We start from the raw sequence: 110991 nt of genomic DNA, 5'->3' as shown, positions 1-110991 counted from the left end.
TGGTGGACACGCACACCACCGTCCTGGTGCGCGGGGAGAACGGGGCCACCGGGACCCTGTCCTGCTCCTCGCGCACCACGCTCCCCAACCGGGCGGTGGTGGCCGGGTCGAAGGGGTGGCTGGAGATCCCGAACTTCTTCGCGGCGACCACCGCGGTGCTGCACCGCGACGGCCGCGAGCGGGAGGAGTTCCACCGGCCCTTCCGGGCCAACGGCTACGAGTACGAGGCCGAGGAGGTCGCCCGGTGCGTGGCGGCGGGGGAGCGGGAGAGCCCTGACATGCCGTGGTCGGAGAGCCTGCACCTGGCACGGATCTCGGACCAGATCCGGGACGTGGGAGGGCTCGTGTACAGCCCGGCCAACGTCAAGGCCGTCCCCCTGGGATGAGCCCGGCCGCGCCCGCCCCGGTGGGCGCGGCGGGGACCGGCTCCCCGGGGACGGCTCCGCGCACGGGTCGGCCGCCGCTCGGGGGCCGCCGGCGGGCCCGCGCGCTGAGCGCGCGGGCCGCGGCGAACCGGGCCAGGCCGGGGACGCTCATGCGCGCGACGACCAGGACGGCGTCCTTGGGGCCGACCGCGTGGGCGAAGTAGTCGTCGATCGCCGGGTGGCCGCTGCGGGGCGGGACCCCGTAGACGTCGCCCTCGAACATGTGGTAGGCGTCGCGGACGCGCAGGCTCCCGGGGTCCAGCCGGGGGCCGTCCCCCAGCCACTCGGCCGCCTCGCCCGCGATGCGCCGGACCAGGGCGGGGAGGGGCCGGTGCTCGCTGGGGAAGACGCGTGCGGCGCCCAGGCCCTTGCGCCACCCGGCGTAGACCGCGGGGTGGCGGGTGCGCAGGACGACATAGGTGCGGCGCAGCGGGTGGGCGAGGATCTCCCGTGCCAGGAAGTGGGTCATCAGGGCGGAGGTCAGGCCGAACCGGCGGTGGGCGGGGACCACGCCCGCGGCGTCCAGGTACAGGGCGCGGCGCGAGGCGAAGCTGCAGCGGTGGTAGCCGCCCCAGCCGACGGGGACGCCGTCGGGGCCGAGGATGAGCGCCAGCGTGGAGACCTGGTCGAAGAACCCGGCGTCGACGCGGGCGCGCCAGTAGCCGGAGTGGTCGGCGCCGAAGGCGCGGGCGGCGAGTTCCCGCAGGGTCCCGTGGAGGCGCCTGCGGCAGTCCGGGGAGAGCGAGGCGGGGGAGTCCCACCGGGCGACCCGGTAGTCGGGGCCGAGGTCGCGGATGGTGGGCGGTGCGCTGAGGCCCCGCAGCTCAGGGCAGTGGAGTCGGGTTGGAGCGGGCACGGACACCCCTGCTTTCATTACTCTTCGGAGATAAATGACTCCCCAACGTAGTGGTTTTGGCGGGTTCGCGGGGCGAACTTCGACCAGAAGGTCCGCTCCCCGCCACGGTGGCCGTACAGGGGAATCCCCGCGCACGCGGGCGTCCCCCCGCTTCCGGCGGACCGCGGCGGCGTGCCGTTCGTGCACGGGCCGGGCACCGCCGACCCCCTCCACGGACCCGCCGGCGTCCACCGCGATCGTGGCGGGCCGACGACCGGTGTCCCCTGGACATCGCGGCCTGACCCGGGGCAGGGGGATCGGGGCGCTCAGCCGGAGGCGGCCCGGTTGAGCCGGACCGCCAGGCGGGCCATCTCGGCGCGCAGCTCGTCGGGTTCCTCCACCTCCATCTCGACGTCGAGCATGGCCAGGTAGCAGGCCATCACCCGGAACGAGCCCCCCGCGCACACCAGCACGCACCAGTTCTCGTCCGCGGGTTCGATCCGGCCGTGGTTGCCGATCCCGCGGCGCTCCGCCTCCTCGGCGGGGACGGCCAGCCTGATGCGGGCCTGGTGCGGCCACATGTGCACGCTCATCCGCTCCGCCAGGTAGGCGGCCACCCCCTGCGCGGGAGGGTCGCGCGGCGGGAACCGGGGGCCGGTCGGGGTGAGGGGACGCATCCGGTCCGCCCTGAAGGTCCGCCAGTCCTCGCGGGCGGTGTCCCAGGCCACCAGGTACCAGCGCCGTCCCCGGGAGACCAGCCGGTGGGGTTCGACGATCCTTCGCGAGAGGGTTCCGTCGTGGCTCTCGTAGTCGAAGCGCAGCCGCTCGCTGTCCCGGCAGGCCGACGCGACCAGGGTCAGCACGTCGGAGTCGACCGTGGGTCCGGCGCCGGGCATGGGGACGGTGAAGGCGCCCAGGGCGTCCACCCTCCGGCGCAGGCGCGAGGGCAGGACCTGGAGGAGCTTGGCCAGGGCGCGCACGGAGGTCTCCTCGATCCCCGACACCCCGCCCTGCGCCGCCGTGCGCAGGCCCACGGCGACCGCCACGGCCTCGTCGTCGTCCAACAGCAGCGGGGGCAGTGCGGCGCCCGCCCCCAGCTGGTAGCCGCCGCCGGTGCCCATGGTCGCCCGGATCGGGTAACCCAGCTCCCGCAACCGGTCCACGTCCCGGCGCACGGTACGCGGACTCACCTCCAGCCGGTCGGCGAGGTCCGCCCCCGGCCAGTCCTTGCGGGTCTGGAGCAGGGACAACAGGCGCAGCAGGCGTGCGGAGGTCGCTTTCATGCCCGCAGTCTGCCAGGGGTCCAGGACAGTCACGGTCCTGGACGCCGGGGCCGCCCGGGGGTTTCCCGCGTCCGGGACCCGCTCCGTCCGGGACCGGCGGGCGGTTCCCGGACGGAGCGGGGAGGGCGTCTTCCGGCCCCGCGCCCCGGCGGTGGCTCAGTCCGCGGTGACCGCGACCGCCTCCACCTCGACGAGCTGGTCGTCGTAGCCGAGCGCGGCCACACCGAGCAGGGTGCTGGGCGCGTCGTGCCCGCCCATGTGCTCGCGCACCACGTCCCAGGCCTTCACCAGGTCCTCCTGTCTGGCGGACGCCACGTACACCGTGGTCCGGACGACGTCGGTGAGGGCGGCCCCGGCGTCGTCGAGGGCGGTGCGCAGGTTGCGCATGACCTGGTGGGCCTGGCCCGCGTAGTCGCCCACGGCGACGGTGCCGCCGTCCTCGTCCAGGGGGCACGCCCCGGCGGTCCACACGACCCGTGCCGGGGCGCTCGCCGTGGCCGCGTAGGCGTAGTCCACGTGTTCGGTCAGGGTCTGGCTGCGGATCAGCCTCACAGCGCTCATCGTGCTCCCGTGTGCTCGTTCGTCGGTGCGTACGGGACAACGCCTCGGGGCCCGGCCGGGGTTTCCGCCTCTGCCGACGGCAGAACGGCCCCGCGGCCGGTACCGGGGGTCGCAGAACGACCGGTCCCCGGGGTCAGGCCCCGCGCCGGACGGGCATGAAGGTGGGCGGACCGTCCCCGGCCAGGAACCTCCGCACGTGGGAGGCGCACTCCTCCGGCCGCTCCCACAGCAGAGCGTGGGAGGCGTGCGGCACCACCGCCAGCTCCGCCGAGGGCAGGCCCCGGTACGCCGCCACGGCGTGCTCGACGGGCACGATGTCGTCGTCGCCCACCATCACGAGCGTCGGCGCCCTCACCCCGGCCAGGTCGGCGCTCTCCATCGCGGGCTCGACGGCCATGGACTCGGCCACCTTGCGCAGGACCACGCGGATGTGGTCGGGACCGTCCGGGGAGAGGGCGGCGTAGGGCCCGGCGACCATCTCGGGCAGTTCGCCCTCGGGGCCGGGTTTGGAGAGCAGCGCGGAGTGGTGGAACACCCCGCTGATCAGCACCAGGCGTGACACCAGGTCCGGACGCAGCACGGCCAGCGTCAGCGCGACCATCGCGCCGTGGCTGTAGGCGGCGATGCGGACCGGTCCGCCCGCCACCTCCTCCACGAACGCGGCGGTGTCCAGGGCCAGCGTCTCCAGGGCGTAGGGCCCCTCCACGTCGGCCGTGCGCCCGTGCCCGCGGCGCTCCGGGACGAGGACGCGGTAGGTGTCGGACAGCGCGGCGAGTCCTCCCTGGAAGTCGTCCGCCGTGCCGAACCCGCCGTGCATCAGGAGCAGGGGTTCTCCCGCACCGCTCTCCTCGTAGTAGGTGTGGACGCCGTTGGCGTCGGCGTAGGCCATGGTGGTCTCCCTCCGGGCGGGCCCCGTGCGGGGGACGGGATCCGGCACTGTTTCGCTCTGCCGCGCCCGCGACGCTACGCACCGCCACGGACATTCGGGGCGGGCGGGGCCCGGACGCCTTTCGGTCCGCGCCCCCGCCGCCCGCACGCCCGGCCTCCCGGATCAGCGCGCCCGGTCCGGGATCAGGACGCTCAGGCAGGTCACGCACGCCTCCAGCTTCTCGAATTCCGAGATGTCCACCGGCAGCACCCGCCACCCCTCGGCCGCCAGCTCGTGGACGGTCTCGTGCGCGGCGGCGCTGACCAGCACGTCCCGCCCTCCCAGGGGCAGCACGTGCGCGCCCCGCTCCTCCGGTGGGCGGCGGACCGGCGGCAGGGCGTCGGCGTCCACCAGCTCGGACAGTCCGATCAGCGAGCCGTCCGGCAGGGCGGTCACCGCGGACTTCAGGTGCAGCGCGCGGCCCAGCTCCACGCGGACGACCTCGCGGCCCAGGGGCTTGACCAGCTGTTCGAGCTGGGCGGCGCCGTCGGCGTCGGTGCGCCCGCCCACCCCCACGTAGACGGTCGACCCCACCTGGAGCACATCGCCGCCGTCCAGCGTCCCGGGAGCCTCGATCCGGGCCACCCGCAGCCCCAGCAGGCGCACCGACGCCTCCACCCCGTCGACCTCGCCCCGCCGGGTGTCGGCGCCGGGCCGCGCCAGGATCGCGAGGTCCTCGCACACCACCACCGGGTCCTCCACGAACACCGAGTCGGGCAGGGCCGGAGCCGTCTCGACCTCGTGCACCCGCCACCCCGCCGAGGCGACGGCCTCCTGGTAGATCGTGTACTGGCGTGCGGCCAGGACCGGGTCCACGGGCGTCCGCTCCATGTGGGTCACGATGCCCTGCGCCAGCTCGGGGCCGGGGCGGCGCATCAGGGCGACCCCGTAGTAGGTGTATCCGTCCACGTACACGTCCTCCAGGGGATCGGGGGTCGGCTCTCGGGAGAGCACAACCTATCGCGCACCCTTACCCCTTTCCCGGTCACGGCACGCGGGCCGTCCGGCTTGTCCCGCGGAGCCGGGAGGGGCAGGGTGGGGGCATGGACGTGATCGTGGTCGGCGGCGGGATCGTGGGGACGAGCGCGGCGTTCCACCTGGCCAAGAAGGGCGTGTCCACCGCGCTGGTGGACGCCTCGCACCTGGGGCAGGCCACTGCGGCCGGGACGGGTGTCGTCTTCCCCTGGCCGCTCCCGTGGGACGCCGCGCCGGTATGGGGCTTCAAGGCCCGCGCCGCGGAGCACTACCCCCTGCTCATGGCCGAGCTCTCGGAGGACGGGCACGCCCCCGGCTACGAGGTGGTCGGCGGGATGTCGGTGGACCTGGAGGGGGACGACGCCGGGTTCGACCTGATGCGCACCCTGTCCGAGCGCCCGGAGTTCGCGACGATGGGCCGGGTGGAGCGGCTGGCCCCGGGGGAGCCGCGCGCCCGGTTCCCCCTGGTGCCCGAGCCCTACGGCGGCCTGTACATCGAGGGCATGGCGAGGCTGAACGGCCGGGCCGCCCGTGCGGCGCTGTTCAACGCGGCCGAGGAGCGGGGCCTGCGCTACTTCAAGGGCGACTCACGCCTGCTCTGGAACGGCCACCGGGTCACCGGGGTGAGGGTGGGCTCCGACGACCTGGAGGCGCCCGTGGTGATCGTCGCGGCGGGGGCCTGGTCGGCGGGGCTGCTCGCGGTCGCCGGGGTCGACCTTCCGGTGCAACCGGTACGCGGCCAGATGACCCACTTCGCGCTCCCCGGCCGGGACACACGGGCCTGGCCGGTGGTGCGCTTCGGCGAACGCGACTACTTCGTGTCCGCGTTCGGCCCGGACCGGGTGGTCACGGGGGGCACGCTGGAGCCCGGGGCCGGGTTCGACCGGAGGGTGACGGCCTCGGGGCTGCTGCACAACCTCTCCACCGCGCTGGAGGTGCTGCCCGAGCTGGGGGAGGCGACGGTCGTGGAGACGCGGGTGGGGTTCCGGCCGGGCACGCCCGACGGCCTGCAGCTGCTGGGCCCGGTGGAGCGGCTCCCCGGCGTGCTCGTGGCCACGGGCCTGGGCGGACAGGGGCTGAGCTTCGGCCCCTTCCAGGGCGTGGTCGCGGCCCGGTTGGCCATGGGGGAGGACCCGGGTGTCGACCTGTCCGCCTTCCGCCCCGACCGGTCGACGAGCCCGGCCTGAGCCGGCCGGGGACACGGCGACGGGCCGTTGAGTAGCGGTACTCAGGCGTGGAGGCGTGGGGCGGGGCACCCTGGGGACATGAACACCTTCACCCCCCGGTCCTCCCCCCACTTCTACCTCCAGTCCGCGATCTCCTTCGGGATCTCCTCGGTCGGCGTCGGCGCGGGCATCGTCTACCTCCCCGTCGACCTCTGGATCCGCGCGTTCCTCGGGCTCGGCCTGCTCTACGTCGTCACGTCCACGTTCACGCTCGCCAAGTGCGTGCGCGACCGCCAGGAGGACGCGGTGGCCGCCGAGCTGGCCCAGAGCTACCAGCAGGCACCCCTCTGGAACGGCACCGAGCAGCCCGTCCAGCGCTGACCGGTGGCCCCCGGGACGCGGGCCCCGTGGGCACGAGCCCTCGGCGGACGCCCACGGCGCCGGGGCTCCCGGCCACAGGGGCGCACGCACGTCAGACATTGGGCGGAAGAGCCGTCCCCGCACCCCGCAGCCGCGGTTTCAGCAGTTCGCTGCGGTCGCCCGGCAGGGCGGGCCCGCCCGCGCCCTGTACCGCGAAGCCGGCGTCCTCGATCATCTCCCGGTCGGCCCGGCCCGCCTGCCCCTCGCTGGTGAGGTAGTCGCCCAGGAACACCGAGTTGGCGATGTGCAGGGCGAGCGGCTGGAGGGAGCGCAGGTGGATCTCACGGCCCCCCGCCAGGCGCACCTCCACGTCGGGGAAGACGAACCGGGCCGCGGCCAGGATGCGCAGGCACCTCTGCGGTGTCAGCTCCCAGGTCCCCTCCAACGGGGTGCCGTCGAAGGGCATGAGGAAGTTGACCGGAACCGAGTCCGGACCCAGCTCCCGCAGGGCCAGGAGGGCGTCGACCAGGTCGTCGTCGCTCTCCCCCATGCCCGCGATCAGGCCGGAGCAGGGGGAGAGGCCGGCCTGCTTGGCCTTCTCGACCGTGTCCACCCGGTCGGCGAACCCGTGGGTGGTGCAGATGTCGGAGTAGCGCTCCTCCGACGTGTTGAGGTTGTGGTTGTAGGCGTCCGCCCCTGCCTCGCGCAGGCGCTCGGCCTGCCCCTCGGAGAGGAGGCCGAGGCAGGCGCACACCTCCACGCCCGGGTGCTCGGCCTTGATGCCCTCGATGGCGGGGGCGAGCCGGGCCACGTCGCGGTCGGTGGGCCCGCGACCGCTGGCCACCAGGCAGACGCGGATGGCCCCGGCCCCGACCCCGGCCGCCACGGCCGCACGGGTCTCGTCGGGCTTGAGCCAGGTGTACTTGACGACGCCCGCCCGCGAACCCAGGCGCTGGGAGCAGTAGGAGCAGTCCTCGGGGCACAGGCCGCTCTTCATGTTCACGAGGTAGTTGAGCTTGACGCGGCGCCCGAAGTAGCGCAGCCGGACCCGGAAAGCGGCGGCGACCAGGTCCAGCAGGTCGTCGTCGGGGCCGGCCAGGACCGCGAGGAGTTCTTCCCGGGTGGGCTTCTGTCGGCGGACGGCCTTCTCGGCCAGGGCGGGATAAGTGGTCACGTCATGATCCTGGAGGGGCGGGCCGGGAACGCGCAGCCGCCGGACGAGCCAAAAACACGGCGCAGGTCTTGTGCGGAAGCGCCGTTTCCCGTCCGGCGCGGAGCCGCCCGCGCCGACCCGGCACCCGTCGGGCGTGCGGTCCCGACCGTGGGGGCGCCGGTTCCGGGAGAAGGCCCCCGCTTCCGGCAGCCGGAGGGGCCCGGTGCCGGGGCGAACCGGGGCGCGGAAGCGCCAATCCCCGGACAACTTTTGTCCCGTGGGCGTTTTGTCCGTGACCTCCGCCGCCTTGTGTGCTCACCCTGGAGGGCTATCGACCAACATGGCGCTGGGGGCAGTGGACGTGAGCGGAGCCAGTCAGTCCAGTACGGGGAAGACTCCGGAGGGTGAGGGCAACATCGTCCACGTGACGATGATCGCCGCCGCGGCGGCGATGGGCGGTTTCCTCTTCGGTTACGACAGCTCGGTCATCAACGGGGCCGTGGACGCCATCCAGCAGCGGTTCGACGTCGGCGCGGCCACACTCGGCTTCACGGTCGCGTCCGCGCTCCTGGGGTGTGTGCTGGGCGCCGCGGTCGCCGGCGGACTGGCCGACCGGCTCGGCCGCATCAGGGTCATGCAGATCGCGGGTGTGCTGTTCGCGGTGAGCGCCGTCGGATCGGCCCTCCCCTTCACGGTGTGGGACCTGACCGCGTGGCGCATCGTGGGAGGTGCGGCCATCGGGCTGGCGTCGGTGATCGCCCCGACCTACATCGCCGAGGTGTCCCCGGCCGCCTACCGCGGCCGACTGGCCTCCCTCCAACAGCTGGCCATCGTCCTGGGCATCGCCGCCTCCCAGCTGGTCAACTTCGGAATCGCGCAGATGGCCGACGGCAGCGCGCACAACATGCTCGGACCGCTCCAGGCCTGGCAGTGGATGCTGGGCGTCGAGATGCTTCCTGCCCTGGTCTACCTGGGCCTGAGCCTGCTCATCCCCGAGTCCCCCCGCTACCTGGTCCGTGTGGGGCGCGTGGACAAGGCCCGCGGCATCCTCGCCGACGTCGAGGGCGGCGGGACGGAACGGGTCAACCGCAGGATCGGGGAGATCCGCGAGGCCCTGGGCTCGGAGGTCCGGCCCCGGCTGCGCGACCTGACCGGACGCCACGGCCTCCTGCCCATCGTGTGGATCGGTATGGCGGTGTCGGCGTTCCAGCAGCTCGTCGGCATCAACGTGATCTTCTACTACTCCAGCTCCCTGTGGCAGTCGGTCGGTGTGGCCGAGACCGACTCGCTGCTGCTGAGCCTGTTCACCTCCGTCGTGAACATCGTCGGCACCTTCGTGGCGATCCTGCTGGTGGACCGGATCGGCCGCAAGCCCCTGCTGCTGGTGGGCTCCGCCGGCATGACCGTGGCGCTCGCCCTGGCCGCCTACGCCTTCTCCAACGCGGTCGTGGACGGCGAGGAGGTGTCCCTGCCGTTCGTGTGGGGCGCGGTGGCCCTGGCCGCGGCCAGCCTGTTCGTGCTGTTCTTCGCCCTGTCGTGGGGTGTGGTCGTGTGGGTGCTGCTGGGGGAGATGTTCCCGCTGCGCATCAGGGCGGCGGCGATGGGGGTGGCCACCGCCACGCAGTGGCTGGCCAACTGGCTGGTCACGGTGAGCTTCCCGAGCCTGCGCGACTGGAACCTGAGCGGGGCCTACCTGATCTACGCGGCCTTCGCGGCGATCTCGTTCTTCCTGGTGTGGAAGTTCGTCAAGGAGACCCGGGGCAAGACCCTGGAGGAGATGACCGGCTGACCTGTCCGCGTCCCCGTCCCCGGTAGGCGACCGGTCGGCTGGGGCCCAAGCGCCGGGCATCTTTTTCCCCGTGGGCGTTTCGTCCGTCCCCCTGCCCCCGCACCGCGTTCACCCTGTCGGTGACGGCCGACCGCGGCGGAGTGCCGCCGAGGAGGGAGCGGGGATGACGAGGACGGGCGGGCCCGGCGCCGGGGGGACGGGCCGGGCGGAGGGAGCAGGTCTCGCACGGGTGACCCTGATCGCCGCCGCGGCGGCGATGGGCGGTTTCCTGTTCGGTTACGACAGCGCGGTCATCAACGGGGCCGTGGACGCCATCCAGCAGCGGTTCGAGGTGAACTCCGCCGTTCTGGGCTTCACCGTGGCCTCCACCCTGCTCGGCTCGGTGGTGGGCGCGGCGATCACCGGCTGGCTGGCCGACCGCAGGGGCCGGATCAGCACGATGCGGATCGCGGGCGTGCTGTTCGCCGTGAGCGCCCTGGGGATGGCGCTGCCCTTCTCCATCTTGGACCTCACCGCCTGGCGGGTGCTCAGCGGTGTGGCGATCGGCATCGCCTCGGTGATCGCCCCGACCTACATCGCCGAGGTGTCCCCGGCCGCCTACCGCGGCCGACTGGCCTCCCTCCAACAGCTGGCCATCGTCCTGGGCATCGCCGCCTCCCAGCTGGTGAACTACCTTTTGGCGAGCCTGGCGGGCGGCAGCGCGCACAACATGCTCGGACCGGTCCAGGCCTGGCAGTGGATGCTGGCGGCCGAACTCGTGCCCGCCCTGGTGTACCTCCTGGTCAGCCTGGTCATCCCCGAGTCCCCGCGTTTCCTGGTGCGGGTCGGCCGCGCGGACGAGGCCGGAGAGGTCCTGGGCCGCGTGGAGGGCGGCGGAGACCGGCAGGTGGCCCGGCGGATCGCGGATATCCGGGAGGCGCTGGGCTCGGAGAGGCCCGCCCGGCTCCGGGACCTGCGCGGGCGGTTCGGCCTGCTGCCGATCGTGTGGGTCGGCATGGCGCTCTCGGCGTTCCAGCAGCTCGTCGGCATCAACGTGATCTTCTACTACTCCAGCTCCCTGTGGCAGTCCGTGGGGGTCCCCGAGGGGGACTCCCTCCTGTTGAGCCTGTTCACCTCGGTGATCAACATCGTCGGCACGGTCGTGGCGATCCTGCTGGTGGACCGGATCGGCCGCAGGCCCCTGCTGCTGGTGGGCTCCGCGGGCATGACGGTGACCCTGGCCGCGACCGCGTTCGCGTTCAGCCATGCCACGGTGGTGGGCGACACGGCGCAGTTGGGCTTCGGCTGGGGAGTGGTGGCGCTCACCGGGGCGAGCTCGTTCGTCCTCTTCTACGGCCTGTCGTGGGGTGTGGTCGTGTGGGTGCTGCTGGGGGAGATGTTCCCGCTGCGCATCAGGGCGGCGGCGATGGGGGTGGCCACCGCCACGCAGTGGCTGGCCAACTGGCTGGTCACGGTGAGCTTCCCGAGCCTGCGCGACTGGAACCTGAGCGGGGCCTACCTGATCTACGCGGCCTTCGCGGCGATCTCGTTCTTCTTCGTCTGGAAGTGTGTGAAGGAGACCCGGGGCAAGACCCTGGAGGAGATGACCGGCTGAGCCCGGCCGCAGGAGGGCCGGGCGGTCAGCGCTCCAGATCGATCTTGCGCTGGAGGAACTCCTCGCGGCCGATCTCGCCGCGCGCGTATCTCAGGCGCAGCTCCTCCTCCGCCGCGTCCGGGACCCCGTGTCCGGGCGCGGCGGAGTGCTGCCTCCACGCCGGACGCGGGTGGTCGAACCGCGCGGAGCCCGACACGGTGGTCACCGCCCCGACGAGGAGGGCGCCCAGCGCCACCATGATGAGGATCACGGCCATGGCCATCACGTAGGACATCGTCCACTCCCTGTCCGGTGGAGGAGCCGCCTTCCACCTCTGACTACCTGTCTACCCGGACCGGCATCCCGCCACCAGGCCCCTCACGTACCTGTGGACGGAACCGCCGTGCCCTCCCCGCACCGGGCGCACACCAGGCCGCCCGGGTCCCTCCCCGCCCGTTCACGCCGTCCCCACCTCCTCCGGCAACCGTCGGAAGCGCGTCCCGTACCCCGGCCCCCGTCCCTGGGGCCCGGCGGAACGGTCCCCTGCCAGCCACGAGAGGGTCGGGCCGCAACCTGAGGTGTCAAAATAGGACAGAAATGGCGGGATGTGCGTTCTCCTCGTGGAATGGACCTGGAGCGGAGATCCCGGGAACCCCCGGGCAGACCGGTTGATATCGGGACCGCCTAGGACCTCTACCTGCGGATTCCCTCTTGAGACTGCTGCTGATCGACAACCACGACTCCTACACGTACAACCTCGTCCAACTGGTGGCGCACGTCCTCGGCGACACCCCCCTGGTCCTCACCAACGACGACCCCCGCTGGGCCGCGTTCGACACGTCCTCCGTGGACGCCGTCGTCGTCTCGCCCGGGCCGGGCCGACCCCAGAACCCCCGCGACCTGGGCCGCGTCCCCGACCTCCTGGCGGACGGGCGCCTTCCGGTCCTGGGCGTGTGCCTGGGCCACCAGGCCATCGCCCACCTGGCCGGAGCCGACGTGGTCTCCGCCCCCCAGCCCCGCCACGGCCACCTGACGCGGGTCCGGCACACGGGCCGCGGCCTCTTCGCGGGTGTCCCGCAGGACTTCACCGCCGTGCGCTACCACTCCCTGGCCGTCCCGGCGCCCCTTCCCGAGCCCCTGGCCGCGACCGCCTGGGCGGAGGACGACGTGGTCATGGCGCTGGAGCACCGGCGCCTGCCCCGCTGGGGGGTGCAGTTCCACCCCGAGTCGGTGGCCAGCGACTTCGGAGCGGACCTGGTCGCGAACTTCCTGGACATGGCCCGCGCGCACCTGTCCGCGTCCCGCCCCGCGCAGGCGCTGTCGGGGGCACGCGCGTCCGCCGCCGAGGCCGCCCCCGCCCCTCCCGCGGCGGTGCACCCCCGGGCGCCCGAGACGCCCGCCGCCCGCCCCTCGGGCGCGCCGCGAACCCTCGAACTACCGCGCGCCGTCGACGCCGAGGCCGCCTTCTGCCACCTGTACGGCGACGCCGAGTACGCGTTCTGGCTGGACAGCTCCCGGCCCCAGGGGCCCGCCCGCTTCTCCTTCCTCGGCGCCGCCACCGGCGAGGTCCTCACCTACAGGGTCGGCGGCCCCGTCCGCGTGCGCGACGCCGACGGTGCCGAGCACCGCGAACCCGGGAGCGTCTTCGACGCCCTCGAGCGCAGGATCGGGCGCCCCGGCCCCGCCCCCACGGGACTGCCCTTCGACTTCACCGGCGGCTACGTGGGCTACCTGGGCTACGAGTGCAAGGCCGACACGGGGGGCGCCGCCGCCCACGCGTCGTCCACCCCCGACGCCGTGTGGCTGCGCTGCGACCGCTTCGTCGCCGTGGACCACGTCCTCGGGCGCACCTACGCCGTCTGCGCCGACGGCCTCCCCGACGGCGACGACTGGCTGGCCCGCACCCTGGCCTCCCTGGACGGGCTCGCGCCGCCGGCGCCGCCCGCGCCCCCCGCTCCGGCGGCCGACCTGACCCCCCTGCTGGAGCGCCCGCGGGAGGGCTACGTCAGCGACGTGAAGGAGTGCCTGGGGCAGCTCACGGCGGGGGAGAGCTACGAGATCTGCCTGACCAACCGCGTCCGCAGGCCCGCCGACGGCGACGTCCTGGACTTCTACCGCCGAATGCGCGCCGCCAACCCCGCGCCCTACGCCGCCCTGCTGCGCCTGGGCGGCGTGAGCGTGCTCAGCGCCTCGCCCGAGCGGTTCCTGCGGGTGGAGGCGGACCGCACCGCGGAGAGCCGGCCGATCAAGGGCACGGCACCGCGCCACCCCGACCCGGCCACCGACGCGCGCGCGGCCGAGGAGCTGCGCACGGGGGCCAAGACCCGCGCCGAGAACCTGATGATCGTGGACCTGCTCCGCAACGACCTGGGAAAGGTGTGCGAGGTCGGCAGCGTGGAGGTGCCCGCGTTCATGTACACGGAGTCCTACGCGACCGTGCACCAGCTGGTGTCCACGGTGCGCGGGAGGCTCCGTCCGGACGTGTCCACCGTCGAGGCGGTGCGCGCCTGCTTCCCCGGGGGGTCGATGACCGGGGCGCCCAAGGTGCGCACCATGGAGATCATCGACCGCCTGGAGTCCTCGGCCCGCGGCGTCTACTCCGGCGCGCTGGGCTACCTGTCGCACACCGGTACCGCCGACCTGAACATCGTCATCCGCACGGCCGTGAGCGCCGACGGGGAGCTGACCATCGGGGCCGGGGGCGCGATCGTGCTGGACTCCGACCCCGAGGAGGAGTACGAGGAGATGCTGCTCAAGGCCGCCGTCCCCGCCCGCGGCCTCTGACCCGCGCTCAGCCCTCGCCGCCGAGGCGGGCGAGCCGCGCCTCCAGTCCGTCCAGGACCCGCTGGAGGCCGTAGTCGAAACCGCTGTCGCGGATCTCCTCCAGGCTCCTGCCCTCCTGCGCGGCGTGTCCTGCACGCAGCCTCGGAAGGTCCCGGAGCGACTCCTCCATGGCGGGTGCGAGGCCCTCCCGCCACTCGCTCTCGCTGCGGCCGCTGCGCGCGAACACCGACAGGTAGGCGACCTCGCTGGTCACCATGCCCATGACGTAGGCGGTCACGGTGCTCATGGCCTGGTCGGCCTCCTCCAGGCCGAAGCCCGCGGCCTCGAACACGCCGAGCAGCCCCTCCGAGACCTGCGCCAGGTTCGGGCCGAGGCGGGAGAGCCCGACCCGGCCGAGCACGGAGACCATCCACGGGTGCCGCAGGGCGGCCGCCCTCAGGTCCCGGGCGTTGCCCTCGACCGCGGCCCTCCAGCCCCCGGCCCCTTCGGAGGACGGTACCGGCAGCTCGCCGTAGACCTCGTCAACGACGAGTTCGATCAGCTCGTCCTTGCCGGCCACGTGCCGGTAGAGCGACGTGGCCCCGGCGTCGAGCCGGGAGCCCAGGGCGCGCATGCTCAGGGCGTCGATGCCCTCCTCGTCCAGGAGTCCGATCGCCTCGGCCACGATGCGGTCCCGGCTCAGCGCGGGTTGCCCCCCGGACTTGTTCCGCCTGGCCCACACCGACGGGACCGCTCCGGCCCGACCTGCCACGAAGCCTCCTTCGATCGCCACCGACCTCGAGCGGAGACTAGCGGACAGTGTTCTCCCTTGCGCACACCCGACCCTGTGCGTACAGTGTTCGCAAGAAGAGAACGCTGTACGCACGAAGGCGGGGAACGACCATGGGCTTCGACACCTCCCACTGGCAGGGCCGGCTCGACGAGCTCGGCGCCGCCCACCGCGTCCCCGGGGCGGCCCTGGCCGTCCTCGCCGGCGGCACCGTCCACGAACTGGCCACCGGGGTACTCCACCGGGGGACCGGAGTGGAGACCACGGCCGACTCGGTCTTCCAGCTCGGCTCCGTCGCCAAGGTCTACACCGCCACCCTGGCGATGGGCCTGGCCGAAGAGGGCCTGTTGGACCTGGACGCACCGGTGCGCGACGTCCTGCCCGACTTCTCCCTCGCGGACGAGGAGGCCGCCGGGGTCATCACCCCGCGCCACCTCCTCACCCACACGAGCGGCCTCAGCTGCGACCTCGTCGTCGACACCGGTCGGGGCGACGACTGCCTGGCGCGCTTCGTCGCGGCGTGCGCGAAGGAGGACCTGGACTGCCCGCCCGGCACCGCGCTCTCCTACAGCACGAGCGGGTTCAGCGTGCTCGGCCGCGTCATCGAGGTCCTGACGGGCAGCACCTGGGACCGGGCGCTCAGGGACCGGGTGCTGGACCCCCTCGGCCTGGACCACACCATGACCCTCCCGGAGGAGGCCCTGCGCTTCCGCACGGCGATGGGCCACACGGGAGGGGCCGGGGAGGGCCCCGAACCGGCCCCGGCCTGGGACCTCATGACGCGTTCGTCCAGCCCCGGGGCCATGGTCCTGGCCACCGCCGGAGACATGGTGCGCCTGGCGCGGGCGCACCTGGAGGACGGCAGGGCGGCGGACGGCGTCCGTGTCCTGGCCCCCCGCACGGTGCGGGCCATGCGCGAACTGCAGGCGGAGTCCCCCGACAAGTGGTCCGTCGAGGCCGCCGGGTGGGGCCTGGGCTGGACCCTGTACGACTGGGACGGGGTCCGGGGCTTCGGGCACGACGGCGCCGCCACCGGCCAGTACTCCTACCTGCGCGCGGTGCCGGGCGCGGGGGTGGCCCTGGCCCTGGTCACCAACGGGGGAGGGGCGCGCAGCCTCTACGCCGACCTGTTCGGGGAACTGCTCGCCGCTCTGGCCGGCGTGCGCATGCCCGACCGCTTCGCCCCTCCGGAGCAGCCTCCCGCCGTGGACACGGCCCGCCTCACCGGCGCCTACCGCCGTCCGGGCGTCGTCATCACCGTCACCGGGGGCGGGAACGGCCTCCGGATGGTCTACGAGTTCGTGGACGGCATGAGCCGCTTCTCGCCGCCGCTGGAGGCGGACCTGGTGCCGGTGGAGGAGACGGCCACGGCGACCGTGTTCGCGGCATCCGTCAGCGGTACCTCCTTCGGGGAGGACTGGATGCCGGTGGTCTTCACGACGTCCGCCGACGGCACACGGTACGCCTACGTCGGCATGCGGGCCGCGCCCGAGGTCGTCTGAGCGGCCGGTGCGCCACCGGTGGGGGAGCGGTAGCCCCCGGAAATCCGGTTGCCCGGGGACCGGCCGGGGCACCACCCTGAGCGGTTATGAACGCCCCCGACGTCCCGCGGTACCAGATCCGCGCCCTGCACACCGACACCTCCGTCACCGTCTACCAGGCCTACACCCCCTCCATCGGACTGCCTGCCGCCCGGCAGGGCCGCTTCCCCTCCTCCTGGAAGAGGGAGCGGATGACCTGGGTGAAACCGTCGTTCATGTGGATGATGTACCGATGCGGGTGGGGTCTCAAGAAGGACCAGGAGACCGTGCTGGCGGTGGAGATCAGCCGTGAGGGGTTCGAGCTGGCGCTGCGCGACGCGTGCCTGTCGCACTTCGAGCCCCGCGTGCACACCGAGCGGGAGACGTGGAGGCGTCGGCTGCGGGAGTCCTCCGCGCGTGTGCAGTGGGACCCCGAACGCGACCTGAGCCTGGCCCCGCTGGCCCACCGGTCCCTCCAGCTGGGGCTGTCCGGGCAGGCCTCGCGGCGCTACGCCGACGAGTGGACCGTGTCCATCACCGACGTGACCCCGCTGGTCCGGCGTGTGCACGCGCTCGTCCGGGAGGGGGACACCGCCGCGGCCGCCCGCCTGCTCCCCGAGGAGCGCCCCTACCCGGTTCCGCCGGAGGCCCTGGACCACCTGCGTCCCGCCGGCTGAGGCCGCCGACCGCCGTACGCGTGCGGCGGCCCACCGGGCCGTCCCCCAGGGGCCCGCCCCCGGCGCACGAAAAAGGAGAGGGTTCTGGGAACTCCTCTCCACTCTCAACTTATAGCGCACCCGGGGGCTTGCGGCAAGACCCCCGTCGTGCTGCAGAATCGTCCTTCGTGACCAGCACCGACGACATGGGAGACGGCGTGAACAGCCTCACCACCAGCGCGTTCGACCTCCCCGAGCACCTCGCCGCCAAGGCCGACCCGGCCCTGATCGCCGACGACGAACGGCACTTCGCGTCCATCGCGCAGAGCCTCGAACAGTCGGTCTCCGAACTGTCCGCCCGCCTGGACGCCCGGCGCAGCGCGCCCGTCGGCAAGGGGCGTGAGGTCCTGGACCGGGACCTGGAGATCCACCGGATGGCCAACCGCCTGCGCGCCCTGCGCCGTTTCGGCCTGGACCTGTGCCTCGGGCACATCGTCGGCGCGGACGGATCCGGTCCCGTCTACATCGGGCGGCTCGGCCTCACCGACGTCGAGGGGCGCCGCCTCCTGATCGACTGGCGCTCCCCGGCGGCCGAGCCGTTCTTCGCGGCCACCCACGCCGACCCGATGGGGCTGGCCAGCCGCCGCCGGTACCGGTGGACCCGCGGCCGGATCAGCGACTACTGGGACGAGGTGTTCACCGCCGACGGGTTCGAGGGGCACGCCGCCCTCGACGACCAGTCCGCCTTCATCGCCAGCCTGGGCGACAACCGGTCGTCCCGGATGAGGGACGTGCTCGGCACCATCCAGGCCGATCAGGACGCCATCATCCGCGCCGGGTCCCGCGGCGCCCTGGTCGTCGACGGCGGGCCGGGCACGGGGAAGACCGTCGTCGCCCTGCACCGCACCGCCCACCTCCTGTACTCCGACCCGCGGCTCGGCCACCGCCGGGGCGGCGTGCTGTTCGTCGGTCCGCACCAGCCCTACCTGGCCTACGTCGCCGACGTCCTTCCCAGCCTCGGGGAGGAGGGCGTGCAGACCTGCACCCTGCGGGACCTCGTCCCGGAGGGCGCCTCGGCGAAGCCGGAGAAGGACCCCGGGGTCGCCGCGCTGAAGTCGTCGGCGGGCCTGGTCGACTCGATCGAGGCGGCCGTCAGGTTCTACGAGAAGCCGCCCACCGAGGGGATGACGGTCTCCACGGACTGGTCCGAGGTCTGGCTGGGCGCCGACGACTGGGCCGAGGCGTTCTCGGCCCCCGGGCCGGGGACCCCGCACAACGAGGCGCGCGAGCAGATCTGGGACGAGCTGGCGTCGATCGTGGCCGACAAGCACGACGACGAGGACGTCACCCCCGACCTCGTGCGCGGTTCGCTCATGCGGGACGAGGAGCTCGTCACGGCCCTCCAGCGCGCGTGGCCGATGATCGAGCCGACCGATCTCGTCGGCGACCTGTGGTCCGTCCCCGCCTACCTGCGCCTGTGCGCGCCCTGGCTGGGCCCGGACGAGGTCCGCGGGCTCCAGCGGGAGGACGCCCAGGCCTGGACCGTGTCCGACCTGCCGCTCCTGGACGCGGCGCGCCGGCGCCTGGGCGACCCGGGGGCGTCACTGCGCGAGCGCCGGCGCAGGGCCGCCGTCGCGGCCGAGCGCGAGCGCATGTCGGGCGTCATCGACAACCTGCTCGCGGCGGACGACGACGGCGAGGGCATCGTGACGATGCTGCACGGACGGGACCTCCAGGACACCCTGGTGGACGAGGCCGCACTGCCCTCCGCGAGCCCGGACCTCCTCGCCGGACCGTTCGCGCACATCGTCGTGGACGAGGCCCAGGAGCTGACCGACGCGGAGTGGCGCATGCTGCTGCTCCGCTGCCCCTCCCGGAGCTTCACCATCGTCGGGGACCGCGCCCAGGCCAGGCACGGGTTCACCGAGCCGTGGCGGGAACGGCTCGAACGGGTCGGGTTCGACCGGATCGAGACGGCCTCCCTGAGCATCAACTACCGGACGCCGGAGGAGGTCATGGCGGAGGCCGAGCCGGTCATCCGGGCCGCGCTGCCGGACGCCAACGTGCCGACCTCGGTGCGCGCCGGCGGGATCCCCGTCACGCACGGACCCGTCGAGGACCTGCACCGGGTCCTCGACGCGTGGCTCGCCGGGAACGCGGAGGGGACCGCCTGCGTCATCGGCGATCCGGCGTTCCGGGCGACGCCGCGCGTGCGTTCCCTGACACCGCAGCTGGCGAAGGGGCTGGAGTTCGACCTTGTCGTCCTCGTCGACCCGCAGGGGTTCGGCGAGGGGATCGAGGGTGCGGTCGACCGCTACGTCGCCATGACCCGCGCGACGCAGCGCCTGGTCGTCCTCACCGGCGTCTGACGGCGGCCGGCACGGCACGATCGGCGCCGCCGGGGCCGGGGCCGCGCCTTCGCGGGCGCACCCGGCCCCGGGGGGCCTACGTCAGCTCCGGCCGTCGGCGGTGAGCGGTGCGCCGTCCAGTGCGGTCCCGGTGAGGGTGACGCGGACCTCGGTCACGACATCGGTGCTGCTGATCGCCAAGCACGACATCGAGCAGAGGAGGAAGCCCGTGCGGTGCTGTCCGCGCACGGCGCCGGACCCCGGGGAGAGGCAGTGGCGCGCACCGTCGCGGAGCCAGGTGTACACGCCGTGGACGTCGTCGTCCTTCCAGCCCCTGAGACCGGCCGCGCCGATGCCGAGGGCCAGCGTCTCGGCCAGGTAGTCCGGGTCGAAGTAGCTCCCGAGGCGAATGGTCAGCTCCTTGAACCCGTGGCCCCCGCCGAAGGCCCACACGGCCTGGAGCGAGTTGACGCCCTCGGCCACGGGAGTCGCCTCCAGCCGCCACTCGTACTCCTCCAGGAAGGGCGCGTGTCGTTCGAGCCACCTCTTCCGCTTGCGGGGCGGGACCACCCAGGGCCGGGGGATCTCGTGGAAGGGCGGCCACTCGACCTCACCGCATCCCCACCGCCCCGGCCAGGACCGGACCCGTTCCCGGTTGGCGACGAACTCCGCCCGGAGTCCGTCCGCCCCTCGTCGCACAGCCACGGCACCTCCTCGTCTCTCGGCCCCCGCCCTCACCTCTCGGCCACGGCGGCGCTCAGGCCGCAGATGCCGCCGCGTCGGGACATGCCGAAATCCTCTGCCATGGGATTGTCCCGGGGAGCGGGCCGCCCGAGGTGGTGAGACGCTGGGAAAGGGAGAACGAGGCGTGTGTCGGCCAGCGGCGAGGAACCACCGCGTGTGGCGGGTGAGGGGTACGGCATGGAGGACGGCGACGGTGTCGAGCGGGCGATCGAGGGGGAGCTGCGGCTGCTGGACCCCCGGGTGCGCGCGTCACGGCACCTGGCGGGGGAGCTGCTGGACCCGGAGTTCACCGAGGTCGGCAGGTCAGGGAGACGTTGGAACCGTCAGGCGATACTGACCGAGCTGCCGACCATGGACGGGCCGGTGCCCGCCGGGGCGGCGCCGGTCCGGGTTACCGGCATGGCGGGACGGTTGGTCGCACCGGGGGTGGTGCACCTGGCCTACACCACCGACCGCGGCGGGGTGCGGGCGCTGCGGAGTTCGCTGTGGCGCCTGAACCCCGACGGAGTGTGGCGGCTGTACCACCATCAGGGCACACCCGCAGCCTGACCGCTCAGGCGGCCGTCCCTTCCCTCGGAGCGCTGACGGGCATGCGCAGGAGGTGGTCGCCGAAGTCTGCCACGAGCTCGAGTCGACCACCCATCGCCTCCACGTATCGGGCCACGACGTCGAAGGAGGAGACCTCGCCGTGTTCGATCTGGGACACTCTGGCGACGCTCACCCCCATGGCCTCCGCGATCTCCCGCTGGGTGAGCTCATGACGTTTCCGGGTGAGGGCAAGCTGGTGCCCGCGAGCCTCGGCCAGGAGGAGGCGGGTCCCCTCTTCGATTTCCTCAGGGCTGACGCCCGCCGAGTACAGCTCCTGCTCCAGGGACTCCCAGTCCTCCGGTGTGCGCTTGGCCATGCTCATTCCTCCGGCTCGTCGGTGTATTCGGCATAGAGCCGCTCGGCACGCGGGATATTGGTCCGGTACCACCGTCTCCAGTCTCCCGACTTGTCACCCCCGAGGAGAAGCAGAGCCGAACGCGAGGGATCGAAGGCGAAGATGATCCTGATCTCAGAGCTCCCACCGGAGCCCGGGCGAAGCTCTTTGAGGTGGTGCAGACGTGATCCCTTGAGCCGGTCAACAAGTGGTCGTCCCAGCATGGGGCCTTCCTGCCGCAACGCCCCAACAGCTTCGGCCACCTGGGCAGCTGAACGAAGGTCCTCCTTGATCAGCGTTCGGAACCATTCCGCATACTCCTCGGTGACCTTGACGGGCCAGGACAACAGAACGCCTCGTCCAAGGCCTCTTGTAGCTTAAGGCATCCCTTGAATTGTAGCCATCCAGTAACTCCCTGCCTCGAAAAGCGCAGAACTGCCAAGCCGCCACCCGCGCCGGAAACCCGGGCCACACCCTTGACCCGGTGACCTGGATCACTTAAGTTCGCCTTCAGCACAGCTGTTCGCAAAACGTACATCCGGGGCCTGTCGTGAGTTCGGGCCCCGCCCCCACCGGCCCCCCGGCGCGGCGACCCCTCCCCGACCGCCGACCGACTCAGGAGACACAGATGCGCCGACAGTCGACCGCCCTCAGCTGTATCGCCGTACTCGTCCTCGCCACGGCCTGCTCCGGCGGCGGTGGCGAGGAGGACGGGGAGGGCGGCCTGCGCCGGATCACCGCGGGCGCCATCCCCATCGTGGACGTGGCGCCCCTCCACCTCGGCGTCGACCAGGGCTTCTTCGCCGACCGCGGCATCGACCTGGAGATCCAGCCGGGCTCGGGCGGGGCCGCCGCCATCCCCGGCGTGGTCAGCGGGAACTTCGAGTTCGCCTTCGGCAACACCGTCTCCCTCCTCGTCGCCCGGGACCAGGGGCTGCCCCTCAAGGTGTTCGCCAACGGCGTCTCCAGCAACGGGGAGCAGGGCGCGGACTTCAGCGCCGTGTTCGTCCGCGACGACAGCCCCGTGGAGACCGCCGCCGACCTGGAGGGCATGACGGTCGCCGCCAACAACCTCCTCAACATCGGCGACACCACCGTCCGGGAGTCCGTCCGCGAGGCGGGCGGCGACCCCTCCGACATCGAGTTCGTCGAGATGGCGTTCCCCGACATGGTCCCCGCCCTGGAGAACGGCCGGATCGACGCCGCCTGGCTCGTCGAGCCCTTCACCACCGCCGCCCTCGACGCGGGCAACCGCGAGATCGCCTCCAACTTCGTGGACACCCACCCCGAGCTGTCCGTGGCCGCCTACTTCACCTCCGAGGAGATGCTGGCCCGGGAACCCGAACTCGTCGACGACGTCGAGGCCGCCCTCCAGGAGTCCTTCGCCTACGCCGAGGCCAACCCCGACGAGGTGCGCCGCATCCTCGGCGAGTACACCGAGATCGACGGGGCCGCCCTGACCGACATCCGCCTGCCCCGCTGGCCCGAGGCCGTCAACGAGGAGTCCGTGGGCGTCCTCGCCGACCTGATGCTGGAGGACGGCCTGATCGGGACCGAGGCCGACCTGGCCGCCCTGTACCGCTGACCGGGACGCCCACCGCCGAGCCGGGCCGTCCCGTCCGCACCGACCGAGAGAGGGGCGCCGTGCCCGAGCAGACGAGGCCGACCGTGCGCGAGCAGACCCTGGGGGCCATGCGCGAGCTGGGGATGACCACGGTCTTCGCCAACCCCGGCTCCACCGAGGTCCCGTTCCTGGTGGACCTGCCCGACGACATCGACTTCGTCCTGGGACTGCACGAGGGTTCCGTGGTCGGCATGGCCACGGGCTGGGCCCTCGCCCGCGACCGGCCCGCGATGGTGCTGCTGCACACCACCGCCGGCCTGGGCAACGCGGTCGGCGCCCTGGCCACGGCGCGCGTCAACCGCGCGCCGCTCGTGGTCCTGGTCGGCCAGCAGGACCGCCGCCACCTGGAACACGAGCCCTTCCTGGCCGGACGGCTCGAAGGCCTCGCCGGGGACTACCCGGTCGCGGTCCACCGGCCCCCGCGCGCCCAGGACGTGCCCGCAGCCGTCGTGCGCGCCCACCACGAGGCCTCGCACGGACGCGGCCCCGCCCTGGTCGTCGTGTGCATGGACGACTGGTCGCATCCGGTGGACCCCGGACAGCCCCGGGCCGCGGCGGTGCGGGTGGCCCGCCCCGCGCACGTGGCCCCCGACGACGGTGCGGCGGCCGAGGTCGCCGCGCTCCTGGACGGCGCCGCACACCCCGCCCTGGTGGTGGGGGCCGGCGCCGACAGCACGCCCGCGTGGGCCGCCCTGACGGCACTCGCCGAACGGTTGGGCGCCCCCGTCTACCAGGAGAGCTTCGGCGCCCGCGCCGGGTTCCCCCAGGACCACCCGCTGTTCGCCGGACACCTGCCCGCCGAGCGCTCACGGCTGCGGGAGGCGCTGCGCGGCCACGACGCGGTGTTCACGGCGGGCGCCCCGGTCTTCCGCCAGTACATCTACGCGGACGGCCCCCTCGTGGTCCCCGGCACCCGCCTGGCGATGGTCTCCGAGGACCCTGCGGAGGCCCACCGCGGGCCCGCGGGGATCGCCGTCATCGCCCCGGTCGCGCCCTTCACGGCGGTGGTCGCGGACCTGGTGCGCGAACGCCCCGTGTCACCGGCGCCCCGACCGGCGGCGGCCCCTGAGGAGACGGCGCCGCCGGCGGAGGGCGAGCCGCTGCGCGCGGCCCACGTCCTGCGGGCGCTGGCCGAACGGATCGCACCGGACACGGTCGTGGTCGAGGAGACCCCCTCCAGCCGGCCTCAGCTGCACCGGTTGCTGCCCGCCCGCGCCCCGCTGGGCTTCCTGTCGGCCGCCATGGGCGGGCTCGGCTTCGCGCTCCCCGCCGCCACCGGGGTCCGCATGGCCGCCCCCGGGCGCCCCGTGGTCGCGGTCGTCGGCGACGGGTCCGCGCTGTACCAGGTGCAGGCGCTGTGGAGCGCCCACCGCTACCGGGCCGGGGTCCTCTTCGTCGTCCTGGCCAACGGCCGCTACGCGATCATGGACCGCCTCGCCGAGCACAGGGGAGGCAAGCCGCCCTGGCCCGCGTTCGGCGAGGTCTCCCTGGCGGCCCTCGCCCGGGGGCTGGGCTGCCCGGCGGTGGAGGTCCGCGCCCACGGCGACCTGGTGCGGGTCCTGGACGAGGTCGTCCCCGGGCTCGCCGACCGCGACGAGCCGCTGGTCCTGGACGTGGCCGTGGTCCCGGACCCCACCTTCGCGCCCTGAGGGCGCCCGCGCCGGAGGAGGCACCGCGCGCACGCGTGGAGGCCCGGGGCGGTCAACCCCGGCCGAGGTCGAGGCGGTAGACGACGCTGGACCGGCCGGAGCCCTCGAACCGGCCCTCGCCGACCACCCGCCATCCCGTGGACCCGTAGAGGGCGCGGGCGGCCGCGTTGTCGGGGAGGACCTCCAGGGTGACCGCGTCAGACGTCCCCGACAGGCGGTCCAGGGTGGCGGCCAGGAGGCGGCGTCCCCATCCGCGCCCCCGACGGCCGGGGTCCAGCGCGAGGAAGGCCAGGTGCGCGGTGCGCGACGGGTCCCCGGCGGCGGGCGGGAAGCTCAGCGAGAACCCGGCCGGGTCGCCGCCCTCCACGGGGCGCGCTACGAGGAGCAGGTGGGGCGGCGTGCCGAGCTTGCGCAGCACCCGGTCCCTGTCGGCGGGGTCGGGTGCCGTTCCGTCGCGGTGGGCGAGGGCGCGCGTCCACAGGTCGGCGCAGGCGGCGTGCTCGTTCTCGGTTCCCGGGACGACGCCGGGCCAGGGATCGCGGTGGGGAGCGCTCATCCGCGTGATGCTAGCGGAGCCGTGCCGTGCCCGACCCGGGACCGGACGGACTCCGGGGCCCGGCAGGTAACCGAAGATCCCCGCCGTACCACGAACCCCGGGGCTCCGGACGGGTGCGCTCTCACCGCTCGGCATCGCGCACGAGCAGGGCGATCTGGACCCGGTTGGCCAGACCCAGTTTGGCCAGGGACCGGCTGACGTGGGCCTTGACCGTGGTCTCGGTCATCACCAGCTCCCGGGCGATCTCCGCGTTGGCCAGCCCCCGGGCCACACCGTCGACGACGTCACGCTCCCGTGCGGTGAGCCTCGCCAAACGGTCCTGGGCGTCGCGCACTCCGGCGGGGCGGCGTTCGGCGAAGGCGTCGGCCAATCGACGGGTGAGGGCCGGGGCGAGGATCGCGGTGCCGTCGACCACCGCGCGGACGGCCGTTATCAGTTCACGGGGACCGCTGCCCTTGAGCAGGAACCCCGCAGCCCGCGCGCGCAGGGCGCCGTACACGTATTCGTCCAGGTCGAACGTGGTCAGCATGACGACCTTGGGCGGAGCGGGCTCGCGGTTGATCGCCTTGAGCGCCGCCACCCCGTTCATCCGGGGCATGCGGACGTCCATCAGGACCACGTCCGGCTGGAGGCTTCGGACGGCGGCGAGTGCCTCGGCGCCGTCCGCGACCTCGCCCACGACCTCCAGGTCGTCGGCCGTCTCCAGGATCATCCGCAGTCCGGTGCGGACCAGCGTCTCGTCGTCGGCGAGGAGGACCCGGATCATGTCGGCAGCCTCGCCCACACCCGGAACCCGCCCTCAGGGGTCGGCGCCGCCCGGAAGTCGCCGCCGAGTGCCTCGACGCGTTCGCGCAACCCGATGAGGCCTGACCCGGCCCCGGGCAGGGCCAGGGGAGCCCGCTCGGGCGGTGTGTTCTCGACTTCGACCTCGACGGCTTCGGGCTCCCGGCGCACCGCTACGCGGGCCGCGGCACCCCCCGCGTGCTTGTGCACGTTGGTCAGCGCCTCCTGCACGACCCGGTACACGGCGTGCTCCTCGACGAGGTCGCCCGTGTCTGCTCCGCTCCCGTCCGGAACTTCCAGCTCGACCGGGACGCCCGCCGACCGTGACCGGTCGACCAGCTCCGCCAGGTCCGCGAGTGCGGGCGGGGGGCTCAGAAGGTCCGGGGCGCCGGACGCGGCCTCCCCCGACCGACCGAGCACCCCGAGCACCTGGCGCAGTTGGAGGAGGGCGTCCTGGCCGGTCCGGCGGATCAGCTCCGCCTCTGCCGCGGTGGCCCCGTCAGACGCGCCGACCTCCAGAGCCCCGGCCCGCAGCACGATGAGCGACACCCGGTGCGCGACGACGTCGTGCATGTCGCGGGCGATCCGGGTCCGTTCCTCGGCACGGGCCTGCGCGGCCAAGGCGGACCGCTCACGTTCGAGCCGGTCGGCCCTCTCCACCAGCCCGGCCAGCACCTGGGCGCGAACGGCGGTCCACGCCCCCAGGGCCAGTGGCAGCCACACGAACAGGGGTGCGTTGCCGAGAGCCGAGCCCCAGTCCACACCGGGCCGCGGGACCACGGACAGGAAGGTCGTCCCCGTAGCGACCGAGGCAACGACCGGAGACCGGCCGTGGACCGCCACGAGGTAGAGGGCGATGGCGGTCACCGGACCGGGGGCTCGGAGCACGGCGTCCACTGCTGCCAGCGCCACCAGCGGCCAGACCGGGTGCGGTGCCGTCCGGACAGCGGCTGCGGCCGCCACACCGACCACCAGGGCCGCGGCGACGCCGGGCACCGCGGTGAACCCGGTCACCATTGCGGCGTGGGACGGCGGTTGAAGCAGGGGATAGAAGGCACCGCAGAACGCCCCCAGGGGGAGGACGACGGATACCGCCCTGCCGAGCAACCGGTCGACGCGGCCGAACCGAGGGCGGGTACGGCACTCGGCACTCACCCGCCACACCCTAGCCGCAGCGCCGCCGCCCACCACCGCCCGGTCACCAGCTGAGAAGGCGCGACCACGTGTTCGCGGGCGCTCCGCTTCGCTCCGCCGCGCGGTCGGGCGCCGCCCTCCTCAGAACACGGACCCCGAGCGGTGCGAACACCAGCCCTGCCGCTGCCGCCGCGACAGCGCAGTCGAACAGTGTCGCCTCCTTCAGCACCCCGGTCCAGAGCGCTCCCCACAGCAGCAGCAGGACGGTGCGGCCCGTGCCGAGCACCTCCGAGCGGTGGGCCCCGACCGCCAGCAGCAGCACGCCGGCGTACTGGCCGAAGTACGCGGTCACCGGCACACGCCACGGACCGTAGGCGAGATCGGCGTAGGCGGCGCTCACGGTCGCCGTCGCCGGACCGAGGCCGAGGTCGTCCACCAGGGCGAAGGCGGTCGCGTCGACGCCCACCGAGTACATGCGGCCGAGCAGCCCGAGCGCGATCAGCGCGGCGCCCGTCGTCGCAAGGCGCGGAGACCTCGGAGCGACCAGGCGTGCGAGGGCGGCGAACGCGAGGACCAGCAGCATGGCCCCCGAGGCGAACAGGGCCTGTGCGGCCGTGGCCAGTAGGGGCGACTCCGCGTAGGCGGCGAGCTGGGAGGGCGCCATGAAGGGTTGAGCCTCGAACGCGCGCAGCTCCGCCTCGGTGAAGGCGCCTCCGCGCAGGGCGAGGTAGCGCAGGAACAGGCCGGCGCACCACAGGAGCGGAGCGGCGATGAGCGCCGCGCCGCCGATGCGGCGGCCGGGGAATCCGGAGAGGTCCGGCGCCCGATCGGTCTTGTGGAGAGTGGTCATGCGCCCAGCCTGGGTCGCGCGGCGCGCGGGCGCATTCTCCTTTCGTGACCGGAGCCGTCTCTTTGGTCGGGGGTCGGGCCGGCCGCCCCGGTCGGGAAGCCTGGCCCCGGGGAGGGGCCGGGCCTGCTCGCCGCGGTCGGCGCGCCCATCCGTCGGCGCGCCGGAGGGGCGCGTCCGGATCCGCCCCGGCACGGGAGGCGCGCCGGGGCCGGGAGGGCCCTCGGGAGGAGCGGTCCGGCTGCTGGCGGCGGCACTCCGCGTGACGCGGGCGGCTCGGGCCGAGCGGGCAGAAGCGGCAGGCGGGCCGATGCGCCGCCTCCGCTTCGCGGGACGGGGTGGTTCAGGCGTCGCGGGCGTCGTGCGCCTCGCGGTTGGCGAGCACGTCGTCCATGTGCGCCTCGGCCCAGGCCTTGATGGTGCGCACCGCCCCGTGCAGTGAGAGACCGAGGTCGGTCAGCTCGTAGGTGACCGTGACGGGCACGGTCGGCACGGCGGTGCGGATGAGGAGCCCGTCGCGCTCCAGCGAGCGCAGCGTCTGGGTGAGCATCTTCTGGCTGACGCCCGCCAGCCGGCGCGACAGCTCCGAGTAGCGCATCGGCCGGGGCTCGCCGGAGCCGTCGGGACCCGGCCGGGGCGAACCGCCCCCGCCCAGGGCGCACAGGATCAGCGTGACCCATTTGTCGGAGATGCGGTCGAGCAGTTGACGACTGGGACACACCGCCAGGAAGGCGTCGTACTCGGCCTTGGCCTGTGCCCTCTTCTGTGCCGCCGTCCTCGTCGCCATCGCCTGCTCCCCTCACCCGTGGGTGACTTACGCACCCTGAAGTGCCTACTTCCCAGAGGGAAGTTGCCTTCCCATACTGATGCAAGGAGCCCTCGGGAACCACCCCCTGACCGCGACGAAAGGCAAGAACATGAACACGCCCTCCACCCCCCTCCCCGGCGGCACCTGGGACCTGGGAGAGCTGTCCGTCTCCCGGTTCGGCTACGGAGCCATGCAGCTCGCCGGCCCCGGGGTCATGGGCCCGCCGACCGACCGCGACGCCGCACTCGCCGTCCTGCGCGCGGCCGTCGACCTCGGCATCACGCACATCGACACCGCCGGCGCCTACGGGCCGCGCTTCACCAACCAGCTCATCCGGGAAGCGCTGCACCCCTACCCCCCGGAGCTGCACCTGGTGACCAAGGTCGGCGCCGACCGCGACCGGAACGGCGGCTGGCCTCCGGCCCGCGAGCCCGAGGACCTGCGCCGCGCCGTCCACGAGAACCTCGACGACCTCGGCCTCGACGTGCTCGACCTGGTCAACCTCCGACTCGGTGACGCCCAGGGGCCCCGCCCCGGCTCGCTCGCCGCGCCCCTCGCGGCCCTCGTCGAACTCCAGCAGCAGGGCCTGATCCGGCACCTGGGGGTGAGCAACGCGACGGCGGAGCAGGTCGCCGAGGCGCGCGCCATGGCGCCGATCGTGTGCGTGCAGAACATGTACAACCTCGCCCACCGCCGGGACGACGAGCTGATCGACGAACTCGCCGGACAGGGCGTCGCCTACGTGCCCTTCTTCCCGCTCGGCGGCTTCAGCCCCCTCCAGTCCTCGTCGCTCTCCGCCGTGGCCGACCGCCTGGACGCGACGCCGATGTCGGTGGCCCTGGCCTGGCTGCTCCGGCGGTCGCCGAACATCCTGCTCATCCCCGGGACCTCGTCGAGGGCGCACCTGCGCGAGAACGCCGCCGGCGCGGGGCTCCGGCTCTCCACCGAGGACCTCGCCGAGCTGGACGGGATCGGCCGCTGACAGGGTCCCTGCGTCAGCGCGCCGGCGGGGACCGCCGGAGGGACGCGTCCAACCGGCGGACGAGTTCCCCGATGCGCCCGCCGCCGGGCGGGGCGTCGGGGTAGCGTCCCAGGACGTCCACGACGACGGGGGTGGCGAGGAGTCCCAGCCGCGCGAGGTGGTCGTCGGCGGCGTCGGGACCGTCCCCGGAGGAGAGTTCGAGTGCGTGCGCGGTGTAGGCGGCCGACGCGAGGATGTGCTTGACCTGGGTCGCCTTGGCCAGGGGGTGGAGGAACGCCGCACCGCACGTGTTGGCGGCGGCGCGCGCGGCGGCGCTCGCCGCTCCCCGGCCCGCGTCGCGGGTCTCCTGGGCCGCGCGGTGCGCCGCCCACGCGTTGTCGCGGATCGCCTTGGTCCGCTCGGCCCCGTCCGCGAACGCCAGTGCCGCCTCGATCGCGGCCCGGGGGCGCCGGTCGCCGGGGCGCTCGCGCTCGAAGAGCGCCAGTGAGGGGCGCGCGCACGCCACCGTGAAGCCGGTGACCTCTCGGAGTTCGGCCCGGTCGAGTTCGATGGCCGTGGAGGCGTCCGCCATGGTGCCGCCCTTCTGCGGAGGGGAAGAGACACCTTGATTTTATCTGTGAAACACCGGTGTAAGCTTTGCCGCCTTTCACGCCTGCCAGAAAGGCACAACCCTCAAAACGTGGTGAGGAACGGACATCTGCCCGACGTCGGCGTCGGGCGCAGGCGGTCAGGCGGTCAGGCGGTCAGGCGGTCAGGCGGTCAGGCGGGGACGGCGGTGGAGACGGCGGCGGTGGCGGCGAGCCTCTGGAGCTCCTCCTGGGCGGCGGCCACCGCGGGGTTGCGGCGCGATCCCTCCCGGACGCACGTGAGCATCTTGCGCGCCGGGACGTAGGGGCCCTCCAGGAGCACCCGTGCGATGGGCAGGCCGGGGGAGAGGTCGTTCATGCGTGGAATGAGGGCCACTCCCAGATCGTGCGCGACCAGGCTGGCGACGGCTCCCCAGTTCAGGGCCTGGTGGGAGCCGTCGGGGGTGAAACCGACCGCGGCGCAGGCGGTCATGGTGTGCGCGTGGCAGGTCGTGCCGGGGGTCGGCAGGATCCACGACTCGGCGGCGGTCTCGGCCAGCGCCACGCTCTCCCTCCCCGCGAGGCGGTGGCGGTCGGACACCACGAGGTCGAACACGTCGTCCAGGAGCGGGGTCTGGTCGAAACGGGCGTCGGTGCGGGGCGGCGCTCCCGGCGCGGCCTCGATGACCGTCAGCTCGATCTCCCCCTGGAAGAGCAGGTCCAGGCACTCCCCGGGCTCGGCCTCCAGGACGCGCACGTCGAGCTGGGGGTGGCGGGCGGTCAGGGCCGCGGCCATGGGGGCGAGAAGCCGGGACAGCGCCATGGGGAAGGCGGCCACCCGCAGGAGCCCGGAGGGCTCGGTGCCCAGCCCGCGCATCTCGATCTCGGCCTGCTCCCACCGCGTGTGGATGGCGTCGGCGTGGTCGAGCAGGGTGCGGGCGGCGGGTGTGAGCCGCACGCCCCGTCCGTTGGGCTCCAGGAGCGTGACGCCGAGTTCCCTGCCCAGCTGGCGGATCTGCTGGGAGGCGGCGGAGGGGGTGAAGTGCAGGGCTCCGGCGGCGGCGGTCACGGTTCCGTAGTGGGCGACGGCCCGCAGGATACGGAGGCGCCTGAGATCGATCATGTACCTGATTCTTCACATAACCATGCGGAAATTCAACCTGGACATTAACGGTTTCGGCCGTGAGGCTGATGTGAGACCCCGATGGAGAAGGTGTGCGATGACGACTCTCTGCCCCCACTGCGGATGGCCCGACGACCAGCCGTTCCTGGTGGTGTCCCGGCATGCCACGGGCCTCGGCCTGACCGTGTGGGTGCGTTGCGCCTGCGGTTCCGTGCAGGTTCGCGAGGTCGGCCCGGCCGGGGCGCGGATCGTCTCGCGGGGGCGTCCGGCACTGGGGCCGCCGTCCGGTCAGAACTGCCCGGGGTGAGGCCCTTCGCGGCTGTTCGGGGAGGTTCGGGCCCCGTCCACAGGGCGGCCGGAAATCGTTTCCGGCGGGCGGTCCGCGATACGGTTATGGCCATGGGGAACACACCGGCACGGCCGTCCACGTCGGCCGAGGACTACGTGAAGGTCGTCTACGACCTACAGGAGCGCGGCACCGGCCCGGTGACGATCTCCGGGATGGCCGAACGCCTGTCGGTGTCCAACTCCTCGGTCTCGGGCATGCTCCGCAAGCTCACCGAGCTCGGCCTGGTCGAGCACCAGCGCTACGGCGCGGTCAACCTCACCGAGGCCGGGACCAGGGCCGCGCTGTCGGTGCTGCGCCGACACCGCCTCCTGGAGACCTACCTGGTCGCCGAGCTGGGCTACTCGTGGGACGAGGTCCACGACGAGGCCGAGATCCTCGAACACGTCGTGTCGGACAAGTTCGTCGACCGTATCGCCGCCCACCTGGGAAACCCCGTGGTGGATCCCCACGGCGACCCCATCCCGACCCGCGACGGGCACATCGTCGAGCGCGAGTCCGTGCTGCTGTCCAACGCCGACGAGGGCGTCAGCGGCGTCATCGTGCGGGTCAACGACACCGACCCCGAACTGCTCCGCTACCTCGCCGACATCGAGATCGGCATCGGGATGAACGTGGAGGTGGTCGAGCGCCAGCCCTTCGCGGGGTCCCTCCAGATCGCGGTGCGCCCCGACGAGGGCGCCCCCGAGCGCTCCCAGGCCCTCGGCCTCGTGGCCGCCGAGGCCCTGTGGATCAGCCCCGAGACCAAGTAGCGCCCGGTACCGGGGGCGCCCCGCCCGGGCCCGGCGCCGGCCACCGGGAGGGCGCCGGGACACGGTCGCCGGTTCCGCGCGTCCGGCGGACGGTAACGGGTAGGGAACCGGTCACCGATCGCCGGACGAGAGGACACCGGGCATGGGCGAGGGCGGATCCGGAAACCGCGCGACGGACAAGGTCGACGTCCGCCTGGGCAAGGTCGAGAGCACCCTGCTGTGGACCGTCCACCACAAGGTCCTCGACTTCCGCAACACCGAACCGGTCCTCGGCGACGTGTGGGCCGTGGACGTGATGGACCGCCTGGAGTTCGACCGGCGCCACCTCCGGGGCACCTCGGGGGACCGCTACATGGTCCTGCTGCGCGCCCGCCGCATCGACGCGTGGGTGCGCGAGTGGATCGCGGCGAACCCCGGGGGGACCGTCCTCCAGCTGGCCTGCGGGCTTGACGCCCGCGCCCTGCGCGTCGGCGCCCCCGAGCGGGGCCGCTGGATCGACACGGACCTTCCCGATGTCGTCGCCCTGCGCCGCAGGGTCCTGCCCGAGCCCCCGCGTTACCGGCTCCTCGCCGGATCGGCGACCGAGTCCGACTGGCTGGAGGAGATACCGACCGACGCGCCCGTCCTGGTGGTCGCCGAGGGCCTGGTGGAGTACCTGCGGCCGGAGGAGACCCATGCCCTGCTCGGCCGCCTCCTGGCGTGCTTCCCCGGCGGGGGCGAGATGGTGTTCGACGTCGTGTCCCCCCACGTGGGCCGCCTGGCCGGGGTGTTCGGCTGGCAGATGTACGGCCTGGAGGACCCCCGCCTGCCGGAGCGCTGGTATCCGGGGCTGTCGCTGACCGGCGACTACGAGGTGGTCGGGGACCACGCCTCCGTGCCCGAGCAGCCCTTCCGCTCCCTGTACCGGGTGCTGTCCCGGTGGCCGTGGACCCGGGGGTTGATGCGGGTGCTGCGCTTCCGCTTCTGAGCCGGCGGCGCGCCCCGCGCCCGCCGCGGCGGGTTCCGGTCGGACGGACCGGACGCGGGGGACCGCCGCCCGTGCCTTCGCGGGCGGGACGCCCGGTGCGGGAGGTCGGGCGGATCGTCGGTCCGCCCTGCTAGAACCGAGGGGACCCATCCCCTCCTGCGAAGCGGCCCCCGATGCACCCCACCCTGAACCTCCCCCCGGCCTCCGACGGCCCCCCGGCGCCCGGGCTCCTGATCGTGCGCACCGACTACGCCGACGCCGACGCCTGGGAGGACGTGCGCTCCCGCCTGGGCGACCTGCCCGGCGCGTACCCGCCCGGACCGGGCCCGGTGAGCGCCCGGGAAGCCGCGATCCTGGAGAAGAACCCCAAACACCTGGTCGTGGTGGACGACCCCGCCTGGAGCGGCGCCGGCCCCGACGAGGTCGGTGAGGCCCTGCACCGCGCCGGGGCGTGGACCCCCGGCCTGGTCCTGCTCGCCGACGGGACGACCATGGCCGACGCGCGCCTGCGCCCCCTGCTGGCATTCAGGGACGGGGAGGGCTCCTACCGGATCGGCCCGCGCGCCGCGGCCGTGTTCCACCTGCTGGCCCAGGCGCTCGACGAGGATTTCGCGGACGGCTTCGCGGAGGACGAGGGCTCCTCCCCGGAGCCCGACGACGTCTTCGGGGCCCGGCTGGAGCTCTCGGCCCGACCGGTCCCGTACCGGGCGCCGGACACGCGTATGGAACTGCTGCCCCGCACCGAGGACGCGCTGATCATCCGCACCGACCACACCGACGACGCGGTCTGGGAGGCCGTGGTCGCGGAGGTCCGGGCTCCCGTGCCGGACGGCGCCTTCCGGCAGGAGGGCGAGGAGGAAGAGTTCTACCACGCCTACGTGGACGTCCTCGACGACCCGCGGTACGCGGGGGCCACCACGGAGCAGATCCTCTCCCTGGTCCCGCGGGACTACGAGCACAACTTCCTGATCATCGCCGACAGGACGACCATGGGCGACCCGAGGCACCCGCTCCTGCTCGTGGACCTGTACGACGAGCCCGGCCTGTCCTTCCGCGCGGTCCCCGTGGCGATCCAGGCGATCGAGAACAACCTGTCCATCGCCAACATGGACTTCTCCGACTTCTACATCGACGAGGGGTACATCCAGTACTGGGAAGCCAGGGAGTCGCTCACCGACGAGCAGATCAGGTTGTGACACGGGGGCGGGGGAGGCGACGGTCCTCGTCCCCCTGCCGCCCCGCCGCTCCGAAAACCGGTGGACATGGGGTGTGCCGGGCGCTGTGATGGCTCCCGGCGCCCGTCGGACGCAGCGGGCCGACGGCTGGAGCTGCCCTTGACGACCGACACGCCCCCGGACACCCGCCCCTCCATCGACACCGCGCTCGTCAGGCGCCTGGTCGACACCCAGTTCCCGCAGTGGTCCGGACTCCCGCTCAGGCCGTTCGGCCCGGCCGGCTCGGACCACGTCATCCACCGCCTGGGCGAGGAGCTCTCGGTCCGGCTGCCACGCCACTCCGGCGCCCGCGGCCAGGCCCGCAAGGAGTTCGCGTGGCTGCCCCGGCTCGCCCCCCACCTGCCCCTGGCCGTGCCGGTCCCCGTGGCGGTGGGCGAACCCGGCCTCGGCTACCCGTGGCCGTGGGCGGTGTCGCGCTGGATGGACGGTGAGGCGGCGACCGTCGGGGCGCTGGGGGACTCCCGCGGCGCCGCCGTCGAACTGGCCGGGTTCCTGACCGCCCTCCAGCGGTTCGCCCCCGAAGGGGCCCCGTCCGACGGCGCGGACACGGCGGCCGAGGACAGGTCGTTGGCCGCGCGGGACCGGCAGACGCGGTCCGCCATCGCGGAGGCCGGCGGCGTGTTCGACGCCGCGGCCATGACCGGGCTGTGGGAGGCGGCGCTCGGCGCCCCCGGATGGGACCGGCCGCCCGTCTGGTTCCACGGCGACTTCCACACCGGAAACCTGCTGATGGACGACGGCAGCCTCAGCGCGGTCATCGACTTCGGCGAACTGGGGGTCGGGGACCCGGCGTGCGACCTGACCATCGCCTTCACCCTGATGTCGGCCGGGAGTCGGGCCGCCTTCCGCTCCGCGCTCGGTGTGGACGAGGCCACCTGGACCCGGGGGCGGGGCTGGGCGCTGGCCTCGGGGCTGAGCGCCTACACCGCCTACGCGGCACACGACGCGCGGGTCGCAGAGCAGACCACCCGCCAGATCGGCGAGGCCCTCGCCGGGTAGTGCCGCGGCCGTGGGGATCCACCGTCGCGGCCCGTGCGGAGCAGGGGTCACAGGGGCAGAGCGGCCAACAGCGCCGGTAGCGCCAGGAGGAGCATGAGGCATCCCCCGGCCGGCGGGGTGTTCCCCCGGGGCGCCTTCGCATCCAGGTCGGCGATCATGTGCGCCTGGGCCGGGCATCCCGGGGTCACGACGTCCTCGGGGCTGAACACGCGGCAGGGCAGGCCCGTCATGAACTCGCCGTCGTACTGCCGTCCGCACATGGAGCAGGTGGGGTCACTCGGCTTCATCGGCTCCGCCCTTCCCTCGACGGCCTGGTCCCGAGGTGCGACCACGCTACCCGCCCGCGGGCTCCGCGCAAGGGCGGCGACCACATCCGGTCAGGGGTCCGCGACGGGGTACTGGGTTCTCCCAGATCGGTGACGTGACGGCGGAACCGGGGGCCGGAGCGGATGTGACAGGAGAAGGGCCGCCCGGTACAACACTCGTGGACCATTCACGTTTTCCTCCACGAGGCGGGGGCGTCATCGTTTTCCACGGCAGGCGATTCGTCCACGGTTTCCTCTTCGGAGCGCTGGCGGGACTGGTCGTGCTGAATGCCGCCTTCGCCCTCACGTGGGCTTCGGTGCACATCGGCTACGGCGGGGTCTCCGACATGGGGGGCTTCCGCCTGTCGCACCATCCGAACCTCGGCCACCCCGTTCACCTGGACGTCAGGGAAGGACGTATCGGCGCCTTCCTCGCGCTGTGCGGGTTCACGGCCGCCGCGGCGAACCTCGTGCGGGGGAGGCGGGGCGAGGGCGCGGAACGGGTTCCGCGCCCCTGAGGAACGATGTGCGCCCCCGGCCGGGCCCGGCCACGGCGGGCTCCCCGGCCGGGACGGATCCTCCGGGGTCAGTCGGCCATCCCACCGGCGAACGGCGTCGTCCGCCACTGGTCGACGGCCGGCCCCAGGTACTCCACCAGCACGGGCAGCTGCGGTGCGAGGGCGAGGGCGGCGATGGCCCGCAGCATTCCCACGGCGTTCACGAAGCGCAGGACGTCCCCGTCCAGCTCCCGCACGCCGTTGCGCCGGGCTCCGCGGTCGTAGGCGGATTCGATCTCCGGGCCGAGCGCGGCCAGGTCCCATTCGACGGGGCCCAGGGTCACCAGCTCGAAGTCGGAGTAGAGGTCGCCGTCCGCCCCGGAGAAGATGTTCGCCGGAGGGGAGTCGCCGTGGATCGGCTGGATGCCGATCCCCGGGAACGCCTTCTCGAAGGCCGTGCGCGAACTCACGAGGGGCTCCAGGACACGCCATTCGCGGCGTGCGCGGTCCAGGTCGGACGGGTCGATGAGGTCGGGGCGCCCGTCGAGCCGGGCGAGGTCCTCGGCGAGGGTCTGCGGTTCGGCCGCGGACAGGAACGACAGGCGGCCCGGGTAGCCGCGCATCGCGGCGTGCAGTTTCGCGACGCTCTCGGCGTTCGCCGCGTAGTCGGGCTCCCTGCCCCGGTCCTCCTCGACGAACTGCCAGAACGTCATCGAGAACCCGTCGCGCCGCACCGGTTCCCGGGGGACGAGGGGGCTGGGAGGGATCACCGGCGTCCCCTGGGCCGCCAGCCACCGCGTCACGTCCAGTTCCGCGCGCTGGCGGTGCGCCAGGGCGTCGAGGTCCGTTCCGGGCGGCAGGACGACGGGGATCCGGGCCACGACCGGTGAGGGCGCGAGGTGGACCACGACGGAGAACAGGTCGTGGAGCACCCTCGCGTCGGTCACGGTGAGTCCGAGGTCGCGCCCCGCGCCGACGGCGGCGTCGACCGCGGCGGAGGCACGGCGAGCGGTCTCCTGCGGGGTCATGAAGTCGTTCATGGCCCGATCATCCCAGGGCCTCGGGTGGACGGGAGCACGGCCGACGCGCTGAACCGGGCGCCGGGGCCCGGCCCCCGGTTCGCGGAACGCGGTCCGGCACGTGCTCGGCACACGTCCAGCAACAGCGGCAAGTCGGGTGAGTGCGTCGAGGTGGCGGAGGGAGTTGTCACTGCAGTTCGGGACACGCGACACCGGGAACTGGGCCACCTCACGGTTCCTGCTGCGGAATGGTCCGCGCTGGTCAGCGCGGTACGCACCTCCTGACACCACGCGACGGAGACCGGGGCAGGCGAGGCCCGGAATTCCGCACTGCCTCTGTCCGAGGCGCGCGCTAGCGTTCCCGGTGTCGAAAACCCCCACCGACAGGCACCGGAGGCCGCCCCGATGGCTCGGAGCGAACACGGACCCCCGCGTCTCTACCGGGTCTGGCTGACCGGAGCAGGAGCGACGGCGCTCGGCACGCAGATACTCGTCTTCGGGCTCGTGTGGCACGCGGCCCTGATCGGTCCCGGCGCCGCCGCGGCCGTTCTCACGGCGCAGATCGTCCCCCGCGTACTGCTGACCCTGCACGGGGGCGCGCTCAGCGACCGTGTCGGGGCGCTGCCCGTCATGGTGGCCGCGAACGCGGTCCTGGGCGCGCTGGCGGCCGTGGGCGCACTGGCCATGTCCGTCGTCGATCCGGGGCCGGCCGCCATGGTCGCGACCGCTCTGGCCCTGGGCACGGTCGACGCGGTCAACATCCCGGCCTCGGCGTCGGTCCCCGAACTGCTGGTCCCCTCCGAGGCCATGGGCCGCGCCCTGGCGGCCCGGCAGATCGTCCTCCAGGGCGCGGTGCTGTGCGGGCCTCCGCTGGGAGGCGCGGCGATCACCTTCCTGGGGCTGCCCGCCACCTACGGGGCCGGGGTCCTGGGCTACCTGGTGATGCTCGCGGTACTGCGCCTCGTCGGCTCCCGGACACGGTTCCCGGCGTCCGCCGACGCCGGACCGGGCCTGAACCGCCAGGTCGGGGAGGGGCTGTCGACCGTGTTCGGCACACCGCTGCTGCGCGCGGTCGTGCTGCTCACCGGGGCCTTCGGGGTCGGCATGGCCGGTCCGACCGCCCTGGTCCTGTGGCGTGGCACCGCCCGGCGCGCCGGCCCGGCCGCCGCGCTGGGGATGGTCACCGCGGGAGCGGGGATCGCGGTCGCCGCCTTCGCTCCGGGACCGGTGGCGTTCTGCCTGGTGTCCTCACTCGTGGGGCTGGGCACCGGTGTCTTCTCCACCCACGTCGGGCCGCTGTTCATGGCCGCCTGCCCGAGCGGAGCCGTGGGGCGGGCCCACGCGGTGCTGACCCTCGCCCAGTGGCTGCCGCTCCTGGTGGCCAACCCGGTGATCGGCGTCCTCGCGCGGGCGCACCCGGTGTCCGTCCTCCTGCTCCTGTGGGGCGCCGGGGCGTGCGCGGCCGGGGCGGCGGCCCTGGGCACGCGTGCCTTCCGCACGGCGGTGCTGTCCGGCGGCACCCGACGGGGAGAACAGGAACCGGAGAACGGCTGAGGCCCGCACGCGCTTCGGGCAATCGCTTCCGCCTCCTCCGGCGACCTGCTTGAGTGGTCGCATGGACGCCACTCCCCATCCGCGCCACGATCCCGCCGTGGTCGCGCATGCCGCCCACGTCCTGGACCTCCTCGGCGGCCCCCTGACGCCCGTGGAGGTCCCGATGCCGGGGCGGCCTCCGGTCCATGCCCCTGCCTATGGTCCGCCCGTCGAACGTCCCTACCGCCGACACGACGGCGAGCACCAACACCCCCCGCTCCCCACCGGACCGCCCCGGAGCAGGGGCCTGTTCTCCCGGCTCGCGTCCCTGGTCAGGCGGCCGCCCGGACCGGCCGGGGCGCCGCCGGGCGGGCCCGGTGGACCCACCGGGGAACGCAGGGACCTCACCCGCAGCCTGGCCAGGTACCGTGCCGCCCCCACCGAGGACCACCACCTCGTTCTCCTGGAGAGCATCTCCAAGAGCCTGGACGCCTACGTGGAGCTCCAGGAACAGCGCGCCCGTGCCGAACGCGAGCAGGCCGAGCAGGCGCACCGGTCGGCGGTGGCGGCGCACCGCGTAGCGGTGGCCGGGATGGTCTTCGGCGCGGCGGGCTGGCTCGTGGCCCTGGCGCAGCTGCTCCTCTCCCTCCTCGGGGGCGGGTAGCCCTGATCCGGGTGGGCGCGCCGGAGGGCCGGCCCCGCGGACGGGACCCGGGGCCGGCCCTCCGGGCCGTGTTCGTCACGGCGTGTGCGCTCATGCGCGTTCGCCGTCCACCTCGGCGACCAGATCGAGCAGGGCCTCGGCCGCGGGACCCGAGGACGCGGGGTTCTGACCGGTGAGCAGCAGGCCGTCGCGAACGACGTACGGCTCCCAGTCCCCGACCTTGGAGAAGACGCCGCCGAGTTCCTCGAGCTGGTCCTCCACCAGGAACGGGACCACGTCGGTCAGCCCGACGGCGGCCTCCTCCGAGTTCGTGAACCCCGTGACCCTCCTGCCCCGGACCAGCGGGTTGCCGTCCTCTCCGGTGACGTGGCGCAGGGCCCCCGGCGCGTGGCAGACCAGGGCGAGCGGTCTGCCCGCCCGCAGGGTGGTCTCGATGAGCCGGACGGAGTGCTCGTCCTCGGCGAGGTCCCACAGCGGACCGTGTCCGCCGGGGTAGAAGACCGTGTCGAACTCGGCGGCCGAGACCGAGTCGAGGCGCACCGTGCTCTCCAGGGCGGCCATGGCCTCGGTGTCGGACTCGAAGCGCCGGGTCTGGTCGGTCCGGGCGTCGGGCTCGTTGCTCTTGGGGTCCAGCGGCGGACGCCCGCCCCGGGGCGAGGCGAGCACCAGCTCGGCGCCGGCGTCCTTGAAGCGGTAGTACGGGGCTGCCAGTTCCTCCAGCCAGAAGCCCGTCTTGCGTCCGGTGTCACCGAGCTCGTCGTGCGAGGTCAGGACGATGAGGATCTTCATGAACGCTGCTCCTTCGAGTGGGCCGGTGGTCTCCCGGGATCGGTGGGCGCGGCCTGCGGCGCCCGCCGGACCCCGGCGGGGAGGTCCCTCCGCCGGGGTCTCGCCCGTGCCCACCCGGCTACCCGCCCGTGGCGCTCCCCATGCCTCCTGCAGGGGTGCGACCAGCGGCGATCCCGGCGGCCCTATTCGGACAGCGCCTGGGCGAGCAGACCCGTCGGGGAGAAGACGCCGCGGACGTGGCCGAAGGCCTCGCGGCGCTCCTCTTCGCCGCTGGCGGGGTCGATGACGATCCCCGCGAGTTCGGAGGCGTCCTCCAGCACGCGCAGGCCCCTGTAGTAGGCGAGCAGTTCGGCGTCGACCCGGTGGTGCCCGTACCCGTCGAGGAACAGGCCCTGCTGCTCCTCGGTGGCGGCCCGGTCCGCCAGGACACCGCCCCCGAGGACGAACATCAGGTCGCGTTCGCGCGGGGCGAGGACCGCGTCGTCGAAGTCGATGAGGACCGGGCGCCCGTCGGTGGCGATGACGAGGTTGCCCAGATGCGGGTCGGCGTGGCAGGCGGCGAAGCCGGGGAGGCCGTCCCGCTCCCGGAGGCGTGCGGCCAGGTCGATCGTGCGCCGGTGGACCTCGCGCAGTGCCGAGCGGTTCCCGGACCACAGCTCTGCCAGTCGCCGCCCGATCCCCTCGGCGGGTCCGGCGTCGAGCGCGGTGTCGACGCGTTCGAACAGCCCGGCCCACCGGCCGGGATCGAAGTCCTCGCGCGGGACCCGCTCCAGTGCCTCGTCCCCGAGCGGCACCCCGTGCAGGGCAGCCAGGATCTGACCCAGCTCGCGCCATCCGGCCGGCCCCGGGGGCGTTTCGAGGGCGCTCGTGCCCTCGACCCACTCCATGACCGACAGGCGTGCGCCGCCGGTGTCGACCCACAGGGCTCCGGTGCGTGCGGGCAGCGGCTCCGGAGCGCTTCCCGGCCGGACCGCGTTGAGCGCGGCGGGCAGTACGAGCCCCGCGGGGGAGCCCCCGCTGCTCCACTTGACGGCGAAGCGGCGCCCGCGCGCGTCGGTGGCCCGCCACAGCGAGGCGTTCAGGTCCGCGCCGCCGCTGACCGGGACGAGGTCCGCCCCCTCCAGTGCGTAGTGCTCGCCCACCACGGAGGCGATACCGGATGGTGCCATCGGACGTCTTCCCCCGACTGCTCGTGCGTTCGCGTCCTGGCACGGTGCGCAGGACCGGTGGCCGCCGCAGGGCGACCACCGGGCATGGTACGGGTCCGGCGCCGGGGCGTCCTGGTGTTTTCGCGTCCGGAGAGACGAGGGGAGGGTCGCACCGGTTCTTCACGGGTCCCCGTCGGCGCGCGTTCGCGCCGCGGCTCCCGAGGCAGAGCGCGCGACGCCGCCGCCGGAAACGGGAAGCCGCCGACATGCCCCCGCGGGCGCGGGGGAGTGCCCCGGGTGCGTCGGCCGCTGAGCACTCCACACATGCCTGTACTAAATGTCTTGTTTGTCGCTCTGTGGTAGCAAGAGTTCCCCAAAGTTCTCTCTGGGCCTTTTAGTCTCCTTCGTGAGGGAAGGATGACAGTGGCACGTGCCTTCGAGGGCCGTGCCCTGCCGTTGCGGCAGCAACGCACAGGCCGGCTTTCAGGGGGTCTCTCTTGTCCGTCACCGACACCGACGCGCTTCCGGTCGACGCTCCCGCCGCACGAGGTCCGATGATCCCGGCGCCGCGACGGCCGGGACCGGGCGAACGGGACCCGGGCGAAGCCCTCCTCAGACAGCTCAAGGCCCTGGGCCCGGGCGGTCCCGGAGCACACGAGCTCCAGGAGCGGGTCGTGTCCCACTACGCGCCGGCCATGAAGCGGATCGCGCACCGCTACGGGGGCCGCGGGGAACCGGTGGAGGACCTGTACCAGACGGCGATGGTGGGCCTGTGCAAGGCCATCCGCGGCTTCGACCCCGACCGGGGGGCGCCGTTCCTCGGCTATCTGATGCCGACCGCGATCGGCGAGGTCAAGCGCCACTTCCGCGACCACACCTGGGCCGTGCGGGTGCCCCGGTCGGCGCAGGAGAACCGGATCCGCCTGCACCAGGCCCGGCAGGAGATGACGCAGGAACTGGGGCGCACGCCCACCGGCGACGAACTCGGGCACAAGCTCGGGATGACCCGCGAGCAGCTGGACGAGGTCCGCCAGGTCTCCGACCTCTACCGGGCCCTGTCGCTGGACGCCCCCGACAACCCGGACGCGGACGGGGACGACTCCCCCTCGCTGGAGGAGCACCTGGGCTGCGAGGACCGGCTCCTGGACCTGGTGGTGGACCGCGAGGCCCTCAAACCGGCCCTGGCACGCCTGTCCGAGCGCGAACGCGACATCCTCATGCTGCGCTACTTCCACGACCACACACAGGCCGAGATCGCCGAGCGTCTGGGCTACTCCCAGATGCACATCTCCCGCCTCCTGCGGACGACCCTGGAGCGCCTGCGCGAGGAGATGGGCGTGGGGACCGCCGCCTGAACCGGACCGCGCACCGCCCCGGCCCGCTCGCAGGGGAGCCCCCCGCGGCGTGTCCGTCGCGAGGGGCCGGCCATGGCGTCATGGCCTTGTGGAGCGGGCGCGGGCTACTTCACCCCCGCCACCTTCTCCACGAACTCCTTCATGACCTGCCCGCCGGCGGTCCCGGTGATCGGCGTCCCGGGCTTGGTCGATCCCTGCGCCGCCCTGGCCTTGCGGACCGCTTCGGTGGTCTCGGTCCCGTACTCGCCGTCGGCGCCGGGGTTCTTGTCCAGGTGGCCCGCTGCGATGAGCAGTTCCTGCAGGTACGCCACCTTCTCCCCGCTGTCGCCTTGCTTGAGCCCAATCATGTCGTTCCTCTTTTCTTCCGGCGAGGTTGTTGAAGCCCCGTGCTGCAGTACTCCGGAGAACACAGAACCACCGTGCCGCGACCGGGCGCCCCAGACGGGTTCTCCTCAGGAAAGTTCACACCCTTGACGGAGAACGCCTTTTTCCTGTCGATTTTCCCGCGGTCTCCATGAGCACGAGGCCCCGGTGTCCGGAGATATAAATGAAGACAAGGAAGGATGGGAGGAACCGCCTCTTTCCAGCAAGAAATGAGACAGTCTTCCTCTCTCGTGAATTCGCGTTCGCAGGACGACCCTCCGAACGAGCGGAGGCTTCCCTCGATCTCGTCTCCGAGCTCGTCTCCGAGGGCGGCGCAGACGCTTCCATCGGGCGTGTACGCGACCGATGGCACCCCGGGGCGGACCTCGCGACACCGGTCGCGGTCACGCGCCCATGGGCCTCGGCGCTGCCTTCACCATTCCTTGTGTCCCGGGTCCGCATCCGGATCCTCCGGGAATCACGGCGGGCCTGTCGAGGACTTCCACCGCGAGAGACCGGTGCGCGTCTTCTCGCACTTCCAGCGCCACCGCCTCCGGGCCTCGAGTCGTCCTGGGGCGCGCGCTCGGCCTGCTTCTGATTATAGACCCGGAAGCGCGCCACCAGGCAACACTCAACTCCATGTATGCCTGGAAGAAAAACACCCGATTCCCTCCCCTTGAAGAATCGCGGAGAGTGGAAATAAAAGAACTTTTTCCTTGAGGTGCCGCTGGCCTGGCCCGCGGGTGGATGCAGGTGAAGTATTTACCGTCTCCGGGCGGCGCACCGGCCGCCCCCGGCGTCCCGGCCCGGAGACGGTGGAGCAGGGCTGCCCCCGCCTCCGGCAGCCGGGGGCCGGTCAGGCCTGGGGTCGCACGCCCGGGACGCCGTCGTCGATGACGAACCGGGCCCGGTCGGTGATGGGCGCGCCGGGGTCGGTCACGTAGTCGAGCGTCCTGTAGTCGGCCGTCCACCCGGTGGGGGTCACGACGTTGCGGACGTAGCCGCGTCTGCGGTTGACGAACCGGATGTGCGGGTTCTCCCTCAGCTGCACCGCGTCGCCCGGGTTCTGCTCCGCGCCGTCCCCTCCGCTGGTGAACGAGGTGCCCACCAGTTCCGTGGCGACCGTCGCCGAGCCCGGGTCGTCGAAGTCCGCCTTCACGTCGCACACGTAGTTGGCGTGCACGTCCCCGGTGATCACGACCGGGTTGCGCACACGGGCCAGCGCGTCGCGGACGGTGTCCCGCTCGACCCGGTAGTTGTCCCAGGCGTCGTCGCTGAAGTCGGTGGCCGCGCCGGCGGCGAAGTCGCGCTGGGAGAAGAACACCTGCTGCGCCAGCACGTTCCAGCGGGCCCGCGAGGAGGACAGCCCGTTCAGCAGCCACGCCCGCTGGTCCGCGCCGAGCAGGGTGCGCGAGGGGTCGCCGCGCTCGGAGTCCGCCACCTGCACGTCCCGGTACTGGCGGGTGTCGAGCAGGTGCACGTCCACGAGGTTGCCGAAGGACAGCTTGCGGTAGAGGTGCATGTCCGGCCCGGCGGGGATCTGGGAGCGGCGCAGCGGCATGTGCTCGTAGTAGGCCTTGAGCGCGTCGGCCCTGCGCTGGAGGAAGGCCTCCGAGGGCTCGCCGCCGTACGGGGTCTCGTCGGCCCAGTTGTTCTCCAGTTCGTGGTCGTCGAAGACCACCGCCCACGGGAAGGCGGCGTGGGCCGCCTGGAGGCCCGCGTCGGCCTTGTACTGGGCGTGCCGGACGCGGTACTCGGCCAGGGTCTGGACCTCCCGGGCGGGCACGTGGGGGCGCCCGGCGCCCCCGGCCTCACCGGTCTCGTAGATGTAGTCGCCCAGGAACACGACCAGGTCCAGGTCCTCCCTGGCCAGGTGCTCCTGGGCGGTGAAGTGGCCGCTGGTGTAGCTCTGGCAGCTGGCGAACGCGAACGCGAAGCGGTCCGTCCGCGCGTTGGGCGCCGGCGTGGTCAGGGTCCGGCCCACGGGACTGATCTCGTTGCCGTGGCGGAACCGGTAGTAGTAGGGGGTTCCGGGCCGCAGCCCCTGGACCTCCACGTGGACGGAGTGGGCTGCGCGGGGGCCGGTCCCGACGGTGCCGGAGGTGGTGATGCGGCGGAAGTTCTCGTCCTGGGAGACCTGCCACTCGACCTCGACCCGCCGGTCGGGCATGCCGCCGAGCCCGTTCTCCGCCAGGGGGTCGGGCGCCAGGCGGGTCCACAGGACGACGCCGTTGTGGAGGGGTTCTCCGGAGGCGACGCCGAGGGTGAAGGGTTCGGCCACCCGTCCGGGCCGGGGGGCGGCGTCGGCGTGTGCCTCGGGGGCCCAGCTGGAGGCCAGGGCGACGGCTCCCAGGGTGGCGGCGCCGCCCACCAGGAGCTGGCGGCGGGTGGCGCGGGCGGCCTCTTCCGCGAGGGAGGCGGAGACGGGGGCGGCGCTCGCCGGCGGGGCGGTCGGCGCGGGCACCGCGGTCAGGGGGGTGGGGGAAGGAGCGGGGGCGGGGGTGCGGGGAGTTCCCGGCATGCACGGTCTCCTGGAGTTCGTGGAGCGCCCGGCCCCGGTCGGGGCGGACGGGGACCGTGCTCTATCCGGCCACGGAAAGCGGAACGTCCCAACCACCGCCCGGTGAACGTTGAACCCGCGCGGGTGACCATCGGGTGACGGAGAGCTCCGAGGACCAAGATGCCCCGGGAGAACGCCGATGCCACGACCCGCATCCCCCTGCTTTCGTATAGTTCGTTCAATCGAACTGTAAAAACAGGCCGCCAAATCAGAATCAAATCCGCAATTCAACTGGAAATAAAAGAATAGCCCCGAGTCGAATTGAACACCCCTTTTTCGGCCCTCCTCGCCCGGCTCCTCCCGCGCCCCGGATCCCCGCCGCGCACACGCCTCCGTCCGCAGAGGGGGACCGGGGCCGGCCCTCCGCGGACGGCCGGCCCCGGCGGCCTGCCGCCGGGGCCGGGGCAGTCACCGCTTCCGGACGGTCTCGGTGACGTAGGCGGCAAGGTTGCCCAGGGTCTGCCGGCCGCTCTCGACCGCGTGGTACTTCTCGGCCGCCTCGTCGCGCAGCTCCCTGGTGGGGAACACCGTGCGCATCTCGATCCGGGTCGCCGCACCGTCGGGCTCGAACGTGAGGACCGACTCGAAGGCGTTCGGGTCGTCGCGGGTCTCACCGTGGAGCATCGCGATCCGTTCCGGCGGGGCGAGCTCGGTCCAGGTGATCCACTCCTGGTAGTCCGTCCCGTCCGGTCCGTGCATCACGAAGTCCCACACCCCGCCGACGCGGAACTCGAACGCCCGCGTGGTGGTGGTGAACCCCTCCGGCCCCCACCACCGCGACAGGTGCCGCACGTCGGTGAACGCCTCGAACACCAGCTCGGGCGGGGCGTCGATGGTCCGGGAGACGACGATCTCGCGGTCGGCTGTCGCCGACCTCGTCGGCGTTCCTTGTTCTGTCGCGCTCATCGGCTACTCCGCTTCCCTTGTCTGCTTCAGGTCCTGCACGTAGGCGTCCAGCCGGTCGAAGCTCTCGTTCCAGAACCGCTCGAACCCGCCGGTCCACTCGTGGACGGGCCGCAGCCCGCCGGCGTCGAGACCGTACAGGCGCTGCTTCCCCGCCCTGCGGTCCCGCACCAGCCCGACCTCCCGGAGCACCCGCAGGTGTTTGGACGCTCCCGGCTGGGTCATCCCCAGCTCCTGGGCCAACTCGGTCACCGAACGCTCACCCGTCCGCAGCAGTGCCAGGATCTCCCGGCGCTGCGGCTCGGCGATCGCGTTGAAGACGTCCGACGTCGTCGCTGCTCGTGCCATGGGACAATCATATTCCCATATCGGCATGCGTCAAGCCGGAGGAGCCGAGCGGATCCTGTCGGACAACGATCGCGACCCTTGGCAGCGGCGGCGGACACCGGGGGAGAGCGGGGCGCCTTCGCTCCGAAAGCCGCCGGCGGAGCACCCGTCACCCGGTTCACCGCTCGTCGACGGCGTCCCCACACGGGAAAACGAGTTGTGCGGCACCCGGGACGGGGCCAGAATCGGACCGCCGACCGACAGCCGAGGAGAGGAACAACGGGATGCGCCGGTCCTACGGAGTTTTCGAGCCCTGCAACCGGACACGAATCCCCGAGGACACCTCCGCTCTTGTCATCTCTTCCGACCGCCCTGAACATCGGCATCGTCGCGCACGTCGACGCGGGTAAGACCAGCCTCACCGAGCGCCTGCTGTTCGACGCGGGCGCCCTCGACCGGCTCGGCAGCGTCGACGCCGGGGACACCCGCACCGACTCCGGCCGCATCGAACGCGAGCGCGGCATCACCGTGCGCACGGCCGTCGCCTCCTTCCGGGCCGGCCCCGTCCAGATCAACCTCGTCGACACCCCGGCCACACCGACTTCGTGGCCGAGGTCGAACGCGCCCTGACCGTGCTCGACGGCGCGGTACTCGTCCTGTCCGCGGTCGAGGGCGTCCAGGCCCACACCCGCGTGCTGATGCGCACCCTGCGGGAGGCGGGGCTGCCCGTGGCGCTGTTCGTCAACAAGACCGACCGTCGGGGCGCCCGCCCCGACGGAGTGCTCGCGGACGTGCGTCGGCTGCTCTCCCCGGACGCGGTCGCGCTCAACCGCGTGCGCGGCGCGGGCACGCCCGGCGCCCGCACGCTGCCCCCGGACCGGGACGACCCGGCCACGGGGGAGGCGCTGGCCGAGGTCCTGGCGGCGCACGACGACGACCTGCTGGCACGCCTGGTCGACGGCCTCCCGGCCCCGCCGGCGCACGAACTGGACAGGATGCTCGCGGCCCAGGTCGCGCGGGGGCTGGTCCACCCCGTGCTGTTCGGCTCGGCCGTCACCGGCGCGGGCGCCCCCGCGCTGGTCCGCGCCCTCACCTGCCTGTTCCCCGCCACCGCCCCGGAACCGGGGACCGCCGACCCCGAACCGCGGGGCACGGTGTTCTCCGTCGAACGCTCGGCCTCGGGGGAGAAGACCGGCTACGTGCGGCTGCGGTCGGGCCGCCTGGCCGAGCGCGACCGCGTCGTGCTCCACCGCGACACCTCGACGGCCTCCGACGGCCCGGAGTCCTCGCACAGCGGCCGCGTCACCCGCCTGGAGGTCGTGAGCGCCGAGGGCGACCGCACGCGTGCGCTGACGGCGGGCCACATCGGCCGCGTCCGGGGGCTGCCGGGCCTGCGTGTGGGGGACCGGCTCGGCCCTCCCGCCCCCGGCGGCCCCGGGCCCCGCTTCGCGCGCCCCTCCCTGGAGGCGGTCGCCCGTCCGGAGCACGAGGGCGAGGGACCGCGCCTGCACGCCGCCCTGACGGCGCTCGCCGAGCAGGACCCGCTGATCGGTGTGCGCACCGTGCCCGGCCACGGCGTCTCGGTCCTGCTGTACGGGGAGGTGCAGAAGGAGGTGGTCGCAGCGACCCTGGCCGACGACTTCGGCGTGCGCGCCGTGTTCGACCGCAGCACCATCGTGCACGTCGAGCGCCCCGCCGGCGTGGGCGAGGCCGTCGAGACGGTCGGCTCCCAGCCCGCGGACGGGTTCACCGCCACGGTGGGCCTGCGGGTGGAGCCGGGGGAGGAGGGGAGCGGCGTCGTGTTCCGCAGGGAGGTGGAGCTCGGCGCCCTGCTGCCGTCGTTCGACCGGGCGGTGGCGGAGACGGTCCACGACACCCTGTCCCAGGGCCTGTACGGATGGCAGGTCACCGACTGCGTGGTGACCCTGGTCCGCAGCGGGTTCGTGGCCCCGACCAGCACGGCGCGGGACTTCCGCTGCCTGACCCCGATGGTGCTCATGCGGGCGCTGCACCGCGCGGGCACACGGGTGATGGAGCCCGTGCACGCCTGCGAGCTGGAGGTCCCCGCCGACACGTTGAGCGCGGTCCTGGCCGCCCTGGGCGCCGTCGGCGGCCACGTGCACGAGTCCCGTCCGGGAGGCGGCGCGTGGGAGCTGAGGGGGGAGCTGCCCGCCCGCGCGGTCCACGGGTTCCGGACGGCGCTGCCCGGCCTGACGCGGGGCGAGGGGTTCCTGCTGAGCCGCCGCTCCCGGGTGCGGCCGGTGGCCGGCGCCCCTCCGCGCCGGGCCCGCACCGACGGGAACCCGTTGAACCGGGAGGAGTACCTCCTCCACCTGCGGCGGTCCGGGCCGGGCGGATGAAGGCGCTCGGCGGTTTTCCCGCCGGGCCCGCCCGGGGGGCGAGGACGCGGAACGATCCCGGCCAGGAACAGCGGGACCGCGTCGATACGCGCCGCCCGCTCGAAGCGGGGTCGTTCCGACGGGGCCCCGAAGCCGACCACCGACACTGCGGACGGGAGGCTCTCAGAGCGACGGTCCGGTGACTTCCTGGGTGCCGAGGACTGCGAGCAGGTCGAGGAGGTCGGCGCTGTCGGTGCCGACCGCGGGGGTGAACCAGAGCAGCCGCTGTCGGCCGTCCTCGCTGAACAGGTGGAGGCAGTTGACCTCGATCAGGCCGAGCTCTGGGTGGTTGAGGCGTTTGCGGTCGTCGCGCCGGAAGGCCACGTCGTGCTCGGCCCACAGGGCGGCGAACTCGGAGGAGGCGCCGATCAGCGAGCTGATCATCGAGCGGGCCTCGGTGTCCTTGGCATCTCTTCTGGCGGCGGCTGCCCGCAGGTCGGCGACGAAGGCCCGGGACTGGCCCCCGTGGTCGGCTTCGGGATACATCCGCCGGGCGTCGGGGTCGGTGAACCACCGGTGGACGAAGCTGGCCCGAGCGCCGCGAAGGCCCGAGTGGTCCCCGAGCAGCGCCATCGCCAGCGGGTTCTGCAGGAGGGTGACATGCAGGTCGGTGATGACCTGCGCGGGTGTCGATGTCAGACGGACGAGCAGGTCGAGCATGCCGGGGTGGACGTGCGAAGCCGGTCCGCCGTGCGCGGGCACCGGGCGGTCGGCCAGGTGGTAGAGGTAGTCGCGCTCATCGGCGGTCAGGCGCAGGGCCCTCGCCAGCGCGGCGATCATCTGCACGGAGGGCTGGGATCCGGCGCCGCGTTCGAGTTCGTTGTAGTAGTCCACCGATGCGCCGGCGAGCTGGGCGACCTCGTCGCGGCGCAGCCCGGGCACCCGGCGGCGGAGCCCGTGGGGAAGCCCTACGTCGACCGGACGGATGCGCTCACGCCGCGAGCGCAGGAAGGCTCCCAGCTCGGTGTAGTTCACAGATCCCATGCCGTCCATTCTGCGTCCGGCCGGGCCGCCGGCACAGGGGATGGGATCCCCTGGTTCCACCGGGCGGAGCCGAGCATCCTGGAGGACATGGCTGCCGACCGCTCCGCGCGGAGTCCTGCCACCGGATCGGCATCGGCTGACTGCCGCCCCCGCGCCGGTACCGGCCGGGAACGGCGCCATGGCCACACGTTCTCGGACACGTGCTTCCGCATCGCGGGAGAGTCCACTCAAGGAGGAACACCCATGCCTTTCGCCAACTTCAAGGTCCCCGCGGGCACCGTCACCGCCGAGGACAAGAAGAAGCTCGTCGAGCGCACCACCGACCTGTACGCGGAGATCTACGGCGAGCGGGCCCGTGCCACCACCGTCGTGCTGATCGACGAGGTCGCCGACGGCGGCTGGGGCGTCGCCGGCAGCGTCCTGACCGCCGCCGTGCTCAACGGCGACGCCTGATCTCCCTCCTGTGCGGGCCCGGCCCCTCCGCGCCGGGCCCGCACCGAGGGGGACCCGTTGAACCGGAAGGAGTACCTCGTCCACCCGGGGCGGGCCGGGCCGGGCGTACGGAGCTGAACAGCCCGAACGCGCAAACCCCGGCGGCGCCGTCGGTCCCGGCGTCACCGGGGATATGATTCGTGAAAACGAACTGTTCTTTTCCCGGGGAGTGAAACGGTCATGGCCGACGAGAGCACCGCCCGCATCACCGTCCTGGGAGCCACCGGGGGCACCGGCCGCCAGGTGGTGGCACAGGCCCTGGCCGCAGGGCACCGGGTCACCGCGCTGGTGCGCGACCCGGCACGGATGCCCCTCGTCCACGACCGCCTGGACGTGGTCCGGATGCCGGTCCCCGACCCCGGGGCGCTGCGCGCACTGCTCGGGCGGACGGACGCCGTCGTCTCGGGCCTCGCCGCCACGGCCAAGGGCGGATCGCCGGCCACCGTCTGGACCGGCGCGGTCCTGGCCGCGCTCGCGGACCGGCCGGACACACGCCTGGTCGCGGTGAGCGCCGCCCCCGTCGGGCCGCACCCGCAGGGGAGTTCGCCGTTCCACCGCTTCGTGCTCTCGCCCCTGGTCGGCCTGGTCTTCCGGGACGCCTACCGGGACCTGGAGCGGATGGAGGCGGCCCTGTCCGCCGGCGGCGCGGCGTGGACCGTGGTCCGCCCGCCCCGGTTGACCGACGACCCCGGCACCGGGGGGTACCGGCTCGTGGTCGGCGGGAACGTGCCCTCCGGGTACAGGATCGGCCGCGCGGACCTGGCGCACGCCCTCCTGCGCGTCCTGGACGACCCCGCGACCGTGCGGCGGGCCGTCGGTGTGGCCTACTGAGGACCCTCCGCTCCGACCCGCGCCGGTCCGCCCGCCTGCGGGCGGACCGGCCCCCGGGGATCGGTAGCATCGGCCCATGAGCCAGGACGCGGTCGGGGACGACACCGAGATGCCGGATCGCGAACTGCTCGAGGGCGCCCTGCGGTTCGTGCCCCTGCTGGAGACGTTCTACCGCCGCGCCCACTCCGAGATGCCCGACGAGCTCCGGCGGCTGTTCCAGGAGAACCGCCTGACCGCCCGGCACGGGTCGGTCCTCACCCAGCTCACCCACGGCCAGGAGCTCAGCGTGGGCGAGCTCGCCACCCGCCTGGAGGTGGGGCTGCCCACCACCAGCGAGCTGGTCGGCGACCTGTCCAGGGTGGGCCTCGTGGTGCGGCGGCAGGACCCCGCCAACCGTCGGCGCGTCCTGCTGTCCCTGGCCGAGGAGTACCGGGACCTCATGCGCGCGTTCGCGAGCAGACGGGCCCGGCCCCTGCTGCGGGCGTTCGAGCGGCTCACGCCCGCCGAGCGGGAGGGGTTCGCCGCCGGCCTGCGGGCCTGGGCCCACGAGGTGCACTCCGCCTGAGCCGCGCCGGGGCCCGCGGAACCGCGCCGGGTCCACGGGCGGGGGAGGCGGGGCCGGTGCCCCGGAGCACTGGCCCCCGGCGGCGCCGACCGCCTATCCTGGTGCCATGCACGAGCGATGTTAAGTTCCGAACCGGTCTTCGGACCGAGCACGCGGACCACCGGGCGAACACGCCCCCGGTGTCCTCGTTCCGCTCGACCGAAAGACCTTCATGACCACCCTGCCACCGCGCGCCCCCGGCGCGCGTACCTCCCGTCTGACCCGGCCCCTGTACGCGTACGCGGTCCTGGAGGAGTTCGTCCTCCTCTACCCCCTGTACGCGATCCTCTTCGACGAGACCGGGCTGACGGTCGCCCAGATCAGTTCGCTGTTCGTGCTCTGGTCCCTGACCTCCGTCGTCGTGTCGGTCCCCGCCGGCGCCTGGGCCGACGTGGTGCCCCGCCGCTACCTGCTGGCCGCCGCACCCCTGTTCGCGGCCGCGGGCTTCGCCCTGTGGCTCCTGCTGCCCGGCTACTGGGCGTTCGCCCTGGGCTTCGTGCTGTGGGGCGCGGGCGGAGCCCTCTCCTCCGGCGCCTTCGAGGCCCTGGTCTACACCGAACTCGGACACCGCGGCGCGGCCGACCGCTACGCCCGGGTCATGGGCGTGACCCGTGCCCTGGGGGTGGCCGCGGTCGGCGCCTCCACCCTGCTGGCGGTCCCCGTGATGGAACACGGCGGCTACGCGGCCATCGGGGCGGCGAGCGTGGCCGCCTGCGTGCTGTGCTCCGCGGCCGCACTGGCGCTGCCCGAGCACCGGCGGGCCGCCGGCCCCGGCTCCGGGGACGAGCCCGCCGGCTACCTCGCCACCATGCGCGCGGGCCTGGCCGAGGCTCGCGCGAGCCGGGGCGTCCGGGGCGCGATCGTGCTCGTCGTCGTGGTCACGGCCTTCTGGGACATGCTGGAGGAGTACGTCCCCCTGCTCGCGGACGAGGCCGGCGTCCCCACGGCCGACATCCCCCTCGTGGTCCTGGTGGTGTGGGTGTTCATCACCGCGGGCGGCCTGCTCGCCGGGCCGGCGTCCCGGCTGCCCGTCCGGCTCCTCGCCGTCCTGCTCGGCCTGGCGGCGGTCGCCATCGCGACCGGCGCCCTGCTCGGCAGCCTCCCCGGCTGGATGCTGATCGGCGCGGGGTTCGGCGTGTGCCAGACCGCGAACGTGGTCGCCGACGCCCGACTCCAGGAGCGCATCACCGGGGCCGGCCGGGCCACGGTCACCTCGCTCGCCGGACTCGGCTCCGAAGCCTTCACCGGCGCCTCCTACCTGTTGTACGCGGCGGTCTTCGCACTGACCGGCCACGCCCTCGCCTTCGCCCTCTTCGCCACCCCCTACCTGGCCGCGGCCCTCGTCCTGGGCCGGAAGCGGGCAGGGGCCCACTCCCCACGGGGCGGGGCCCCCGGGCGCCAGGAGGACGGCGCCGCCACGGGGGAGTCCGCCGGGACGGGTCCTCTGACGCGTCGGGGAGAGGCCGGGTGAGACGGGGCGCGACCGGGGCCGAACCCGACGGCGTCCGGGGGCGTCTCCCCCTGTAGCCGGGCGCTCCGCGCTCCGGCGCCCGTGGCGGACGGCCCCGTCCGCCACGGCGCACCGTGCCCGAGGACGGCGGGTCACGGCGCGCGAGGGGCCGCAGGTGCGGAGGGACCGCCTGCGGCCCGCTCGCCTCCGGCGGGGGCCGCACCGCGCCGCGGCCTCCGCCGGGGCGCGCACGCGCGTGCGATGAGGTGGTCCCGGAAGAGGCGCATCCGCAGCGCGCACGCGCGTGCGCGGGGCCCGTTCCCGGAAGCGGTGCGGTCCCGACCGACTGGGCGCGCTCCCATGGCCATCCCGGTGGAACGGCGCCTTGCACGGATGAATAGCATCGGTTCTTGTGGCACACGAGACGACGAACACCGCGAACAGTGACGCCCCGGACACCGCCTCCGTGAGCGGGATCGACGTGAGTTACACCGATCGCGGAGCCGGGTACCCCGTCCTCTTCATCCACGGCCACCCCTTCGACCGGACGATGTGGGCACCGCAGGTCAAGGCGTTCGCCGGGCGCGGATACCGGGTGGTGGTTCCGGACCTGCGAGGGTACGGCCGCAGCACCGTCGTCCCGGGGACGACCTCCATGAGCGCGTTCGCCCGCGACCTCGCCGCGCTCCTGGACCACCTCGGCCTGGACGTGGCGGGCGTGGTGGGACTGTCCATGGGAGGGCAGGTCGCCCTGGAGTTCTACCGGCTCTTCCCCGACCGGGTCGACTCCCTCACCCTGGCCGCCACCAATCCGCGCGCCGAGACCGACACGGGCAGGGCCTCCCGGGTCGCGATGGCCGAGCGGCTGCGGGGGGAGGGGATGCGGGGCTACACCGACGAGATGCTCGTCGGCATGATGACCGCCGACAACGTGCGCGACCTGCCCGCGGTGGCCGACCACGTGCGCGCCATGATGTACGCCGCCCCGCCCGAGGGTGCGGCGGCAGCCCAGTACGGACGCGCCCAGCGCCCCGACTACACCCCCCTGCTCCGGCGCGTCTCGGCGCCGACACTGCTCATGGCGGGCCAGCACGACCGGTTCACGCCGCCGGACTTCACCGAGTCCATGCACGTGCTGATCCCCGACTCCGTCGTGGAGATCATCGAGGGCGCGGGGCACCTGCCCAACCTGGAGCGCCCCGACCGCTTCAACGAGGTGCTGCGCAGGTTCCTGGACCGCTGCCGCACCCGCGTCTGACCGGCGCCTCCGGCAAGGCCCGGCCCCGGCCGCCCCCTCCGTGCCCGGGGCGGGGAACGGCTGCTCCGGGGCGGCCCGCCGCGCGGTGCCCGCCGCCGGGCTCAGAGGGCCGCGGCGGGGTAGTCGGTGTAGCCGGTGGCGCCCCCCACGTACATCAGGTACTTGTCGCGCACCGGGTTGACCGGAGCACCGGTACGGATGCGCTCGACGAGGTCGGGGTTGGCCAGGAAGGGGCGCCCCAGGGCGACCAGGTCGGCCCCGGCCTCCAGCATCCGCTCTCCCGCGGCCCGGCCCCCGTCGGCGGGGATCCCCTCGGCGGGCAGGACCGGGTTGCCGACCAGGGTCCGCGACCAGCGGGAGCGGATCTCCTTCCAGACCCGGCTGTCGGGGTCGGCGAAGGCCACGTGCAGGTAGGCGGGGCCCAGGGCGTCCAGGCGCTCGGTCAGCCCGGGGTACAGGGCCGCGATGTCGTCGGCGGTCTCGGCGATGCCGTTGCTGGTGTTGCCCGGGGAGACGCGCACACCGACCCGGTCGGGGCCGATCTCGTCGACGACGGCCCCGACGACCTCCAGCACGAACCGCATCCGGTTCCGCGGGGCGCCGCCGTAGGCGTCCTGGCGCCGGTTGGTGGTGGGAGCCAGGAACTGGTGGAGGAGGTAGCCGTTGGCGGCGTGGACCTCCACCCCGAGGAAGCCCGCGTCCACGGCCCGGCGGGCCGCGGCGGCGAAGTCGGCGACGGTTCCGTCGATGTCGGCCCGGTCCATCTCCCGGGGCGTCACGGCCGGCTGACGGCCGCCGGGTGTGTGGATCGTGTCGGGCAGGGCCACGGGGGAGGGCGCCACCGGCGTCAGCCCGCTGGTGGCGGGGTGGCCGACGCGGCCCCCGTGCTGGATCTGGAGGAACATGCGCCCGCCCGCCTCCGCCACACGGCGGGTGACCGCCCGCCAGCCCTCGACGTGCTCGGGGCGGTGCAGGGCGGCGATGTTCGGATAGGTCTGGCCGACCGCGTTCGGGGTGGAGGCCTCCGCGATGACGAGGCCCGCCGAGGCGCGCTGGGCGTAGTACTCGGCCATGAGAGCGCTCGCGGCGCCCGAGGGCTCGGCCCGGTTGCGGGTCATCGGGGCGATGACGAGGCGGTTGGGCAGGTCGATGCCGGCCAGGCGGGCGGGGGTGAGCAGCGGAGAGGTTCCGGATGTGGTGTCCATGCCGCTACCGTAGGAGTTGACGCCAATGTCAACTTCAAGTGCGGGGAGTGTGAGTTGGGCCATGCGGATCGGTGAATTGGCGCGGCGCAGCGGTGTGAGCACACGGTCGCTGCGCTACTACGAGCAGCAGGGCCTGCTGTCCTCCGAGCGCACACCGGGCGGTCAGCGCGAGTACGCCGAGTCCGCGCAGGACCGGGTGGAGCGCATCCAGGAGCTGTTCGCGGCGGGGCTGTGCAGTGCCAAGATCGCGACCCTGCTGCCGTGCATGCGCGACGTCGACGGCGGCCCGGCGGAGCCGGACGGCACCCTGGTGGCTGACCTGATGGTGGAGCGCGACCGCATCGACCGGATGATCGGGGACCTGCAGCGCTCCCGCAAGCTGCTCGACGACGTCATCGTGGCGGCCTCCACCGAGGTCGCGGCGCCGTAGGACACGCCCTTGACCTGCGGGTTCGCGCCGCCCGCGTCGCGCGCATCCGTGCGGCGCCGGACGCGGCCGAGGGGGATCGCGCGGACGGCGGTGGCTGAGCACGGCCTCCCACCGGCACGCCCGGGGGATTCCGGCTCCGCGCGCGGGGCAGACGTGTCGGCACACCACCGCGCCCCGCCCCCCCTACGGGCGGGGCGCGGCGCGGTCCGCTCCGGGCGGCCGTGCCCGCATCGGTCTTCATCCCGCCGCTGGTGGTCCTGTTCCTGTCCGCCCCGCGCGGCCGTGCCCGCGTCCGAAGGCCCGGACGCGGGCACGGCGGAGCCGCAGGGCCCCCGTCCGGCCGGGTCAGTCCGCCCGCTCGACGGGCAGCCACAGCTCGGCCTCGGCGTTCGCGCAGTCCTCCCCGTACTCCACCCGCAGGATCGACGGCCCCTCGACGGTCCGGTAGGACGGGTGGGACGGGAACCAGTGCCCGAACGCGTCCGACCACAGCCGCTGCAGAGGCTCGGGGAAGTCCGCCGAGGGCCCCGAGTACGGGAAGACCACCCAGGTCCCGGCAGGCACCTCCAGGACCTCCATCCCCGACGGCGCGGGAGCGGTCGTGGCCGCCGCCTGGTAGTAGTCCAGCTCGGTCCCCTCCTCCCGCGAGGAGCCGAGGTGGACGCTCACCGACAGGACGCCGCGCGGCTCCTGGTCGGACAGCCGCCGCACCTCCTCCAGCACGGCCCGTCCGAGCCCTTTCGTGAACGCGACGATGTCCGGGTTGGGTCCCCGGTGCACCAGGGGGACCCGGGCCCTGGGCCCCACGAGGCGGAACGCCTCCTTCTCCACGATCCGGTAACGCACAGTGGTGCTCCCTTCGACTGTCAGGCGGAACGTCATCCGCGGTTGGGAGGCGAGTACCGCACCGGTCCGGCGGGCCTCGCCGGGCCCCACTCCGTGCATGGAGCGGAACGCCCGGGCGAACGCCTCCGCCGAGCCGTAGCCGTACCGGACCGCGACGTCGAGCAGGGGGTCGTCGCCGTGGAGCACCTCGGCCCCCGCCAGCGTCAGCCTCCGCCGCCGCGCGTACTCCGACAGCGACATCCCCGCCAGGGCCGAGAACAGCCGCCGGAGGTGGTGCTCCGAGGTCAGCGCGTCCCGCGCCATCGCGGCCGCGTCCGGCGGAGCCCCGGGGTCCTCCTCGACCCGCTCCAGGGCCCGGTTCAACCTGTCCAGCATGTCCCGCCTCCTTCTTCCACCACCGACGTTAGGGACCCGGCACCCTTCCGCGCCCGACAGTTCACGACCCTCTCCGGTCGGGTGGCGGCCGTTCCGTTCTCGGGCAAATCGTGGAAATCCTTGGGCAAGGAGCGTGTCTCCCTCGACGTGGCGTACGTACGGTTAGCACCATTGGCCCCAGGATGGCCCGCAGGCCGACCCCGAGAAGGAGGTGGGCGGGGCGGGGGTGACCACGCCCCGCGGATACATGGACATGGGTTTTCTGCGACCTCTGTACGAGAGCGGCGCTCCGGTGGCTTCGGTTCACATGGACACCAGCCGCGACACCACCGACGCCGACAAGAAGATCGAACTGCGCTGGCGGCACCTGCGTGAGGAGCTCGCCGCGCTGGGCACGGACGAGGCCACCCTCGACGTCCTGGAACAGGCGGTCGGGGAGAAGACGTCCCGCGCCTACGGCGACCACGGGCAGGCCCTCTTCGCCTCCGAGGGAACCCTTCTCGGCGCCCACACCCTGGGCGAAATCCCCGTCCAGGACCGGGCCGCGTACCTTCCCGTCCCGGACGTGCTCCCCCTGGCCGTCGACCGGGGCCGCCGCCTGCCCTACGTGCTGGTGGCCCTGGACCGGGTCAACGCCAAGGTCACGGCCTACGCCGCCCGACCGACCCGGGCACCGGTCATGGAGACCGACGCCGCCGGGGAATCCCTCCGCAACATCGACGGCCTGGGCGGGCGCGGAGGCCGCGGACAGCGCAACAACCCCGGCGGCCCGGGAGCCGACTCGCACGCCGCCCAGGAACTGTGGCGGGAGAACACCGCGAAGGTGGCCGAGCACGTGCGCGAGGCCGCCCGCAGGGTCGGCGCCGAGCTCATCATCGTCGGCGGCGACGAGGAGGCCATCGCCTACCTGCGCGACAACCTGGGCCCGCGCCAGCTCACCGTCCCGATCCGGGTCGTCCCGGGAGGGCGCGGCGGGACCGACGCCGAGGAGCGGCTGCACAAGGCCGCCGAGGACGCCCTGCGCGAGTTCGTCGTGGAGAGGCACGACGCGTTCCTGGAGGACTACCAGCGCAAGCTCGCCCACGACCAGGCGGTGCGCGGGACCACGCCCCTCCTGCCGATGCTGTCGGAGGCACGGGTGGAGACCCTCCTCCTGGGCGCCGAACGCGACGGGGAGCCCGAGCTGTGGGGGTCGTTCAACGAACCGCTGCTCGTGGACACCGACCCCAAGGGCCTGGACGATCCGAACGCGGCCTTCCGGGCCCCGGCCAGCGCGCTGATGCTGCGCTCGGCGGTCATGGCGGACGCCGGGTTCACCGAACTGCTCGACCACGGGCGGACCAGCTCCGAGAGCGGGGCCACCCTGCGCTTCCCCAGGCAGTAGCCGGACAGTCGGCGGAGCCGCCCGCGCACCCGACCGGGGCGCGGGCGGCTCCGCCGTTCCCGCGGGAGCACGGCCCGGCGCCGGTCAGGGGCCGGCGGTGGTCATCCCCAGCAGGGCCAGGAGTTCGTCCTCGGTGACGAGGTCGATGCGCTGGCCGCGCTCGCGGTAGGCCTCGGCCTGGCGGTGCTTGGAGGTCTTGCCGGTCCCGTCGTGGCCGCCCAGGACGAGCACGTCGGTCTTCCGGGTCACGTTCTTGGCGGGGCGCCCGCCCGCCTCGGCCACGCGCCGCCACACCTCGGGCTTGTCCATGGAGGCCAGGTCGCCGGACACGCACACGGTGCGCCCGTACAGGGGGCCGGCGGGGTCGGCGTCCGGGGAGGGTTCGGGGAGCGGTGTCTGGGCGACCCTCTGCCACCTGCTGAAGCGGTCCTCACCCGCGACGGGGCCGGGAGCCGTCGCCGCGCGGGCGGGCGCGGACGGGCCGCCCGCCGCACGCGCGGCGGAGGCCGGGGGCTGCGCGGCGGTCCCCGCCCCCACGGGCAGGGCCTCCTGGACCGGGAGGGCCCCGGCCGCCTCCACCCGGCGCAGGTCCAGGCGGGCGGCGCGGGCGAGGTCGGCGAGGGAGGAGGTCCCGTAGCGGGTCATGGCCGCGATCATGATGCTCGCGGCGGCCTCGGCGTCGGCGTCGGCACGGTGGTGGTGGAGCACCCGGTGGCCGATGTGGGCGCACACCGTGGGCAGCTTGTGGTCGGGCAGGTCCGCCCAGGTGCGCCTGGACAGCGCGAGCGTGCACGCGTACTCCCACGCCGGGTGGGACAGCCCCGTGTGGGCGCAGGCCTGGCGCAGCACGCCGATGTCGAAGGCGGCGTTGTGCGCCACCAGCGGGTCCCCGTCGGCGAACTCCACGATGCGGGCGTGCGCCTCGGGCCATCCGGGGGCGTCGGCGACGTCGGCGGCGGTGATGCCGTGCACGGCGATGTTGTGCCGCGAGAAGAAGTCCACCTGCCGGGGCGGCCGGATGAGGGTGGTGAACCGGTCCACGACCGCGCCGTCGCGGACGCGCACCAGGCCGACCGCGCACGCGCTGCCGCGGTCGTGGTTGGCGGTCTCGAAGTCGATCGCGGTCCAGGTGTGGGACACCACGTGCCTCCTGCAACGTCCGGGGAACGGGTCGAGGCTACCCGGGCGGGGGCCCCGGCGGGGACAGAACGGTCGTCCCGGGCGGCCCCGCCCCTGCGGCCCGCCCCCGGAGGGGCGGTCCGCGGCGCCCCGGGCCCCGGCCCCTCGGCGGGGGCCGGGACGGCGGCGACACGGTCAGGGGGCCGCGTCCCACAGGTCGGTGCGGTGCGCCCCCACCAGACCCCGGACCCGTTCCAGGACCTCCGCCGCCGGCAGCGGGTCCAGGCGGCGGCCGTCGCGCAGGCGCAGGGCCACGGTCCCCTCGGCGGCCTCCCGCGCCCCGACGACCGCCTGGTAGGGCACGAGCCGGGCCGCGCGGATCCGCGCGCCCAGGCTGCCCCTGTCCGGGGGGCTCACCCGGGCCCGCAGGTCCAGCTCCGCGCACCTGCGGGCGAACTCCCCGGCCTCGGCGCCCTGGTCGTCGCTCACCGGCAGGACCTCCAGCTGGACGGGGGCGAGCCAGGCGGGGAACACGCCCCCGTGCTGTTCGATCAGGTGGGCCACCGCCCGCTCCACACTGCCGACGATGCTGCGGTGGACCATGACCGGCCGGTGCCTCGCGCCGTCCGCGCCCACGTAGTGCAGGTCGAACCGCTCGGGCTGGTGGAAGTCGACCTGGACGGTGGACAGGGTGGACTCCCGTCCCGCGCCGTCGGCGACCTGGACGTCGATCTTGGGCCCGTAGAACGCGGCTTCCCCCTCGACCGCCTCGTAGGGCAGGCCGGAGTCGTCCAGGACCCGGGCGAGCAGGGCGGTGGAGCGCCGCCACAGCTCGGGGGAGGCGACGTACTTGCCTCCCGGTCCGGGCAGCGACAGCCTGTACCGGGCCGGGGTGATCCCCAGCGCCCGGTAGGCCCGGCGGATCAGCTCCAGTGCCGCCCCCGCCTCCGCCCCGACCTGTTCCGGGGCGCAGAAGACGTGCGCGTCGTTGAGCTGGATGGCGCGGACCCGGGTGAGTCCGCCGAGCACGCCCGAGGGCTCGGACCGGTACATGCCGCCCAGCTCGGCCATGCGCAGGGGGAGCTCCCTGTGGCTGCGCGAGCGGGACCGGAAGATCACCGCGTGGTGGGGGCACAGGCTCGGCCGCAGGACGAGCTGTTCGGAGCCCTCCCCGCCGGCGCCCCGCGCCCCCGGCTCCATGGGCGGGAACATGTCGTCGCGGTAGTGCGACCAGTGCCCGGAGATCTCGTAGAGCTCCCGCTTGCCCAGCACGGGCGAGTAGACGTGCTGGTAGCCCGCCCTCCTCTCGACGGTGCGGACGTACTCCTCCAGCGCGTGCCGGACGGCGGCGCCGTCCGGAAGCCAGTAGGGAAGGCCCGAGCCGATCAGCGGGTCGGTGCCGAACAGCTCCAGCTCACGGCCCAGCTTGCGGTGGTCGTGCATGGCGGTCTCCTCGCGTGGGTGGAGCGAGTGGCCGCACGGCGAAGCCCCGGGGCACTCGCCCCGGGGCTTCGAACAAGACGTCTGTCAGCGCGCCGGGACACTCTCCGGCGTCGTCGTCATGGCAGCGCGCTTCATGGCGACGACGGTAGCAGATGCGCCGGGCTCCGCAGCCCCCTCCGGTACGGGGCGGCGGGCACCGGGAGGGCCCGGCGGTGCGGACCGCGCCGGCCGGCCGCGAGGACGTCCCCCCGCTCCCGGGGAGCGGCGGAACCCGCCCCTGGGGCCAGCCCTGTGCCGGGGGGAGGAGGCAGGGGCCGAACGTGCCCGCCGGACCGGAAGTCCTTCGACGGGAGCGGGGGCCGGTTGGTAGGTTGCGTTCCGGCACCCCTTCAGGCCGACCCCTGCCCCGCGTCCCTCCAGGTCGGACGGATCGCCCCGTCTCCAGGCGAAGCGGGCCCGGTACGGCCCCTTCCCGTCGTCCCCGCACGGGAGTTCCCATGAGCGCGTCACCCCCCGGCCCGCCATCGGCGGGCGGACCCCCCGAACGGCCCCCTGGCCCGCACCGGCCGACCCCGGTCGCCCAGCGGGTCCTGGCCCCCGACCTCGCCCGCGGCCTCATGCTGCTCTTCATCGCGCTGGTCAACGTCGGCCACTTCCTCGACCAGCCCTACGACGCGGAGACCGCCACCGGCGCCGCCGACCGGGCGGTCACCCTGGTCCAGGCAGCGCTGGTCGACAGGCGCGCCATACCGCTCTTCGCGTTCCTGTTCGGCTACGGCACCGTGCAGCTGCTGCGGCGCCTCGACCCCCGGGGCGACGCCTGGGCCGGCGCCCGCCGGATCCTGAGGCGCAGGGGGATGTGGATGGTCCTCATCGGGCTCGTCCACGGTGTCCTGCTGCTGCCGGTCGACATCATCGGTACGTACGGACTCACCCTCCTGCTGTTCGCCGGGCTCCTGCGGGCACGGGACCGCACCCTGCTGGCCGTCGGCGCGGGCGTCATCACCGCCTATGCCGTCCTCCCCCTCGCCTGGGTGCTGGTGTCGCTGGCACAGGGGCCGGGACCCGGTCCCCAGGGCGAACCGGCCCTGACCGCGGTCGCCGTCGCGCAACGACCCGAACCGGTCGCCGCCCTGGCCGAGGCCCTGGCCGCGAACTTCACCGAATGGCTGCTCTACACACCCGTCACCATGCTGATGTTCGTGGTCCCCCCGGCCGCGCTGGGCGTCTGGGCGGCCCGCCGCCGCGTCCTGGAGGAGCCCGAGCGGCACCGCGCGCTGCTCCGGGGCACCGCCGCGGGCGGTCTGGGCCTGGCCGTCCTGGCGGGGCTCCCCCACGGCCTGGTCGGCGCGGGCCTCCTGGACACGTGGGTCTCCACCGACGCGCTGAGCCTGCTCCAGGAGTTCACCGGGCCGCTCGGGGGTCTGGGCTGGGCCGCCGTGTTCGGACTGGCCGCCGGGCGGGTCCTGGAGCGGGGGGCCGAGCCCTCCGGGCTCACCCGGGCCGTCGCCGCCACCGGCCAGCGGTCGATGACCTCCTACCTGCTCCAGTCGGTGGTCTTCACGGCGGTCTTCTCCCCCTTCGCGGGAGGGCTCGGGGGGAGCACGGGCGCCGCAGGGGCCGCCGCGGTGGCGCTCCTGACCTGGATCGCGACCGTCGTCCTCTCCGAACTCCAGAGGCTCACGGGTCACCGGGGTCCCGCCGAGACCCTGCTGCGCCGCCTCACCTACGGGGAGCGCCGACGGGAGCGCTGACCGCCTACCCCCGGTGGACGCCGCACCCGGTTCCGCCGCAGGACGGGTCGGCCGGAGCCGGGGCGGCCCGCCGGGCGGCGCACCCTGCGGAAAACCGCACCCCCGGCCGACGGCGCACCCCATGGCCGCGCAGGACCCCCGCTCCCTACCGTTGTCCCACCGCCGACAGCCGAGACGACAGGACGACCATGATCACCCTGCAAGGACTGAGCAAACGCTACGGGGACACCGTCGCCGTGGACTCGCTGGACCTGGAGGTCCGGCCGGGCAGGGTCACGGGCTTCCTGGGGCCCAACGGCGCGGGCAAGAGCACGACCATGCGGATGATTCTCGGGCTGGACCGCCCGACCTCGGGGCGGGCCCTGGTCGACGGGCGCCCCTACCGGGAGCTGGACCGGCCCCTGCACCACGTGGGCGCCGTCCTGGACGCCCGGGCCGTGCACCCGGGACGCAGCGCCCGCTCCCACCTGGTGGCGCTGGCCCGCACGCACCGCATCCCCGACCGGCGGGTGGACGAGGTCCTGGACACCGTGGGTCTGGCCGGGGCGGCGCGCAGGCGCGCGGGCGCCTTCTCCCTCGGCATGGGCCAGCGGCTGGGCATCGCCGCGGCCCTGCTGGGCGACCCGCGCCTGCTCGTCCTCGACGAACCGGTCAACGGCCTGGACCCCGACGGGGTGCGCTGGGTGCGCGACCTCATGCGCTCGATGGCCGACGAGGGGCGCACCGTGTTCGTCTCCAGCCACCTGATGAGCGAGATGCAGCTGACCGCCGACCACCTGGTGGTCATCGGACGGGGGCGGCTCATCACCGACGCCCCCCTGGCCGAGGTGCTCGACAACAGCGCGTGGAGCGCCGTGCGGGTACGCGCACCCCACCCCGAGGACCTGGTCACCGCCCTGGAGGCGGAGGGCGCCGGCGTCGAGCGCCCCGGCGCGGGAGAGCTGGTCGTGACCGGCGTGCCCATCGAGCGGGTCGGTGAGCTGGCCCATCGGGCGGGGGTCGCCCTCCACGAGCTGAGCCCCCGCGAGGCCTCCCTCGAACAGGCCTACAGGGAACTCACCTCCGACAGCGTGCAGTACGCGGCGCCGACGGGAGGCCGACGGTGACGCCCTCCACCCGCTCCGGGCCCGCACCGGCCGCCGCACGGCCCGACCGGCCCGCCGGCCCGGCGCGCGCCGTGTCCGACCTCGCCGCGACGGCCTCCTCCGAGTGGGTCAAGCTCCGCTCGGTGAGGTCCACCTGGTGGGGAGCGGCCCTGGCCCTGGGCCTGTCGGCGACCGTCGCCCCCCTGACCGCGGTGGCCACCGTCGGCAACATGCAGCAGGACCGGATCCCCTCCGCCGACGTGCCCGCCTCGGAGATGGCGGTCTACGCGGCCGTCTGGGCGGTCCAGTTCGCGGTCATCGCCCTGGCCCTTCCGGTGATGACCTCCGAGTACTCCTCGCGCTCCGTCCACCCCGCGCTCCAGGCGGTCCCGGCCCGGGTACGCCTGCTGGCGGCCAAGACCGTGGCCCTGATGTCGTTCGTGTTCGCGTGCGGCCTGGTCACGGGAACAGCGGGCACGCTGACCGCCCACCTGGTCATGCTGCACCCGCTGATCGAGGGGTACGGAACGCTGGACCCGGCCGGGGCAGCCGCGGACGTGGTGCGCCTGTCGGCGTACCTGGCGCTGGTAGCGGCCCTCACCCTGGGGGCGGGAACCGCGCTGCGCTCGGCCGCGGCGGCGTTGGCCGCGGTGTCGGCGCTGCTCTTCGCCCTGCCCGCGGTCCTCGTGCTGCTGGGCGGCCGGACGGGGGTGTACGTCGCCGAACGGCTCCCCCTGTCCGCGGGCGTGTCGTTCGTGGACAGCGCGTTCGTGATGGGGCGGTCCGAGGCCGCCCTCACACCCGGCGCCGGGGGGATGGTACTCCTGTGCTGGGCGGCGGCCGCCCTGGCGGCGGGGGCGCTGGTGCTCACGCGCCGGGACGCGTGAGACCGGCACGCCGGATACGGGGAGCGGGCATGGACGAGTCGGGCGGCGCACGGGGGACAACCGGTCTCCGCGCCCGTGCGGGGGCGGCGGCCGTGCCGCTCGGACGCGCGGCGGGGGAGTTCACGGGAACGGTCCTGGGGCTGGTCACCGCCGCCCTCACCCTCGTGTGGGCGGCGGCGTCCCTGCTGCTCCTGGCCGCCGCGCTGGTCCGGCCCTCCGCCCGTCCGCGGACGCGGGACGCGCTCTCGCGGTGGACCGGGAAGCTGTGCGACCTCGACCTGGCGCGGCTGGAGCGGTGGACGGGGTGCGCGGTCCGGGCCCGTCCCGGCACGGCGCACCGCGCGGCCTACCTGCTCCTGCGGCTGCCGCTCGCCCTGGTGTGCGGTTATCTGGCGCCGTCGGCCGCCCTGCTGGTGGCGGTGTTCCTCGGCGGGGCCGCTCTGGAGGCCGTCACGGGGACCGGGACCAGCGTCCCGGTGTCCCTGCCCGGCGCGCGGCTGTCCGTCTCCAGCGTCAACCTGGGGCTGGCCGTGGGGCTGGTCGTCCTCGCCGCGGTGTGGCTGGTCGCGGCGCTGGCCTCCGCCGTCGACCGCTCCCTGGCCCGACGGCTCCTGGGCCCCAGCCACGAGGACCTCCTGAACCGCCGGATCGACGAGCTCACCCAGACGCGTTCGGGCATCGTCCGCGCGGTGGACGAGGAGCGCCGCAGGATCGAACGCGACCTGCACGACGGGGTGCAGCAGCGGGTCGTGGCCCTGGCGATGCTGCTGGGCCGGGCCCAGCGCGGCACCGACCCCGAGCGGACGGCGGGGCTGCTGCGCGAGGCCCACACCGAGTCCCGGATCCTGCTCGACGAACTGCGCGAGGTGGCCTGGCGGGTCTACCCGACCGCCCTGGACACCCTGGGGCTGGAGGCGGCGCTGACCGAGGTGGCCAGGCGCAGCCCGCTGCCGGTGGCGGTGCGCTCGGACCTGCCCGCGCCGCCACCGCGCGAGCTGGCCGCGGCCGTGTACTTCGTGGCACGCGAGTCCATCACCAACGCCGTCAAGCACGCCGGGGCCGGTGAGGTGATCGTGCACGTGGACGGCCGCGGCGGAGTGCTGGACCTGCGGGTCCTCGACGACGGCCGGGGCGGCGCGGACCCGGAGGGGAGCGGTCTGACGGGCCTGGCGCGACGGGTCCAGGCCCTGGACGGGACACTGTCGGTGCACAGCCCCGCGGGCGGGCCGACCACGGTGCACGCCGCCCTGCCGCTGCCCGACGAACAACGGATACGGAGCCCCCATGCGCCTGGTGATCGCTGACGACTCGGTCCTCCTGAGGGAGGGCCTGGTACGGCTGCTGGAGGAGGAGGGCCACCAGGTGGTGGCGGCGGTCGGCGACGCCGAGGCCCTGCTGGAGGAGGTCGCCGGGCACCGGCCGGACGCGGCCGTGGTGGACGTGCGGATGCCCCCGACCCACACCGACGAGGGGCTGCGCGCGGCCCTGCGCATCCGCGCCGAGCACGAGGGGGTGGCGGTGCTGGTGCTGTCGCAGTACGTGGAGCAGCGCTACGCCGCCGAACTGCTCGCCGCCGCCTCGGGCCGGGTCGGCTACCTGCTCAAGGACCGGGTGTCGGAGGTGGGGGAGTTCCTGGACGCCCTGGAGCGGGTCCGGGCCGGAGGGGCGGCCTTCGACCCCGAGGTGGTGCGCCAGCTCCTGGCCCGCACCACCCACGCCGACCCCTTGGCGAGGCTGACCCCGCGCGAGCGCGACGTCCTGGAGCTCATGGCGCAGGGGCTGAGCAACACGCTGATCGCCCAGCGCCTGTTCGTGTCCCTGAGCGCGGTGGAGAAGCACGTGAACGCGATCTTCGACAAGCTGGAACTGGGGCACGCCTCCGGGTACAGCCGCCGGGTGCTGGCGGTGCTGCGCTACCTGGGCACCTGAGGAACGGCCGACGCGCTCGCGCCTGGGCGGCGCGTGTGCCCGGGCCCGCCCGTGCCGCCGCCATCCGGCGACGAGCACCGCCGATGCCGAAACAGCCCCCCTGCCTGCGACAACGCCGGTCAGGGGGAGTTTTCCGCCGGTGACCTCCGGGTACTCGCGGTGACGGACCGAGCACCCGAGCGAGGAGCGGACATGGTGCGCGACGCCGCGAGAAGGCGCGAATCCGACCGGCGACCGGGACCCCGAGGGGGTGGTCGGGCATGAACGCCGTCACCACACCCCCGGAGGCCGGCGGTGGCTGCGGCGCCGTCACGGCGGTCCGCGGCTCCCTGGTCTGGTTCGGCGAGGACCCCTTCCCCACCTCCGGCGAGGGGGCGCTGGAGTACGTGGAGGACGGCCTGCTCGTCTGCCGGGACGGCAGGATCACCGCGGCGGGGGAGTACTCGGACCTGGTGGAGAAGCTTCCCGTCGGCGCCACCGTCGTCCACCACCGGGACAAGCTGATCCTGCCGGGGTTCGTCGACCCCCACGTGCACTACGTGCAGACGCGGATCATCGGCGCCTACGGCGACCAGCTCCTGGACTGGCTGCAGAACTCCGTCTACCCCGAGGAGGCCCGCTTCGCCTCCAGGGCCTACGCCGAACGGTTCGCGAAGCTCTTCTGCGAGCAGATCCTGCGCAACGGCACCACCACCGCGCTGGTCAACTGCGCGACCTACCCGGTCTCGGTCGACGCCCTGTTCGAGGAGACCCACCGCAGGGGGATGCGCGTGGCCGCGGGCAAGGTCCTCATGGACCGCAACGCCCGCCCCGACCTCCTGGACCCCTCGCCCCGGCAGGGCTACGAGGAGTCCGAGGCGCTCATCCGCAAGTGGCACGGCGTGGGGCGGAGCCTGTACGCGGTCACCCCGCGGTTCGCCGTGGCCTGCACCGGCGAGATGCTCCGCCTGGCCGGGAAGCTGTGGCACGAGCACCCCGGCACCCTCATGCAGACGCACCTGGCCGAGAACACGGACGAGGTCGAGGAGGTCCGCCGGCTCTTCCCCGACCGCAAGGACTACGTCGACGTCTACGAGCACTACGGCCTCCTCGGGCGCGGGGCGGTCTTCGCCCACTCGGTCCACCTGGAGAAGCGCGAGTGGAAGCGCCTGTCGGCCACCGGCAGCGGGGTGGCGCACTGCCCCACCTCCAACCTGTTCCTGGGCAGCGGGCTCTTCTCCATGCGCGACGCCAGGCACCGCAAGCGCCCCGTACACACCGGCCTGGGCACCGACGTGGGCGGGGGCACGAGCCTGTCGCTCCTGCAGACCATGGGCGAGGCATACAAGGTGGGCCAACTCGGCCATGTGCCCATGGACGGCACCAAGCTCTTCTACCTGGCCACCCTCGGCGGGGCCGAGACGATGGGCCTGGAAGGGGTCATCGGCTCGCTCGCGCCCGGCCACGAGGCCGACTTCGTGGTCCTGGACCCCTCCGCCACCCAGTTGCTCGCCGCGCGCACCGCGGAGAGCGAGACCGTCGACGATCTGCTGTTCGCACTCGCGACGCTGGGCGACGACCGGGCCGTGGCGGCGACCTATGTCGGCGGCCGAGTCGCGCACGAGCGCAGCCCCTGTCCGGACCCCAAGCCCCGGCGCTCCTCCCGCCGCCGCTGGAACAGGTCGCGGAACAGGGAGCTGCGGTGGCTCAAGTTCGAGGAGGGCACGGGCTGGTCCAAGGACCTGGAGGTCCCCGGCGCCTGGTCGCCCCACGGCCCCGGCATCGAGGCGTACAAGAGCCTCCTGTACTGCCTGCACCAGGACACCGCCGCCAACCCGTTCCTGTGGTGGGACGTCTACGACAAGGAGACCGGGGCCTGGAGGGGCGACCGGGAGATCACCGACGTGCTCGGGAACCGCGTGCCCAACCACGGGCAGCCCGCGGTCTCCCACGCCAACGACTTCCTGTACTGCGTCCACCACCGCGACGTCTCCGACACCCGCCTGTGGTGGTCGCGCTACAACATCGAGGGCCCGGAGCCGGGCTGGTCGGCCGACCAGGTCGTGAAGGAGCCCGGCGGCCGGGAGGTGAGGGCCACGGGCGCCTCCCTCACGGTCTACGACGGCCTCCTGTACTGCGTCCTCAGGCGTGAGGACAGCACACTGCGCTGGCTGAGCCACGACACCGGGACCAAGGCATGGAGCGCCGAGAGCGACGTGCCGGGAGGGTTCACCTCGTCGCGCACCCCGGTGGTGGAGCGCTTCAAGGACCACCTCTACTGCGTCCACGACCGCGGGGACGACCAGCTCCACTGGATGACCTACAGCAGCGTCTCCCGGAGCTGGAGCGGGAGCCGGCGCATCGAGGACCCGGACGGCAACCCCGTGCGCACCTCGTACGCCCCGGCGATCGCCCGGTACAACGACCACCTGTACTGCGTCTTCCACCAGGAGGACTCCGGCGGGTGGGGGCGGCTGTGGTGGACCCGGTACGACGAGGGGAAGGGGTGGAGCCGGCCGGAGCGGGTCGGGGCCGCCATCTCCTCGGCGGGGTTCGACGTCTCCGCCTACCACGGTCCGCTGTTCTGCGTCCACCGGGGCTGAGGCGTCCCGCGTCCCGCACCGGTCGATCGGCTCCGGAGCCGATCGACCGGGCCCTGGGACCGCGGCGGCCCCGGGCGTCCGCCCGGGGCCGCCGCGGCGGGCTCAGGTCCCGGACTCGGCCAGGAACTCCCTGACCAGGGCGTTGACCCGGTCGGGCGACTGGCGGTTGAGCCAGTGCCCGTTGCCCTCCAGGAGTTCCAGACGGGCGCCGGGCACGCGGCGGGCCGCCTCGACGGTCCGCGCCGGGCGGACGCCGACGTCCTTGTCACCCTGGATGAACAGGGTGGGGCACGAGATCTCGCCCAGTCGCGGGCGCAGGTCCACCCTCATCCGCCAGGGGCCGATGGAGGCGTTCTGCCAGTCGGAGGACCCGACCCCGCTGACACGGACCTCCTCCATGACCTCGTCCACGACGGACTCCAGGTCCGCGACCGGACCGGCGAACAGGGCCCGCCGCACGAAGCGCTCCACCCCCTCCCGGGTGCGGAACATCCGCTCGGGCAGCGTGCGGTTGAGGAACCTGCTCCGCGCGGTGAGCCATAGCAGCTGGTGCACACCGGGAGGGAAGGCGATGACCCCCGCGGGAGCCATGGCCACGAGCCTCTCGACCCGTTCGGGATGGTCGATGGCGTAGGACAGGGCCAGCGCACCGCCCTGGGACAGGCCGACGAGCGCCACCCGGTCCAGGCCGAACCGGTCCAGGACGTGGGTGACGACGTCTGTCAGGGCCGCGTGGTCGGCGAGGCCGTTCCACGGCCTGCTGTGCCCCTGCTTGGGCCAGTCGGGGGCGAACACCCGGTGCTCGGCCGCCAGGACCGGGAGGAGGTGGCGCCAGCTGAGCAGGGCGTTGTCCTGCCCGGCTCCGCTCAGCAGGACCACGGGGGCGCCGTGCTCGCCCGCGGTCACCACGCTCAGCCGCCCCTCGGGGCGGTCGAGGGCGATGCGCTCGAAGGGGGTCGGGGTTCGGGTCATCGGTCGTGGTCCTCCTGTTCGTCCCGCCAGCGCCGGAGCACCGCGGGGAGTTCGGCCTCCAGGAAGCCGTAGAGCCGGTTGACGTTGGCCAGGCGCTCGCGCCGCTGCGGGGCGGAGCCCTCCAGGGCCCTGAGCCCCCGCTCGGTGACCTCCCGGAACCCCGCGGCCTGGGCGTAGCGGCGCTCCAGCATCCGGCTCCAGCCGTCGGCGGCGATGCGGAGGTACTCCTGTCGCTCCCCCCGGCGGCGCACCCCCTCGACCAGTCCGCTGGGGGTGAGGAGCCGGGCCGCGGTGCTGATGGAGCTGCGGCTGACCTGGAGTGCCTCGGCGATCTGGGCGGCGCTCTGCTCGGGCGGGTCGCTGATCAGCAGCCATCCGATGACGCGGCCGGAGATCAGGGGCAGGCCCTCGCGGGCGAAGAAGCCCGCGACGTCGTCGACGAAGGCCAGTTCGTCCTCGGTGGGTTCGCTCATGGCCTCACTTTACAGTCATTGCAGCAATTGCTGCAATGACTGTAATCGAAGGGCGTGCGTACCCCCGGCGCCGGGTACCGGCACGCGCCTCCGGCCACCCCGGTGGCCCGGCCCCGCGGTACGGGGGGACGGCCCCGGCGCGCCTCAGCGGCCGGCCGCCTCCAGGCACGCGATGTAGGCGTCGATGAAGTGGTCGGTGATCCCGTCGGCGTCGGGCCTGAAGGCGGCCGCGTCCAGGGCGTAGCCCTGGCCCTGTCCGAGACCCTGCCGAGCAGCCCCGGCGGTGCGGAACTCCTCGACGGCCCCGCGCAGTTCCGTGTACACGGCGTCCACGGCGGTGCTGAACCCCCAGTGCACCCGGCCCCGCCGGGAGGAGTGCCGGACCAGGGGGGCCTTGCCGTCGGAGAGCCAGTCCATGATCTGGGTGGGTTCGGTCCCGCGGAAGGCCGTGACGACCATGTCGTCGCCGGCCATGGTGAAGCCCTGGGTGTGGTCCAGGGCGAAGGGGGGCGCGAATTCGGCCTCGAAGAAGCGGAAGCGGTCGAACCCCCACTCGCCGGCCTGGCGCCGTGCGGTGTCCGGGTCGGCGTAGGCGAGTTTGGCCGCGTGCGCCAGGCACAGGGCGTGCGGCACCCGGTAGCCGGTGGTGGTGTGGTCGAAGACGACCGTCGTCATCGTGTGGGCTCCCTGGGGCGTGGCGGCGCGGGCGCGGTCACGACCGGGTCCGCGCCGCGCGGGGAGGGCGCCCTCGTCGGGCGCCCTCCCCGCGGTGGTCGGCGCTGCGTGCTGATCGTTTCCGAGCGGCACGAGTTCCCAACCTCCCGTGCGGAATGTCGCCCCCGGGGAGGGGGCGCACCGGGACCGGTCAGGAGAAAGCACCCCGGCCGAAATGCGGTATCGGCCGTGTCGAACCGGCCCCTGAGGTCGGATCCGAGCCCGTCCGGTCCCGGGGCGCGGACACCGCTGCTCCCCGGCCGCTCACGCCCCGTGGCCGAGCCCGCCCGTCACCTCGGTCCCGCACCGGCCTCGGCCCCGGCCGGGAAGGGGTCCCGGGCCTCGACCGCGAGGCGGGTCTCCTCGGTCACGAGGTCCATGTTGATCTGGGCCCCCGCACCCGCGCCCGCCGCGGCCGAGGATCCGACCTGCGCGGCCGGATCGGTCACGTTGCCCGCCACCCACACCCCGGACACGCTCGTGCGCCCCGTGGGCTCGGCGGGGACGTACGTGCCGACCCCCATCGGGTGCTCCTCGGTCCGCAGCCCCAGGTCCGCGAGGAAGCCGGCGCGCGCCACCATCCGGGAGGAGACCGCCACGGCCTCGCGGCCAAAGACCGTGCCGTCGGCCAGCCGCACCCCCGTGAGGCGGTCCTCCTCGACCTCCAGGGCGGCCACCTCTCCGTCGACCACACAGATCCCGCGGGCGGCGAACTGCTCCGACTGCTCATCGGTCAGCGGCTGCGCGGTGTGGGAGAAGTACGTGACGTCCGCGCTCCACTGGCGGAACAGCAGCGCCTGGTGCACCGACATCGGCCCGACCGCCAGCACGCCGATGGCACGGTCGCGGATCTCCCAGCCGTGGCAGTACGGGCAGTGGACCACGTCGATGCCCCAGCGCTCCCGCAGACCGGGGATCCCGGGGAGCTCGTCCACCAGACCCGTGGTCACGAGCAGCCGGCGCGCCCGCACCGTCCGTCCGTCGGCGAGCGCCACCGCGAACCCGTCGCCCTCGCGGGCGACCGCGTCGACCCGGCCGGGCACCACGTGGCCGCCGTAGCGGCGCACGTCCGCCCGTCCCCGCTCCAGCAGATCGGCGGGCGCCGTCCCGTCCAGGGCCAGCAGCCCGTGCACCGCGTCGGCCGGGGCGTTGCGCGGCTCTCCCGCGTCGACCACCACCACCGACCGGCGCGCCCGCGCCAGCATCAGGGCGCCGCTCAGACCGGCCGCGCCGCCTCCGACGACGACCACGTCATAGCTGTTTCCCAACTGTTCGGCCACCATGACCACCTCCACGACCACCATGCGCGCACACCGGCCAGAACCACAAGTTCTGTTGCCGTTGTGGCAAAAAATGCGCGGGCGGAGTCCCGGTCCGGGGAAGGGTGCTGCCGGTCCGGCGCACGGGCGGAGGACCGCCGGCCGGGCAGGGGTCAGGAGGGCTCGAAGGAGTCCAGTGACTCGGCGCGCAGGTCGGCCTGGTCGTTCCACGAGGCCGCGGGGGTCACCCAGGCGACCGTGTAGTGCACGCCGGGCGCCACCGCGATGTTGCGGGACAGCAGGCGCCGCTCCTGGCCGTCGCCGTTCCAGGTGAACTCCCACTCGGCGACCGAGTGGAACCCGCTGCCGGCGGTGGCGTCCTCCAGCCGCACCCGCTCGTAGCCGGGCATGCGCCCCGACTCCTGGACGCCCCGCTCCAGCCCGACGACGTGCTGGTACTCGTCGTCGGTGGGGTGCTCGGCCATGTCGACCTGGAGGTAGCTGCCGTCGTGGGGGGAGTCGTAGAAGACGCTGGTCCCCGCGGTCCTGCGGATCCACCCGTCGGGCACCCCGATCCCGAAGCCCTGGTCCTCCTCGGTCCAGGTCGTCCCGTTCCCGGTGACGGACTCCCCTCCGCCCGCCTCCGGTTCGCCGTCCCCCTCCTGCTCGGAGGGCTCGCCGGTGGCGTCCGCCGCGCCGCCGTCCGCCTCAGAGCCCTGCTCCTCGCCGGAGGCGGCCGCGGTGGGGTCGGGCTCCCCGCCCCACGGGTCGAGCGCCACAAGGAGGGAGGCCGCCGCGACCAGCGCGGACAGCCCCAGGGTGAGCACCACGAACGGCCAGGACAGCCGCCCTCCGCTCCGCGGCGCCTTGGCCATCGGGACCGTCGGGCCGGGAGGGGGCCCGTGCGGCGGAGCGACCGGACGCGTCGGCTGCGCCGGGGGCGGCGCGAACGCGGCCGGGGGAGCCTGCGGGGCGGTCCCGAACCCGGTCGGGAGCGGCGCCGGCGCGGGCAGCGGCCCCGAGGGCGTGGGGCCCGCCGAGGAGGAGGTGAGGGCGGGGGAGGCCGTGAAACCCGTGCCGACGACGGCGCCGACCGCCTCGGCGGACAGCAGTTCCCGGCACCGGTCGGCGTCGATCCGCCTGGCCGGGTCCTTCACGAGGAGCCCTCGCACGGCCTGGCCCAGCGGCCCCCGCCCCAGGACGTCCGGGGGCTCCACGGAGGTGACGGCGTGCAGCGTCGCGGGGATGCCCTCCCGCCGGAAGGGCGAGATCCCGGTGGCCGTGTGGTACAGGGTCGCGCCGAGCGACCACAGGTCGCTCGCGGGGCTGGCCGGGCCCGTGCCCAGGCGCTCGGGGGCCAGGTAGGCGGGGGAGCCGAGCACCCCGGCCGTCTGGGTGACCGAGGCGGTGTCGGCGATGGTGGCGATCCCGAAGTCGGTGAGCACCACCCGCCCGGAGTCGGTCACCATCACGTTCTCGGGCTTGACGTCGCGGTGGGTGATGCCCTGCCCGTGCGCCGTGGTCAGGGCGCTGAGCAGGTCCAGGCCCCATGCCGCGGCCTCCCGGTGGTCGCGGGGGCCGTCGTCGCGGACCAGGGCGTGCAGGGAGCGCCCGGTGAGGAACTCCATGACGATCCACGGTCGCCCGTCGTCCTCGACGATGTCGTGCACGGTGACGATGTTGGGGTGGCCGCCCATCGCCGCGGCCTGCGCCTCGCGCCTGGCCCGGGCCGCCGTGCGCCCGCGTTCGGTCTCGTCCTGCCCCGGAGCCAGAAAGATCTCCTTGACGGCCACGGCGCGGTTGAGCCGTATGTCGTGCGCGCGCCAGACCCGTCCCATGCCGCCCCGGCCGATCTCGGCCAGCAGTCGGTAGCGCTCGCGCAGCGTGCGGTGCGGATCGGCGTCGGACCCCATCGGTCTCCCTCGTGGTACGGGGTCTGGCGACCTCGTGGACATCGGGGCGCGCGAGGGGCGCGGGACAGGGGCTTCCGCGCGTGCCGGGCGACCAGTCTAGTGAGACGGACCCGTACCGCCGAACCGAGCCGGGAGGCTCCGCGCCCCCGCCTCCGGCCTTCCGAAAAAATGTCGGTGCGAAGAGTTCCAGTTCAGGCGCCCGCGGGGTCACCGAGAATGCGCATTCCCGCCCGCGAACCACTTCTCCTGCGAAACAGGGGCCCCGCCGGCGTGTAATCTCCTGAACGTTCTGCCCGGCTTCGCCGAAAAATCACAGGAGTGCCGTCCGAATGTGGAGAGTTCTGTTCTATGTCACGCCGCTGACGTTGTCCGTGGCGATTCTGCTGCTCTTCGCGCTCTCCCTCGTGCTCGCGGCCGCCGCGGCCCGTTCGCAGGGCGCGTTCCCCCGGCACACGCGAAAGTTACTGGCGGCGACGGCGTCCGTCTACGTGCTGGTCCTGGTGATGCCGTTCTCCGGCGGCTCCCCGGCCGACCCCGGCCGATACGTCCACTGGAACCCCCTCGGCTTCGTGAACGAGATCGCGATGAACGAAGCCGAGGGGGAGAGCTTCGGCCAGTACCTCTCCGACGGCGCCCTCGCCCACTACAGCCCCGAGCAGCTCGCCGACCAGGAGAAAGAGGAGCTGCGGGGGGAGAAACCGGCCGACTTCTACGTCCACGGCGACCCCGATCGCGGTCTCTCCGTGGTCGACGGCGAGGGAAATGCGGTCACGCACGCCCAGGAGAACCTCGTCCTCACGGAACTCTCCGAGGGAATTGAGGCGGCGGGCGAGCCCGTGCAGTCCGCGGCCCTGATCCTCGAGGAAAAGGCCATGAACGCGCTCCTTTTCGTCCCCCTGGGAATCCTGGCCTTCTTCGCCTTCTCCCCGTGGTGGGCCCGCCTGTTGTTCGGGCCGGCCCTTTCCGTGTCCGTCGAAACGCTTCAGTGGGCCTTGGGGGCGGACCGGGTCGCCGACACCGGGGACGTCCTCGCCAATTCCGCGGGATTCCTCGTCGGCGCCGGAATGGCCGCGGTATCTGCGGTGCTCCTCGCGCGACTTCCCAGGAAATCGGGAAGTCCGGTCGTGTGACCGGACCGGGCTCCCCGGGGCCCCGCCGACAGAGCCCCGGATCCCGGCACCCGCCCGGGGGTCGGCGCCGAGCGCCGGCCCCCGGGACCGTGGCTCAGTTCGGCAGTGTTGTGATAAAAAGTTAGGTGTGCCGAACTCTAGAGGTTGGTCCCCTTCAACATCCTGGTCGAGGGTGATCCCCGCCGCCGGGCTGGCCCTCGCCCTGCCCCTCACCGCCTGCTCCGCCGAGGCCGGCCAGACGCGGGACGACACACGGCCCCTGGTCCTGACCACGTTCACGGTCCTGGCCGACATGGTCGGCAACGTCGCGGGCGACCGGGTCGAGGTCGCCTCCCTCACCCGCCCCGGGGCCGAGATCCACGGCTACGAGCCCACCCCCGACGACCTCGTCCGGGGCCAGGACGCCGACCTGATCATGGAGAACGGCCTCGGTCTGGAGGCCTGGTTCCAGCAGTTCACCGAGCGCGTGGAGGCGCCCACCGCCCTGCTCAGCGAGGGCATCGAGACCATCCCCATCTCCTCGGGGGAGTACGAGGGCGAACCCAACCCCCACGCCTGGATGTCACCCGACAACGCCCTGGTCTACGTGGACAACATCCGTGACGCCCTCACCGAGCTGGACCCCGACGGCGAGGCCGCCTACGCCGAGGCCGCGGAGTCCTACAAGGCGGAGATCTCCGAGGTCGGCGACTACCTGGACACCGAGCTCGCCGAGGTCCCGGAGGACGCCCGCGCCCTGGTGACCTGCGAGGGCGCCTTCTCCTACCTCGCCCGCGACGCGGGGCTGAGCGAGCGCTACCTGTGGCCGGTCAACGCCGAGACCGAGGGCACCCCCCAGCAGATCGCCTCCGTGACCGGCTTCGTCCGCGACAACGGCGTGCCCACCGTGTTCTGCGAGAGCACCGTCAACGACGGCACCCAGCGGTCCGTGGCCCGCGAGACCGGCGCCGAGATGGGCGGCACCCTCTACGTGGACTCCCTGTCGGAGGCCGACGGCCCCGTCCCCACCTACCTCGACCTGCTCCGGCACGACGCCGAGACGATCGTCGCCGGGCTGAGGGGGTGAGCGCCGTGTCCGCCTCCACCACGTCCTCCCCGGCGGTCCCCGCCATCGAGGTCTCCGGCGCCACCGTGCGCTACGGCGACGTCCTCGCCCTGGACGACGTCTCCCTGGAGGTCGCCCCGGGCCGTGTCTGCGGACTGCTCGGCACCAACGGCTCGGGCAAGTCCACCCTGTTCAAGACGGTCCTCGGGCTGGTCCCCGCCGACCACGGCCGCGTACGCGTCCTCGGCCGTACCAGCGCCGACGCGCGCAGGGCCGGAGCGGTGGGCTACGTGCCCCAGTCCGAACAGGTCGACTGGGCCTTCCCGGTGCGCGTACGCGACGTGGTGATGATGGGCCGCTACGGGCACATGGGGCGCCGCCGCCGGGCCCGGGCCGCCGACCGCGAGGCGGTCGAGCACGCCCTGGAACGCACCCACCTGTCCGACCTCGCCGACCGCCAGATCGGGGCCCTCTCCGGCGGCCAGCGCAAACGCGCCTTCGTCGCCCGCGCCATCGCCCAGGGCGCCGCCGTGCTGCTCCTCGACGAGCCCTTCGCGGGGGTCGACAAGCGCTCGGAGGCCACCATCGTCGAACTGCTCCGCGCGCTGCGCGGGGAGGGGCACACCCTGCTGGTCTCCACCCACGACCTCGCCCAGGTGCCCGTGCTGTGCGACGAGGCGGTCCTGCTCCAGCGCCGCGTCATCGCCCACGGCGCACCGGCCGAGGTCCTGCGCCCGGAGGTCCTCATGGAGGCCTTCGGCATCCACTCCGACGAGGAGGGCCCTGTATGGACGCGCTGATCACCGGCCTCACCGAGTGGTTCACGGTCCCCCTGCAGTTCGAGTTCGTCCGGCGCGCCCTGCTGGTAAGCGTGGTCGCCGGTGTCGTCTGCGCGGTCCTGTCCTGCTGGATGACGCTCGTGGGGTGGTCGCTGATGGGCGACGCCGTCTCCCACGCCGTCCTTCCCGGGGTGGTGCTGTCCTTCATGTTCGGCCTGCCCTTCGCAGTGGGCGCCCTGGTGTTCGGCGCCGGGTCCGTCGCCCTGATCGGGGTGGTCAACCGCACCTCCCGGGTCAAGGAGGACGCCGTCATCGGCGTCGTGTTCACCGCCATGTTCGCCCTGGGCCTGGTGCTCGTCTCACGGGTGCCCAGCCAGACCGACCTCGGCCACATCCTGTTCGGCAACGTGCTCGGGGTTTCCGACACCGACATCTGGCAGGTGCTGGTCCTGGCCGCCGTGGTCCTGGCCGTGGTCTGGTACAAGCACCGCGACCTCACCCTGTACGCCTTCGACCCCGTCCACGCGCACGCCCTGGGCATCAACCCGCGCCTGCTGGAGACCCTGCTGCTGGGCCTGCTCTCGGTCACCGTCGTCGTGGCGCTGCAAGCGGTCGGGATCATCCTGGTGGTGGCCATGGTGATCATCCCCGGGGCCACCGCCTACCTGCTCACCGACCGGTTCGAGCGCATGCTGCTCATCTCGGCGTCGATCGCGGTGGCGGCGGCGGTGGCCGGTGTGTTCACCAGCTTCCACCTCAACGTGTCCACCGGCGGGTCGATCGTCCTCGCCCAGGCGGCGGCGTTCACCCTGGCCTACCTCCTCTCGCCCCGGCAGGGCGTGCTCCGGCGCGGGCTCTCCGCCCGCCGCCGCCGGGCCCGCGGCCGCTCCTCCGTCACCGCCGCCCCCTAGGATTCGGTGGGCGCCGGCGGCGGGCCGGAAGCGCCGGGCGAGGGGTGGTCGGGACGCATGGCCGGGAACAGCGTGGTGGACGACGAGGCCGCCTTCTCCGCACTGGCCGAACGCCACCGGCACGAACTCCGCGTGCACTGCTACCGGATGCTCGGCTCCTTCACCGAGGCCGAGGACATGGTGCAGGAGACACTGCTCAAGGCCTGGAGCCGCCGCTCCACCTTCGAGGGGCGCTCCACGTTCCGGGCGTGGCTGTACAAGATCGCCACCAACACCTGCCTGGACGCCCTCGACCGGCGCCGCACCCGGGACAGGCCCGTGGCGGAGGGCACGGGGGCCTCACCCTTCTCCGAGGTCCCCTGGCTCCAGCCGTACCCGGACGAGCTCCTGGACCGGGCCGCGCCGCCCGAGGGGGAGCCGGAGGCGGCGGCCATCGCCCGCGAGACCGTCGAACTGGCCTTCCTCGCCGCCATCCAGCACCTGCCGCCCCGCCAGCGGGCCGTCCTCATCCTGCGCGACGTCCTCGGCCGGCCCGCCGAGGAGACCGCGAGCACCCTGGAGGTGTCGGTCCCGGCGGTCAAGAGCGCCCTGCAGCGCGCCCGGGCGACCCTGCGCGCGGTCCTTCCCCGGCACAGGACGGACTGGGGTCCGGTCACGGCCCCCAGCGAGGAGGAGCGCGCCGTCCTGCGCCGCTACGTGGAGGCCTCCCGGGACGCCGACCCGGACGGGCTCGCCGCCCTGCTGCGCGAGGACGCGCGCCAGACGATGCCCCCCGCGTCGCTGGTCTACGAGGGCCGCGAGGCCATCCTGGACCTGTGGCGCCCGGTACTCTCCGGGAACCGGGCCTGGGGTGAGTGGATCGCGGTGCCCGTGTCCGCCAACCGCAGCCCCGCCGCCGCCAACTACGTGCGCATGCCGGGGGAGGCGGTCCATGCCGCCGTCAACCTCGACGTGCTGCGGATCGAGGGCGGCCTCGTCGCGGAGATCACCACGTTCGGCCCCGAGACCCTGCCCGCGTTCGGGCTCCCGCCCACCCTCTGACCCGGGGGAACGCGCTCCGGCCCGGCCGCGTGCGGAAAATTCGCCCGGGCGCCGATTCCTTCTCCCTCCCGGTCCGGTCGTACGGGTGGGGCAGACGCGGCGGCACCGTGCCGCCGCGCGCCCGACACGGAAGAGGACACGACATGAGCGCGTACGAGCAGGACCCCGCCGGCCCCGACGCCGCCCTGACCGCACTGGACCGCCTCGTGGGCGCCTGGAGGGTGACCGGCGGGGCCGAGGGCACCGTCGTCTACCGCTGGATGGAGGGTCGGTACTTCCTCCTCCAGGACGTCGACCTCGTCCAGGACGGCAAGAGGGTCGTCGGCCTGGAGGTCATCGGGAGGGAGCGGGCCTTCGGGGCCGAGCGGCCCGGCGAGGACATCCGGTCGCGCTTCTACGACAGCCTGGGCAACACCTTCGACTACGTCTACGAACTGGCCGGGGACACCCTCACCATCTGGGCGGGGGAGAAGGGGTCGCCCGCCCGCTACACGGGCGTCTTCAGTGCCGACGGGACCACCGTGACCGGCCCGTGGACCTACCCGGGCGGCGGCGGCTACGACTCCACGATGGTCCGCGCCGGCTGAGCCGCGGGACGGGCCGGGACCGGACGGGGCGGAAGTGCTGCGCCGAGGAGCTCCCCCTCCCGGCCCGGGGACGCGGGGGAGGGCGCCGGCCGGCGCCCCGGAGCGGTCAGCCGGGGAGGACGCGTTCGACGAGTTCCTGCCAGCTGTCGGCGAGGGGGTCCTCGGCGTCCGGCTCCGGGGTCCGGGCGATCTCCTCCCTCGACAGGTACAGCATGAGCGGGCCCTCCAGCGCGCTGGTGAGCTGGAGGGCGAGGCCGTCCAGGTGGCGGCGGGGGACGTCCGTCCGGCCGAGCAGCATCCGGAAATGGGGCAGGGTCATGCTGACCTCGCCCATCGGTGCGGGCCGGTTGCGGTCCAGCGCGGCCCTGACGAGGGTGTGGTGGACGAACAGGTAGGCGATGCGGGCGCGCCCGTAGGCGATCAGGCGCTGCTTGGGCGCGGCGCCCGGTCCCAGCGGCGGCGGCCCCGAGAGGACCTGTTCCTGGAACCGCCCCTCGCTGTCGTCCAGGAGGGCGTTGAAGATGCCGGCGCGGCTGCCGAAGCGGCGGAAGACGGTGCCCTTGCCCACACCGGCGCGTTCGGCGAGGGCGTCCATGGTGACCTTCTCCGCGCCGTGCTCGGCGAGCATCGCCCGGGCCGCTTCCAGCAGGATCAGGCGGTTGCGCGCCGCGTCCGCGCGTTCGGGACGCGGTTTTCCGAAGGGCACGAGAGGGGCGTTCACAGGAAGGAAACTACACCACGTTCGCTAAGCGGGGTAAAGTCCGCTTATGCTGTGGCCACGGTCCGCACCGCGCGGATCCCTGCCGCCCTTCTGCAGAAACGGACCCCATGAACCTGTTCCGACTGGACGCCAGCATCCTCCCGAGCACCTCCGTGAGCTCCGAGATCGCCGACCGCGCCGAGGCCGAGTGGACCGCCGACAACCCCGGGGGCACCGTGACCCGCCGCCACCTGGGCACCGACCCGCTGCCCTCCGACGCCTGGACCCTGGCCACCACGGCCGGCTTCGCGGCCGAGCCCGACCGCACCCCGGCCCAGCGCGGGGCGCTCGACCTGGCCGCGGCGCTGGGCGCCGAACTGGAGGGCGCCGACGCCGTGATCCTGGCCGTGCCGCTCTACAACTTCGGCGTCTCCCAGCACTTCAAGGCCTGGTCGGACCTGGTGATCGCGGGCGTGGGCGCCACCACCCCGCTGCTCAAGGGCACCCCGACCCTGCTGGTCACCACCCTCGGCGGCGGCTACGGACCGGGCACGCCCCGGGAGGGCTGGGACCACTCCACCCCCTACCTGGAGCGCGTCGTGGGCGACATCTGGCAGGCCGAGCTGACCCTGGTCAAGTGCGAGCTCACCCTCGCCGCCACGACGCCGGCGATGGAGGGGCTGAGGGAGATGGCCGCGCAGCAGCGCGCCGAGGCCCTGGACGCCGCCCGTGACGCCGGGCGCGCGCTCGCCCGGGCCTGAACCGGTGGAGCCGCTGTCCGCGGACAGGGTCACGCGGACAGCGGCTCGGCGGACACACGGGTTCGGTGGCAGGTGCTCGGGCGGAGCGGCGGGGTCCGCCGCCCCCGACACCGCCGCCCCGACGCGGCCCGCACGGACGCGCACATGCCGGGGAGGGGCCGGCCGCGCCCCGCGCTGTCGCGGCCCGGGCCGCTGCGCCGCCGACTGCGGCCCCGATGGCGACCACCCCCGATGCGGACGAGGACGTGTCGGGCTCGCCCGAGGCCAGGGGCGGGCGGGTTCGCCCTCGAAGGCCCCGGGCCCGATGCCCCGGTGGAGCCCTAGGACTCCACGACGCTCCGGAGCGGCCGGGCCGCGGAGCGGGCCAGGACCTGGCGCTCGTAGTGGCGGGCGGCCCTGGCCCGGTTGCCGCAGGCGGTCCCGCACCACTGCTGGCGGCCGTGGGCCTGCACGAAGTAGCGCACGCAGCGCGGCGCGGTGCAGGCCCGCAGCCGCTCCCGGTCGGGGCCGTGCAGGAGGGCGATGGCGGAGCGGGCCAGCGCCGCCACCACCCGTGTGTCGCAGGCTCCCCCGCCGGACCGGAGTTCGACCACGGGCACGTCGCCCTCGTCCCAGCGCAGCCGCGGCACGACGGGCTCCCTGGCGGCCGCGGAGTTGAGCCGCTCCAGGGCCTGCTCGGCGGGCAGGAGCCGGTGGGCGTCGGCGGGACTGGGCGGCCCCGGGCGCACGGCCCGGGCGAGCAGCGCCCTGACGGCGCCGCGCAGCGCCAGGACCTGGTCCCGCAGGTCCTCGTCGGCGCCGGAGCCGAGGACCTGCGCCCCGGGCAGGAGGTCCGCCACCGACGCCAGCCAGCGCGCGGTGTCCGGAACGGTGTCCAGGTCGTCCGCGACGCCCCCCGAGCCGTCGTGGCGGATCGTGCTGGCCAGTTCGAGCGCCAGATGGCGTTGCATGGATTCCCCGTCCTCGTCCCGTTTGCCCGTCGCCTTGCCCACGAGCTAACGTTCTAACGCTTAAGGCTAACTTATCCGTTAGAAGTGCGGGGCGGGAACGTGCCCGCGAGAGGACGACCATGACGGTTCTGCTCGCCCACATCAGTGACCTGCACCTGGACGGGACCGACCGCGCCACCGAGCGCGCCACCCGGACGGTGGACTACCTGCGCGGACTCTCCCAGGCCCCCGACGCCCTCCTGGTCAGCGGCGACATCGCCGACCACGGCGCACGCGAGGAGTACGCGGAGGCGGCCGGCCTGCTGGACCTGCCCTTCCCGGTGCTGAGCTGCCCGGGCAACCACGACGACCGCGCGGCCTACCGCGAGGTGCTGCTGGGGGAACCCGCATCGGGCGAACCCGTCAACCGGGTGCACCACGTGGCGGGCGCGGCCGTGCTGGCCTGCGACTCCACGGTCCCCGGCGAGGACGGCGGCCACCTCGACGCGGCCACCCTGGTCTGGATCAACGACACGCTGAACGAGCTGCCCGGCGACACCCCCGCGCTGCTGGCCCTGCACCACCCGCCGGTGCGCGTCCACCACCCGCTGCCCGACTCCATGCGCCTGGACAACGCCGACGACCTCGCCGGGCTCCTGGCCGCCCATCCTCGGGTGGCCGGGATCCTGGTCGGGCACGCGCACACCGGCGGGGCGACGACCTTCGCCGGACGGCCCCTGCTGCTGGCGCCCGGGGTGACGTGGACCCTGCGCATGCCGTGGGAGGGCGAGCCCGCCTTCAACCGCGACCAGCCGCCCGGCGTGGCCTTCCACGTCCTGGAGGAGGACCACCGGCTGACCACCCACTTCCGCGCGGTGGTCTGAACGCACGGCCGCACGGTGGGCCCGGCCCCGACGGGGCAGGGCCGGGCGGCCCTCGCGGGAACCGCCCCCTCGCCCCGGCGGAAGCGCGCGCGGCCGGGGACGCCCGCCGGAGCCCGGCTCCGGCGGAGGCGCGCCCCGGCCGCGCGCCGTCCCCTACAGCCAGCCGTTCTTGCGGAGCTGGCGGTACGCCAGCGCCGAGGCCCCGACCATCACGCCCATGATGATGGGGTAGCCGAAGAGCCAGTGCAGCTCGGGCATGTGGTCGAAGTTCATCCCGTAGAACCCCGCGATCATGGTGGGGATCGCGATGACGGCCGCCCAGGAGGAGATCTTGCGGACGTCCTCGTTCTGCTGCTTGCCCAGGAGGGCCAGGTGCGCGGTGAGCGCGCTGGTGAGCAGTTCGTTGTGGTCGTCCACCTGGTCGTCCACCCGCAGCAGGTGGTCCAGGACGTCGCGGAAGTACTCCTTGGTCTCCTCGAACCGGGGGATCCTCCCCTTGGAGACCTCCTCCAGGACCGGGATGAGCGGGCTCTCGGCGCTCCGGAACTCCAGGACCTCGCGTTTGAGGTGGTGGATGTCCTCGGTGACGTCGCCGCCGCGCGGCTGGAAGACCGCCCGCTCCAGTTCGATGATGTCGGACTCGATCTTGTGGACCACCGTGCCGTAGTGGTCGACGACCTCGTCGCACACGCCGTAGAGCACGGCGGCGGGTCCCGCGGACAGCAGTTCGGGGTCGGCCTCCAGTCGTGCGCGGACCCTGCCCAGGGGGTTCCCCGTGCCGTGCCGGACGCTGACCACGAAGTCGGCGCCGACGAACAGCATGGCCTCGCCGACCTCCACGTCGGAGGTGTCCTCGTGGTAGGCCAGCGTCTTGACCACGACGAAGACGGTGTCGTCGTAGCGCTCCAGTTTGGGACGCTGGTGGGCGGTGAGGGCGTCCTCGACCGCCAGGGGGTGGAGGGAGAGCTCCTCCTCGATGAGGGCGAACTCCTCCGGGGTGGGCTCGTGGAGCCCGATCCACACGAAGCAGTCGTCCTGGTCACGGCGGGCCTCGTCGAAGGCGTCGCTGATGTCGCCGTCGATGTCCTGCCGCCGACCGGCGTGGTAGATCGCCTTGTCTATGATCACGGAGCCCAATTATGGGTGCATTGTCGCGCTCCCAGGACCGGTTCCGGGCCGCGGAACCCGCGCCCCCGCACGGGATGCCGGGGCGGTGCGGAGGCGCGCCACCGCCGGGCGGCCGGGCGCCCGGCGCCGGACCGTCCCGGCGCGGTGAAGCCCCCGGCCTGCCCGCGCTGCCGCACCCGCCCTCGGTGGGGCGACAGACCTCTGCGCGGCTGCTCACCGGTTGCTCGTCCTGTTGCCGGGCGTCCGGGAGTTCCCCACGCCGAGCCGGCCATCGACCCTTTCCGGCTCCTCCTGTCCGTCCCCCGAGGGAGACCGGTGGCCGGGGTCGAAGACGCGCGCCATCATCAGGGCGTTCAGGCGTCGGCTCATGAACCGGCTCATGAAGACGCTGAGCCGGTTGAGGCGCCCGTCGATGACGGTCGGACCGGGGCTGCGGCGCTCGAGGTGGCGCAGCGCGGTGGTGACGACGTCCTCGGGCGTGCGCAGCTTCCCGGCGGTCAGCACTTCGGCATCCGGCCCCATCCCGGTGGTGAAGTCGGTGGCGGTGGCGCCGGGCGAGACCGCGAACGCGGTGAGGCCGGTGCCGCGCAGCTCCGTCCACAGTGATTCCGTGAAGCTGAGCACGAATGCCTTGCCGGCGCTGTAGACGGCCATCCGGGGAGACGGGAGGTAGGCGGAAACGCTGGCGAGGTTGATGACGAAGCCGTTGCCGGCGTTCACCATCTGGGGCAGGAACGCCGCGGTCAGCTGCACCGGCGCCGTCGCGTGGACGGCGATCTCGGCGGTGAGCTGTCCGGGATCCGCACCGGGGAACAGGGCGAACGAGCCGAACCCGGCACTGTTGACCAGGCTCGTGACCTGGATGCCCCGATCGGCGACCGCCCGGTGAAGTTCGCGTGCGGCGGTCGGGTGGGAGAGATCGGCCGGGATCGCCTCGATACGGGCATCTGTGGTGCGGCGCAGCTCGTCCGCCATCGATGCCAGCCGCTCGGCACGCCGGGCGACGAGCACGAGGTTCGCACCGCGTGCGGCGAGGGCTGTGGCGAAGGCGGCTCCGATCCCGGAGCTGGCCCCGGTGATCAGAACGGTCTGTGCGCGGTAGTCAACGGTCATGTGACCAGTCAACGGGTTCGTCGGCGGCCCCGTCCAAGACCTGTTTCGCAACCCCTCATGCAGGAGCTGCATGACGGACGGGGCCGGTGAGGCCTATGAGGCCGGCAGGGCCAGAAGGTCAGGTGGGGCGGACGAGGAGCCGCTTCGCGGACTCGACGAACTCCGCGACGAGGAGGCTGGTGTCCGCGGCTCGGGTGGCGACGACGACCTGACAGGGCTCGGCCTCGTCGACCGGAACGGCGACGAGGCCGGGGCGGAGGGTGTGGCGCAGGTCGCCGGCCGGGACGACGGCGACGGCACTCCCCTCGGCGACGGCCTCGAGCTTGTCGCCGTAGGTGTCGGCGAGGGTGGGACCGAGCGGGGCGGGCTCGTTGTCCGGTCGGGGTTCGAGCCGCCAGAAGGCGGTCCAGTCGGCACCCGCGCCGGTGCAGCCGACGAGTGGTTCGGCGGAGATGTCGGCGGCGGTGACCGACTCCTTGCCCGCGAGGCGGTGGGACTCCGGCACGAGCAGGACCCGGGGCTCGGCGTAGAGGACCGCCAGGTCGAGGCCGTCGGCCGGGATCGGCAGAGGTGTACGGATGACCAGGGCGTCGACCTGCCGGTCGGGCAGGGCACCGGCGTCCTGCGAGCCGAGGTGGCGGGTGCGGACGTGGGCGTCGGGATGCCGGTGGCGCAGGTCGCGTACGGCGGATGTGACGATCAGGTCGTCGGCGTACCCGATGGTGACGGTGCGCTCCGGCGCGGCGGCGCGTGCGGTGAGCACCGCCTGCTGGGCGCTGTGCACCAGCTGCTGAGCCTGGGGAAGGAACGCCGCGCCGGCTGCGGTGAGCCGGCTGCCCTGGGTGGTGCGCTCCAGCAGGCGTACGCCGAGGGCGTCCTCCAGCCGCTGGATCTGACGGCTCAGGGAGGGCTGGGCGACCCGCAGTTCCTCGGCAGCACGGGCGAAGTTCAACTGCTCGGCGACGACCGCGAAGTACCGGACCAGCCGCAGGTCCAGATCGGGAAGCGTGCTCATGCCGCACAGCTTATCCGTTATGCAATTAATGCATGACGAGGCACAAAACGGGTCTTGGACGGCCCGCTCCGGCCGCGCCGAGGGCAGACGGCTCGGCCTCCCCGGCCGCGTCGCGGGGGCGCCGGCGGACCCGGTGGTCGTGGTCGGGGGCCGGGCTCGTGGCGCCGGCCCCTGACCGGTGGGAACCCGCAGGTCCCGTACCCCTCAGAGGAGCATGGCGAGCTGGCGGGCCTGGGCGACGAGGGCGCCCTCGCTGTCCCAGATCTCCATGTCCTCCTCGTGCAGGCCCCCGGAGACGTGCTTGGTGAACACCCGGCAGGCGAGCCAGCCGGGGGCGGGGCGGGCGCGCACGTGCACGCTCAGCTCGACGGTGATGGTGCTGAACTCGCCGATCTCCAGCACCGCCGGTACGGCGAAGTCCACCATGGCCGGCAGGGAGTGGACGTCGGCGGGGCGCCCGTCGGCGAAGCGCATCCAGAACTCGACGTACGGGCGCCCGTCCTTCTTCCCGTCCAGCCATCCGGGGCGCACGGGGTAGCGGTACTCGACGCTGTGGGCGATGGTCAGGCCCTCGGGCGCGTCGAACTCCGCGGGCACCGGGCACTCCTCCGGCGCGGGGAGCAGCGGCGGCCCCTCCAGGTGCAGGACGCGCCCCTCCGCCGTCAGGTCGCCGTAGGTGGCCGTGGCGCGCAGGACCTCCTTGCCGCCCTGCTCCAGAACGACCTGGCCGGTGGCGGTGCGGCGGCCCTCGCGGATGGTCTCGGTGCGGACCTCGGCCCCGCCCGGGGCGGCGGGGCGCAGGAAGAACGCGGAGACCACGAGGGGGTCGGGCTGGCTCATCCCCTGGGCCAGCGCGTTGAGCGCCGTGCCCAGGACGTAGCCGCCGTTGGGGTGCGAGGTGAAGGTGGTCCACCCGTCGGTGAGGGTGGCGGTGAACTCGCCGTCGCTCCGCTTCTCGACGCGGGTGTCCCGGTCGAACTGGAAGCCCTCGGTGGTGTCGTCAAGGCTCATCCCCCAAGGTTACCGGCGGGTAGTAGCGCTGTGTGTGCCCGGGACCGCCCTCCCGGGCCCCTTCTCCCAGGGAAAGGGCTTGACCCTCACGCCGCGTCAACCCCTAACGTCGTGGACACGTCACCACCAGCGACGGAACAGGAAACACCATGGGCCACACCGTCGGCGAGGCCGCCCGGATCAGCGGGCAGACCGTCCGCACCCTGCACCACTACGACACCATCGGGCTCCTCGTCCCCGCCGAACGCACCGCGTCCGGCTACCGCAGCTACAGCGAGCGGGACCTGGAGCGGCTCCGGCAGATCCTCACCTACCGGGAACTGGGCTTCGGTCTGGAGCGGATCGCCGAACTGCTCGACGACCCCGCCGCCGACACCCGCGCCCACCTGGTCCGGCAGCACGCGCTGGTGACCGAGCGCATCGACCGCCTGCGCACCATGGCGCGGGCGCTGGAACGCCTGATGGAGGCCGACACCATGCAACTCGATCTCACCCCCGGCGAACGCCTCGAACTCTTCGGGGACTTCGACGTCGACGCCCGTGCCGAGGAGGCCCGCGAACGCTGGGGCGCCCGCAACCCCGAGGCGTTCGACCGGTCCGTGCGCGACGTCGGCCGCTACACCAGGGACGACTGGCTGCGGAGCCAGGCCGAGGCCGCCGAGATCTACCGGGCCCTGGCCCGCGCCATGGACGACGGGGTGCCCGCCGGCAGCGAGGCCGCCGCCGACCTGGCCGAGCGGCACCGCGACCACATCACCCGCTGGTTCTACGACTGCACCGTGGAGACCCACCGGGGGCTGGGGCAGCTGTACGCGGACGACGAGCGGTTCACCGCCACCGTCGACGCCCACGGCCAGGGGCTGAGCGTCTACCTGCGCGACGCCTTCGCCGCCAACGCCGCCCGCCGCGGCGCGGACGGGGGCTGAACACGCCGGGGAACCGTCCGGAGGCCGCACAGTCCGGTGCGGTCCCCGGGCCCGGTCGTCCGAAGGCGGTCCGCCGAGTGCCCCCGGTCGGCCGGTCGGATTCCGCCCCTGCAGGCCCGTCCCGGTCTTCCCACCTCCCGTACGCGGCTGGTGACGCGTTCGTCGACGACACACGAACAGCGAGGGCGACCGCGTCGGCGGCGCGGGCCGGTCAGCTCTTCGTCCGGGCGGCTGCGCGCAGAACCGCGGTGCCGCGGGTGGCCATCGCCTCCAGCAGGCCGGTACCGCGCTGCTGGAGCAGGCCAACGGTGAACAGGGGTATCACGCCCACGACGACGGCCACGAGAACCGCGGCGAGGAAGCTTCCCCACCACGGACCGCCGACGACGCCGGGCAGGACGGCGGCCAGCAGGACCACGGGGAAGATCGTCATCTGTCCACCCCTCGGATCGCCCGCCTGCTGTCCCGGGTGGATGCGATCGCGGGCGTCGGTTCCCACGGCCGGCATCAGGAGGGCGAGCAGCGGTGCCCCGGCGCAGCCCACCGCAGCCGCGGTGATGGCGCCGCCGAAGGCGGCGCCACCCAGGGGAGAGCCGGTCACGGCCCACAACACGGCCGCCAGCGCGACGGACGGCAGGCCGAATACCAGTGCCCACGCTGCCATCCGCCCGTGAACGTCGGCCTTGAGGGCACCCGGTGTGGTGAGGAGCTGCCACAGCGCCGTGCCGTCCAGGGCGTAGGTGTTGATCGCGACCATCGCACCGAACACGGCTACCGCCGGGCCTGCCAGGGGCAGTGCCCAGCTCCAGCCGGAGGAGGCGATGACGAGCGCCATCAGCAGCGGTGTCAGCCAGGCGCTGCGCAGCTCGACGCCGCGCGCCGGGTCGCGCAGCCAGGTGACCAGCTCTCGTGAGGCGACCGCGGCCACCTCCGGCGTCACGAACGGCAAGGACAGGTCGCGTCCCGGTACGCAGAGCCGCCGCGGACTCGCCGGGCGAGGCGGCCGGCGCAGGGCGCCTACCGTCAGCGCGATCCAACACAGCTGCAACAGGGCACCCACGGTCAGCAGTGCCGCCAGAGGCAGCAGGACCGGTCCCGTCCCGGCTCCGTCGCGGGCGGCGAGCGCCGCGCTGTACCCCCAGCCGGTGGGCGCTGCGGCGAGCACGTCGATCATCGGCTCGGGCAGTCGCTCGGTCGCGGGGGCGACCAGAGTTGTGTCCCCCTCGCCGAGACGCGGCAGCAGCCAGGCCGCGACCGGCACCCATCCGGCGAACGACAGCGCGAGCATGATCGCGGTCTGCACGGCGGCCAGCGTCATCCCGACCCGGGTCCGCAGCAGCCAGGCGGCCAGTGCCGCCACCGTCCTGCCCGCCCAGACGAGCAGGTACAGCTGAGCGGCCACCGCAGCCACGGCGACCACCACCGCCGCCGCGCCGCCCGGCGCGGCCAGCACCACCAGCGACGACAGGCACGCCAGCGTGACCAGCGGGCCGACGCCCAGCAGTTCGGTCCACGACAGTGCACGTGCCAGCCGCCACGGCCGGAGCGGATATCCGCGCAACCACTCGTGGGAGATGACCGACGGCTCATGGCGGGGCTGGGCCAGCGGCCCGAACAGCCACATGCCGCCCCACACCGTGAGCGCCACGGCGATCCAGCCCTCGTGGATCACGCCATGGGTGGCCGAGGACGCGCCCGCGATCACCAGGGCGGCCAGAATCAGTCCGGTGACCAGGCTGAAAACGCGCTCGTCGTGCGGGCCGTTGCGGAACAGGCGCAGCTTGAGCGCGAACAAGGCGCGCGTCATGACAGCCATTCCAGCGGGCGCACCGGATCTGCGCCCACCAGCTCGACGAACCGCTCGTTCAGTGTCGAGTCCCCGGCCACTCGCTCCACCGGCCCCTCGATCAGCACCCGGCCACCGACCACCACCGCGACCCGCCGGCAATTGCGCTCGACGAAGTCCATGATGTGGCTCGACAGGACCACCGTGCCGCCGGCGTCGACGTACTGCTTGAGCACATGCTCGATGGAGCGGGCAGAGACCGGGTCGATCGCCTCGAACGGCTCGTCCAGTACGAGTACCCGGGGCCGGTGCAGCAGTGCCAGAGCAAGACCGATCTTCTTGCGCATACCTGTGGAGTACTCCACGATCAGCGTGCGTGGAACCGCGTCGAGTCCGAGGATCTCCAGCAGGTCGCCCGCCCGCGCCCGCCAGCCGTCGTCCAGGCCGCGCAGCCCCGCGCTGTAGCGCAGGATCTCGGCGGCGGTCAGTCGCTCGGGCAAGGACAACCCGTCCATCATGACGCCGAGCTGCGCGAGCGCGGCCTCCCTCGCGGTGCGCAGATCATGACCGGCGACCCTGACCGTGCCTGCGGTCGGACGGCGCAGCCCGCACACAGCCGCCAGGATGGTGGTCTTACCGGCGCCGTTTGGCCCCACGATGCCGTAGAACATCCCCGGCGGGATGCTCAGGCTGAGCCGGTCGACGGCGAGCGCGGTGCTGAAGCGCTGAGTCAGGTCCGCCACTTCGATGGCGGGGACGCAGGGGTTCTGCAACAGACTTCCTCACTCGGCCGTGTGCGTGAGGATCGCGTCGGCCAGCTCCTGGTGGGTCTCCACTGGCAGCGTGTGCCCCATGCCCGCCACGGTCATCAGCCGGGCCCCCGGGATCTGCTCGGCGATGAACGCGCCGTGACCCGGTTTGACCGGCTCGTGGCTGCCCTCGACGACCAGCGTGGGCGCCTGCACCCGGTGCAGCGCGTCCACCGGCTCGAAGTCGGGGCCGGCCCCCGCGGCCAGCCGGTGGTTGGCCGCCGCCGACAGGTCGCGCGCCCGGTCGTAGACGCGTTCCTGAAGCCGGCGCGCCGCGTCCTCGTCGAACGGCAGTCCGGTGCCGTGCAGCACGCGCTGCTCGGCGATCATGCCGTCGATCAGGGTGCGGCGGTCCTGGGCGGGCGGGGAGGCCATCAGCGTGCGGAAGAATTCCACGAACTCCGGCTCCGGCGCCGGCAGGCTGCCCTCGGACTGCGGCTGACCGGTCAGCGCCCGCACGAGCACCTGGCTCTCGCCGCCGCCGAGCGGCGAGGAGGCGATGACGGTCAGCGACCGCACCCGCTCCGGCGCCTCCACGGCGATGAGCTGACTGAGCAGCCCGCCCGCTGAATGGCCCACCAGGTGGGCGCTCTCCAGGCCGTGGGCCGCCAGCACGCGGTAGACGTCGTTCTTGATGTCGTTCCAGGTGTACGGCGCGGTCGCGAAGTCGACGGTGCCCGACATACCGGTGTCACGGTGGTCGTACCGGATCACCCGGCGGCCTCCGGCGGCCAGGCGGCCGACGAACTCGTCCGGCCACAGGATGCCCTGCGACATCGAACCCATGATCAACAGGATCGGCGCGTCCGTCTCGGCGCCGAACCCCTCACTCCAGATGGTCACGTTCTGCATGCCTCACAGCATGTCGTCCCCGGCCACGGGGGCCTTCCGTAGAACTACCAGCCGCGCCAGATCCGTACGGGAGCCGATGCCCAGCTTCGGATAGATCTTGTACAGGTGGTACTCGACCGTACGAGGACTCAGGAAGAGCCGGGCGGCGATCTGCTTGCTCGACAACCCGTCGGCGACCAGGCCCGCGATGCGCAGTTCCTGCGGGGTCAGCGCGTCGAGCACGCCGGGGGACGGGGCGCTGCCGTACTCGCCCGCCGCCCGCAGCTCCTCCTGTGCGCGCCGCGCCCATGGCCGGGCGCCGGCCTGCTCGAACACCTCCCACGCCGTCCGCAGGTGCGCTCGCGCCCGGCCCGGCTGCTGCGCGCGGCGCAGGCGCTCGCCCAGCAGCAGCGCCGTCCTGGCCGCCTCGAACGGGTTGGTGTGCAGCCGCAGCGCCTCCCCGAAAGCCTCCTCGTCCGCTTCGGCCAAACCCCGGCAGCGGGCCAGCAGCGCGCGCGACTCCGGCGTCACGGCGTGCTCGGTCGACCGCTCGTAGGCCGAGAGCGCGGCTCGGGCACCGGTCTCGTCGCCCGCGCCCACCGCGGCCTCGATCAGGTCAGGCATGGTCCGCCAGGCCACGGTCGGATGTCCCGCGCCCGGCCCCGCCACCGCGAGGCCCCGGAAACGGTCGCGCGCCGACGCGTAGCGGCCCAGGCACAACTCGAGCATCGCCTGCGCGTAGGAGGCCACCCCCGCGCTCAGCCCCACCCGGTGCGGCAGGGCGATGGCCAGCGCCTCACGGGCCTGCCGTTCGCAGGATTCCTCCTCGCCGCGCAGAGCCGCCAGCACCGCCAGATTGGCCAGGTGCGCGGCCACCGTGTTCTCGTACCCTGCCTCCCGCGCCAGCGCCAGGCCCTCCTCGGAGACGGCCCGGCTGTGCGCGAGCCGCCCCGCGAGACGGTCGGCGGTCGCCACGAACCCCAGCACGACGGGAAGTTGTCCGGCCATCCCCGACACCCTGGCCACTCGCCCGGCCCGCTCGGCCATCCCGGTCGCCAGGTCCGACTCTCCCAGAGCGCTGGCCGCGGCCGTCGCCCAGAGGCAGCCCACCGCGTCGTCCAGCTCGTCGGCCCGCGCCAGTGCCCGCCGCAGCAGTCCCGGTCCGGCGGCGTCGCCGTCCAGGGTCAGCCCGATACCGGCCACCGTGTCCCGCAGGAACCCCTCGGGGTGCGCCGTCGCCCGTCGGCCGAGCTCGACGACGGCGGCCGTGTCGCCGACGTGGGAGGCCGCTTCCACGGCGTCGGCCAGCATGTCCAGGCTGTCGCCCGCCGCCAGGATCCGCACGGCCTCGGCGGCGTTGCCCGAGTTCAGCTCGAACCGACCGCGGAGCCGGGTGATCTCCATCGCGAGCGTGCTGTCGCCGCCGGCCCCTTCTCGTGCCTCTGCCAGCAGCGACTCGGCCTGTCCCGGCCGACCGGCGAGCCAGGCCGAAACGGCGGCGTCCTTGAGCCGGGCGGCGCGGGCGCGTGGTTCGGGGGTCAGCTCGGCGGCCCTGGTCAGGGCGGTGGCGGCGGCGCCGTACCCGCCACGGTCGCGAGCCCGCCCGGCGACCTCCGCCAGCGCGACGGCGACCGGCTCGGCCTGGCCCAGAGCGGCTCCGGCCAGGTGCCAGGCCCTACGGTCGCCCGCGGTCAGCTCCGCCAGGGCGGCGTGCACGCGGCGGACCTCGGCCGGGGCGGCCGCCTCGTGGACCGCGGATCGCATGAGCGGGTGGCGGAAGCGCACGCCGGTGCCCGACGCCCCGGCCAGCCCGCACTCCTCCAGCTCGGCGAAGGCGACCGCCACCGCCTCCGGCCCCGACGCCAGCCGCTCGGCGGCACGCAGGACCACCTCGAGGTCGGTCTCGACTGCGGCGAGCAGGGCGACCAGCCGGGCGGGGGAGGACAACCCGGCCACCCGGTCGCCGTAGAGCCGGGCGCCGCCGGGCAGCGGGTCGGGCAGCGGTTCGCGGTCGGCGAGCTGCGCGGGCGTCAGCCGGGCGGCGATCTCGACCAGGGCCAGGGGGTTCGCCCCGGTCAGCTTGATCAGTTCCCGTCGCACCGGGGCGGCCGGCAGCCCGTGCCGGGACTCCAGCAGCTCGGCCGCAGCGTCCTCGGGCAGGCCGCGCACGTCCACCGTCGACGGCACGCCCTTGACGGGGGCGTCACCGCGGACGGCGAACAACATCGCGATCCGTTCGGTGCCCAGCCGCCTGGCGGCGAACAGCAGCGCGTCGGCCGACGCACGGTCGATCCATTGGAAGTCGTCGACCACGCAGACCAGGCCCTCCGGGCCCGCCGCTTCCACCAGCAACGACAGCACGCCGGCGCCCAGGAGGAAGCGGTCGCCCGTGCCGCCGGAGGCGTGCCCCAAGGCCGCTCGCACGGCGTCGCGTTGCGGCCCGGGCAGCGCGTCGAGCAGTCCGGTCACCGGCCACAGCAGCTGGTGCAGCGCCGCGAACGCCAGATCGGACTCGGACTCGACGCCGCCGGTCCGCAGCACCCCCATCCCTTCGATCCGCTCGGCCGCTGCGTCGAGCAGGGCGGTCTTGCCGGCGCCGGCCTCGCCCCGGAGCACCAGCGCCCCGCCGCGGCCGTGGCCGGCCCTGGCGATCACTTCGTCGAGCGCGCCGATTTCCACAGATCTTCCGTAAAGCACGAAGACCCACTGTAAAGGAGGGCCGTCGGAACGCGGCAGCGAGAGGTAGTGGGGCCAGCAGGCGTCGAGGCGTTCGTGGAGAAGACCGGCGGCCGGTCCGTCCTGACGACCGCCCCGGCCCGGGTGCGCCAGGGCTGCGGCCACCGTTCGCGCGGTCGCCCCGGCTACCGGGGAGCGGACGTGCGATCGCGGTGGCCGCGCAGGTCACGGGCCAGCGGTGAGGGGTGCAGGCGCCGGGTGCGGCGGAGCCGGGCCAGGTCGGCCCGGCACTGGTGGGAGAGCTGGAGGTGGAAGTAGTTGACGTGCTCCAGCACAGCGAACCCCCACAGGGCAGCCCCCGGCCACACGTGCGCGCCGGACGCGCCGGTGGCCAGGGCTCCGGCGATGACGGCACCGCCCAGGGCGAACAGCGCGAGGTTGAGGCGGCCCAGCGTCCGGAAGACGCCGATCCAGGGAGGGCGGGGCGCGCGGACCCTGAGCTGGTGGACCTTGAGCCACCAGTAGGCCCCGCCCTCCAGGAGCAGCAGCGCGACCAGGCCGAGCCCGGCCAGGTTGGCGGGGCTCGCGGGCATGCCCAGGACGCCGAGGGCCACCACCGCGATCAGGACGATGTTGACATGTTCCAGGAGGGCCGCGTGGCGCAGTCGTCGGATGAGCACGTCCCCATTGTCCTCCGGCCCGGCCCCGGCTCCGCGGGCCGCGGGGGAGGGCCGGCCGCCGGATCCCGTGCCCGCCGGCCGGGGAACCGCCGGTTCACCGGCGGTCACTCGGCACTTCTCGGTGACGACGCCGGCCCGGAGGGCTTCCCGCGCCGCTCCGACCGGAGGGGCCCTGGTTAGACTCCGCCCCATGAAGGTCCGCCTCGGTCGCCCCGACCTCTCCCGCCGCACCGGCCTCTTCGACCTCCCGGAAGCCGGGGCCGGCCCCGGCCCCTCGGTCACCTTCCTGGGGGTCTCCACGCTCCTCGTGCGGGACGGGGACTCGGCCGTCATGACCGACGGGTTCTTCTCCCGCCCGTCACTGACCGCCGTGGGCCTGCGGCGCATCGCCCCCGACCCCGCACGGATCGACGCCGCCCTGGCACGGGCCGGGGTGGCCACGCTCGACGCCCTGCTCCCCGTGCACACCCACTTCGACCACGCCATGGACTCGGCGGCGGTCGCCCTGCGCACCGGGGCCCGCCTGGTCGGCGGCGCGTCCACCGCCAACATCGGGCGCGGCGGCGGCCTGCCCGAGGACAGGATCGTCCGCGCCGTGCCGGGCGAACCCCTGGCGTACGGCCCGTTCACCCTGACCCCGGTCGAGTCCCGCCACTGCCCGCCCGACCGCTTCCCCGGGGACATCGACGCGCCCGTCACACCCCCGGTCCGGGTCTCCGCGTACCGCTGCGGCGAGGCGTGGTCCCTCCTGCTGCGGCACACCGGCGGCGCCTCCGCGCTGATCCAGGGGAGCGCCGGGTTCGTGCCGGGCGCCCTCGCCGGGCACTCCGCCGACGTGGCCTACCTCGGCGTGGGACAGCTCGGCAGCCGGGACGACGACTACATCCGGACCTACTGGCACGAGACGGTCGGGGCGGTGGGGGCGCGCCGGGCCGTCCTCATCCACTGGGACGACTTCTTCCGGCCACTCGACAAACCCCTGCGCGCACTGCCCCGCCCCGCGGACGACCTGGACACCACCATGCGCGTCCTCGGCGGGCTCGCCGCCGAACAGGGGGTCTCCCTGCACTTCCCCACCCTGTGGCGGCGCGAGGACCCCTGGGCGGGCCTTGCCTGAGACCGCGAACGACCGCCGCTCCGGATCCCGCACCGACGCGGACCTCCGCGTCGTGGCAGGACTGCAGGATCCCGCCCATGGCCACAGGCACGACAGGGAAATCTGCCCCAACCGTCCGGCAGCACGCGGTGGACGGGGCCCGGACGTCGAGGTCCGGAGGCCCCTCCGGCGGCACGGCCGGGACCCAACGCTGAACGGGGCCACCTGGAGCAAGGCACCGGGAACGGACGCCGACGACCCCCTGGCCCTCTACGACGCCCTGGTACGCGCCCGCGTCCCGGTGCCCTCGCCGCTCGGGGCGGTCGTCGCACAGGACGGACCGCTGGTGCGCGTCCACTACGGAACCCACGGGCAGGTCGACCACCGCGACACCGCCGGGGCCGACCTGACCCGCCTCGTCCTGCGCCAGAAGGAGGAGTTCGCCAGGCGGGTCGAACCGGTCGAGTGGCGAGTGCACGCGCACGACAGCCCGGCCCTGGCCGAGGCCCTGACCGGCGCCGGTTTCACCCCCGGATGGGAGCGGTCCGTGCTGGTCGCACCGGTGGAGGACATACCGGAGGCCGACCCCCCGCCGGGTTTCCGACTGATCGAAGCCGGCATCCACCCCTCAACTCGGGCCCTCGAAATCGCCGACGCCTCAGGTCCGCACCGGACCCCGCTGCCCGAGGCGCGCGTGGACGGGTTCGACCACGCCGACCGGACGCTGCACCTGGTGGACGAGGGGTCCCCGGACCGATTGCGAGCGGTGGGGTGGGCCTCGGTGCTCACAGGAACACCGTTCGTGACCGTCGGCGGGATGAGTGAGCCGAACCCGGTCTTCCCCTCCCTGCGGGCGCGCCGACTCGGCCCGTCCTGGCCCCGCTGGTGGGACTGGTTCAACTCCGGAGCCCGCTTCATGCTCGCCGAGGCGGACGGCCCGCTCCGTGACGTGCTCCGGCGCTCGGGGTTCCACGAGATCACCACGGTGCGCTCCTACCACTGGGTTCCGCCTGGCACCCCCGCCACCACGCGCCCCGTCCAGATGCTCCTCTCCGATCCGGAGCACGACGACCTGTGGGACCGCTTCGACGAACGCTTCTCCTTCGCCCCCAGCGTGGAGAGATACCCGGGCATCGTCGAACCCCCGGACTCCGCCACCTGGTTCCTGGACGGTCCCGACGAGGCGATCGAGGACACGGTGCTGCGCGGCCTTCTGGACTCCGTCCTACCCGGCGAACCCCTGTACTGGTTGGACTGGAACCACCAGGGCTACCGGTTCGACCCCGCCCGGGTGGAGGGTCCCGGCCTGCCCCGAGCTCCAGGGCAGGTTCTCCCCGACGGGGACTACTACATCTATGCGACCCGTGACCTGCGCCTGGGAACGTTCGGACATCCGTGGGAGGGCAGCCTGTGCGTGTTCGGACGCGATCTGCTCGCCCGGGTGGAGGACGCTCTCACCCAGGTTCTGGGGGAGCCGAGGCGGAGGGACGGGCGCGAGGTCGGTCACGCGTGACCTCCGGGCCCGGGTGGGGAGCATCCCGCAGGGGTACACCCACGGCGTCGCCGTCGGCGGCCACCACCCTCGTTCACCGGGAGAGCACTCGTGCGCTGGACCGTCCACTCGGAGAAGCCCCTCTACACCGACCCGTGGCTCGACGTCCGTATCGCCGACGTCGAGCTGCCCGGCGGGAAGCGGTTCGGCCACAGGCTGATCCGCACCCGGGGCGGGGCCGGGGCGGTGGTGCGGGACGGGAACGGCAACGTGCTGCTCCTGTGGCGGCACCGGTTCATCACCGACACCTGGACCTACGAGATCCCCATGGGCGGCCTGCACGAGGGAGAGGCCCCCGAGGCGGCCGCGGCCCGCGAGGTCGAGGAGGAGACGGGGTGGCGGCCCGGCCCGCTGCGGCCGCTGGTGTACGCCCAGCCCTCCCACGGGCTGATGGACAGCGAGCACCACGTGTTCGTCGCCGACGGGGCCGAACACATGGGGGAGCCCACCGACACCTGGGAGGCGGAGCGCATCGAGTGGGTCCCCTTGGACCGGGTCCCCGCACTCGTGCGGGAGCGCAAGCTGGTCGGCGGCACGTCCATGAACGCGCTCCTGTACCTGTACGCCTGCTCCCTCGACGGCCACCGGGTCTGAGGGGTTCCAGGTCGGCGGGCCCGGCCCCGCGCCACGGACCTATTCGGGGAAGTCGAACTCTCCGGCGCGGACGCCCCGGGTGAAGGCCTCCCATTCCTGGCGGGTGTAGAGGATCGTCGCACCGTCGGGGAAGTGGCTGTGGCGGACCGCGACCCGGCCCGTCCCGTCGTTCAGCGGACCGGCCTCGACACAGTTCCCGCCCCGGTCGGCACTGAAGCTGCTGATGTGCCAGGCAGCGCCTTCCAGCACCTGAGGATCGGTGGCCTGCGTCTGCTTGTCGGTCACGTGAGTTCCTTGCTGACAGTGAAGATGAACTCCGCCGATTCCTCGGCAGAGAGGGAGACTTCCCACAGGCGATCGTACATTTCCATCATCGAGTCGGAGTCGGGAGTCTCGATGTAGAGGGCACCCTTGGGGGTCTCGACGTAGCCGACTTCGGGGGAGGGGTCCTCCATCCGATAAACGCTGAACGAACCGCTGCTCAGCGTCGCGTGGACACCCGCCTCGTAGGCACCCCGATGGCGTCCCGCCGGGGCACCGGCTCGCACATGTCGACGCGCGAGCCGGGCCTCTTGGGGGACTTATTCTTCTTCTGGCCCACGTGGTCAGCTCTTCCGGCGGCGGTTTCCGTCGTTGTACTGGGTCCCGATCACGTCGCCGCCGGCCTTCGCGCCGCGCATGTCGACGTGGTCGCCCTGGTAGGTGTGGCGGTGGACGCCCCCCTCGATGCTCCCGGCCTGGATGAGGATGCCCTGGTCCCGGACGTCGCCGTGGTGGATGTTGGTGACACCGCCCCGGCTCTCCGGCTCGGGCGCGATCTCGTCCAGGAGGGCACGCAGCTCCGCGACGGCCTCGGGGTCGTTCTTCAGGCGCTGGCGCAGCCGCACCTTCCACATCCCCCGCACGCTCTCGGTCAGCTCCTCGTCCTCCTCCAGGACCTCCTCGCGCGAGGTCTCCAGCTCGGCGAGGGTCGCCTCGTCGGCCTCGCCGCGGCCGAACACCCGGGCGAAACCGCCCTTCACCAGCTCCCAGCCGGTCCGGGTCATCTCCTGCACGAGGACCTTGGACCCCTCGTCGGCCAACATCGCCGGGTCGAACTCCACTGTGCGCCGCCTTTCACGTGACAGGGGCGGGAAACCCCTGCGGATAGGAGAGTCCAGCATCCCGCACGGTTCCCCGTGCGAGGGCGGAAATCCCCTCGCGCCCCGAAGGGGTCCGGGTTAGCGTGCCCGTATGGGGAGCACGCGCCGGCGGTGGCGCAGCCGGGAACTGGCCGAGGCCATGGAGCTGATCGGCGCGGAGGTCGAGCGGGCCTGGTCGCGGGTGTGCGCGGTCTGGGGCGCCGAGCCGGGCAGCCCGGAGGAACAGGACCTGGCCCGGCTGGTGGCCGAGGGCCCCGACCAGTTCGAGTGGCGGGTGGTCGACGCCGCGCTCGCCCGCCTGACCTGCGAGGGGTGCGGCGAGAGCCTGGGGTCGGGCGAGCGCGGCTGCGTCCCGTGCGACCTGGCCGACGGGTTCCGCTACGCGGCCCGCGAGGTCGACCGTCCCGGGGTCCCGCCGGGCAACGAGCACGCCGTCCGGGTGGCCTGGTCGGTGGCGAGCCGCCCCCACCGGGTGCAGCCGCGGGCGGTGTGCGGCATGGAGCTGGGTCTGCCCCTGCTCCACGCGGGGGGCCTGCCCACCAGGGAGCAGGCTCACGGCTACCGGCACATGATCGACCAGCTCACCGGGGCCGAGGTCGAACGCGTGGCCTCCCTGGAGGAGCTGGAGGCGCTCACGGCGCGCTACCGCGACTGAGCCGCCGGAACACCGCGCCGCCAGAACACCGCGCCGTCGGAACCCGGCCGCGCCGCGACCGCTCCTCACCCCTCGTGGACCAGCGACTCCTCCACGAGCAGCCGCTCGCTGACCCTCTGGTAGCCCAGGGAGCGGTTGACCGCCAGCATCGGGGCGTTCTCCCGGTTGATGGTCACCGCCATGGCCTCCACGTGCGGGAACAGGTCGTGGACGCGCAGTGCCTGGGTGGCCTTGACCCGGCTGGCCAGGCCCCGGCGCCGGTGCCCGGGCAGGACGGCCGTGTCGTGCTGGTCGGCCACCGGGCCCCGCGTCACCGTGCTCACCGTGGCGGCGACCACCTCGTCGGTGGTGCGGTCCAGCGCCGCCCCCACCACCAGGCGCGAGCCGTCGTCGGTCATCCGGCGCTCCCACTCGCGCACCTGGTCCGCGCCCCAGCTGCGCGCACCCGTCTGGAGGATCGCCCCGGGGGAGTCGAGCACGTGGTCCAGCACCCGACCGAAGGACGCCGCCAGGGCGTCGGGGGCCTCGTCCAGCCAGTGGGTGAGCCGGTATCCGGGCCTGGGCCTGGAGGCGACGCCCCAGCAGCGCCGCAGGGTCTCCTCGTCCAGGTACTGCCTCTGGAGTTCCAGGCGCAGCAGGGTGCGCAGGTAGGGGCTGCTGTTGGCGAAGGGTTCCCCCGGGGGCCCGGCCAGCACCGTGCTCTGGAGTCCCACCACGCCCAGGGAGCGCGCCTCGGCGGCGGCCGCCTCCCGCAGGGCCCGTCCCAGCCCCCGGCGGCGCGCCGCCCGGTCGACGAAGAGGCGCAGGAAGCCGAGCCTCACGTCGTGCGGCTGGCGGCGCAGCTCCGCCACCCCCTGGACCGGATCGCCCGGCTCCGCCCGGGCCGACCAGCGCCACGCCTCCCCGGCCGGTGTCCGGAGCAGCTGCCGCACCAGGGCCTCCGGTTCGGGAGCGCTGCCGGACACCTCGCTCTGCCCGTCGGCGTAGACCGAGGCCCACGCTGCCAGGTCGGCGTGCGGGGCCGTGGAGGGGTCGAGGACTTCCACCAGGGATCTCACAGTGCCACCGTGCCACACGAGTGGCCGGGTGTCCCACCACGGCCCGCCCGGCGCGGGTCGGCCGCCGGGTGCGCGCCCCGGCCTCAGCGCATGAGGGGCAGCTGCCGGGTGAGCTTGTTGACCACGGTGCGGGGGCCGTGGAGTGCCACGCCCGCGTACTCCAGGTCACTCGCCGGGGTGGCGGCGAGCGCGTCCATGTACGCGCCGTAGTCGCGGGACCGGCGGGCCACCTCGTTGAACCCCACCACGGTCAGGTCCTGCTCGTCCGCCCCGGCCTTGATCTCGCGCAGCCGCTCGCCGGAGGCGACCAGCGTCGGCACCGGGTGGGGGTTGAGCCCGGCGTGCACCCCGCCGTCCGCGTCCTTGGTGTCGGCGGCCACGGAGTTCTCCAGGCGTCCGCCCAGTGCCAGCCCGAGCACCACGCCGGCGTTGGCGGCGATCGCGGGAGGCAGGTCCTCGCGCAGGATGACGACGAGCTTGGTGTCCATGGTCATGATTTCCCCGTTCATATGACGTTCCAGCCGTCCAGAAACTAGCCATACGCACGCGGGTTGAGGGCTGGTTCCGAACACTATTCGCCACGGCTTCTAGGCTGGAGGGCATGGACGAACTAGATTCGGCGATCGTGCGCGAACTCCAGCAGGATGCGCGGCAGACCAACCGCTCCCTCGCCCAGAAACTCGGCGTGGCCCCCTCCACCTGCCTGGAACGGGTCCGGCTGCTGCACCGGCGCGGGGTCGTCCGCGGCTACCACGCCGACATCGACCCGGCCGCGCTCAACAGGCCGGTGGAGGCGTTCGTGTCGGTGCAGCTGCGCCCGCCCAGCCGCCAGGTCATCGAGGGGTTCAAGGCGGCGATGTTCGCCCTGCCCGAGGTGCTGGCGGTCTACGTGGTGGCCGGCGAACAGGACTTCCTCGTGCACGTGTCGGTGCCCTCGCTGGACACCCTGCACAGCTTCCTCATCGACAGGCTCACCCAGCGGCGGGAGGTGACGAGCTTCCGCAGCCAGATCATCTACGACAGCGCCCGCAAGCACGTCGTCGCGCCGCTCGACTGACGCCCTCCGCCGGGAGGGCCCCGCCCGCCCCCGCCCGGGGCGGACGGCCCCGCGCCCGCCTCGCAACATCCGACCGCCGGACGGGGGACCGGGGCGGGTACCCACCTGTTCGTCTCCGAGTGGGACGAGAACGCCGACCACGCTACCTTTGTGACGCCTGGGAATCACGGGGCGTGTGCGGACGACACGGCCCCGGCCGCCACCGGACACGAGGAACGCATGAGCACGAAGAACAACATCGGCATCGGCCTGGCCCTGGGGCTCTCCCTCGGCGCCGCCTTCGGTCTGGTCATGGACAACCTGGCCCTGGGCATCGGCATCGGCCTGGCCCTCGGCGTCGCTCTCGGCTCGTTCACCGGCGGCGGCGACGAGCCCGAGGACGACGGCGCCGAGAACGAGGACCGGGACGAGGGCGAGGAGACCGACGGCGACACGGACGCCGGGGGCGACGACAAGAAGGACTGACCGACCCGACGTGTCCCCTGCCACACCCCCGCGCCGAGGCCACGACCCCCACCTGCGAGAACGTCGGCCTCACCGCCCGCACGGCGCCCGGGTGAGCCGACTGTTTCCCGCGTGTTACGGCCCGACACGTCCAGGCAACGCGGGCTTCCTACCTTCGGTTTCATCGGTATCCGTCGAATCCGCCATCAGCCGTCGAGAAGGAAGGCCCGGTCGTGACGTCTGGCCAGCGCGCCCAGCGCACCGGTAAGAGCTGGATCTCCCGCTGGGACCCCGAGGACGAGGGGTTCTGGAACAGCGAGGGCCGTCCCGTGGCCCGCCGCAACCTGTGGGCCTCCATCGCCTCCGAGCACATCGGGTTCTCCGTGTGGAGCATCTGGTCGGTCCTCGTGCTGTTCATGCTCCCCGAACACGGCTTCTCCACCACACCCGAGCAGAAGTTCCTGCTCCTGTCGGCGGTCACCCTGGTCGGCGCGATCCTGCGCGTGCCCTACACCCTGGCCGTGCCGATCTTCGGCGGCCGCAACTGGACCATCGTCTCCACCGCCCTGCTCCTGATCCCCACGGGCGCGGCGTTCCTCCTCGTCCAGAACCCCGACACGCCCTTCTGGCTGATGCTGGCCCTGGCCGCCACCGCCGGCCTGGGCGGCGGCAACTTCTCCTCCTCCATGGCCAACATCAACTCCTACTTCCCCGAACGGGAGAAGGGGTGGGCGCTGGGCCTGAACGCCGGCGGCGGCAACATCGGGGTCGCCACCGTCCAGCTCGTGGGCCTGGCCGTCATCGCCCTGTTCACCACCTCCGCCGGGCAGCTGGTCCCCCTCTTCTACGCCCCGCTGATCCTCCTCGCCGCCTGGTGGGCGTGGCGGTCCATGAACAACCTGGTCAACGTGCGCAGCGACATCCCCGCGCAGCTCTCGGCCACGCGCGACCGCCACTTCTGGATCATGTCGCTGCTCTACATCGGCACCTTCGGGTCGTTCATCGGCACGGGGTTCGCCTTCGGGCTCCTGCTCCAGGCCCAGTTCGGCCTGGCCCCCGTCCAGTCCGCCGGGATCGCCGTCCTGGGGCCCGTCATCGGCTCCCTCATCCGCCCGGTCGGCGGACGCATGGCCGACTCCCTGGGCGGCGCCCGCGTCACCCTGTGGGTCTTCGCCGCCATGACCGCCTGCGCCGCCGTGCTCGTCCTGGCCGTCCAGGCCTCCCAGCTGGGCCTGTTCATCGGCGCGTTCGCGGTCATGTTCGTCCTGACCGGCCTGGGCAACGGCTCCACCTACAAGATGATCCCGTCCATCTACGCCGCCAAGGCGGAGGACGCCATCGCCGCGGGCGAGCCCCGCGAGGAGGCCCTGGCCCGGACCAAGCGCGTCTCCTCATCCATGCTCGGACTGATCGGCGCCGTCGGCGCACTGGGCGGGGTCGCCATCAACGTGACCTTCCGCGAGTCGTTCGCCGCCACCGGGTCGACAGCGCCCGCCTTCCTGGCCTTCGGCGCCTTCTACCTGCTGTGCGCACTGGTCACCTGGGCCGTCTACCTGCGCAAGCCCGCCCGCACCCCCGAGGGCGCCCGGGCCGCCGGAACCGCCGCACCGGCGGCCGACGCGGCGGAGACCACCACGCGATGACCACCACCCACTGCCCCTACTGCGCGCTGCAGTGCGCCATGCGCCTGGAGCCCGGGCCGGACGGGCGCCTGGCCGCCCGCCCGGCCCCCTTCCCCACCAACCGTGGCGGACTGTGCCGCAAGGGGTGGACCTCCGCCGAGGTCCTCACCGTCCCCGACCGCCTCACCCGGCCCCTGATACGCAAGGACCGCGGCTCGAACCTGGTGGAGACGGACTGGGACACCGCCCTGGACCACGTGGCCGAGCGCCTGCTGGCCCTGGCCGCCGAGTCCGGCCCCGACACCGTCTCGGTGTTCGGCAGCGGCGGGCTCACCAACGAGAAGTCCTACACCCTGGGCAAGTTCGCACGACTGGCCCTGGGCACCTCCCAGATCGACTACAACGGCCGGTTCTGCATGTCCTCGGCCGCGGCCGGGGGCATGCGGGCCTTCGGCCTGGACCGGGGGATGCCCTTCCCCCTCTCCGACGTCGGCGGGGCCGAGGCGGTCCTGCTGGCCGGGGCCAACCCCGCCGAGACCATGCCGCCGATGATGGGCCACCTGTCCGCGCCCGCCCTCCTGGTCGTCGACCCGCGCCGCTCGGCCACCGCCCAGGTCGCCCTCGACAACGGCGGCCTGCACCTGGCTCCCCGCCCCGGCACCGACCTCGCCCTGGCCCTGGGCCTGCTCCACGCCGTACGCGTCGGGGGATGGGTGGACGAGGAGTTCGTCGCCTCCCGCACCACCGGCTTCGAGGCCGCCTGGGAGCACGCCGCCGCCTGGTGGCCCGAGCACACCGAACAGGTCACCGGCGTGCCCGCCGCGCACATCCGGGCCGCCGCCGACCTGCTCGGCGCCGCCGCGCGCAACCGCTCCGCCTACGTCCTGACCGGGCGCGGCACCGAGCAGCACGCCAAGGGCACCGACACCGTCTCGGCGTGGATCAACCTCTCCCTCGCCCTGGGCCTGCCCGGCCGCGCCGGCTCCGGCTACGGGTGCATCACCGGGCAGGGCAACGGCCAGGGCGGGCGCGAGCACGGCCAGAAGGCCGACCAGCTCCCCGGCTACCGCCGGATCGACGACCCCGCCGCCCGCGCCCACGTCGCCGGGGTGTGGGGCGTGGAACCCGACACCCTGCCCGGGCCGGGCCGCTCCGCCTTCGAGCTCCTGGACGCCCTGGGCACCGCCGGGGGGCCGCGCGCCATGCTGCTGTTCGGCTCCAACCCGGCGGTCTCCGCCCCCGACAGCGGCCGCGTGCGCTCCCGCCTGGCCGCCCTGGACCTCCTGGTCACCGCCGACTTCGTCCTGTCGGAGACCGCCGCGATGTCCGACGTCGTCCTGCCCGTCGCCCAGTGGGCGGAGGAGTCGGGGACCATGACCAACCTGGAGGGGCGCGTCCTGCGCCGCAACCGGGCCGCCGAGCCGCCCCCCGGGGTGCGCACCGACCTTCAGGTGCTCTCCGACCTGGCCGTGCGGCTGGGCCAGCCCCCCGAGCGCTTCGCCACCGACCCCGACACCGTCCTGGCCGAGCTGGGCCGTGCCTCCGCGGGGGGCGCCGCCGACTACTCCGGGGTCACCCCCGCACGGCTCGACTCCGGCGAGGCCCTGTACTGGCCGGTGCGCGCGGACGCCGCGCCCACGCCCCGCCTGTTCCTGGACTCCTTCGCCCACCCCGACGGCCGCGCCCGGTTCCTCGCGGTGTCCCACCGGCCCCCGGCCGAGGCCACCGACGCCGACTACCCGCTGGTCGCCACGACGGGGCGGCTCATGGGCCACTACCAGTCCGGCGCCCAGACCCGCCGCGTCCCCGAACTGGGGCGGGCCGAACCGGAGGCGTACGTGGAGGTGCACCCGGACACGGCCGCCCGCGCCGGACTGGCCGCGGGGGACTGGGCCCGCGTCACCTCCCGGCGCGGCCGCACCCGCGCCCGGGTGCGCCTGTCGCCCACCGCGCGCCTGGACACCGTGTTCCTGCCCTTCCACTTCGCCGGGGACCAGGCCGCGAACAACCTCACCAACCCGGCCCTGGACCCCACCAGCCGCATGCCCGAGTTCAAGGTCAGCGCCGTGCGCCTGGAACCCGAGCTCTGATCCCGTCCGCCGCGGGCGCCGCCGCCCGCACCGCACCCGTCCACCCGGCCGATGCAGCCCGGGAACGCACACCCCACACCAGGAGGCAGAAGTTGAGCACCGTGCAGGGCGCGTCCCCGCGTCAGATCGTGGTCGTCGGCAACGGCATGGTCGGAGCCCGCTTCGCCGAGGAGGTGGCGCGCCTGGACCCCAAGGGCGAGCGCGTCCACGTGAGCGTGGTCGGCACCGAGCCCCACGCCGCCTACAACCGGGTCCTGCTGTCGGGGATCGTCGCGGGCGACTACAGCGCCGACCAGATCCGGCTCCCCGTCCCCGACACCCCGGGGGTGACCGTGCGCACCGGCGTCACGGCCACCGCCCTGGACACCGAGCGGCGCACCGTCGCCCTGGACGACGGCAGCCACCTGGCCTACGACGAACTGGTCCTGGCCACCGGCGCGCGCGCCGCCTTCCCGCCGATCACCGGGGCGACCGCGCCGGACGGGGCGCCGGGGGAGGGGGTGACCGCCCTGCGCGACCTGGCCGACTGCCACCGCCTGCTGGCCCTGGCCCGGCCCGGCGCGCCCGTGGTGGTGCTGGGCGGCGGGGTCCTGGGCCTGGAGGCCGCGCGCGGCCTGGTGGGACGCGGCGCCCGGGTGTCGGTGGTGGAGTCCTCCCCCTGGATCATGCGCCGCCAGATCGACCAGCCCGCCGCCCGGATCCTGGCCGACCGCTACTCCGCCCTGGGCGTGGCCGTGCACTCCTGGCGGGTGGCCTCCCGGTGGATCCCGGGCACCGGCCTGGAACTGGACGACGGTCGTATCCTGCCCGGCGACGCCCTGGTGGTCACCGCCGGGGTGCGCGGCAACACCGAACTGGCCGCGGACGCGGGGATCGGGGTCGAGCACGGCATCCTCGTGGACGACGCCCTGTCCACCTCCGACGCCCGCGTGCACGCCATCGGCGACTGCGCCCAGCACCCGGGCGGCGGCGCGGGCCTGGTCCAGCCCGGCTGGGAGCAGGCGGGCGTCCTGGCCCGGCGGCTCACGGGAACGGCGCCGAACGCCCTCTACACCGGGGCCCGGCCGCTGACCCGGCTCAAGGCCGAGGGCATCGAGCTGACCGCGTTCGGCAGGGTGCACGAGGCCGACGACGCCGAAGGGCTGGAGACGGTCACCATCAGCGACCCCTACGGCGGGCGCTACGCCAAGCTGTCGGTGTGCGAGGAGAAGGTGGTGGGCGCGGTGCTCCTGGGATTCCCCGAGGCCGCGGCGACGCTGTCCCAGCTCTTCGACACCGGCGCCCCGGTGCCCGCCGACCGGCTGGCCCTGCTGCAGGGGCTGCCGACCGCCGCCCCCGAGGGGCAGGGCGCGGTCGCGGAGGCGCCGGTGTGCCGCTGCAACGCGGTCACCCGCACCGACATCGAGCAGGCCTGGCTGGACGGGGCGCGCACCCGCGAGGCCATCGCCGAGACCACGCGGGCCACCACCGGGTGCGGCGGGTGCGTGCGCGACGTCAACGCGCTGCTGTCGGGGATGGGTGCCCAGGCCCCCGCCCCGGTCGCCTGACCCCGGGGCCGGGAGCCCCGGCCGGAGGGGCTGCGCCCGCCGGTCCGAACCGGTCCCCGAAGCACCGGAGCCGCCCCGGTCCCACTCAGCCCGGCACGTCCATGCGCTGCGTGCCGACCACCGACAGCAGGCGCAGCGCCTCCTCCGCCGGGGAGCCGGGGTCGGCCGTGTAGATCACGACCCGCTGGTCCCGGTCGGCGATGTCCAGGACGTCGCAGTTGAGGGTGAGGGCGCCCAGCAGCGGGTGCCGGAGGGTCTTGCGCAGGCCGGGACCGGTGCGCACGTCGTGGTCGGCCCAGAGCCGGGCGAACTCCGCGCTGCCGGAGAGGAGGTCGCCCACCAGCGCGGCCACCTCGGGGTCGTCGGGGTAGCGGGCGGCGGCCGCCCTCAGGTGCCCGGCCGCGGCGCGCGCGAACGCCTCCGCCTCGGCGGGGTCGTGCAGCCGCGTGTCCGAGCGCGGTGCGAGGAAGGCGTGGCGCACGAGGTTGCGCTCGTGCCGGGGCAGAGCGGAGAAGTCCCCCAGGAGCGCGGCCGCAAGGTCGTTCCAGGCGATCACCTCGTAGGTCGCGGACAGCACGATCGCCGCGGCCTGCGGCAGGCGCCCCAGCAGGTCGAGAATGCTCTGCCGCACCTCGCGCGAGGGGCCGACCGGTGGCCCGGGCGGTGCGCCGGCGAGGTGGTGCAGGTGGTCCCGTTCGGCGTCCGACAGGCGCAGGGCCCGGGCGAGGCCCGAGAGCACCTCGCGCGAGGGGCGCGGACCGCGGGCCTGCTCCAGCCGCGTGTAGTACTCGGTCGAGATGTACGCCAGCTGCGCCACCTCCTCGCGACGCAGTCCCGGCGTGCGGCGGCGCGGCCCGGCGGGCAGCCCCACGTCGGCAGGGGCGATGCGCTCACGCCTGCCGCGCAGGAATCCGGCCAGCTCTCTTCTGTCCACGCCCCCAGTGTGCACGCCGGCCGGGGGCGGTAGCCAGGTACCGCCGGTGCCTGGATCGGCCGCGCGGTCCGCGCCAGGCTCACCTCCATGAACACTGCACAGACCACCGACACCCCCGCCCACGCCGCCACGGGCCTTCTTGCCGGCAAGGTCGCCCTCGTTACCGGGGCCGGACGCGGCATCGGCGCCGCCGCGGCCCGCCTGTTCGCCCGGGAGGGCGCCAGGGTGCTGCTCGCGGCCCGGACCGAAGAACAGCTGAAGGCGGTGACCGAGGAGATCAGGGCCGCGGGCGGAACCGCCGACCACGCGGTGTGCGACCTGGCCGACGGCGACAGCATCCGCGGCGCCGTCGACCGCGCCGTGGCCCTGTACGGCCGCCTCGACGTCGCCTTCAACAACGGCGCGACCGCCGTGCCGCCAGGCCCGATGGACCAGGCGACCGAGGCCGACTTCGACCACGTCTACGCCGTGAACCTCAGGGGCCCCTGGACGGCCATGGTCGCCCAGGTGGCCGCCATCCGGGCCACCTCCGGCACCGGCGCCATCGTCAACACCTCCTCCGTCGGCAGCCTGAGGGGCAACCCCGCGCTGCCCTCCTACGGTGCGGCGAAGCGGGCGCTCAACAGCCTCACCGAATCGGCGGCGGCCACCTACGGGCCGGAGGGCATCCGCGTCAACGCCATCGCCCCCGGCACCACGCTGACCGACATGATGCGCGGCTGGGACGAGAGGTCGCCGGGCATCATCGACCACCTCAACGCCCGCACCCCGCTGCGCCGCGCGGCCGACCCCGACGAGATCGCCCAGGCGGCCGCCTGGCTCCTCAGCGACCGCGCCTCCTACGTGACGGGGGCGGTCCTGCCCGTGGACGGCGGCATGCAGACGGTGTGATCGGGGACGTCCGGGCGGTAGGAGGGGGCCTCCGGCGTCCGCGCCGCCGACGGGCGGCACGGTCGGCGGCACCCCGCAGGGCCCGGCGCGACGACGCGCCGCGTCGCCCGTGTCCCGGACCCGGCCCGGGACACGGGCCGCAGGGAGCCCCCTCGTTCCGGCGCCGGAACGAGGGGCCCGTACGCCCCGCCCGGCCGCGCCGGGACCGCCCGCGGGTGGGCGGGGGCTCGCGCGGGCCCGTGGGTCGGGGAGGAGCGCAGCACCGGACGGATGTCCCTGGCTTTCGCTCGTCGTTTCCGCGAGAGGGCCCTGAGCATCTGCATCACCCAGGGGGACGACAGCCGCTTCGGCTTTCCTGCGAGCCCGGTGCGCGTTCCGCTTGGCCTTCCTTGAAGCCCGCAACGCTGCACGCTGGGCGGGCTGCACGTAGATCTGGAAGAGCGCCTCGTAGATGAGGTCGGCCACGTCGGCGACCTCCTCGGCGGAGAACTCCAGGCCGTCGAAGCCGTCACGCTCTTCGAAAACGACCACCGACCGCTTGCGGACCGGGCAGG

At 73.8% G+C, this 110991-nt stretch carries 108 protein-coding genes and 2 pseudogenes (1 of these 110 cut by a window edge); 57 read left to right on the top strand and 53 right to left on the bottom strand.

From position 1 onward, the window contains the following. Positions 1–386, top strand: the 3' end of a protein-coding gene (locus OUQ99_RS15035) for a Gfo/Idh/MocA family protein (RefSeq protein ID WP_267950081.1). Its footprint begins 631 nt before the window's first position; the window shows 386 of its 1017 coding nt (coding positions 632–1017); its start codon lies beyond the left edge, outside the window; the stop codon is at positions 384–386. On the opposite strand, the gene OUQ99_RS15030 is transcribed toward OUQ99_RS15035, so the two are convergent. The 5 genes from OUQ99_RS15030 to ddaH form a co-directional block, all read right to left on the bottom strand. After that, the gene (locus OUQ99_RS15030) at positions 364–1281 is read right to left on the bottom strand and encodes a GNAT family N-acetyltransferase (protein ID WP_267950080.1); all 918 of its coding nucleotides are present in this window, start codon (positions 1279–1281) and stop codon (positions 364–366) included. The genes OUQ99_RS15035 and OUQ99_RS15030 overlap by 23 nt on opposite strands. Before the next feature lie 305 nt (positions 1282–1586). Continuing rightward, positions 1587–2543: a helix-turn-helix transcriptional regulator gene (locus OUQ99_RS15025; protein ID WP_267950079.1), complete on the bottom strand. Its 957-nt coding sequence runs from the start codon at positions 2541–2543 to the stop codon at positions 1587–1589. 156 nt (positions 2544–2699) lie between these two features. Next, positions 2700–3104, bottom strand: coding sequence for a RidA family protein (locus OUQ99_RS15020; RefSeq protein ID WP_267950078.1), 405 nt, complete (start codon positions 3102–3104; stop codon positions 2700–2702). Between the two features lie 133 nt (positions 3105–3237). Then, a complete protein-coding gene (locus tag OUQ99_RS15015) occupies positions 3238–3993 on the bottom strand; it encodes an alpha/beta fold hydrolase (RefSeq protein ID WP_267950077.1) in 756 nt (251 codons plus the stop codon). 162 nt (positions 3994–4155) lie between these two features. Continuing rightward, positions 4156–4941 (bottom strand): dimethylargininase, encoded by a 786-nt coding sequence (gene ddaH, locus OUQ99_RS15010; RefSeq protein WP_276567192.1) that lies wholly within the window; start codon positions 4939–4941, stop codon positions 4156–4158. 134 nt (positions 4942–5075) lie between these two features. Between ddaH and OUQ99_RS15005 the strand changes: the two genes are divergently transcribed. Both OUQ99_RS15005 and OUQ99_RS15000 read left to right on the top strand, forming a co-directional pair. Then, on the top strand, positions 5076–6194 hold the full coding sequence (locus OUQ99_RS15005) for an NAD(P)/FAD-dependent oxidoreductase (protein WP_267950076.1): 1119 nt from the start codon (positions 5076–5078) through the stop codon (positions 6192–6194). A gap of 78 nt (positions 6195–6272) precedes the next feature. Then, positions 6273–6554: a YiaA/YiaB family inner membrane protein gene (locus tag OUQ99_RS15000; protein WP_267950075.1), complete on the top strand. Its 282-nt coding sequence runs from the start codon at positions 6273–6275 to the stop codon at positions 6552–6554. 91 nt (positions 6555–6645) lie between these two features. Here the strand turns inward: OUQ99_RS15000 and bioB are convergent, their stop codons facing one another. Next, the gene (gene bioB, locus OUQ99_RS14995) at positions 6646–7707 is read right to left on the bottom strand and encodes a biotin synthase BioB (RefSeq protein WP_267950074.1); all 1062 of its coding nucleotides are present in this window, start codon (positions 7705–7707) and stop codon (positions 6646–6648) included. Between the two features lie 319 nt (positions 7708–8026). On the opposite strand from bioB, the gene OUQ99_RS14990 reads away from it, so the two are divergent. Together OUQ99_RS14990 and OUQ99_RS14985 are read left to right on the top strand one after the other, a co-directional pair. Further along, positions 8027–9475, top strand: coding sequence for a sugar porter family MFS transporter (locus OUQ99_RS14990; protein ID WP_431061509.1), 1449 nt, complete (start codon positions 8027–8029; stop codon positions 9473–9475). Positions 9476–9638: 163 nt separating this feature from the next. Next, entirely contained in the window at positions 9639–11069 is a 1431-nt protein-coding gene (locus OUQ99_RS14985; RefSeq protein WP_267950072.1) for a sugar porter family MFS transporter, read from the top strand. Positions 11070–11094: 25 nt separating this feature from the next. On the opposite strand, the gene OUQ99_RS14980 is transcribed toward OUQ99_RS14985, so the two are convergent. Further along, positions 11095–11343, bottom strand: coding sequence for an SHOCT domain-containing protein (locus OUQ99_RS14980; protein ID WP_267950071.1), 249 nt, complete (start codon positions 11341–11343; stop codon positions 11095–11097). A gap of 416 nt (positions 11344–11759) precedes the next feature. Between OUQ99_RS14980 and pabB the strand changes: the two genes are divergently transcribed. Beyond that, a complete protein-coding gene (gene pabB, locus OUQ99_RS14975) occupies positions 11760–13832 on the top strand; it encodes an aminodeoxychorismate synthase component I (protein WP_267950070.1) in 2073 nt (690 codons plus the stop codon). A 7-nt stretch (positions 13833–13839) separates the two neighbouring features. Here the strand turns inward: pabB and OUQ99_RS14970 are convergent, their stop codons facing one another. Beyond that, positions 13840–14583 (bottom strand): TetR/AcrR family transcriptional regulator, encoded by a 744-nt coding sequence (locus OUQ99_RS14970; RefSeq protein ID WP_267950069.1) that lies wholly within the window; start codon positions 14581–14583, stop codon positions 13840–13842. A gap of 131 nt (positions 14584–14714) precedes the next feature. On the opposite strand from OUQ99_RS14970, the gene OUQ99_RS14965 reads away from it, so the two are divergent. The 3 genes from OUQ99_RS14965 to helR all read left to right on the top strand — a co-directional run bounded on the left by OUQ99_RS14965 (position 14715) and on the right by helR (position 19146). Further along, complete coding sequence (locus tag OUQ99_RS14965) at positions 14715–16103, top strand: serine hydrolase domain-containing protein (protein ID WP_267950068.1); 1389 nt, start codon at positions 14715–14717, stop codon at positions 16101–16103. Between the two features lie 86 nt (positions 16104–16189). Next, positions 16190–16798 carry a DUF4291 domain-containing protein gene (locus OUQ99_RS14960; RefSeq protein ID WP_267950067.1) on the top strand — a complete coding sequence of 203 codons (609 nt, stop codon included), beginning with the start codon at positions 16190–16192 and terminating at the stop codon, positions 16796–16798. A 185-nt stretch (positions 16799–16983) separates the two neighbouring features. After that, the gene (helR, locus tag OUQ99_RS14955; RefSeq protein ID WP_267950383.1) at positions 16984–19146 is read left to right on the top strand and encodes an RNA polymerase recycling motor ATPase HelR; all 2163 of its coding nucleotides are present in this window, start codon (positions 16984–16986) and stop codon (positions 19144–19146) included. A gap of 81 nt (positions 19147–19227) precedes the next feature. On the opposite strand, the gene OUQ99_RS14950 is transcribed toward helR, so the two are convergent. After that, complete coding sequence (locus OUQ99_RS14950; RefSeq protein WP_267950066.1) at positions 19228–19830, bottom strand: hypothetical protein; 603 nt, start codon at positions 19828–19830, stop codon at positions 19228–19230. Between the two features lie 195 nt (positions 19831–20025). Here OUQ99_RS14950 and OUQ99_RS14945 point away from each other — a divergent pair, with 195 nt between their 5' ends. Continuing rightward, a complete protein-coding gene (locus tag OUQ99_RS14945; protein WP_267950065.1) occupies positions 20026–20418 on the top strand; it encodes a nuclear transport factor 2 family protein in 393 nt (130 codons plus the stop codon). A 4-nt stretch (positions 20419–20422) separates the two neighbouring features. Here OUQ99_RS14945 and OUQ99_RS14940 read toward each other — a convergent pair whose 3' ends face one another. Together OUQ99_RS14940 and OUQ99_RS14935 are read right to left on the bottom strand one after the other, a co-directional pair. Beyond that, positions 20423–20773, bottom strand: a complete 351-nt coding sequence (locus OUQ99_RS14940; RefSeq protein WP_267950064.1) for a helix-turn-helix domain-containing protein — start codon at positions 20771–20773, stop codon at positions 20423–20425. 2 nt (positions 20774–20775) lie between these two features. Next, positions 20776–21138 (bottom strand): type II toxin-antitoxin system RelE/ParE family toxin, encoded by a 363-nt coding sequence (locus OUQ99_RS14935; protein ID WP_267950063.1) that lies wholly within the window; start codon positions 21136–21138, stop codon positions 20776–20778. 281 nt (positions 21139–21419) lie between these two features. On the opposite strand from OUQ99_RS14935, the gene OUQ99_RS14930 reads away from it, so the two are divergent. Continuing rightward, the gene (locus OUQ99_RS14930) at positions 21420–22376 is read left to right on the top strand and encodes an ABC transporter substrate-binding protein (protein ID WP_267950062.1); all 957 of its coding nucleotides are present in this window, start codon (positions 21420–21422) and stop codon (positions 22374–22376) included. A gap of 59 nt (positions 22377–22435) precedes the next feature. Continuing rightward, complete coding sequence (locus OUQ99_RS14925) at positions 22436–24064, top strand: thiamine pyrophosphate-dependent enzyme (protein WP_267950061.1); 1629 nt, start codon at positions 22436–22438, stop codon at positions 24062–24064. A 52-nt stretch (positions 24065–24116) separates the two neighbouring features. Here OUQ99_RS14925 and OUQ99_RS14920 read toward each other — a convergent pair whose 3' ends face one another. The 5 genes from OUQ99_RS14920 to OUQ99_RS14900 form a co-directional block, all read right to left on the bottom strand. Further along, on the bottom strand, positions 24117–24620 hold the full coding sequence (locus OUQ99_RS14920; RefSeq protein WP_267950060.1) for a GNAT family N-acetyltransferase: 504 nt from the start codon (positions 24618–24620) through the stop codon (positions 24117–24119). A 121-nt stretch (positions 24621–24741) separates the two neighbouring features. Further along, entirely contained in the window at positions 24742–25386 is a 645-nt protein-coding gene (locus OUQ99_RS14915; protein WP_267950059.1) for a response regulator, read from the bottom strand. After that, entirely contained in the window at positions 25383–26420 is a 1038-nt protein-coding gene (locus OUQ99_RS14910; protein WP_267950058.1) for a sensor histidine kinase, read from the bottom strand. The genes OUQ99_RS14915 and OUQ99_RS14910 overlap by 4 nt, the downstream gene beginning before the upstream one ends. A gap of 181 nt (positions 26421–26601) precedes the next feature. Then, a complete protein-coding gene (locus OUQ99_RS14905; protein WP_267950057.1) occupies positions 26602–27387 on the bottom strand; it encodes a hypothetical protein in 786 nt (261 codons plus the stop codon). A gap of 340 nt (positions 27388–27727) precedes the next feature. Beyond that, positions 27728–28171, bottom strand: coding sequence for a winged helix-turn-helix transcriptional regulator (locus tag OUQ99_RS14900; protein ID WP_267950056.1), 444 nt, complete (start codon positions 28169–28171; stop codon positions 27728–27730). Between the two features lie 130 nt (positions 28172–28301). On the opposite strand from OUQ99_RS14900, the gene OUQ99_RS14895 reads away from it, so the two are divergent. Further along, on the top strand, positions 28302–29174 hold the full coding sequence (locus tag OUQ99_RS14895; protein WP_267950055.1) for an oxidoreductase: 873 nt from the start codon (positions 28302–28304) through the stop codon (positions 29172–29174). A gap of 13 nt (positions 29175–29187) precedes the next feature. Here the strand turns inward: OUQ99_RS14895 and OUQ99_RS14890 are convergent, their stop codons facing one another. Next, positions 29188–29745, bottom strand: coding sequence for a putative immunity protein (locus OUQ99_RS14890; RefSeq protein WP_267950054.1), 558 nt, complete (start codon positions 29743–29745; stop codon positions 29188–29190). 188 nt (positions 29746–29933) lie between these two features. Further along, complete coding sequence (locus tag OUQ99_RS14885; protein WP_267950053.1) at positions 29934–30863, bottom strand: LysR family transcriptional regulator; 930 nt, start codon at positions 30861–30863, stop codon at positions 29934–29936. A gap of 97 nt (positions 30864–30960) precedes the next feature. Here OUQ99_RS14885 and OUQ99_RS14880 point away from each other — a divergent pair, with 97 nt between their 5' ends. From OUQ99_RS14880 to OUQ99_RS14860, 5 genes are all read left to right on the top strand, one after another. Further along, positions 30961–31170: a hypothetical protein gene (locus tag OUQ99_RS14880; RefSeq protein WP_267950052.1), complete on the top strand. Its 210-nt coding sequence runs from the start codon at positions 30961–30963 to the stop codon at positions 31168–31170. A gap of 92 nt (positions 31171–31262) precedes the next feature. After that, entirely contained in the window at positions 31263–31961 is a 699-nt protein-coding gene (locus tag OUQ99_RS14875; protein WP_267950051.1) for a metal-dependent transcriptional regulator, read from the top strand. A gap of 142 nt (positions 31962–32103) precedes the next feature. Then, on the top strand, positions 32104–32928 hold the full coding sequence (locus OUQ99_RS14870) for a class I SAM-dependent methyltransferase (protein ID WP_267950050.1): 825 nt from the start codon (positions 32104–32106) through the stop codon (positions 32926–32928). Between the two features lie 173 nt (positions 32929–33101). Beyond that, positions 33102–34124: a DUF6924 domain-containing protein gene (locus OUQ99_RS14865; protein WP_267950049.1), complete on the top strand. Its 1023-nt coding sequence runs from the start codon at positions 33102–33104 to the stop codon at positions 34122–34124. A gap of 138 nt (positions 34125–34262) precedes the next feature. Next, positions 34263–35162, top strand: coding sequence for an aminoglycoside phosphotransferase family protein (locus OUQ99_RS14860; protein WP_267950048.1), 900 nt, complete (start codon positions 34263–34265; stop codon positions 35160–35162). 47 nt (positions 35163–35209) lie between these two features. Here OUQ99_RS14860 and OUQ99_RS14855 read toward each other — a convergent pair whose 3' ends face one another. After that, entirely contained in the window at positions 35210–35449 is a 240-nt protein-coding gene (locus OUQ99_RS14855) for a hypothetical protein (protein ID WP_267950047.1), read from the bottom strand. A 197-nt stretch (positions 35450–35646) separates the two neighbouring features. Between OUQ99_RS14855 and OUQ99_RS14850 the strand changes: the two genes are divergently transcribed. Continuing rightward, the gene (locus tag OUQ99_RS14850) at positions 35647–35985 is read left to right on the top strand and encodes a hypothetical protein (RefSeq protein WP_267950046.1); all 339 of its coding nucleotides are present in this window, start codon (positions 35647–35649) and stop codon (positions 35983–35985) included. Positions 35986–36053: 68 nt separating this feature from the next. Here OUQ99_RS14850 and OUQ99_RS14845 read toward each other — a convergent pair whose 3' ends face one another. Continuing rightward, positions 36054–37004, bottom strand: coding sequence for a phosphotransferase (locus OUQ99_RS14845; RefSeq protein ID WP_267950045.1), 951 nt, complete (start codon positions 37002–37004; stop codon positions 36054–36056). On the opposite strand from OUQ99_RS14845, the gene OUQ99_RS31710 reads away from it, so the two are divergent. From OUQ99_RS31710 to OUQ99_RS14830, 3 genes are all read left to right on the top strand, one after another. After that, the gene (locus OUQ99_RS31710; RefSeq protein ID WP_431061508.1) at positions 36888–37268 is read left to right on the top strand and encodes a DUF397 domain-containing protein; all 381 of its coding nucleotides are present in this window, start codon (positions 36888–36890) and stop codon (positions 37266–37268) included. The two genes, OUQ99_RS14845 and OUQ99_RS31710, sit on opposite strands and share 117 nt — an antisense overlap. A gap of 120 nt (positions 37269–37388) precedes the next feature. Then, the gene (locus OUQ99_RS14835; protein ID WP_267950044.1) at positions 37389–38537 is read left to right on the top strand and encodes an MFS transporter; all 1149 of its coding nucleotides are present in this window, start codon (positions 37389–37391) and stop codon (positions 38535–38537) included. Positions 38538–38598: 61 nt separating this feature from the next. After that, positions 38599–39180: a hypothetical protein gene (locus OUQ99_RS14830; protein WP_267950043.1), complete on the top strand. Its 582-nt coding sequence runs from the start codon at positions 38599–38601 to the stop codon at positions 39178–39180. Between the two features lie 90 nt (positions 39181–39270). Here OUQ99_RS14830 and OUQ99_RS14825 read toward each other — a convergent pair whose 3' ends face one another. Together OUQ99_RS14825 and OUQ99_RS14820 are read right to left on the bottom strand one after the other, a co-directional pair. Beyond that, the gene (locus OUQ99_RS14825; protein ID WP_267950042.1) at positions 39271–39969 is read right to left on the bottom strand and encodes a type 1 glutamine amidotransferase domain-containing protein; all 699 of its coding nucleotides are present in this window, start codon (positions 39967–39969) and stop codon (positions 39271–39273) included. A gap of 182 nt (positions 39970–40151) precedes the next feature. Continuing rightward, a complete protein-coding gene (locus OUQ99_RS14820; RefSeq protein ID WP_267950041.1) occupies positions 40152–41138 on the bottom strand; it encodes a phosphotransferase enzyme family protein in 987 nt (328 codons plus the stop codon). Between the two features lie 533 nt (positions 41139–41671). On the opposite strand from OUQ99_RS14820, the gene OUQ99_RS14815 reads away from it, so the two are divergent. Next, positions 41672–42472: a SigB/SigF/SigG family RNA polymerase sigma factor gene (locus OUQ99_RS14815; RefSeq protein ID WP_267950382.1), complete on the top strand. Its 801-nt coding sequence runs from the start codon at positions 41672–41674 to the stop codon at positions 42470–42472. A gap of 104 nt (positions 42473–42576) precedes the next feature. Here the strand turns inward: OUQ99_RS14815 and OUQ99_RS14810 are convergent, their stop codons facing one another. From OUQ99_RS14810 to OUQ99_RS14795, 4 genes are all read right to left on the bottom strand, one after another. Then, positions 42577–42819 (bottom strand): peptidoglycan-binding domain-containing protein, encoded by a 243-nt coding sequence (locus OUQ99_RS14810; protein WP_267950040.1) that lies wholly within the window; start codon positions 42817–42819, stop codon positions 42577–42579. A gap of 872 nt (positions 42820–43691) precedes the next feature. Then, positions 43692–45356, bottom strand: coding sequence for an alkaline phosphatase D family protein (locus tag OUQ99_RS14805; protein ID WP_267950039.1), 1665 nt, complete (start codon positions 45354–45356; stop codon positions 43692–43694). A gap of 447 nt (positions 45357–45803) precedes the next feature. After that, on the bottom strand, positions 45804–46301 hold the full coding sequence (locus OUQ99_RS14800) for an SRPBCC family protein (RefSeq protein ID WP_267950038.1): 498 nt from the start codon (positions 46299–46301) through the stop codon (positions 45804–45806). A 3-nt stretch (positions 46302–46304) separates the two neighbouring features. Then, positions 46305–46646, bottom strand: coding sequence for an ArsR/SmtB family transcription factor (locus OUQ99_RS14795; protein ID WP_267950037.1), 342 nt, complete (start codon positions 46644–46646; stop codon positions 46305–46307). 198 nt (positions 46647–46844) lie between these two features. On the opposite strand from OUQ99_RS14795, the pseudogene OUQ99_RS14790 reads away from it, so the two are divergent. Further along, positions 46845–48583 (top strand): annotated as a pseudogene (locus OUQ99_RS14790) (GTP-binding protein); the annotation flags it as partial. Positions 48584–48613: 30 nt separating this feature from the next. Next, positions 48614–48985 (top strand): hypothetical protein, encoded by a 372-nt coding sequence (locus tag OUQ99_RS31705; RefSeq protein WP_431061527.1) that lies wholly within the window; start codon positions 48614–48616, stop codon positions 48983–48985. A gap of 162 nt (positions 48986–49147) precedes the next feature. Here OUQ99_RS31705 and OUQ99_RS14785 read toward each other — a convergent pair whose 3' ends face one another. Next, positions 49148–50008: a helix-turn-helix transcriptional regulator gene (locus OUQ99_RS14785; RefSeq protein ID WP_267950036.1), complete on the bottom strand. Its 861-nt coding sequence runs from the start codon at positions 50006–50008 to the stop codon at positions 49148–49150. A 243-nt stretch (positions 50009–50251) separates the two neighbouring features. Between OUQ99_RS14785 and OUQ99_RS14780 the strand changes: the two genes are divergently transcribed. The 5 genes from OUQ99_RS14780 (at position 50252) to OUQ99_RS14760 (ending at position 54643) form a co-directional block, all read left to right on the top strand. Further along, positions 50252–50461: a 4-oxalocrotonate tautomerase family protein gene (locus tag OUQ99_RS14780; protein ID WP_267950035.1), complete on the top strand. Its 210-nt coding sequence runs from the start codon at positions 50252–50254 to the stop codon at positions 50459–50461. Between the two features lie 219 nt (positions 50462–50680). After that, complete coding sequence (locus OUQ99_RS14775; protein ID WP_267950034.1) at positions 50681–51331, top strand: NAD(P)-dependent oxidoreductase; 651 nt, start codon at positions 50681–50683, stop codon at positions 51329–51331. A 76-nt stretch (positions 51332–51407) separates the two neighbouring features. Then, positions 51408–51896 (top strand): MarR family winged helix-turn-helix transcriptional regulator, encoded by a 489-nt coding sequence (locus tag OUQ99_RS14770; protein ID WP_267950033.1) that lies wholly within the window; start codon positions 51408–51410, stop codon positions 51894–51896. 211 nt (positions 51897–52107) lie between these two features. Further along, positions 52108–53406 carry an MFS transporter gene (locus OUQ99_RS14765; protein ID WP_267950032.1) on the top strand — a complete coding sequence of 433 codons (1299 nt, stop codon included), beginning with the start codon at positions 52108–52110 and terminating at the stop codon, positions 53404–53406. A 391-nt stretch (positions 53407–53797) separates the two neighbouring features. After that, the gene (locus OUQ99_RS14760) at positions 53798–54643 is read left to right on the top strand and encodes an alpha/beta fold hydrolase (RefSeq protein ID WP_267950031.1); all 846 of its coding nucleotides are present in this window, start codon (positions 53798–53800) and stop codon (positions 54641–54643) included. Between the two features lie 101 nt (positions 54644–54744). Here OUQ99_RS14760 and OUQ99_RS14755 read toward each other — a convergent pair whose 3' ends face one another. Further along, positions 54745–55848, bottom strand: coding sequence for an alkene reductase (locus OUQ99_RS14755; RefSeq protein WP_267950030.1), 1104 nt, complete (start codon positions 55846–55848; stop codon positions 54745–54747). Positions 55849–55909: 61 nt separating this feature from the next. Here OUQ99_RS14755 and OUQ99_RS14750 point away from each other — a divergent pair, with 61 nt between their 5' ends. Further along, complete coding sequence (locus OUQ99_RS14750) at positions 55910–56278, top strand: MerR family transcriptional regulator (protein ID WP_267950029.1); 369 nt, start codon at positions 55910–55912, stop codon at positions 56276–56278. 345 nt (positions 56279–56623) lie between these two features. On the opposite strand, the gene OUQ99_RS14745 is transcribed toward OUQ99_RS14750, so the two are convergent. After that, positions 56624–57499 (bottom strand): AraC family transcriptional regulator, encoded by an 876-nt coding sequence (locus tag OUQ99_RS14745; RefSeq protein ID WP_267950028.1) that lies wholly within the window; start codon positions 57497–57499, stop codon positions 56624–56626. A 247-nt stretch (positions 57500–57746) separates the two neighbouring features. On the opposite strand from OUQ99_RS14745, the gene OUQ99_RS14740 reads away from it, so the two are divergent. After that, entirely contained in the window at positions 57747–58883 is a 1137-nt protein-coding gene (locus tag OUQ99_RS14740; RefSeq protein ID WP_267950027.1) for a hypothetical protein, read from the top strand. Between the two features lie 84 nt (positions 58884–58967). On the opposite strand, the gene OUQ99_RS14735 is transcribed toward OUQ99_RS14740, so the two are convergent. Together OUQ99_RS14735 and thrS are read right to left on the bottom strand one after the other, a co-directional pair. Next, positions 58968–60023 (bottom strand): exonuclease domain-containing protein, encoded by a 1056-nt coding sequence (locus OUQ99_RS14735; RefSeq protein WP_267950026.1) that lies wholly within the window; start codon positions 60021–60023, stop codon positions 58968–58970. A 174-nt stretch (positions 60024–60197) separates the two neighbouring features. After that, positions 60198–61454, bottom strand: a pseudogene (thrS, locus tag OUQ99_RS14730) (threonine--tRNA ligase); the annotation flags it as partial. A gap of 488 nt (positions 61455–61942) precedes the next feature. On the opposite strand from thrS, the gene OUQ99_RS14725 reads away from it, so the two are divergent. The 6 genes from OUQ99_RS14725 to guaD all read left to right on the top strand — a co-directional run bounded on the left by OUQ99_RS14725 (position 61943) and on the right by guaD (position 69682). After that, positions 61943–63199 carry a DUF418 domain-containing protein gene (locus OUQ99_RS14725; protein WP_267950025.1) on the top strand — a complete coding sequence of 419 codons (1257 nt, stop codon included), beginning with the start codon at positions 61943–61945 and terminating at the stop codon, positions 63197–63199. 188 nt (positions 63200–63387) lie between these two features. Beyond that, positions 63388–64305, top strand: coding sequence for an ATP-binding cassette domain-containing protein (locus OUQ99_RS14720; protein WP_267950024.1), 918 nt, complete (start codon positions 63388–63390; stop codon positions 64303–64305). Next, entirely contained in the window at positions 64302–65171 is an 870-nt protein-coding gene (locus OUQ99_RS14715) for an ABC transporter permease (protein ID WP_267950023.1), read from the top strand. Before OUQ99_RS14720 ends, OUQ99_RS14715 begins: the two co-directional genes overlap by 4 nt. Before the next feature lie 29 nt (positions 65172–65200). Beyond that, positions 65201–66475, top strand: coding sequence for a sensor histidine kinase (locus OUQ99_RS14710; protein WP_267950022.1), 1275 nt, complete (start codon positions 65201–65203; stop codon positions 66473–66475). Further along, positions 66456–67100: a response regulator transcription factor gene (locus OUQ99_RS14705; RefSeq protein ID WP_267950021.1), complete on the top strand. Its 645-nt coding sequence runs from the start codon at positions 66456–66458 to the stop codon at positions 67098–67100. The genes OUQ99_RS14710 and OUQ99_RS14705 overlap by 20 nt, the downstream gene beginning before the upstream one ends. Positions 67101–67360: 260 nt before the next feature. Then, positions 67361–69682 (top strand): guanine deaminase, encoded by a 2322-nt coding sequence (gene guaD / locus OUQ99_RS14700; protein ID WP_267950020.1) that lies wholly within the window; start codon positions 67361–67363, stop codon positions 69680–69682. A 102-nt stretch (positions 69683–69784) separates the two neighbouring features. Here the strand turns inward: guaD and OUQ99_RS14695 are convergent, their stop codons facing one another. The 5 genes from OUQ99_RS14695 to OUQ99_RS14675 form a co-directional block, all read right to left on the bottom strand. Then, a complete protein-coding gene (locus tag OUQ99_RS14695; RefSeq protein WP_267950019.1) occupies positions 69785–70654 on the bottom strand; it encodes an alpha/beta fold hydrolase in 870 nt (289 codons plus the stop codon). After that, positions 70651–71127, bottom strand: coding sequence for a GbsR/MarR family transcriptional regulator (locus tag OUQ99_RS14690; protein ID WP_267950018.1), 477 nt, complete (start codon positions 71125–71127; stop codon positions 70651–70653). Before OUQ99_RS14690 ends, OUQ99_RS14695 begins: the two co-directional genes overlap by 4 nt. A 144-nt stretch (positions 71128–71271) precedes the next feature. Beyond that, positions 71272–71802: a hypothetical protein gene (locus tag OUQ99_RS14685; protein ID WP_267950017.1), complete on the bottom strand. Its 531-nt coding sequence runs from the start codon at positions 71800–71802 to the stop codon at positions 71272–71274. Between the two features lie 329 nt (positions 71803–72131). Beyond that, positions 72132–73145: an NAD(P)/FAD-dependent oxidoreductase gene (locus OUQ99_RS14680; protein WP_267950016.1), complete on the bottom strand. Its 1014-nt coding sequence runs from the start codon at positions 73143–73145 to the stop codon at positions 72132–72134. A 128-nt stretch (positions 73146–73273) separates the two neighbouring features. Then, complete coding sequence (locus OUQ99_RS14675; RefSeq protein WP_267950015.1) at positions 73274–75013, bottom strand: serine/threonine-protein kinase; 1740 nt, start codon at positions 75011–75013, stop codon at positions 73274–73276. A gap of 371 nt (positions 75014–75384) precedes the next feature. Between OUQ99_RS14675 and OUQ99_RS14670 the strand changes: the two genes are divergently transcribed. From OUQ99_RS14670 to OUQ99_RS14645, 6 genes are all read left to right on the top strand, one after another. Beyond that, entirely contained in the window at positions 75385–76143 is a 759-nt protein-coding gene (locus OUQ99_RS14670; RefSeq protein ID WP_267950381.1) for a VanZ family protein, read from the top strand. 172 nt (positions 76144–76315) lie between these two features. Beyond that, positions 76316–77209: a metal ABC transporter substrate-binding protein gene (locus OUQ99_RS14665; RefSeq protein WP_431061507.1), complete on the top strand. Its 894-nt coding sequence runs from the start codon at positions 76316–76318 to the stop codon at positions 77207–77209. A gap of 5 nt (positions 77210–77214) precedes the next feature. Beyond that, the gene (locus OUQ99_RS14660) at positions 77215–77988 is read left to right on the top strand and encodes a metal ABC transporter ATP-binding protein (protein WP_267950013.1); all 774 of its coding nucleotides are present in this window, start codon (positions 77215–77217) and stop codon (positions 77986–77988) included. Continuing rightward, positions 77976–78878, top strand: coding sequence for a metal ABC transporter permease (locus OUQ99_RS14655; protein ID WP_267950012.1), 903 nt, complete (start codon positions 77976–77978; stop codon positions 78876–78878). Before OUQ99_RS14660 ends, OUQ99_RS14655 begins: the two co-directional genes overlap by 13 nt. A 57-nt stretch (positions 78879–78935) precedes the next feature. Then, complete coding sequence (locus tag OUQ99_RS14650; RefSeq protein ID WP_267950011.1) at positions 78936–79919, top strand: RNA polymerase subunit sigma-70; 984 nt, start codon at positions 78936–78938, stop codon at positions 79917–79919. A gap of 143 nt (positions 79920–80062) precedes the next feature. Next, the gene (locus OUQ99_RS14645) at positions 80063–80506 is read left to right on the top strand and encodes a hypothetical protein (RefSeq protein WP_267950010.1); all 444 of its coding nucleotides are present in this window, start codon (positions 80063–80065) and stop codon (positions 80504–80506) included. A gap of 106 nt (positions 80507–80612) precedes the next feature. Here OUQ99_RS14645 and OUQ99_RS14640 read toward each other — a convergent pair whose 3' ends face one another. Further along, entirely contained in the window at positions 80613–81227 is a 615-nt protein-coding gene (locus tag OUQ99_RS14640; protein ID WP_267950009.1) for a TetR/AcrR family transcriptional regulator, read from the bottom strand. Between the two features lie 107 nt (positions 81228–81334). Here OUQ99_RS14640 and OUQ99_RS14635 point away from each other — a divergent pair, with 107 nt between their 5' ends. Next, entirely contained in the window at positions 81335–81967 is a 633-nt protein-coding gene (locus tag OUQ99_RS14635; RefSeq protein ID WP_267950008.1) for an FMN-dependent NADH-azoreductase, read from the top strand. A 320-nt stretch (positions 81968–82287) separates the two neighbouring features. On the opposite strand, the gene OUQ99_RS14630 is transcribed toward OUQ99_RS14635, so the two are convergent. Continuing rightward, a complete protein-coding gene (locus OUQ99_RS14630; protein WP_267950007.1) occupies positions 82288–82917 on the bottom strand; it encodes a CGNR zinc finger domain-containing protein in 630 nt (209 codons plus the stop codon). A gap of 119 nt (positions 82918–83036) precedes the next feature. On the opposite strand from OUQ99_RS14630, the gene OUQ99_RS14625 reads away from it, so the two are divergent. Next, positions 83037–83780 (top strand): metallophosphoesterase, encoded by a 744-nt coding sequence (locus OUQ99_RS14625; protein WP_267950006.1) that lies wholly within the window; start codon positions 83037–83039, stop codon positions 83778–83780. Between the two features lie 153 nt (positions 83781–83933). On the opposite strand, the gene corA is transcribed toward OUQ99_RS14625, so the two are convergent. From corA to OUQ99_RS14605, 4 genes are all read right to left on the bottom strand, one after another. Next, the gene (corA, locus tag OUQ99_RS14620; protein ID WP_267950005.1) at positions 83934–84908 is read right to left on the bottom strand and encodes a magnesium/cobalt transporter CorA; all 975 of its coding nucleotides are present in this window, start codon (positions 84906–84908) and stop codon (positions 83934–83936) included. A gap of 213 nt (positions 84909–85121) precedes the next feature. Beyond that, complete coding sequence (locus OUQ99_RS14615; protein ID WP_267950004.1) at positions 85122–86021, bottom strand: SDR family NAD(P)-dependent oxidoreductase; 900 nt, start codon at positions 86019–86021, stop codon at positions 85122–85124. 118 nt (positions 86022–86139) lie between these two features. Next, on the bottom strand, positions 86140–87036 hold the full coding sequence (locus OUQ99_RS14610) for a LysR family transcriptional regulator (protein WP_267950003.1): 897 nt from the start codon (positions 87034–87036) through the stop codon (positions 86140–86142). A 204-nt stretch (positions 87037–87240) separates the two neighbouring features. Then, positions 87241–88047 (bottom strand): thioesterase family protein, encoded by an 807-nt coding sequence (locus OUQ99_RS14605; RefSeq protein WP_267950002.1) that lies wholly within the window; start codon positions 88045–88047, stop codon positions 87241–87243. A 149-nt stretch (positions 88048–88196) separates the two neighbouring features. Between OUQ99_RS14605 and OUQ99_RS14600 the strand changes: the two genes are divergently transcribed. Further along, positions 88197–88973, top strand: a complete 777-nt coding sequence (locus OUQ99_RS14600) for a MerR family transcriptional regulator (RefSeq protein ID WP_267950001.1) — start codon at positions 88197–88199, stop codon at positions 88971–88973. 211 nt (positions 88974–89184) lie between these two features. Here the strand turns inward: OUQ99_RS14600 and OUQ99_RS14595 are convergent, their stop codons facing one another. The 5 genes from OUQ99_RS14595 to OUQ99_RS14575 all read right to left on the bottom strand — a co-directional run bounded on the left by OUQ99_RS14595 (position 89185) and on the right by OUQ99_RS14575 (position 95755). Continuing rightward, positions 89185–90780 carry a hypothetical protein gene (locus tag OUQ99_RS14595; protein WP_267950000.1) on the bottom strand — a complete coding sequence of 532 codons (1596 nt, stop codon included), beginning with the start codon at positions 90778–90780 and terminating at the stop codon, positions 89185–89187. After that, positions 90777–91532, bottom strand: coding sequence for an ABC transporter ATP-binding protein (locus OUQ99_RS14590; RefSeq protein ID WP_267949999.1), 756 nt, complete (start codon positions 91530–91532; stop codon positions 90777–90779). Before OUQ99_RS14590 ends, OUQ99_RS14595 begins: the two co-directional genes overlap by 4 nt. Before the next feature lie 9 nt (positions 91533–91541). Next, the gene (locus tag OUQ99_RS14585; RefSeq protein ID WP_267949998.1) at positions 91542–92420 is read right to left on the bottom strand and encodes an alpha/beta fold hydrolase; all 879 of its coding nucleotides are present in this window, start codon (positions 92418–92420) and stop codon (positions 91542–91544) included. 3 nt (positions 92421–92423) lie between these two features. Then, entirely contained in the window at positions 92424–95096 is a 2673-nt protein-coding gene (locus tag OUQ99_RS14580) for a helix-turn-helix transcriptional regulator (RefSeq protein WP_267949997.1), read from the bottom strand. 164 nt (positions 95097–95260) lie between these two features. Beyond that, positions 95261–95755, bottom strand: a complete 495-nt coding sequence (locus OUQ99_RS14575) for a hypothetical protein (protein WP_267949996.1) — start codon at positions 95753–95755, stop codon at positions 95261–95263. Between the two features lie 190 nt (positions 95756–95945). Between OUQ99_RS14575 and OUQ99_RS14570 the strand changes: the two genes are divergently transcribed. From OUQ99_RS14570 to OUQ99_RS14560, 3 genes are all read left to right on the top strand, one after another. Further along, entirely contained in the window at positions 95946–96872 is a 927-nt protein-coding gene (locus OUQ99_RS14570; protein WP_267949995.1) for an MBL fold metallo-hydrolase, read from the top strand. Next, positions 96865–98364 carry a DUF2716 domain-containing protein gene (locus tag OUQ99_RS14565; RefSeq protein ID WP_267949994.1) on the top strand — a complete coding sequence of 500 codons (1500 nt, stop codon included), beginning with the start codon at positions 96865–96867 and terminating at the stop codon, positions 98362–98364. The genes OUQ99_RS14570 and OUQ99_RS14565 overlap by 8 nt, the downstream gene beginning before the upstream one ends. 90 nt (positions 98365–98454) lie before the next feature. After that, on the top strand, positions 98455–98997 hold the full coding sequence (locus tag OUQ99_RS14560; RefSeq protein WP_267949993.1) for an NUDIX domain-containing protein: 543 nt from the start codon (positions 98455–98457) through the stop codon (positions 98995–98997). 39 nt (positions 98998–99036) lie between these two features. Here the strand turns inward: OUQ99_RS14560 and OUQ99_RS14555 are convergent, their stop codons facing one another. Genes OUQ99_RS14555 through OUQ99_RS14545 form a run of 3 tightly spaced genes read right to left on the bottom strand, consistent with a single transcriptional unit; the run spans position 99037 to position 100100 of the window. Beyond that, a complete protein-coding gene (locus tag OUQ99_RS14555) occupies positions 99037–99282 on the bottom strand; it encodes a DUF397 domain-containing protein (protein ID WP_267949992.1) in 246 nt (81 codons plus the stop codon). Continuing rightward, on the bottom strand, positions 99279–99545 hold the full coding sequence (locus OUQ99_RS14550; protein ID WP_267949991.1) for a Scr1 family TA system antitoxin-like transcriptional regulator: 267 nt from the start codon (positions 99543–99545) through the stop codon (positions 99279–99281). Before OUQ99_RS14550 ends, OUQ99_RS14555 begins: the two co-directional genes overlap by 4 nt. A 57-nt stretch (positions 99546–99602) precedes the next feature. Next, positions 99603–100100: a hypothetical protein gene (locus OUQ99_RS14545; protein ID WP_267949990.1), complete on the bottom strand. Its 498-nt coding sequence runs from the start codon at positions 100098–100100 to the stop codon at positions 99603–99605. A gap of 130 nt (positions 100101–100230) precedes the next feature. Here OUQ99_RS14545 and OUQ99_RS14540 point away from each other — a divergent pair, with 130 nt between their 5' ends. Further along, complete coding sequence (locus OUQ99_RS14540; protein WP_267949989.1) at positions 100231–100794, top strand: hypothetical protein; 564 nt, start codon at positions 100231–100233, stop codon at positions 100792–100794. Between the two features lie 65 nt (positions 100795–100859). Here OUQ99_RS14540 and OUQ99_RS14535 read toward each other — a convergent pair whose 3' ends face one another. Beyond that, positions 100860–101852 carry a GNAT family N-acetyltransferase gene (locus tag OUQ99_RS14535; RefSeq protein ID WP_267949988.1) on the bottom strand — a complete coding sequence of 331 codons (993 nt, stop codon included), beginning with the start codon at positions 101850–101852 and terminating at the stop codon, positions 100860–100862. An 83-nt stretch (positions 101853–101935) separates the two neighbouring features. Then, a complete protein-coding gene (locus tag OUQ99_RS14530; protein WP_267950380.1) occupies positions 101936–102346 on the bottom strand; it encodes a DUF2000 domain-containing protein in 411 nt (136 codons plus the stop codon). Between the two features lie 107 nt (positions 102347–102453). On the opposite strand from OUQ99_RS14530, the gene OUQ99_RS14525 reads away from it, so the two are divergent. From OUQ99_RS14525 to OUQ99_RS14505, 5 genes are all read left to right on the top strand, one after another. After that, positions 102454–102909: an Lrp/AsnC family transcriptional regulator gene (locus tag OUQ99_RS14525; RefSeq protein WP_267949987.1), complete on the top strand. Its 456-nt coding sequence runs from the start codon at positions 102454–102456 to the stop codon at positions 102907–102909. Between the two features lie 219 nt (positions 102910–103128). Continuing rightward, positions 103129–103374, top strand: a complete 246-nt coding sequence (locus OUQ99_RS14520) for a hypothetical protein (RefSeq protein WP_267950592.1) — start codon at positions 103129–103131, stop codon at positions 103372–103374. A gap of 212 nt (positions 103375–103586) precedes the next feature. Further along, entirely contained in the window at positions 103587–104996 is a 1410-nt protein-coding gene (locus OUQ99_RS14515; RefSeq protein WP_267949986.1) for an MFS transporter, read from the top strand. Then, positions 104993–107065 (top strand): molybdopterin oxidoreductase family protein, encoded by a 2073-nt coding sequence (locus OUQ99_RS14510; protein ID WP_267949985.1) that lies wholly within the window; start codon positions 104993–104995, stop codon positions 107063–107065. Before OUQ99_RS14515 ends, OUQ99_RS14510 begins: the two co-directional genes overlap by 4 nt. A 92-nt stretch (positions 107066–107157) precedes the next feature. Further along, positions 107158–108612 carry an FAD-dependent oxidoreductase gene (locus OUQ99_RS14505; RefSeq protein WP_267949984.1) on the top strand — a complete coding sequence of 485 codons (1455 nt, stop codon included), beginning with the start codon at positions 107158–107160 and terminating at the stop codon, positions 108610–108612. An 85-nt stretch (positions 108613–108697) separates the two neighbouring features. On the opposite strand, the gene OUQ99_RS14500 is transcribed toward OUQ99_RS14505, so the two are convergent. Further along, positions 108698–109546 carry a helix-turn-helix transcriptional regulator gene (locus tag OUQ99_RS14500; protein ID WP_267949983.1) on the bottom strand — a complete coding sequence of 283 codons (849 nt, stop codon included), beginning with the start codon at positions 109544–109546 and terminating at the stop codon, positions 108698–108700. Between the two features lie 87 nt (positions 109547–109633). On the opposite strand from OUQ99_RS14500, the gene OUQ99_RS14495 reads away from it, so the two are divergent. Beyond that, positions 109634–110437: an SDR family NAD(P)-dependent oxidoreductase gene (locus OUQ99_RS14495; RefSeq protein WP_267949982.1), complete on the top strand. Its 804-nt coding sequence runs from the start codon at positions 109634–109636 to the stop codon at positions 110435–110437. The last annotated feature ends 554 nt before the right edge of the window (positions 110438–110991 follow it).

Source organism: Streptomonospora nanhaiensis, assembly GCF_026642255.1.
GTDB classification, from domain to species: domain Bacteria; phylum Actinomycetota; class Actinomycetes; order Streptosporangiales; family Streptosporangiaceae; genus Nocardiopsis; species Nocardiopsis tropica.
The sequence above is the reverse complement of the archived record's forward strand: the minus strand, read 5'-3'. Positions and strand labels throughout refer to the sequence as shown.

What these genes read in the sequence shown, in the direction of transcription:
- OUQ99_RS14600 (WP_267950001.1), top strand. Translation starts at nt 88,197, where the DNA reads ATGGGCCACACCGTCGGCGAGGCCGCCCGGATCAGCGGGCAGACCGTC.
- OUQ99_RS14865 (WP_267950049.1), top strand. Translation starts at nt 33,102, where the DNA reads ATGCACCCCACCCTGAACCTCCCCCCGGCCTCCGACGGCCCCCCGGCG.
- OUQ99_RS14910 (WP_267950058.1), bottom strand. Translation starts at nt 26,420, where the DNA reads ATGGTGACCGGGTTCACCGCGGTGCCCGGCGTCGCCGCGGCCCTGGTG.
- OUQ99_RS14530 (WP_267950380.1), bottom strand. Translation starts at nt 102,346, where the DNA reads ATGACCATGGACACCAAGCTCGTCGTCATCCTGCGCGAGGACCTGCCT.
- OUQ99_RS14880 (WP_267950052.1), top strand. Translation starts at nt 30,961, where the DNA reads ATGACGACTCTCTGCCCCCACTGCGGATGGCCCGACGACCAGCCGTTC.
- OUQ99_RS14800 (WP_267950038.1), bottom strand. Translation starts at nt 46,301, where the DNA reads ATGAGCGCGACAGAACAAGGAACGCCGACGAGGTCGGCGACAGCCGAC.
- OUQ99_RS14595 (WP_267950000.1), bottom strand. Translation starts at nt 90,780, where the DNA reads ATGACGCGCGCCTTGTTCGCGCTCAAGCTGCGCCTGTTCCGCAACGGC.
- OUQ99_RS14770 (WP_267950033.1), top strand. Translation starts at nt 51,408, where the DNA reads ATGAGCCAGGACGCGGTCGGGGACGACACCGAGATGCCGGATCGCGAA.
- OUQ99_RS15015 (WP_267950077.1), bottom strand. Translation starts at nt 3,993, where the DNA reads ATGGCCTACGCCGACGCCAACGGCGTCCACACCTACTACGAGGAGAGC.
- OUQ99_RS14495 (WP_267949982.1), top strand. Translation starts at nt 109,634, where the DNA reads ATGAACACTGCACAGACCACCGACACCCCCGCCCACGCCGCCACGGGC.
- OUQ99_RS14835 (WP_267950044.1), top strand. Translation starts at nt 37,389, where the DNA reads ATGGCTCGGAGCGAACACGGACCCCCGCGTCTCTACCGGGTCTGGCTG.
- OUQ99_RS14875 (WP_267950051.1), top strand. Translation starts at nt 31,263, where the DNA reads ATGGGGAACACACCGGCACGGCCGTCCACGTCGGCCGAGGACTACGTG.
- OUQ99_RS14650 (WP_267950011.1), top strand. Translation starts at nt 78,936, where the DNA reads ATGGCCGGGAACAGCGTGGTGGACGACGAGGCCGCCTTCTCCGCACTG.
- OUQ99_RS14890 (WP_267950054.1), bottom strand. Translation starts at nt 29,745, where the DNA reads ATGGCGGACGCCTCCACGGCCATCGAACTCGACCGGGCCGAACTCCGA.
- OUQ99_RS14830 (WP_267950043.1), top strand. Translation starts at nt 38,599, where the DNA reads ATGGACGCCACTCCCCATCCGCGCCACGATCCCGCCGTGGTCGCGCAT.
- OUQ99_RS14720 (WP_267950024.1), top strand. Translation starts at nt 63,388, where the DNA reads ATGATCACCCTGCAAGGACTGAGCAAACGCTACGGGGACACCGTCGCC.
- OUQ99_RS14610 (WP_267950003.1), bottom strand. Translation starts at nt 87,036, where the DNA reads ATGAGCACGCTTCCCGATCTGGACCTGCGGCTGGTCCGGTACTTCGCG.
- OUQ99_RS14980 (WP_267950071.1), bottom strand. Translation starts at nt 11,343, where the DNA reads ATGTCCTACGTGATGGCCATGGCCGTGATCCTCATCATGGTGGCGCTG.
- OUQ99_RS14630 (WP_267950007.1), bottom strand. Translation starts at nt 82,917, where the DNA reads ATGCAACGCCATCTGGCGCTCGAACTGGCCAGCACGATCCGCCACGAC.
- OUQ99_RS15025 (WP_267950079.1), bottom strand. Translation starts at nt 2,543, where the DNA reads ATGAAAGCGACCTCCGCACGCCTGCTGCGCCTGTTGTCCCTGCTCCAG.
- OUQ99_RS14690 (WP_267950018.1), bottom strand. Translation starts at nt 71,127, where the DNA reads ATGAGCGAACCCACCGAGGACGAACTGGCCTTCGTCGACGACGTCGCG.
- OUQ99_RS14990 (WP_431061509.1), top strand. Translation starts at nt 8,027, where the DNA reads ATGGCGCTGGGGGCAGTGGACGTGAGCGGAGCCAGTCAGTCCAGTACG.
- OUQ99_RS14705 (WP_267950021.1), top strand. Translation starts at nt 66,456, where the DNA reads ATGCGCCTGGTGATCGCTGACGACTCGGTCCTCCTGAGGGAGGGCCTG.
- OUQ99_RS14755 (WP_267950030.1), bottom strand. Translation starts at nt 55,848, where the DNA reads ATGGACACCACATCCGGAACCTCTCCGCTGCTCACCCCCGCCCGCCTG.
- OUQ99_RS14895 (WP_267950055.1), top strand. Translation starts at nt 28,302, where the DNA reads ATGAACACGCCCTCCACCCCCCTCCCCGGCGGCACCTGGGACCTGGGA.
- OUQ99_RS14915 (WP_267950059.1), bottom strand. Translation starts at nt 25,386, where the DNA reads ATGATCCGGGTCCTCCTCGCCGACGACGAGACGCTGGTCCGCACCGGA.
- OUQ99_RS14985 (WP_267950072.1), top strand. Translation starts at nt 9,639, where the DNA reads ATGACGAGGACGGGCGGGCCCGGCGCCGGGGGGACGGGCCGGGCGGAG.
- OUQ99_RS14745 (WP_267950028.1), bottom strand. Translation starts at nt 57,499, where the DNA reads ATGCTGGACAGGTTGAACCGGGCCCTGGAGCGGGTCGAGGAGGACCCC.
- OUQ99_RS14775 (WP_267950034.1), top strand. Translation starts at nt 50,681, where the DNA reads ATGGCCGACGAGAGCACCGCCCGCATCACCGTCCTGGGAGCCACCGGG.
- OUQ99_RS14765 (WP_267950032.1), top strand. Translation starts at nt 52,108, where the DNA reads ATGACCACCCTGCCACCGCGCGCCCCCGGCGCGCGTACCTCCCGTCTG.
- OUQ99_RS14605 (WP_267950002.1), bottom strand. Translation starts at nt 88,047, where the DNA reads ATGAGCCTTGACGACACCACCGAGGGCTTCCAGTTCGACCGGGACACC.
- OUQ99_RS14645 (WP_267950010.1), top strand. Translation starts at nt 80,063, where the DNA reads ATGAGCGCGTACGAGCAGGACCCCGCCGGCCCCGACGCCGCCCTGACC.
- OUQ99_RS15005 (WP_267950076.1), top strand. Translation starts at nt 5,076, where the DNA reads ATGGACGTGATCGTGGTCGGCGGCGGGATCGTGGGGACGAGCGCGGCG.
- OUQ99_RS14940 (WP_267950064.1), bottom strand. Translation starts at nt 20,773, where the DNA reads ATGGCCAAGCGCACACCGGAGGACTGGGAGTCCCTGGAGCAGGAGCTG.
- helR (WP_267950383.1), top strand. Translation starts at nt 16,984, where the DNA reads ATGGGAGACGGCGTGAACAGCCTCACCACCAGCGCGTTCGACCTCCCC.
- OUQ99_RS31705 (WP_431061527.1), top strand. Translation starts at nt 48,614, where the DNA reads ATGGTGCTCATGCGGGCGCTGCACCGCGCGGGCACACGGGTGATGGAG.
- OUQ99_RS14725 (WP_267950025.1), top strand. Translation starts at nt 61,943, where the DNA reads ATGAGCGCGTCACCCCCCGGCCCGCCATCGGCGGGCGGACCCCCCGAA.
- OUQ99_RS14655 (WP_267950012.1), top strand. Translation starts at nt 77,976, where the DNA reads ATGGACGCGCTGATCACCGGCCTCACCGAGTGGTTCACGGTCCCCCTG.
- OUQ99_RS14585 (WP_267949998.1), bottom strand. Translation starts at nt 92,420, where the DNA reads ATGCAGAACGTGACCATCTGGAGTGAGGGGTTCGGCGCCGAGACGGAC.
- OUQ99_RS15000 (WP_267950075.1), top strand. Translation starts at nt 6,273, where the DNA reads ATGAACACCTTCACCCCCCGGTCCTCCCCCCACTTCTACCTCCAGTCC.
- OUQ99_RS14740 (WP_267950027.1), top strand. Translation starts at nt 57,747, where the DNA reads ATGGACATGGGTTTTCTGCGACCTCTGTACGAGAGCGGCGCTCCGGTG.
- OUQ99_RS14960 (WP_267950067.1), top strand. Translation starts at nt 16,190, where the DNA reads ATGAACGCCCCCGACGTCCCGCGGTACCAGATCCGCGCCCTGCACACC.
- OUQ99_RS14870 (WP_267950050.1), top strand. Translation starts at nt 32,104, where the DNA reads ATGGGCGAGGGCGGATCCGGAAACCGCGCGACGGACAAGGTCGACGTC.
- OUQ99_RS14540 (WP_267949989.1), top strand. Translation starts at nt 100,231, where the DNA reads ATGGGGAGCACGCGCCGGCGGTGGCGCAGCCGGGAACTGGCCGAGGCC.
- OUQ99_RS14615 (WP_267950004.1), bottom strand. Translation starts at nt 86,021, where the DNA reads ATGACCGTTGACTACCGCGCACAGACCGTTCTGATCACCGGGGCCAGC.
- guaD (WP_267950020.1), top strand. Translation starts at nt 67,361, where the DNA reads ATGAACGCCGTCACCACACCCCCGGAGGCCGGCGGTGGCTGCGGCGCC.
- OUQ99_RS14815 (WP_267950382.1), top strand. Translation starts at nt 41,672, where the DNA reads ATGATCCCGGCGCCGCGACGGCCGGGACCGGGCGAACGGGACCCGGGC.
- OUQ99_RS14905 (WP_267950057.1), bottom strand. Translation starts at nt 27,387, where the DNA reads ATGACCACTCTCCACAAGACCGATCGGGCGCCGGACCTCTCCGGATTC.
- OUQ99_RS14635 (WP_267950008.1), top strand. Translation starts at nt 81,335, where the DNA reads ATGAACCTGTTCCGACTGGACGCCAGCATCCTCCCGAGCACCTCCGTG.
- OUQ99_RS14785 (WP_267950036.1), bottom strand. Translation starts at nt 50,008, where the DNA reads ATGGGATCTGTGAACTACACCGAGCTGGGAGCCTTCCTGCGCTCGCGG.
- OUQ99_RS14885 (WP_267950053.1), bottom strand. Translation starts at nt 30,863, where the DNA reads ATGATCGATCTCAGGCGCCTCCGTATCCTGCGGGCCGTCGCCCACTAC.
- OUQ99_RS14795 (WP_267950037.1), bottom strand. Translation starts at nt 46,646, where the DNA reads ATGGCACGAGCAGCGACGACGTCGGACGTCTTCAACGCGATCGCCGAG.
- OUQ99_RS14810 (WP_267950040.1), bottom strand. Translation starts at nt 42,819, where the DNA reads ATGATTGGGCTCAAGCAAGGCGACAGCGGGGAGAAGGTGGCGTACCTG.
- OUQ99_RS14805 (WP_267950039.1), bottom strand. Translation starts at nt 45,356, where the DNA reads ATGCCGGGAACTCCCCGCACCCCCGCCCCCGCTCCTTCCCCCACCCCC.
- OUQ99_RS14900 (WP_267950056.1), bottom strand. Translation starts at nt 28,171, where the DNA reads ATGGCGACGAGGACGGCGGCACAGAAGAGGGCACAGGCCAAGGCCGAG.
- OUQ99_RS14855 (WP_267950047.1), bottom strand. Translation starts at nt 35,449, where the DNA reads ATGAAGCCGAGTGACCCCACCTGCTCCATGTGCGGACGGCAGTACGAC.
- OUQ99_RS14625 (WP_267950006.1), top strand. Translation starts at nt 83,037, where the DNA reads ATGACGGTTCTGCTCGCCCACATCAGTGACCTGCACCTGGACGGGACC.
- OUQ99_RS14520 (WP_267950592.1), top strand. Translation starts at nt 103,129, where the DNA reads ATGAGCACGAAGAACAACATCGGCATCGGCCTGGCCCTGGGGCTCTCC.
- OUQ99_RS14710 (WP_267950022.1), top strand. Translation starts at nt 65,201, where the DNA reads ATGGACGAGTCGGGCGGCGCACGGGGGACAACCGGTCTCCGCGCCCGT.
- OUQ99_RS14695 (WP_267950019.1), bottom strand. Translation starts at nt 70,654, where the DNA reads ATGACCCGAACCCCGACCCCCTTCGAGCGCATCGCCCTCGACCGCCCC.
- OUQ99_RS15020 (WP_267950078.1), bottom strand. Translation starts at nt 3,104, where the DNA reads ATGAGCGCTGTGAGGCTGATCCGCAGCCAGACCCTGACCGAACACGTG.
- OUQ99_RS14845 (WP_267950045.1), bottom strand. Translation starts at nt 37,004, where the DNA reads ATGAACGACTTCATGACCCCGCAGGAGACCGCTCGCCGTGCCTCCGCC.
- OUQ99_RS14920 (WP_267950060.1), bottom strand. Translation starts at nt 24,620, where the DNA reads ATGAGCGCTCCCCACCGCGATCCCTGGCCCGGCGTCGTCCCGGGAACC.
- OUQ99_RS14820 (WP_267950041.1), bottom strand. Translation starts at nt 41,138, where the DNA reads ATGGCACCATCCGGTATCGCCTCCGTGGTGGGCGAGCACTACGCACTG.
- OUQ99_RS14825 (WP_267950042.1), bottom strand. Translation starts at nt 39,969, where the DNA reads ATGAAGATCCTCATCGTCCTGACCTCGCACGACGAGCTCGGTGACACC.
- OUQ99_RS14680 (WP_267950016.1), bottom strand. Translation starts at nt 73,145, where the DNA reads ATGGTGGTCGTGGAGGTGGTCATGGTGGCCGAACAGTTGGGAAACAGC.
- OUQ99_RS14675 (WP_267950015.1), bottom strand. Translation starts at nt 75,013, where the DNA reads ATGGGGTCCGACGCCGATCCGCACCGCACGCTGCGCGAGCGCTACCGA.
- OUQ99_RS14570 (WP_267949995.1), top strand. Translation starts at nt 95,946, where the DNA reads ATGAAGGTCCGCCTCGGTCGCCCCGACCTCTCCCGCCGCACCGGCCTC.
- OUQ99_RS14510 (WP_267949985.1), top strand. Translation starts at nt 104,993, where the DNA reads ATGACCACCACCCACTGCCCCTACTGCGCGCTGCAGTGCGCCATGCGC.
- OUQ99_RS14525 (WP_267949987.1), top strand. Translation starts at nt 102,454, where the DNA reads ATGGACGAACTAGATTCGGCGATCGTGCGCGAACTCCAGCAGGATGCG.
- OUQ99_RS14685 (WP_267950017.1), bottom strand. Translation starts at nt 71,802, where the DNA reads ATGACGACGGTCGTCTTCGACCACACCACCACCGGCTACCGGGTGCCG.
- OUQ99_RS14930 (WP_267950062.1), top strand. Translation starts at nt 21,420, where the DNA reads ATGCGCCGACAGTCGACCGCCCTCAGCTGTATCGCCGTACTCGTCCTC.
- OUQ99_RS14750 (WP_267950029.1), top strand. Translation starts at nt 55,910, where the DNA reads ATGCGGATCGGTGAATTGGCGCGGCGCAGCGGTGTGAGCACACGGTCG.
- OUQ99_RS14965 (WP_267950068.1), top strand. Translation starts at nt 14,715, where the DNA reads ATGGGCTTCGACACCTCCCACTGGCAGGGCCGGCTCGACGAGCTCGGC.
- OUQ99_RS14780 (WP_267950035.1), top strand. Translation starts at nt 50,252, where the DNA reads ATGCCTTTCGCCAACTTCAAGGTCCCCGCGGGCACCGTCACCGCCGAG.